This is a genomic window from Acinetobacter sp. (assembly GCF_041919735.1).
In the GTDB taxonomy this organism is placed as follows: Bacteria; Pseudomonadota; Gammaproteobacteria; order Pseudomonadales; family Moraxellaceae; genus Acinetobacter.
This window is the reverse complement of sequence record NZ_JAYRTF010000012.1, coordinates 1-104,896: the sequence shown is the minus strand read 5'-3', so window position 1 is coordinate 104,896 and position 104,896 is coordinate 1. Positions and strand designations below refer to the sequence as shown.

The window sequence follows — 104,896 nt, the reverse complement described above, 5'->3', positions numbered from 1 at the left end:
AGAGCTATACAAGTTTACTTTGCTGACTCGCGGTCAGAGTGCCTATTTGACCAACCGTTATTCGGAGCGAAAAGAATCGGCTGAAGAACTGTCTAAACGAGTCAATCAGCGTAATCTTTAAAGCTGATTCGTCATGGTGTGAGCAGGGTAACGGATGGCTCGATCGTTTGTTTAATCGTAAGCATCCGCTGAGCCCCACTTTTCTAACTCATTAATACCACGATAGTGTCCAATAAATTTTAAGAGGACACTATCGGAGTGCTATTTGGTCAGAAAACAGGAGTTCACAGGATACGTGAAACGTTATTTTGATTGTATCAGATGATGTTGAATTGGCGGGTAACGATCTTAAGTACAACAGGTCATCTAATGTCTAGATTGTCTTTTTTGATGCTTTAATCATAATGGCTGTCAATAAATAAAGAGTTTAAACCTGAGAATTAGAGCAATCCTGCTTATTTTTCCTTAAATTTTAAATCAATTTGATATTCGTCCTGAGTCACTTTGATTTTATAGTTTTTATATTTACGTTTACTTGGTGAAAGGGCAGAGTTAGTGACTTCTTTATGGAATTCGCTGTCAGACATAAAAAAATAATACGCCTTATAGCCTAATAAGATCTTGTCAATTTTTTTATCTTTTTTCTCAGCATTACGAATGAGTTCATTTAAATAGTCTAAGCTGATTTTGTCTGACATTTATAAACTCGCAAATAAAAGTTGCATTATCACACGAAATATAATCGATTTTTATTACAAATTGATGACAGTTGCATTTCGGGTACTTTGGGTAGATGCTGCGTTGAGTATTATTGAACTAAATGTTGTAGATCCAATCTTATTGGATAAATTTGGAGGAAAAACTATTAAAAAAGCTTTTAATGCTGAGTCTAAAGGTTTTTGATTTACAGCCTATAGTGTCGTACAACTCAGTATAGACAGAATCTGTTCGCTCATCAGATTGAAATTGATTGAGTAAATCACCACGGATTTATGAGTCACTAGCGATATTCTTTGTACCGCTCATATCTTCAGTGTTACAGCATCTAATGAGTTTATTTTACAAATGATTTTAGATGCAATTGTGGATGGTATCTAGTACTAGGGATCAATACACCGATCAAGCCGATTAAATGCCCAATACAACTTGATAAGGTTTAAATCCTTCAAGTACAGCTTCAGAAACCAACTGGATAAATGCTTCAGTTTTTCCATAAGCCATCCATTGATCTAGGGCCTCATAGTAGGCCAATCGGTTTTCAACTGTTATTACACAAGGGGGATAACCAGCTTTAAGCAATTCAAGATTCATCAATAGACGTGATGTACGGCCATTGCCATCAATGAATGGATGAATACCTACAAAATCAGCATGTACTTTGGCTGCACGTTCGATAGGATGAAATTTATGTGCGTCATTACTATACCAATCAACTAGCTGAGCCATCTTGTCATTTAATAATGTGTAATCAGGCGGGGTAGACGTGGCACCAGAGATTAGGACATTTTGTTGGCGATAGCGGCCAGCATTATCATCATCAATATTTTTTAAAATGAGTTGATGGATATTGCGAATTTGCCATTCAGAAAATGGTTCTTCTTTTCGAATAATATCTTCAACGTAATAAATAGCGTTTCTATGGTTAATTGCCTCGAAGTGTTCTCTTAATGCCTTCCCACCGACAGTTATGCCTTCTAACACGACTTTTGTTTCTAGCAATGTAAGTGTATTGCCTTCAATTGCATTCGAATGATAGGTCCATCGTACAATAAGATCTTCTTGTAAATTTTTTACTATAGCTGGTGATAGGGGGCGATGCTGATCTAATTTATTTTTTAAATCATCAATAATTTCAAACATTACCTTGTCCCTGAATGTGTCTAAAAGAATGATACATCAAAAAAGAATATTGAAGAAATGATATGTTATATCATTCCTATTTATGGTGCTTTTAATATTGATATAATCAGTACATCATTTCAAATCCTGAATTAGGATTTGAACAAGATTTCTAAGTGATTCAATACACTAAATCTGATTTGGATCAAAATTTGGTCAATAAATTTCAAATTAGCAATATGAAAAAAGTAAATAATATTTATACGGTATTTTTTACGGTAAAGCTCAATGGACTTTTGTTTTTATCAATATAAAACAATATGATAGCAGCAGATTCCGGTGCGCGCTGAGCGCACCATTTCGATATAAAAATTCGTATAAAGCTATTGTTACCACTAAATTTCCTTTGAAAACCTGCATGAATGTGCAGAAAATCATTCCAATCTGTCAGGCATTGATGCATTATAGATTGCGCTATAAATTAATTTTGTACCTAAAAAAATAACGCAAAATATGCCAAAGCAAGTAATTTTGCTTATAAATGGTTTTATTGCATCAAAATTCAAAAAAGTTAAAACTTTCCCATATAGCTTAAACTCAAGATGCAACTTGTGCATGCGGCACGCCAAACGTTATAAATTTATTTCATCCATGGGAAGTATTACCGTCCAAAGCGCATGCGCCTAATTCACGTGATATTGAATGTACCAGATGTGTCCTGTTAATTATTGGAATTAAAGCAGATTCAGAGATTTCCCTCGATTGATAAGAGGGAGATTGGAAGCAGGTCGATTGTGAGCGCAATACATTTTAGATTTAAGCCTATTCATCTGAGAATTATCGCGCTGAACAAGCCATTGCCAGCATTACGCAGCAAGCCTGAAAAAACTCATTCGCAAGATATTTATATATAATAAAACCAAATGATTTGGGCTTTTATGAAGATGGTTTATTTAAGCAAAAATAAGAGAAAACAACAGATTATTGAATCCGCAATAAAACTTGTTTTGTCTGAAGGGCTAAATGCTTTAACTGTCAGAAAATTAGCAGAAAAAGCCAAATTTTCAGTAAGTCAAATTCATTATCATTTTGATTCTATTCATGACCTAAAGTCTCAGGTTTTTTTAAAGCTGGTGCATTAAAATTTAAATCTAAAACAATTTCCTGAAAATAGCAGTTGCAGGGAAAAGCTGATTTATCTGCTCGGCTCAGAAGCGGCGATTTCTGAAACGCCGTATATTACATTTGACATTTGGCATTTGGCATTTGGCATGATGCAGAACGTAATGCCTACAGCTATCCAATTTTTAAACAAGTCTATGCGCAAGCCATTAAAATTTGGCAAAATTCAATCATTGAAATATTACATACAGGGCTGATCAATCATGAGTTTATTTTTCGCTTAGATTAGGTCAATGAAATTGCCTTAAGGCTGATCGCTTTTGCCATAGGACTGGAATGCTTGTCCAATCTGGACATTGAAGAGATTGGATCTGATTTCTTCCATCATCAAATTTTATCCATCATTCAGCAAGAATTAGACGCTTAGTTTTTTGAGACTAAATTTGAACGAGTGTTCAAATGTGGTTATTCTGATGATACAGATATTATTTTTAGACCCTGAGATCTTGAAATTTTGAATATCAAAAATGCACAGAACATATGTTTGAGTGAGGTTATGCTCAAATAGGCTGTGCAAAGCTTAACGGTTATATTTGGAGAAGATTATGAAAAAAATGGCTTATTTATTGTGTCTGCCGGTACTTTTAATGGGTTGCCAAACAACACCGATGAATCCTAAACAGCCGATTCAAGGCATTGATTTACAGCAGCCTGAAGCTCACACTTTATGCGATCAGTATATTTGCGCCAATTCTGCGGGCATTTCGAAAGAGCTGACTCAAAAATATCTTGGTCAAGATCAAGCCAATAAAGTTTTCTCGCAAGGCCAGTTCAATCACACGCAATTTACCTTTGCCAACGGTATTTTTTGTGACACCCAAGCTCAGAAATGTTATGTAGACCGTTATTTTAATGGCAATGGTCAACGCAGTGCGGTGGCAGAAAACTATACTCAGGCCTTATTTGGTCAGTAAAAAATCCATCATTGGGAGAATTAATATTCTCCCGATTTGTTATGCACTTTGGTGATGTTAACAGTCAAGGATCTTGTGACCTGATGTTCAATATGGAAAACTGTTTTTAGTGATAGGTTTATAACCTTAATCATCTTGTTAGTCCAGTCTCTCACTGTTTTTCTAATAACCAATCGAAATATGCTTTTGCCGTCTGCAAAGCGTAGGGTACGCTGAAGCTATTCAAACGAATCCGCAAAGTTTAATGAGACTTGGAACAACGCCTGTGACCATCCGCTAAGAAAATCGAAATAGAGATTTGATCATCAAACAGCATTGAATTGCTGTGTCGGAATAGGTTTGATTTCGTCCATGCTTAACTTGTGGCTGAGCATACCTGTGAGTCGTTGGATTAAACCAAATAGAGATGTTTCATCTATTTTTAATGCTCGGTTATACGAGGGCCAATTAGTTGTACGGTAGATTTTCGGTGCAGGCTTCTTCATTCAGAAATTAAATAGTTGAATAAGCAGTGAATGATAGGTTTCTGCAATAAAGCCCATCAGGTTTAGGAACGTTAAAGTTTATTTTGTAATGTCATGCTTTAATGTTCAACGGAGATTTTAAAGTTTTGAAATGGCCGAATACATGTTTGTTGCTCATTTAATCCTGCTGTTGTCGCAAGTTTTACACCTATTAATGACAGGCTGAACTAGATAAACATAATGTCCATCTAACGCAGCCCCTTATTTTTTAACAGATTAAAATAGCCCGCTTTAAATGCCTCAAGAAGTATAAGAATTCAGTCCGTTAAAAAGCCCAAACAAACTTTAAGTAGCTGGTATGTCCTTCAGGGCGATTTTCCACATTGGTTTCTTTTAAATATTTGGCTTCAATCGACCAATTTTTATCTTGATACTGTATCGCAGGACCTACAGCCAAGACTTGTCCTCGCATGCCAATATTTTCATCTCGTAATTTATCGGACTTGGTTTGTTTAAAAGCATAGCCTTCAACAGCAACTTTGACATGCTCTGTCAGCTTATAGCCCACGCTGTAATCACCGGCAAAATATTCTCCAGATTGATAATGAGTGTCGTCATTTTCATCATTAAAGCTATACGACAGTTTGGTGGAAATGTCTAAACCATTTGCGGGTGCATAGGTATAGGCAATAATTGGGCGAATGGTGTTGTAATTCTTACCAATATTGGCAACTACAGGCTGAGTTGCGGTAGGCGTATCATATTTTCCTGTCGCGACCACACCTTCAATTGCGCCAATCCAGTGGTGATTGCCACTGTGCCAGCCGAGCATTGAACCGACAATTAAATCACCGAGGGCACTGTTCTGATCGGACATACCTGCGGCGCTGAGTCTGAGATCAACAAAGGGCTGTGCAGCATAGAAGCCGAGCTGCCCACCTAGATAATTTTGTTCTGTCATCCAGACCAAACGCGGAATAACAGCATTCACATCTAAATGAAAATTTGGAGGGCCATTGTCCATCTGACTGGCATGATAGTTTTGATAGTAAGTCAGTAAATATACCCCCGTTGGCGGTAATGCACCGGCCATCATGCCTTCAGCACCTAGGGCAAAGGAATCGGCACCATTTTCTGTTGCAAATGCCAATGTACTGCTCAAGCCCATGAGCAGGGACAAAGAGAGTTTTAAAGTCAGTTTTTTCATAGAAAATCCTTTTCAATGATGTTGTGATGACACAGCTTGAGGTCGATACCACAGTAATAAAAACCTTTATGGCTTGTATTCACTCCGAATGCGCTGCAACGGACATGCAACAGAGCATTCGAAAGCGGGGGAATCCATAAAAATCGGTTCCATGCATCGAAGTATCGAAATTTTAAATACCTTTCAAGCAACGCTACGATGCATTAAATATGTTTGAATAATGCCGAACGAGCAGTTGCTGTAGCACCATCCGCTGCACTTAAGAAGCGTTCGGTATGAATATCTTTTTCAAATAAACGGCTTTGCATTAAAGTTGAAATTGCTGCATCAATCATTGGCGGTGGGCCGCAGAGATAAGCTTTGTGTCCACTGCATTTATTTTCAAAATAATCAGCCACCGCTTCATGCACATAACCTGTAAAACCCGTCCAGTTATCTTCAGCTTTAGGCGCATTGAGTGCTGGGATATAACGGAAGTTTGGATAGTCTTTGGTTAGTTGCTCAAAAATGTCACGGTTATAAAGTTCAGCCACATCACGCGCACCTTGGAAGAGGTAAATGGTCCGAGGATCATTTTGCTCCAATAAATCTAAAATCATCGATTGCGGACTGGACAGGCCTGAACCGCCAGCGATAAAAATGACATCTTTTTCATCAGACTTACGCACAAAGAATTGTCCATAAGGCCCTGAAATATCTAGTTCATCGCCAACTTGTAGTGATTCATGTACATAGGTGGTTGCAGCACCGCCTTGGACTTGGCGGATGTGTAATTCAATCACGCCCAATTCACTCGGTGAATTGGCAATTGAAAAAGCACGTGTTCCTTCAATATCGGGAAATTGAATATTGATGTATTGTCCCGCCTGAAAATCCATTGGACGGTCAATCTGTAAACGAACCCCTTTAATGGTCGGCGACAGGTCTTTAATGTCTAAGACTTTGGCTTGATAATCCTGAACCAAATAGCCCAAGAAATCTTCGTCTTCATCAATATCCGCTTCAATCACCATGTCAGATTCGGGCTTGCAGCAGCAGGCCAAAACCTTATTTTCTTCACGTTCAATGTCCATCAATGCGAAAGGTGATGCTTCGCCGACATCATAAAAACCATCAGTGACCTGAACTTTACAGGTCCCGCAAGTGCCGTGACCGCAGGCGAAGGGCAACCAAACCCCTTGGCGTAAAGCCGCATCTAAAATGGTTTGATCTTCTTCCACTTCAATGGTCATGCCCACAGGTTCGATCGTGACTTGATAACTCATGGTGCGTCTCCTTTATACATGCGTGCCGTTGTAGCCATCTAGGCCAGGTGTCACAAAACGCAGGAGTGATTTATGGTCAAAACCTAAATCAGCCAAAGACTTGGAAAAATCTACATCGGTTAATAATTGACGATTTAAGGTGAATTGCACTTTTGACCAATCGATATGTTCAAAGTCTGGATGTTGATTGAAACCGGCCTGAATTTGCTGATCAATCAAGTCCTGTAAACTTTGTTGCGGTGAAACCACAAAAGCATGTGCAGCGCAAAATAGCGTGTGATGATCCCATCCCACATAGAGCAACATGTTGTCGCCGTAATTTTTTTGTGCATCAAGTGCATCAAATTCATAATCTTGTTGAATGGCTTGTACTGGCATGAGAAAACTCCTAAATTCCTTGAGTGTGAAGCCATCTCAAATTTTTGATCGATGAGATGACTTTTGATCCTTTATTCTTTAAGCGACGTGGCCTTTCCATTTTCTCCAACGTTCTTGGTCTGGAGAACCTTCAATATCGAGGTTGTCTGCACCAACGTTAAAGTTGTAATAGTCACGTAAAATGCTTTCTAAATCAGGGCCGCCGCAGTTGCCTTGTAAGATTTGATTCACGGGTAGCCAAGCTTGAATATATTTTTCAGGCTCACGTTCGAAAATGTCATGACAGCCATCTGAACAGGTGTGGTAACGCTCACCTTTATAAATACTGTCGCGGTAGCTGAAGATGGTCGGGTCGCCATTCATTTCGGTAAAGGTCATTGGAATCTGACAGATTTGACACAGTTGCGGTAAGCCATTGCTATAGAAGCGTTTACCTTCAGCTTCCAACTTACGCGCCAGTTCCCATTTCGGACGGTAATACTTGTCGAAGGTGTCTGGATATTTTTCAGATAACCAATCCATTTCTTCATCGGTTGGGATCCACGTATGGAAACCGGCAGCATGACCAAAGTTATAGAAAATCCACCATGCTTGATGCGAAATATGCTCTTTTTCTTTCACAATCACGTCTGAATATTTCGGCATGCGAATACCGTAACGGCTGAGGTCTTTAAACAATGCACCGCCAGCTTCTTCGAAATAGGTTTCCCACGCTTCTTTCCATGACATGACTTTATTTGGCAGCATGTAATCCATCATCATGCCGACAATCGACAGCAGGCGAGTACCGCGCCAGAACCATTTATCAATCCATTCCTGCACGATTGGCACGTTGTCTTCGTGTTGCTCCAATAGGAATTTGACGATTTCCAGACCTAAGGTCATGTGACGTGCTTCGTCGGACTGCGCACTGAAACCAAAGGTTACGGTGGCCATATCGCCGTTATACGCTGCACCTGACATGAATGGCACGAACAATAAGTTGGTTAGTACATATTCAAAGGAGAAACTAATCGCCAATAAGAACTCAAATGGCCCAGCAGAACGCGCATCTTCAAAGAATGATTTTGGAACTGATAAATACCAAACACGGTCATGCATGTGCGCCCAATCTTGGAAGCCATCAAAGAACTTGTTGTAATGGCTCATGGCATGGATTTGGGTTTGTACATGACGCAGTTCATCAATCGATTGCATTTGCGATGCAATACGTGCGCCGATGCCGCTAAATTGACGGCCCACATGCGCATAGCCTTGATAAGCTTGATATTCCAAAGGTGTTACAGCTGTTAAAAACAGTTTAATGGCATTTAAATAGCGTTCATTACTGACATTCATTTGCCCATTGTTTTGTGCAAAGGCATCAAAAATGGCATACAGTTTTTTCTCTTTTTCCGCCTGATATTTCCAGTACGAATCCATGGTTAAACGGAACGGATCTTCCCATTTTGACCAGTCGGTGATTTTAATGCCTTCAAACTCTTCATATGGAAAAGCATCTTTACGATCTGCATAGGAAAATTCCCAGTCCAGATCACGGGTTAGCATACGGTAACGGTCTTTGGCATTCAGTTTTTTTGTTGCTGTTTTTGCAGCAGTTTTAGTGTTTTTAACATCGGTATTCATGTTGATCATCCTGTTCAATATCTAAATACGGTGGCGTAGAAGCGGCCTAAATTTTTAATTCCATTTCAGAGTGAAGCTGTCGTCATCTTCATCGACGTTGCCACCCAATGTGATCATGTTGAGTTGCAGTTCCTGAATATCCCAATCTTGTCCAAGTTTTTCAGAAACGGTTTCTGCGCGAATAGTCAGTGCTGAAGTACTTTCGACTCGAATCATGGCCGGCAAGTACTGAATCGTGGCATCAGGATTGTCCTGCTCAATCGCTTCAATGATGTAGCGAGAGGTATCATTATCTTGTAATGCTAAATAAACTTTAGATGTCATGTCGGCTCTTCCTTATGCTGCTGAATCAATTAAAACGAAACCTGCTTTTTTGCTGCGCTCAAAAACGGTGTTGAGTGCATCATCGATGGAAGCATCAGGGAGCGCTGCTTCTGCCCAAGTGCCAAAAGCCTGTTTGATCTGTGGCAGTAATTCTGCAATCCACGCTTGAATCAGGGTTTTATTGTCCTCAGACTCTGCTGCTGCGGTTTTTAAAACCGTGTCAGACCACTTTCTTAAATCGGTCAAACAGTCCTTCATAAATTCAGTCAGAATGGCAATATCTCGGCCGCCATGTTCAACCAACCATTGATCTAAACGGCCAAATACCAGTTCTTGTAACATGCTGTCGATCAGCAGATTTTGCAGGACATAGAGCTTGAACCAGTCTTGTTCAGTGAGGCTGTGTTCACAAAGCTTACGTAGGGGCTGCCAAGCAGCATCATTCATCCAAGCCTCTTTGGCTTGTTGTAAGGATTCGCCTGTGTTGCCATCCAGCATTAAGCCAATACGCGAAATGTACTGCGCCATGCCTAGACGGTCCATGGCTGCAAAAATACAGGCCTGAGTAATCACAGTGCCATAACCATAAGCACTGCCTGACATCATGTGCAGGTTCGCTGTTTGTTCGACATAACGAAAAGGCAATAAATAGCTGATGATTTTTTGTTTCACCTCATCGCTTAGGTTTTCAACCAGCTGGCGTTTCTCAAAAAATGAATAATTACTTTCGGCGGAATCTTGCATACGTGCGCGATGTTGCACATAGGCGCCATAATAAAACTGACGCGGGTCTTTAAAGGCATACCAGTCTTGCATCACTAAGGCAGTATGGGTGTGATCATTTAAAGTCTTGTCTGGTTTCCACAAGGGGCGGTAATGGAAGTTGGTTGCACCTTGTACATCAAAACTCACTTCTTGATAACGCGTCGCCGGCTTGCCACCAAAACGGCGTTCGATATAGGCATAGGTTTGACGAATCGGTTCTAAGCTGGATGTTTTAATTTCTAAAGTCATTACGATCTCCTTGTAGACTTAAGCCTGATCATCTTGATCAGAATTGCGGGCATGATTTAAAACGGTGGGTTCAACGCCATAACGCCATTTATCTTCCTGAGCATCGTTCCAAGCTTGCTGTTCAGGGGTCATTTCAACGACATGGTTAATTTCACAAAAATGCTGGAATGCTTGTTGAGGAAGAATCAACTCAACAAACAGCGTTGGGTCGTGAATCGCAAAATCAAATTCGACAAATTTGGCATTCCGGTCGCCGGTAATGCGGATATATTTGACCAGCTGATCTGGTTGCGGTGCTTGAGCCATGTAGATAATCCTTTTATCTCTGCGCTGAAATCATTTCAGCTGTGACACAATCTTTTGTTCCTTGTCTGTGATCTATCAAAAGTCATGCCAACTTTAATTAATGTTTACTAATCATGTGTTTATGGTTTTTTGGGTTTTTAAAAAATTATTTTGGCAATAAAACTTCATCGAATGATGAATATGGAAATGCTGGATTTCATCAAATCATGAAGGGCAGAAGCGGAAACTTGAAAAATAATGGACTGATTTCAACGAACATGATGAGCTGCCGTTGACGCCGCAGCATGCTTTAAAAATATTCATATCCTTATGATTTTAAAATATTAATATTTAAATACTTTAAAGGTATGAAGTTATAGCGATAAGATAGTGCAGCTTTTCAGTCGGAATTGAGTAAGATAAGAAATCGACCTGTAGCCAAGGATGGATATTCAGTCATGCCTCAAGCCAAAGACGCGAAGTTTTATACGCAAATTTTGGAAAAGAACAAAGATATTCAAGATTTATTGGATAAAATTCAGTTTGATAGCCAGCATGGCAAAATTTGGTTTGAAGAAAACCGGATGCTGCTGATACATACCAGCATCATGGGGTTTTTAAGAAAAGACTTGTACAACATGCTGGGCTGGGAGCGCACCAAACGCTTTTTCATTCGGCTGGGCTATCAAGCCGGTGTACGGGATGCTGAAGTGACTTCAAAGTTGCGCCCCAATCTCAATGAAGCCGAAGCTTTTATGGCTGGGCCGCAAATGCACGGCATCCGCGGCATGGTGCAAGTGGAAGTAAATGAACTTCAGCTCAGCCATGACAAACATCAATTTTATGCAGATTTTAATTGGCGCAATTCCTTTGAAGCCGAAGTGCATTTGAGTGAATTCGGAGCTTCTGAAGAGTCCGCCTGCTGGATGCTGCTGGGCTATGCCTGCGGCTATAGCAGTTTTGTCATGGGGCAAACCATTATTTATCAAGAAACCCATTGCGTGGCGAAAGGCGATGCTTGCTGCCGCATTATCGGCAAGCCACTAAAGGAATGGCAAAATGCCGATGAACTGATTCAGTTTATGTCGCCAGACCCGGTTTCGGATGAATTAATTGCCTTGCAAGCCGAATTGAATGAGTTAAAGAAAAATATCTATACAGATGTCGAAGCCGACTACACCATGTTTAATTCAATTGGAGAATCAGCAGCTTATCGAAAAGTATGCGATCTTTTGAAAAAGGCGGCCGGCAGTAAAGTGGCGGTCTTGCTGCAGGGTGAAACCGGCGTGGGGAAAGAAGCGTTTGCGCGGGGGATTCATGAAGGCAGCTCCCGTAAAGGGCAGCCTTTTGTTGCGGTCAACTGCGCGTGTATTCCGCCGGATCTCATTGAAGCCGAACTTTTCGGTGTTGAAAAAGGCGCTTTTACCGGCGCCACGCAAACCCGAAGCGGAAAGTTTGAGCGCGCGCATGGCGGAACCATTTTTCTGGATGAAGTGATTGAGCTTTCACCGCGCGCGCAGGCTGCTTTACTGCGGATGCTGCAAGAAGGGGAATATGAGCGGGTGGGCGATCATCAAACCCGAAAGGCGGATGTCCGTCTAGTCGCGGCCACCAATGAGGATTTGGAGCAAGCGGTAAAAGACGGAAAGTTTAGGGCGGACTTGTATTATCGGCTGAATATTTTTCCTGTCATTATTCCGCCGCTGCGGGAGCGTCGTGACGATATTCCATTGCTGATTGCGCACTTTTTATCACGGTTTGAAAATATGTACGGTAAGACCTTAAAAGGTTTAAGCGATAGAGCTAAAAACTTTGTGATGACCTATGAATGGCCTGGCAATATTCGGGAACTTGAAAACTTGCTGGAGCGGGCGACGCTGCTGACCGACCATCAGCAGGAAATTAAACTCCATCATTTATTTCCTCAAATTCAGCAAGAGATTGAATCAAAGCCTGAACGTGTAGATTTAAATGCAGTGATACAGGATGGCTTTTGTCTGGAAGATCATGAACGGCGGCTGATTCATATTGCAATGCAAAAGGTGAATCATAATGTCTCTGAAGCAGCCCGTGTTTTGGGCATCAGCCGGGCGGCTTTGGATTACCGTTTAAAAAAGCAGGCGATTCATGCGAGGAAAGAATAGCTTTCCATTTGGATAGATTGGCTTTAAATTCGTGAATCGCCACCATGGACGTTGATGACCATCAATCCATTGCTGATTTTAAAAACTGGCGCATAACTGCAAGCCTAGGATGTTCTAGGCTTGTTTTGTGCAAAGCGGATGAAGATGAAGACACGTTCTAAGCGGTTCAATAAAATATTAGATTGCAATGTCTTATAGCTTTAAAAAAATATTTAGGCTAAAAATGTTTCCTGCAAATAGCTCCACAGCATTTTTCCATCAATTTCTTCAATGAGTGCGCAAGAGCGTCGAATCAGAACACCAGAAGCTTTGGTATGTTTTTCAGTATAGGTCAGAACAATTGTATCTGGCTTTTGCATCAAAATATGTTCATCATAAATTTCAATCTGAATATCAGGCGTTTTTCCCTGATTATTGGCGAATAAGCCTTTAACTTCCTGCAATGGAATCCGTTTTCCAGCTGCGCCGACCATTTCAAAATGATCAGAAAAATAATCGATCAGCAGGGGAAGGTCTTCTGCCGCATGTTTGCCGCTAAAAATTTTTTCAATCAAAACATGCATCGTATGGATACTTTCGACTGCCTTTTCCGGAGAAAGTGCCATGAGTTATTTCCTTATATAAAAGATATCTGTAAATACAATAAATCAAAAATCCATGTAAAATTCAATAAAATTTGTAAAAAATAATGTGATCTAAAAGATATCTAATGACAAAAACCAATCAAAAAGGTATGGTTTTATACTTAAAAATATGTGGAAATATACATGTAAAAGTAAATATATTCTATATACAGAGTCACGGAGTTTGACGTTTTAGATTCAACAATAAATCTCGCTAGGAAGAGCGCATTGAAAGCGCTGGCGGTTAAAGGTTTATCGTGAACACATCATTTCTTGTTTAGATCAAGAAAATCAAGGAAATATGACTTATGAGGAAGATGAGTCATCATACAAGGATTGCGTTACATGAATAGTTCTATCAGTGATCGAGCGGTAGCTGTAAATAATAAATCGAGCGTATATGCATGGTATGTGGTTTTACTCTGCATGTTGGCTTATATCTTTTCATTTATTGATCGGCAAATTTTAGCGTTAATGATTGAGCCCATTAAAGCCGATTTAAACCTTTCTGATACTCAATTCAGTTTATTGCACGGTTTAGCATTTTCATTGTTCTATGCCTTTATGGGCTTGCCGCTGGCTTACTTAGCAGATCGTTTTTCACGTCCAAAAATTATTGCAGTCGGGATTATTTTTTGGAGCATTGCCACCTCACTCTGCGGACTAAGTAAAAACTTTATTCAGCTTTTCTTTAGCCGAATGGGTGTTGGTGTTGGAGAGGCCGCTTTATCGCCTGCTGCATATTCGATGTTCAGTGATATGTTCAGTAAAGACAAATTGGGCCGCGCAGTCGCAGTGTACTCGATTGGCTCTTTTGTGGGCGGCGGTGTCGCATTTTTAGTCGGCGGCTATGTGATTGGTTTGCTGAAAGATTTAAGCCTCATCGAGATTCCAGTTTTTGGCGCTGTAAAAGCATGGCAAATGGCCTTTATTTTGGTTGGCTTGCCAGGGATATTCATTGGCCTATTATTTATTTTGACGGTGCGTGATCCAAAGCGTAAAGGGCAAAGTGTAAATGCGGAAGGTGAAGTTGAAAAAGTCACCATCCGTGCCGCATTTACGTTTTTGAAGAAGCATCGTAAAACCTTTACTTGCCATTATTTAGGCTTTACTTTCTATGCAATGGCTTTGTATTGCTTAATCAGCTGGTCGCCTGCATTTTTTATGCGCAAGTTCAGTATGACGCCGACTGAAGCCGGCTATATGTTAGGTACAGTTTTGCTGGTTGCCAATACACTGGGTGTATTTTGTGCGGGCTGGCTGAATGACTGGCTGATTCAAAAAGGTCGTAAAGATGCGCCAATGATTACTGGCGTTATTGGTATTGTCGGTTTGGTATTGCCTTTAGTGGCCTTTACCCAAGTCTCTGAATATTGGTTAGCAGTGACGTTGCTTGCACCTGCAATGTTCTTTGCATCGTTCCCAATGCCAATCTCAACAACCGCAATGCAAATGTTGGCGCCAAACCAATTGCGTGCGCAAATCTCGGCAATTTTCCTGCTGATCAGCAATTTGGTAGCAGTCGGGATTGGAACCACTTTGGTTGCATTGGTGACAGATAAAATTTTTGAAAACCCGCTGATGGTTGGAACATCGTTATCCATCGTGGGCGGCATTGCCTGCGTATTGTCCTTTGTTTTATTAAAGAAAGGATGCAAGGCTTTTGCAGACAGTATGCAGCGAGAACATTCTGCTTAATGTTCTGTTAAAAGCATTGGGTTTAAGCGGTGGCATTCGCCCAAAACTTAAATTGAACGCTGAAAAAGCAGTTAAGCCATAAAATATGCAATTGCCCATTATCAAGACATGGGCTTTTGCATTGAGAAAAAGCCGACAATGGAGTGCGGAGATGAGTCAATTGCTTAATTTTAATCATTTGCATTATCTGGATGAATTTTTACTTTTCAATTCAGATGATTATCAAACCATTAAAGATCAGATCAGCCATTATTTATGTCCGCACCAGTTTGATGTTGAAGCGGTTGCCAGTTTAAATACGCGCTTAAATGGCTTTAGTTTTGGCAATTCGGCACTGTATGATTTGAAATACAGTGCGCCTGTGGCAATTACCATTGATAAGGCAGCACAAAATTATTTGTTTCGCATCACCTTGGAAGGCCAGTGCAAAGTTGAGCATGCACAGCATCAGGTATTGCAGTCAGTTGGCATTATGACCGTGACGCATCCGAACAGTAAAACCGGATTATCACCAATCAGCGCTGCCGCAATATTATTTTAAAATTAACGCAGCAAGATGTTGAAACCCAGCTCTTTAAAATGCTGGGGTATACCAGTACAGAAGCTGTAATTTTTGACAGCGGCATGCCGTGTAGTGATGAGGGTTTAAGCTCCATTCTTGAAACGCTGAATTATCTGTGCCATGCCTATTACAACATTCAAAATTGGAGCTTTATTTCTGCGAGCTTTACCCAATATTTAATTGAATTGATTTTGTTAAAAGTCCCGAATAATTATAGCCAACAGTTGAATGAACAGCGGCAGCGTGTACTGCCTGCGTATATGAAAAAAGCCCAGCAGTATATTCAGCATCACATTAAAGACAATATTGCTTTGCCTGCTTTAAGTGAGTTTTGCGGTGTGACTGGCCGAACGCTGCAAAAGGGCTTTAACCAATATTTTCAGCAAACACCGATTGAATATATACGCGACCTGCGTGTTGAACTGGTGCATCAAGCATTGCTGAATAGCCATGAAAATGAAACAGTGACGGATATTCTGCTCAAGAATGGAATTCAAAGTTTTGGACATTTTTCCACGATTTACAAAAAGCGTTACGGCTGCTTGCCTTCACAAACCTTAAAAATGCGTGCGGCCTAATGGGTATTCTAGACATTTCAGTTTCGTAAATTGAATAGTACATTCGCATATGGGGAAGTGATGAGTGAAGTAATTTTCTATGATGAATTCAGTTAATCAGGAGGATTCAGCATGAAAATTACAGTACTAGGCGGCGGTCACGGATGCTATGCAGCGGCTTTAGAAATGGCGGAAAAAGGGCATGAGGTGGTGCTCTGGCGCCGCGATGCAGAGGCATTGAATGCGTTGGCTGCAACAGGCCAGCTCTTTGTCAAAGATTTTCAGGGTGAACGGTCTGTCACTGTGGGCTTTGAAAACAGCCAAATTAATTTACAAAACAATTTAGAAAAAGCAATTGCCCATGCTCAGCTGATTATTATTCCATTACCTGCAACCACGCATGTGAATCTTGCTGAACAAGCAGCGCCATACTTTAAAGACGGCCAAGTAGTGTACTTGCCGCCGGGCACGTTCGGAAGTTTTGTCTTTGCAAAAGCCATGAAGGACTCCGGCAATAATGCGGAAGTGGCATTTGCGGAAACAGGCACATTGCCTTATTTGGTGCGTAAACATGACGTAAATCATATTGTGGTCAGCGGTTATGCGACCCGTTTGCCGACAGGCGTGTTCCCAAGCAGCTTATCCGAACATGCATTTAAAATTTTAAAACAAGCTTATCCGAGCGTAGAGCCGATCGAAGACGGATTAAGCGGGGCATTGATGAATGCCGGGCCAATTATCCATCCACCGCTGATTATGATGAATGCAGGGCCATTAGAGCATTTTGAAGCATGGGATATTCATAATGAAGGTACTCAGCCGGCAATTCGCCGCGTGACCAATCAGCTCGATGCAGAGCGTATGCGTGTCCGTGAAGCTTTGGGCTATCCAGCGCCGCATTTCCCGCTGGCTGACCATTACAATAAAGAAGGCGAAGGTGACGAGTGGATGTATGGCCGCGGTGCACACGGCAAATTAACGGACAGCGGTGATTGGCGTGAAGACATTAACCTGCAAGAACATCGCTATATGCTTGAAGATACACGCCTAGGCTTATCTTTAATTGTGTCTGTTGGCCGTTGGGCGGGTGTACCGACCCCTGTCGCAGAAGGTTTATTAAATATTGCGTCTGCGGTTACTGGCCGAGATTTATATGCTGAGGGCCGTACTTTAGAAAATTTAGGCTTAGCGCATAAATCTAAGCAGGAAATGCAAGCGGTGCTGCAACAAGGAGTGTGATGCAATGTCCAAGATTCAACACGTTGCAGTGATTGGAGCAGGACGCATGGGCAAGGCAATTGCGATTGCTTTTGCCTATGCCGGGCTGCAAGTCAAATTAATCGATGCCAAAGTACGGCCGGAACAAGAATTTATCCAATATCGGCAGCAAGTTCAGCAAGATCTTGCTCAAGAGTTAACTTTGCTCCGGACTATCCAATTTGTTCAAGCCGAGCAAATTGCCACGATTCAGGCGAATATCCAAATTTTGGCCAAATTAGAGTCAACTGCGTTTTTAACGCAGTGCGATTTAATTATGGAAGGCGTGCCTGAACAAACTCAGGCCAAACAGGAAATATTCAGCTGGTTAGATCAGTATATTTCCCCGCAGTGCATTGTGGCTTCGACTACGTCTACATTTTTAGTCACGGATATTGCGCAAATGCTGTCCCATCCGGAACGTGTGGTCAATGCGCACTGGCTGAACCCTGCCTATTTAATTCCGCTGGTTGAGCTAAGCCGTTCAGAACAAACTTCTGATGCTGCGGTTGAACAGCTCAAATCCTTCCTCACTGCGATTGGTAAAGTTGCCGTCGTGTGCAATGCCAAGGCAGGGTATATCGTGCCGAGGATTCAAGCCTTGGCGATGAATGAAGCCGCACGGATGGTGGAAGAGGGCGTTGCTTCGGCTGAAGATATTGATATTGCAATCCGTACTGGTTTTGGTCTGCGTTTCTCTGTGCTCGGTCTATTGGAATTTATTGATTGGGGCGGAGGAGATATTCTGTATTACGCTTCTCAATATTTACAGAAAGAACTGGGTGAGCGCTATCGTACACCGCAGATCATCGAAGACAATATGCAGAATAAGCGCAATGGCTTGCGTGAAGGTCAAGGTTTTTATGACTATGAAAGCATGGATATCGATGCCTACAAACTGAAAGTCTTAAATACCTTTAATCACCGTATAGAAACTGCCGAATTAAAGCCAAAATTTAATGTGCTGAAAAATTAATCTGCTGCTTGTAACGGTTCCATTATTTCAATAAAAAAAAGCTCATCTTAGGATGAGCTTTTTTAGTGCTTTAAATACTAGAGCTTGCATTTAGGTTTTATTCAAGTATTTGATTCAATGATTTTTAGCTCATAGGCATGAGATCAAACATTTTCTTTAATTGCGCATTTAAGTCGCTCAACTCTTGATCATCAAAAGCGTTCAAAATGCCAGAGAGCGTCACTTGGCTGATTTGATTAATTTGCTCAACCAGTGAATACCCTTTTTCAGTCAGCTTCACCATTGAAATCCGTTCGTCCTGATCAGATGAAAACACTTCAACAATATCATCTTCAACCAGACGGTAAACCGCTTTGGTTGCGGTAGTCAGTTTTAAGGTAGAAAGATTTGCAATTTCAGTAATGCTGGCTTGACCTAAGGCATTGGTGCTTAGAATAATTTTACGGCGAGTATTGTCGATGCCTAATTTTTTTATAGATTTTTCAATAAGCTGGCTGTATCTGCCATTCACTTGAGAGATCCAGAAAAAAGGATAATTTTTCAAGCTGTCAGGTTCATTATTCGGCAAAAACTGTTCTAAGTGAGTAAGCATAGTCAAATTGCGACTTTATAAACAAGATGTAGGTCCATTATACAAAGTATTGAAATATTTTCTTTCTTAATTTGATTAATAGTCCCTTGACAATTCCACGGAATTTTACGATATTTATTTTAAGGATAAAAATACATGGAAAAGTGAATGAATATTGTGGCAGAGAATATTCAATTAGGATCAGGGAAACTCACCGTGATGGTGAAAGATTCTATAGATATTCAAGGTGTTAAAACAATTTCAGGCAGCCGTGCTTTGGAAGATACTGCGCCGGCAGCTCGAAATGCTGAAGTGGTCGAGCATATTCTAAATGCGGACTGCAAGATTACAGCGAAAACCAATTTGCATGAGCTGGCCTTTGGCATTACCGGCATTAACCATGCCTATGGCACACCTGTAAATCCTAAATATCCTGAACTGATTCCGGGCGGTTCATCTAGCGGCTCGGCTGCTGCGGTCGCGGCCAATCTTGCAGACTTTACCTTGGGCACAGATACGGGCGGTTCGATTCGCATGCCTGCTGCTTGCTGCGGCGTATATGGTTTAAAGCCGACGTTTGGTCGAGTTAGCCGTCAAGGCGTACATCCGGCGCAAAGTTCGCTGGACTGTGTTGGGCCATTCGCCAATTCAGTTGAAATGATCGAAACCGCAATGCAGATCATTGATCCGACATTTACAGCGCAAGACAGCGTTGCTGCACCAAAATTGGCTTGGCTTAAGGTTCAGGCTGAAACAGAAGTCACAGAATGTATTGAAAACTATTTAAAGCAAGCCAATGTGCTGCTTGAGCCTGTGGACGCTGCCTCTTTTGAAAAGGCCTTTCATGCAGGCATGCAAATGATCAATTATGAAAACTGGCAGGCCTATGGCGAGTTGACCAAAACAGGGTTAATTGGTGCAGATGTTCAAGGGCGTTTATTGAAAACAGCAGAAACAACCTTGGAGCAGGTTCAGCAAGCTGAACAAGTGAAAGCTGAGTTTACGCAAGAAATTGATGCGCTGCTTGAACAATATGATGCCTTGCTTTTACCGACGCTGCCGCAAATTCCACCGAAAGTGGCCGATGCTGAAAATACCGTTGCATTCTTAAACTTAACGGGTTTGGTTCGTCCATTTAATTTGTCTGGGCATCCAGCCATTTCAATTCCATTAGAAACAGAACAAGGTTTACCAGTTGGACTGCAGATCGTAACCAAACGTAATGCGGATGAGCAGCTGTGTGCAATTGCAAAATTTGTCGTGAAGGCAGCGCAATAAATTACAAGGAGTTAGGTAATGAATGATTTATCTAAAGGATTTAGTTCTGACAATACAGCGGCAATTGATTTTGACGCATTGTGCAGTGAAATTCGTGAGCGAGCGGTGACTGGTGAATTTGACCAGCAAGCTTATGTGAGCCAAGACATCATCGATAAGCTTAAACAGCTCGGTGTGTATCGTGCGCTTGTGCCGAAACGTTTTGGCGGTTTGGAAGTTTCACCGCGCGAATTTTGTGAATTGATTGAAAAACTGTCGATGGCGGATGGTTCGGTCGGCTGGGTCGCAAGCTTCGGCATGAGCCCAGCATATTTAGGCAGTTTGCCAGAAGAAACACTGCAGCTTTTATATAAAGACACGCCTGATATTGTGTTTGCGGGCGGTATTTTCCCACCGCAGCCTGCTGAAATTACCGATGAAGGGGTGATGGTGAAAGGACGCTGGAAATTTTCCAGTGGCTGCATGGGCGCAGATATTGTAGGTGTGGGGATTTCTCCGCGCAAAGACAATGAATCACAAGGTTTGCCGCGTATGGCTGTGATGCCTGCGAAAAAAGCCAAAATTGATATGACTTGGGACACTGTAGGCTTAAAAGGTACAGGTAGCCATGACTTGGTGGTTGAAGATGTGCTGGTTGCGAAAGAATGGACATTCGTTCGCGGTGAACCATCGAAATTGCCTGAGCCATTTTTTAAATATCCGTCACTGTCTTTGGCAACGCAAGTCTTAACTGTTGTGGGGATTGGTGTTGCAGCCGCAGCTTTGGATGAGTTTAAAAAGCTTGCACCCGGTAAAGCATCGATTACAGGCGGCGCAGAAATTGCCAATCGTCCTGTCACTCAATATGAGTTTGCGCAAGTTGAAGCAGAGTTTAAGGCAGCGCGCACATGGTTCTATGAAACGATGGATGCGGTGTGGAACGAAGTTCTTGCTGGGCAAAAACCGACCGATGAACAAATCAGTGATATGCGCTTGTCCTGTACCCATGCTGCGCGTATCGCTGCCAAAGTTACCCGCAAAATGCAAATGCTGGCAGGTATGACCGCGATTTATACCAATAACGTATTTAGCCGTTTTGTCAACGACACCAATGTGGTGACGCAGCATGCCTTTATGGGTGATGTCACTTTGCAAAATGCAGGTTCGGTGAGCTTTGGTTTAAAACCAGCTCCTGGCTATTTATAAGCGCTGTGCAAACAAGTGAGTTTTGAAGATGAATGACATGGATTTGACGACAATCTTAACCCGCTTAGCCAAACTTGAAGCAGATGCAGCGATCCGCAATTGCATCAACCGCTATATGGAAATCTGTGATGCTTTGGATGCCAATACGGATCTTGATGAACTGATGGCGTTATTCGATCAAGACAGTATTTGGGAAGGGATTGGTGAAAAATATGCCAAGTCATTTGGACGCTACGATTCATGGCAAGCGATTTATGACATGTTCAAAAGCTATACCCAAAAAGAATCGCATTTTGTCATGAATGCCCACTTTGTGAGCTCAGAACAAATTTATGTAGAACAGCAGCAAGCTGATGCCTCTTGGCTGATGCTGCAAACTTCAACTTTTCGCGATGGTCGCAGCCATTTAAATGCAGCAAAACTCAGCGTGAAGTTTCGGCAGCAGGCAGATGGTTGTTGGAAAATCAAACATTTCCAGACTGAAAATATTTTTAGCCGTCCAGTGACACACTGGAACAGCACTGCTGAATTGCCTGTGCCAAGCCAAAATTAAACCAAGGATTAATGAAAAAGGATAATTAACATGAACAGTATCATTCCAATGCAAAACATTGATATTGATTACAGCGAACTTGTTCAAAGTGATCGAGCGCATACCTCTTTATATAAAGATGCTGCAATCTTTGAAGATGAAATGGACAAGATTTTTTATAAAACATGGGTTTGGGTGGCACACGCGAGTGAAATCCCAGATGCGGGCAGCTATAAGACCATGAATATTGGCAAGCAGCCTGTGGTTGCGGTGCGTGACCGCAAGAAAAAAGTTCATGTATTGCTGAACCGCTGCCGCCATCGCGCTGCGACTGTTTGTGAACATAAAAAAGGCAAAACCAACAGTTTTGTTTGTCCGTATCATGGCTGGAGCTATGCGCTGGATGGCAGTTTACGCGGTGTTCCATCGCCAGAAAGCTATGGTGAGTGCTTGGACAAATCAGAGTTTCCATTGATCAGCCTGCGTGTTGAAGAATACAACGGCATGATCTTCGCATCATTCAATCATGATGTAGAACCTTTGGAAGACTTCCTCGGCGCTGCGAAAAAATGGATCGACTTGTTTATGAAACAAGGTGCGGGCTATCCAGTGAAAGTCTTGGGCGAACACCGTTTTACTTTCCCGGGCAACTGGAAAATCCAGCTGGAAAATACCACTGATGCCTATCACTTCCCGTTGGTGCACAAATCCTTCCTCAGCTCGGTGGATGAAAAAACCGAAGAACTCTTCAACTTTGAAAACCAGCCGGGTTATGTCGAAGATTTGGGCAATGGCCATAGTGTGATGGTGATGATTCCTGAACTGGTTGATCTGGAAGAAGATTTATTAGAACGTCCAATTCAGGAGCGTTTTGAAGATCTTGCACAAGCTTTGCGTGATGAAGGTCATGAAGAACTGGAAGTTCGCCGTATTGTACGCGCTGTGGGCGGTTCAGGCTTTAACTTAAACATTTTCCCGAATATTGCCTGCTCAATGGCATTCTTCCGGGTTATGCAGCCGGTTTCAGTGGATAAAACCGAAATTCATCACTCAGTGATTACCATGGATGGCGGTCCGCAAGTCGCGAATCAATACCGCTTACGTTTGCATGAACATTTCCAAGGCCCATTTGGTTTTGGTACACCAGATGATGCTGAAGCTTGGGAGCGTGTGCAGCACGGTGCAAGCGCAGGAGAGGATTTATGGATCATGCTGAACCGCGGCTTGCCGGGTGAAGTTAAAACTGAAGATGGTCTAAAAAGTGATGTGAGTGCGGAAACAGGGATGCGAGCTGCTTATCAGCAGTGGAAAAAGTTGATGACGGCTTAAGGAGAAGAGCGCCATGAAAATTGATTTAAATTTATTGAATGAAGTTACGGCTTTTGTTTGGGCTGAAGCCGATATGTTAGACCATTCTGAACATAGCGCATGGTTAGACCTTTGGAATGAAAAAGGCGTGTATATCATTCCAATCGATCCAGCATTGACGGATTACGAAAATAATTTGAACTATGCCTATGACAATCACCATATGCGTAAATTGCGTGTAGACCGCCTAGAAAATGGCGAGGCGATTTCAACATCGCCAAAAGCCAAAACGGTACGCAGTGTTTCTCGAGTTCGCATTGTGAAAGATGAAGATGGTGAAATTGTTTTACGTTGCGCGCAAAACTTGCGTGAATTCCGTAAGGAAAACTTAAAGCATTACACCGCGGATGTGACTTTCCATTTGGTGCGTGATAGCGAACAAGGTTTTAAAATCAACCGTAAAATTATTAACTTAGTTAACTCTACCGATACTTTGGCAGGTATCAGTTACATTCTCTAGGAGAGAAATATGAAACACGTTGTTTTAGTGACTGGTGCTGCTTCAGGTTTGGGAAATGTCATTGCGGAGTATTTTGCCAGTCAAGGCCATCAAGTCATTTTATCGGCAAGCACTTTGGAAAAAGCTGAAAATGCTAAGGCGCGAAGCGCATATGCAGCGCAGATGTTTCCTTTGAAATTGGATATTTCCATTGAGGCTGATTTTCATGCCGCTGTGCAATGGATTGAGGAAAAATTTTCTAAGCTTGATGTGTTGATTAACAATGCAACAGTGACTAAGGCAACGCCTGTTTTAGACATTACAGCTGCAGATTTTGACTGGGTGACGCAAGTCAATCAGCGCGGTACGTTCCAAGCCTGCCAGATCATCGGTAAATACATGGCGGATAAAGGCTATGGACGTATCGTCAATATGGCGTCATTGGCTGGACAAAATGGCGGCACGGCAACAGGCGCGCACTATGCCGCAACCAAAGGCGCCATTGTGACTTTGACCAAAATTTTTGCCAAAGAATTTGCAGCAAAAGGCGTAACGGTGAATGCCGTAGCACCGGGGCCGATGGAATCACCAATTGTACATAGCGTGGTGTCGGACGAAAAAATGGCGCAGTTTATTCAGAATATTCCAGTCAAGGCTTTAGGCAGCATGGAATTTATTGCTGAAACGTGTGGATTGTTGGCAAGCCCGAATGCTGCGTTTGTAACAGGCGCAACGTGGGATATTAACGGTGGATTATTTATGCGTTAAGCCTTTGGGCGCGGCGCATAAGAGGGAGAAAAATCATGACTACACTTTATAATGTTGTTGTCAAAAACCGTCATGTAGAAGGTGAAAATGTTGCAGTCATGGAGTTTGAATCGGCAACCTCTACAGCTTTGCCAAAAATTGAAGCAGGCGCGCATATTGATGTGCATCTGCCAAATGGCATGGTGCGCCAATATTCATTGTGTCAAAACCCAAGTCAGCACGGGGTGTTCCGCTTAGGGATTTTACGTGATCCAGAGTCACGCGGCGGTTCAGTTTCTGCCTTTGATGACTTAAAAGACGGCATGCAAATTCAGGTCAGTGAACCTAAAAATCTATTTCCCTTAGTTCCAGCAAAACATAGTGTGTTGATTGGCGGCGGGATTGGAATTACCCCACTCATTACCATGGCCTATCAGCTGGCGCAAGAAGGCGCTTCTTTCGAACTGCATTACTGCGGTGCAAGCCCTGAACGCTGTGCATTTGTGGATGAAATTAAAAATGGCGCACTCGCTGCATTCACAAAGTTTCATTTTAAATCGGAAGGCGCAAGCCACCGCGAGTTCTTTGAAGCGGCAATTAAAGATATTGATTCAGCCAGCCATATTTATACCTGCGGTCCAAACGGCTTTATGGACTGGGTGATTAATTTAGCTGCGACACAAAACTTTCCTGAGCATCAGATTCATAAAGAATATTTTCAGGTTGAAGTTGAAACAGGCGGCGATGCATTTGAAGTCGTTGCACAGCAAAGCGGCAAAATCATCATGGTGAATGCCGAAGAAACGATTTTACAAGCCTTGGCGCGTGAAGGCATTGAGATTGAAATGTCGTGTGAGCAGGGCGTATGCGGTACCTGTATGTGCGATGTGATTGAAGGCGAGCCAGATCACCGAGATGTGTATTTCACGGATGAAGAAAAAGCCAGTAATGAGCAAATTTTAGTGTGCTGTTCGAGATCAAAATCAGCGCGATTAGTGCTCGATATTTAACAGGCTATCAAGTATTTCGGTTGATCGAGTCCTTATGGAATTAGGACAAAAAATTCAGGAGAGAATAAAATGAACGCATTAAAAACCATGGATAATGTGCAAATTGATCCAATGAAATTCCGCCGTGCTTTAGGCAATTTTGCGACAGGCGTGACCATCATGACTGCACAAAATGCTGAAGGTGAAAAAGTGGGTGTGACAGCAAACAGTTTTAACTCTGTATCACTCGATCCTGCTTTGATTTTGTGGAGTATTGATAAAAACTCTTCAAGCTTTCATGTATTTGAGCAAGCTACACATTTTGCTGTGAATATTTTATCGGGTTCGCAAATTGAACTTTCCAATAAATTTTCACGCCGCAATATCGATAAATACGAAGGGACCAGCTATCGTGAAGGTGCTGGAACAGCGCCAATTTTAGACAATTGTTCTGCAGTATTTGAATGTGAGCGCCACCAAATTTTAGAAGGCGGTGATCATTGGATTATTGTCGGTAAAGTGGTGAATTTCCATGATGAAGGCCGCAGCCCGCTGGTTTATCATCAAGGCGCTTACTCTGGTGTGACGCCGCATCCATTATTGCAAGTGAAAGACTCTGCCGATCTTGATGCAGAGGGTGTTGGTGAAATGCATCAAGGGCATTTGCACCGCAATGTGTGCTATTTAATGAGCCGCGCGTTTAAATTCTATCAAAATGACTATATTCCAAAGCAATTGGTCACGGGTTTCAGAACCAGTGAAGCGCGTTTGCTGCTGGTTTTAGGCAGTGGTACGGCTTCAAGCAAAGCTGATTTGCCGCGCGACATTGCAATGCCAATGCGTGAAGTGGAGCAAGCAGCTGCAATTCTGAAAAAAGATGAGCTTTTGGTTGAGAATGATGGCTTCTTTAAATTAACCGATAAGGGCAAGAAAACGGCGCATTATTTATTTGATATTGCTGACAGCCATCAAAATGAAGTCTTAGCAAAATACTCGAAAGATGAACAGGACTCATTTGTTAAAATTTTAAGAGATATTGCAGGCATCAAATAATTATTGATGATCGTGCCTCACGAACCGACTGAGTGGATCTTGCGTCGGTTCGTTAAAATCTCTTCAGTATTCTGCTCATACATAGTTTAGTGCTACTCAGGTTTAGCAATTTAGTTCAGCAGATTCAAAAATATTGCTATTTGGAGAATAAGAATGACCAATGATCAATGGAACTGCAAAAGTATTAATGCGTTATTAAACGCGATTGAAAATAATGAAATCAGCTTAGAAACGATCATTGATTCATTTTATTCAAGAATTGAACAACGCGACCCAGATATTCAAGCGTGGCAACATCTTATTTCAAAAAAAGAATATTTAAATCAATATTATAGCAATGAGGGTTTTTATAAAAATTCGGTTCTAAAAGGTTTGCCTTTTGCCGTAAAAGATGTGATCGATACCGCAGGCATCGAAACCCGTATGGGTTCAAAAATTCACGATAACCGTGTTCCAAGTATGGATGCAGCAGTCGTTATTGCAATTAAAAAGGCTGGCGGCATATTAATAGGTAAAACGGTAACCACTGAATTTGCATTTTTTAAATCTGGAAAAACGCAAAATCCGCATGATCCAAAGCGCACACCAGGTGGCTCCTCAAGTGGTTCAGCGGCAGCAGTTGCAGCATGTATGACACCGTTTGCATTAGGTACACAAACAGCTGCTTCTGTGATACGGCCTGCTGCATATTGTGGCTGTTTGGCCTATGTAGCAAGTCATGCAGAATTTTCGCTCAGAAATATTCAGCCACTCGCGCAATCTTTAGATAGTTTGGGCATGTTTGCAAATGATTTCTCTGACTTAATATTGATGAGAAGAATCATGCAACTGCGCAGTGACTTAAATGCTAAACCAAACGTTAAAGAGAATCTAAAAATTGGTGTTTATTCAGGTGATCAATTAGGTGAAATAGAACCTGAAATGCAAAGTGCAATGCAAGGTTTTATGAGCAGGGTACAGTGTGAATCCATCACTTTTGTAAATGTGCCTGAAGAAATCGACATTAAAGCCTTGGCCGATCATCATTATAAGATTATGGCATTTGAAGTGGCGCGAAATTTACAATACGAATATCAAACGGGTTTAATGGATGAATATATCACTGAACTTATTCATACCGGTTTGGAAATGTCACATTTTGATTATTTACAACATCTTAAATCCGTTGAAAAAATTAAAACAGACTATGTGAATTGGATGAACAATGCATCTATTGATCTTACGATTGCACCTGCTGCACCGGGTATTGCACCACTCGGTTTAGAGAAAACTGGACAACCTTTTATGAGCCGTCCATGGCAAGTCATGGGCTTGCCTGTAATGACTTTTCCTATGGTGTATCAGCAAAACATGCCACTAGGCATTCAGCTAGTGGGTAAATTTCATCAAGATGATGAATTGTTGGCGCAGAGTGATTATTTATATGAATTGTCGCAATCAAATGATTGAAAGTTCATTAAATAGCGAATCTTGAAAAGCCCAATAGATGAAATATGAGCAATTAAGATATTACAAATATTGAACATGTATTATAAGGTCATGATGACAAGGGTGAATGATTTAATCCTTTGAAAAAAATGGCTATTACCCAAACAAGCAAGGATGGGCATGTGAGTAATAGCTTTTGATTATTTCATCTATTTCAGTCGAGGTACATGGAGTGAGCTATTCTAAAAATAACATCAGTACATGGACGCAGCATATTCAAGGGGTATGCGGTGAGTTTGAAACCCACTTTGATGGACAAAGTTCATTATTTATTGGCGAGGTGAAATCTTTTTTACTTGGGCAAACTGAAATTGCCTTTATTAAAAGCAATGCCAGTTTTATTGAACGAAAGTCTGAAATATTGGATCGGGCCAAAGACCGCTTTTGTTTTCTGATTTTGCAATATACTGGCAAAATGCTGCTGAAATACCGCAATGAAACGCTGTTTTTAAGTGAAGGTGATATTGTTTTACTGGATTCGAATGAACATATTGCGATGTATCCGCAAGGCCTATTCAGTCATATCTCGGTGCATCTTTCGCGTGATAAATTATTTAAGCAGGGCATTACGACTGAACATTTTGGCAAATTAATCAGCCGCAATATGAGTGCGCATTTGCTGAAAAATATGCTGCAGACCATGTCGAGTGACAATATTGAATTTTGGTATGCCGAAGAAGACGGCAACGCTTTTGAAGATGCTCTGATTGCCTTAATGAAACCGACTATTCATTATAAAAATGTTCAGGTCAGTGATTCGTTAAAATTAAAAGCAGAGCGCTATATTCTTGAAAATTTGATGCAGAGCAGTCTTTCACCTAAAGTGGTGGCCGATCATATTGGCGTGTCATTAAGGCATTTATACCGTTTATTTATGGTGGATCAGCAATCCATCAATAAATATATTCAGATGAAACGCTTGGAAAAAGTGCAATTCGAGTTAAAAGATTTAAAAAATAAGAAATTATCCATTACTGAAATTGCTTTGAGATGGGGCTTTGGAGACAGTGCACATTTTTCCAAAATATTTAAAAAAGTTTATGGCATATCACCAAGTCAGTATCGAGCTGTAAATCAGAGCTAAGAATAGCTCATATAATTCAGGCATATCAATGATCAATAAAAAGGCTATTTCTGCGTGGAAGTAGCCTTTTTATTTGTATGGTTCTTTAGCACCTAATGCTTGAGATAGCGGAGATACCTTTTTGTAGCAGGTCTTTTCCACCTTGGGTTTAAGTGCATTTTTTATATGACTCAATTATTTATTTCTGTTTATAAATGTCATGCTTTGACAAGCTTAAGGTCATTTTTAGACAAGAACTGCCCGTGTGTAAAGTGATCAAATCAAGTGATAAGGAAGCTGTATCAAGCTATACAGCTGCAGTGAAGGGGCTTTGCATTTAAGTATAGTATAAAACCAAAATAAATTGATTTTTCACTATATTTCAAGGCAATAGAACAATGCGAACAGAGGATGTAAGCAATGAATCAGAATAAATTATTACAGGCAGTCCGAAAGGCAATTGGAATAAACTTGGGCATTATGGGAGCTGTTTTAGGCTTGAGTCAGCAAGTGCATGCGCATGGCCAAACAGCAGAAATGGTTCCGCTCTATCAAAACATGAGCGATTTTGGGGCACATGTTAAAAAAGATGATTTTACCGGCAGCTATACCATTTCTAAAGGTTCATTAACCGTTCGGGCCAAACCCAATTCAGATACTGTATTGGTGAACGGCAAGCCGCTCAAAGTCAGTGTGCCACTGCTTGAGAAAAATGGTCAGGCCGTTGTCAGTACTGGGTTTATCAATGAAGTATTTCAGTCCGGTTTAGATAAAACGTTTACTGTCGAAAATGCGCCGCATCCATTGAATAGCTTAAGTACGGCAGAGCTTAAAGCGGTGTATGACATCATTCAAAAGTCTAAATATGCTTATCCTAATATGCGCTTTGCTGAGTTAAAACTGAAAGAACCGGATAAAGCCAAAGTTTGGGATGCATTCATTGATCATAAGCCTTTTGCTGACCATCGTATTGCGACTTTTAATTTGTTAAAGGGCAATACCGCTATTGAAGGTGAAGTGGATTTAAACCTGAAAGCAGTGACCAAGTGGAATATCTTGGAAAATACGCATGGCATGGTGTTGATTGATAACTTCGAAGCGGTGCAAAAGGCCATTGAAAACAGTGCTGAATATCGAAAAGCTTTGAAGAAACGCGGCATTAACGATGTGAAGAAAGTGATTGCCAACCCGCTGACTGTTGGTTACTTCGGCGGCAAAGATGGCCTGAATAAAGAGCTGAATGTGCTGAAAGTCGTTTCTTATTTAGATACTGGGGATGGCAACTACTGGGCGCATCCAATTGAAAATTTGGTTGCTGTTGTTGATTTAAATCAAGAGAAAGTCATTCGTATTGAGGAAGCTTCCTTGATTCCAGTGCCGATGGCGCCTAGACCTTATGTCAGTAAAAATACCAAAACACCGCCTAAACCGCTGCACATGGTTGAACCGGAAGGCAAAAACTTCTCGATTTCAGGTCAAACGGTGCATTGGGGCAATTGGTGTCTGCATGTTTCCTTGGATTCGCGTGTCGGGCTGAAACTTTCAACCGTTACCTATAAAGATAAAGGGGTAAAAAGAAAGGTCATGTATGAGGGCAATCTGGGCGGCATGGTTGTTCCGTACGGTGACCCAGAGTTGGGCTGGTATTTCAAATCGTATTTAGACTCTGGCGAATATGGTATGGGCACACTGACTTCACCGATTAATGCAGGTAAAGATGCGCCAGATAATGCCGTGCTTTTAGATGCGGTCATTGCTGACTATACTGGGAAGCCTCAAGTGATTCCGAATGCGATTGCCATTTTCGAGCGTTATGCAGGGCCGGAATATAAGCATAAGGAAATTTTTGGCGATCAGGACGCCAGTGAAGAACGCCGTGAATTGGTGGTGCGCTGGATCAGCACTGTGGGTAATTATGATTACATGTTTGACTGGGTTTTTGGTCAAAATGGCACGATCGGCATTAATGCAGGCGCAACAGGAATTGAAGCGGTTAAAGGCGTAAAAACGCGCACCATGCATGATAAAACCGCCAAAGAAGACACCAAATACGGCACGCTGATTGACCATAATATTGTGGGAACGACGCATCAGCATATTTATAACTATCGTTTAGATATGGATGTTGATGGTGATCAGAACAGTTTTGTTCATATGGACCCTGTGATTAAACGGACGACAGGCGGTGAGGTGCGTACCAGCAGTATGCAAATCGATAGCAAAGTGATCGATAGTGAAAAGAATGCAGCTGAGAAGTTTGATCCATCGACCATCCGCTTAATCAGCAACTTGAATAAAGAAAATAGAATGGGCAATCCAGTTTCTTATCAGTTGATTCCATTTGCCGGCGGGACACACCCGATTGCGAAAGGCGCGCAGTTTAGCCCAGACGAATGGATATTTAAGCGTTTAAGCTTTATGGATAAACAGATTTTGGTCACTCAGTACAATCCTGATGAGCGCTATCCAGAAGGTAAATATTCAAACCGTTCAACGCATGACACAGGCTTAGGTCAGTTTGTGGAGAATAACCAGAACATCGAAAATAAAGATCTGGTGGCTTGGTTAACCACAGGAACCACGCATGTCGCGCGTGCTGAAGAATGGCCAATCATGCCAACAGAGTGGGTCAATACTTTATTGAAGCCGTGGAACTTCTTTGACAGTACGCCGAGTTTAAATATTGCTTCGGATAAAGAAAAACAAAGCAAAGATCATCATTAAGTTTCCCATTTTCAAGGGTTAACTGGAGCGTTAACCCTTTGTTTAAAGGATTGATCCAATGAAAATATTCAAACAGACTGCTGTGGCGCTGGCATGCACCTTTTTTTTACCCATCACCAATGCTGCAAGCCAAATAGATTATGAAATTCAGCCTTATGCCGATGTCATATTAGGGGTATTTCATAGTGAAAAAAGTTATGCCAATCCAGAAGATACTGATCCTAAAAAAACATGGCAGGAAATTGGCGCTAAATATGGCTTAAAGGGTTCAGCGACTTTTGGTCAAAATGCCCTTTATGCGAGCGCAATTGCAATCAGTACTGGAACATTTGGCGATGGTGATGCTGGCAATGTGACCAATGGCCATGAACGCAGAACGAATTTAGGTGAATGGTCGCTTGGCTTTAAAGATACACCGGCTCAAAAAGAATATGCACGTTACGATGTTTCGGTCGGGCGTCAAAACATTATTGTCGGCGATGGTTTTATGGTGTCGGGCGATGCCGTCAACTTAGGTAAAGCTGTCGCAGATGGTGAGCTGGATCGAGGCGGGGCGTATTATCTGGCGACCAGAAAAGCTTTTGATTTTACCACTGCGTTGAAATATCGGCCTTGGGAAAACTTAAGCACAGGCCTGTACTATTTAAAATCAGACAATAAGGCGCAGTACTCAACAGAATTATGGGTTGCTGATGCGATGTATCAGGAAGAAAAGTTTGGCATTGGCGGAACATATCTGAATGTATCGGATGTGGATGACGCTTTTCAGGAAACTGATCGCCATGATTTAAAGAACTATGCGCTGAGAGCAAATTATGCCCTGAATCCGAACTTGCAGCTTAAAGCCGAAGCGGTATATCAGGACAATGCCCGATCGAATGAAAATGCAGGCTATGTGGCCTTAAACTACAGCATTCCAGATTCTGCATATCATACTGCCGTAGGCTACCGTTTCAGCCGCTATTCTGAAGACTATGATCCAATGTTTTATGGCAACACCGTTGCCATTGGTGAGTGGGTGCAGGGCGAGGTGGCCGGAAATTATGCAGGGCCAAATAACCGCAATGCCAATATCCATCAAGTTTCTTTTTCGATGAGTCCCAAAGAAAACTTAATGCTGGGCGCGTTTGCTTATAAGTTCGATAGCATTGATAAAGCACGAGAAAATTTAAGCGCTTATGAGCTGGACTTTTACTCCGTGTGGTCTGCAAATCAGCATATTAATGTGATCCCTCTGATCGGTTTCTATAAGCCTAAAAAAGATATTCAGACTGGCGGTTCGCAGTTCCCAGATGATGATTGGAATACCTATGCGCAATTGTTATTGCAGTACACCTATTAAAAATCATCTGCTCTTTTTAATGCATTTTATTTGGGAAAAAACTTGAATGCATGAGTGATTTTAGCGCCGTTTTATAGAAGATATGGATGAGGTAAGCGTAATGAGTGAAGTACAAGTTTTAGAAAGCGTCCAGCAATTTATGGCGCGTCAGCATGGGCATTTTATCCATGCTGAACATGTCGCAGCAGAAAACGCTGAACGTATTGAATTAATCAATCCGGCAACTGAACAAGCCGTATCAAGCATTGCTGTGGGCAGTTTAAATGATGTAGAAAAAGCGGTGAAGAGTGCGCATGCTGCGTTCAGCAATGCGTGGGCAAATACTTCGCCTTATGAGCGCGGTTTAAAGCTCAATAAACTTGCAGATTTAGTCGAAGCGCATGCTGAAGAACTGGCGCAATTAGAAACATTGACGACAGGCAAGCTGATTAATCTTTCCCGCCATTTAGAAGTGGCTCAAACGGTTGTGTTTTTAAGATATTTTGCAGGCTGGGCAACCAAGATTCATGGTCAAACCATGCAACCCTCAATTCCTTCTGTGAATGGTGAAAAATATACAGCCTATACAATGCGCCAACCGATTGGTGTCGTGGCAGGGATTGTGCCGTGGAATTTTGCCTTGATGATTGGGGTTTGGAAAATTGGTTCAGCCTTGACCACGGGCTGCACGATTGTGCTGAAACCAAGTGAATTTGCCGCATTATCCTTATTGCGTTTGGCTGAGTTGGCAATTGAAGCGGGTATTCCGGCCGGTACAATTAATGTGGTCACAGGCAAAGGGGAAACGGGACAGCATTTAATTGATTCACCACTGGTGAAAAAAATCTCCTTTACCGGTTCAGTGCCAACAGGGATTGCCATTGGCAAACAGGCGATGGCCAGTGATTTGACGCGGGTCAGCTTGGAGCTGGGCGGTAAAAATGCGGCGGCCATTCTGGCTGATGCCAATCTCGATGAAATTTTACCGACTTTGCTGCAAGCGACATTTGTCCATCAAGGGCAAGTCTGTGCAGCGCCTGAACGTTTCTTTGTTCATCAATCTAAATATGATGAATTGGTCAGCAAAGTGTCTGGTGCAATTCAGCAGCTGAAAATTGGTTCACCCTTAGATGAATCCAGCATGTTTGGCCCGCTCTCCAATAAACCGCATTTTGATAAAGTGAAGCATTATCTGAATTTGGCGCAGCAAAATAATCAAGTCATTACCGGCGGTAAAGCATTGGATGGCACAGGTTATTTTGTTGAACCAACGCTATTAAAAGTCAGTGGCGTCGATGATCCCTTATTTATTGAGGAAACATTTGGACCAGTCGTGGATGTGATTGCATTTGAAAGTGATGAAGAGTTGATTGAAATGATGAATCATTCACGTTTTGGCTTAACAGCCAGCGTATGGACCAATGATTTATCCAAAGCGCTGCGTTTGATTCCGAAAATTGAAGCAGGCTCCGTCTGGGTTAATATGCATACTTTCCTTGATCCAGCTGTGCCATTTGGCGGCGTCAAAGCGTCAGGGATTGGCCGTGAGTTTTCAGATGCCTTTATCGAAGACTATACCGAGTTAAAATCGGTGATGATTCGCTATTAAGATCCGCTGATGTTGTGGGATCACGGTTCAATGAGGCTTGTTATGATGAATGACAGGCCTTGTTGCTTTTAATACATTGATAAGGTTAGAGCTTTTTTAGTGAATAAAGCCAGGTCCACTTGATGCATAAATTGAATGCATGCTTTAGACAAGGATGCTGCTGCTCGAAAGCGCGGACGGCCTGTTTGCTGAGGAGCATTCCATATGTCTTTACGGATGTTTGCATATTTTAAAGTTGCGCTTGATTGATGCAATTTTTCTGCATTGATGGTTTCTCAGGTGTGTTTTTATATTTTTAGCTGAACTGCCTGGAAATAGACAATAAAAAAATGGCCATGCGCTGGCCATTTTTAATCTATCTGTATCAGTCGAAATACTGCAGATTTAGTGATTTAAAAACGTTTTCAGAATACCGCTGAATGCTTCAGGCTGCTCAATATTTGAAATATGAGAAGCATTAATTTCAAATAATTGACTGTTTGGAATGCGATCAACCATAAATTGACCATCTACAACTGTGGTTACAGGGTCCTGCTGACCAGCGATCACCAAAACAGGCACCTGAATATTTTTTAATTCTTCACGTAAATCAGCTTTAGCCAAAGCTTCGCAACAGCTTGCATAACCTTCTGCGCTGCCAGCTGCTAAGTCGTTACTTAAAGATTCTACAACTGCTGCTTGGCTTTGGATAAAGCGTTCGGTGAACCAGCGTGATGCAGCCGTTGCTGCAATAGGCTGTAAACCTTGTTCACGTACCAATGCGGCACGCTCATTCCATGCTTGTTCTTGACCGATTTTTGCTGCGGTATTGCATACAATCACATGGTTAAAATATTCGGGTTTATGCAGGGCAAGCCATTGGCCTGTGAGTCCGCCCATTGAAATTCCGCAGAAACTGGCTTTTTTTACATTTAAATGATCCAGCAGATTGCTCACATCTTGACCCAATTGCTCTATGCTATATGGACCTTGAGGTGCAGAAGATGCGCCGTGGCCGCGGGTATCGTAGCAAATCACAAAAAAATCATTTTGCAGCGCATCAATTTGCGGCTGCCACATGCTGTATTTTGTGCCGAGTGAATTTGAAAAGACAATTGCAGGCTTGTTGGCATCACCAAAGGTTTGGTAGTTAATTTCGGCATCGTTGGATGTAAATGTTGGCATATTCTTTTCCTTTTAATTCTCCCTCAATCCCTCCTTTTAAAAAGGAAGGAGGAGAAATCAATTTTTTAAATGCGTTCAATAATCAAAGCAATGCCTTGACCGACACCAATACACATTGAACACAGTGCATATTTACCATTTGTTGCTTCAAGCTGATTCAATGCGGTTGTAACCAAACGCGCACCTGATGCACCGAGTGGATGGCCAATTGCAATTGCGCCGCCATTTGGGTTCACTTTTTCTGAACCATCGGCTAAACCGAGATCACGAGTGACGGCTAAAGCTTGCGCTGCAAAAGCTTCATTCAGTTCAATCACATCCATTTGCTCAAGTGTTAAGCCGGTTTGAGCCAATAATTTTTTAATCGCAGGCGCTGGGCCAAAACCCATAATGCGTGGTTCAACACCAACAGTGGTTGCACCAATAATTTTGGCACGTGCCTTTAAACTGTACTTTTCAACTGCATCATCAGAGGCAATAAGTAGAGCAGCAGCACCATCGTTAATACCTGAAGCATTGCCTGCCGTTACTGTACCGTCTGCCTTTACCACAGGTTTTAATTTGTTCAAACCTTCTAGTGTGGTTGAAGCGCGTGGATGTTCATCGGTATCAACCACAATCGCATCGCCTTTACGCTGTGGAATCGTCACAGCAATGATTTCTTTTTTGAAAAAATCTTTGGCTTGTGCCGCTGCTGTACGCTGTTGGCTGGTCAACGCAAACTGATCTTGATCGGTGCGGTTAATGTTGAATTGTTCCGCGACATTTTCAGCCGTTTGCGGCATGGTGTCTACGCCATACATTTCTTTCAGTTTAGGATTGATAAAACGCCAGCCCATGGTGGTGTCTTCAAGTTTCTGAGCACGACCAAAAGCAGAATCAGATTTACCCATCACCAAAGGTGCACGGCTCATGCTTTCTACACCGCCAGCGATAATTAAATCCGCTTCACCTGCTTTGATTGCACGTGCTGCCATAGCTACTGCATCTAAAGATGAACCACATAAACGGTTTACTGTGGTTGCAGGGACTTGATAGGGCACACCTGCCAAAAGTGCAGACATACGACCGACATTTCGGTTGTCTTCACCGGCTTGGTTGGCACAGCCATAAATTACGTCATCTACCAATTCCCAATTCACCGATGGGTTGCGTTCCATTAACGCTTTGATGGGGAATGCGCCAAGATCGTCTGCACGGACAGGTGCAAGACCGCCAGCATAACGGCCAAATGGGGTACGGATCGCATCAATGATGTATGCATTTTTCATGTTTCATTTTTCCTAGGAATCTCCCTAAATCCCCCTTTACTAAAGGGGGAAACTCCTCTCTTTAAAAAGAGAGGTCGGGAGGGATTAATTATCCTTGTGTTGCATCAATCAATTTTGCACCCGTCATTGACTGCAATTCGTCAAATGAAAGGCCTTCAACTTTTTCAATCACTTTCATACCTTCAGCAGTCACATCAATCACGCAAAGGTCAGTATAAACACGGTCTACGCATTTCAGGCCTGTTGCAGGGTAGCTCAATTCAGCAACAATTTTCGGTTCGCCTTGTTTGGTCACATGATCCATGGTAATAAAGACTTTTTTCGCACCGACCGCTAAATCCATTGCACCGCCCACCGCAGGAATTGCATCTGGTGCGCCTGTATGCCAGTTGGCAAGGTCGCCATTTTCAGCAATTTGGAATGCACCCAATACGGCAATATCTAAGTGACCGCCGCGCATCATGGCAAATGAATCACCGTGGTGGAAAAAAGCACCACCAGTCAGCATGGTGACAAATTCTTTACCTGCATTGATCAGTTCAGGATCTTCTTCGCCTTTTGCCGGTGGTGGACCGAATGCCAATAAGCCATTTTCAGAATGTAGAAATACGTCTTTGTCTGAAGGTAAGTAATTTGAAATCTTCGTCGGTAAACCGATACCTAAGTTGACATAAGCACCATCAGGAATGTCTTGCGCCACACGTTCAGCAATTTGATCACGGCTTAATTTGGTATAACTCATTTTTAAATCTCCGTATCCAATTATTGAGCAGGTTTAACTTGAACAACGTGTTGAACAAAAATCCCCGGGGTGATGATATGTTCTGGGTCAAGTGCGCCAAGTTCCACCACTTCTGATACTTGGGCAATGGTCACATCTGCCGCCATCGCCATGATTGGGCCAAAGTTACGCGCGGATTTGCGGTACACCAAGTTGCCCCAGCGGTCGCCTTGCTGTGCTTTGATTAAAGCGAAGTCAGCGCGAATCGGGTTTTCCAAAACGTAATCTTTACCTTCATAGTTCATGGTTGGTTTGCCTTCTGCCAGCAACGTACCAAAACCTGTAGGTGTATAAATTGGGCCAAGTCCCATGCCGGCAGCTTGAATACGGCACGCTAAGTTGCCTTGCGGTACCAGTTCAAGTTCAATTTTTCCTGCACGGTACAGCTCGTCAAATACCCATGAATCGGACTGACGCGGGAATGAACAAATGATTTTACGCACTGCGCCAGATTTCAGAAGTTTGGCTAAACCATAGTCGCCGTTGCCTGCGTTGTTATTAACAATAACGAGGTCTTTGATACCGAGTTCAATCAGGCCATCAATCAGTTCCGCAGGCTGTCCTGCTGTACCGAAACCGCCAATCATTACGGTTGAACCGTCTTTAATCTGGGAAAGGACTTCCACAAGGGAAGTTGAACTTTTATCAATCATATGGCTAACCCTATCTGCATTTTCATGAATTGCTATGCGTAAATATCGCTTCAAAATACTTATGCATAAAAATTATGGCGTTGTCATCACTTTAAAAATTAAGCATTCATTTGAAGCTTGGCGGTTGAATCATTCAGCTATAAATAGCAGTTTCTAAAATGGATTCAAACCACTCTAAGGTAGTAGAGTGGTTTGATTTTTTATCAGCTGTCATCTTCACGAATTGAAGAAGGATGACGGTTCAAGGCAGTCACTTGAATATCCATGTAAGGGTAGAGCGGTAAGCCTTGCAGGATATTGTGCAATTCTTCATTGCTCTCAACATCAAAAATACTGATGTTGGAATATTGGCCAGTAATACGCCAAATATGACGCCATTTGCCTTGTCGCTGCAAATCTTGAGAATAAGCCTTTTCAACCGCTTTAATTTCATTGGCTTTATCGCTTGGCATATCTAACGGGATATTAACGTCCATTTTGACTTGGAAAAGCATGATGTCTCCTTCAATTATTGACGACGTAAGTTGTCGATTTTGTCTTGATCCAATTCAATACCTAAGCCTAAACCTGTTGGGATTTTCAGCTCAAAATTTTCGTATTGAAGTGGAGTTTTTAAAATTTGTTCAGTCAGCAGCAATGGACCAAATAATTCAGTACCGTATGCTAAATTGCTGAAGGTTGAAAATACGTGTGCAGAAGCAATCGTGCCGACAGGACCTTCCAGCATGGTGCCGCCGTAGAGGTCAATACCTGCAAGATTGGCAATTTTTCCAACTTCACAGCCTTCAATTAAACCGCCTGATTGTGCAATTTTGACTGCAAAAACAGAGGCTGCATTACGTTTTGCCAACTCATAGGCGCTTTGCGGACCCATTAGGGATTCATCCGCCATGATGGCAATATCGAATTTACGGGTTAAGCGTTCCATCGCATCAATATTGTTGATCGCGCAAGGCTGCTCAATCAGGTCAACACCGCCGTCTTGCAGCATTTGAATGCCTTTAATCGCAGTCAATTCAGACCAAGCACGATTGACATCGACACGAATGGAAACGTCATCGCCCAAGGCTTTTTTGATTGCCAAAACATGTTCAACATCTTGTTCCACAGGGCGTGAACCGATTTTGAGTTTGAACACATTGTGACGTTTGCTGGCAATCATTTTTTGCGCTTCGGCAATGTCTTTTTCAGTATTGCCTGAAGCCAGTACCCATAAGACTGAAATACTGTCACGCAAACGGCCGCCTAACACTTCACTTAAAGGCAAGCCTAGGCGCTGCGCTTGGATATCTAATAATGCCGTTTGAATGGCACATTTAGCAAAACGGTTGCCATTAATATTACGGTTAATGATTTGCATCGTTTGTGCGACGTTTAAACCATTTAACGTTTTTAATAAGGGCGCGAAATAGGTTTCAATATTGGTTTTAACACTTTCAGGACTTTCTTCGCCATAGCCTAAGCCACCAATTGTGGTCGCTTCGCCCCAGCCGATAAAGCCGTCTTCCGTGCTTACTTTCACCAGTACTAAGGTTTGTGTTTGCATTGTTGCAACCGCCATCTTATGCGGACGGATGGTTGGAATCTCAACAAGCAATGTTTCTATGGACTTATACATTGCAAATCTTTCTTCAGTGTTAATCTGTTTATATACCCTAAGTTAATGTAATATCTTAAACTAGAGCCAAATCGGTATTTTTGAATACTTAAAAGGTATATAAATGGAATTAAGACATCTACGCTATTTTGTGACGGTGGTGGAAGAGCAAAGCATCACCAAAGCCGCTGAAAAGTTATGCATTGCCCAACCGCCTTTGAGCCGACAAATTCAAAAGTTAGAAGAAGAATTAGGCATTACTTTATTTGAGCGCGGGTCTCGTCCAGTCAAAGCGACCGAGGCGGGTATGTTCTTTTATGAGCATGCTGTACAGATCTTGACTCATACCGCACAAGCAACCTCCATGGCTCAGCGTATCAATGCCGTGGATAAAACAGTGCGGATTGGTTATGTCAGTTCATTGCTGTATGCCTTATTGCCGCAAATCATCTATTTATTTCGACAGCGCCATCCAGACATTCATGTGGAATTAATTGAGTGCGGAACACGAGACCAGATTGAAGCCTTAAAAGCCGGTAAAATTGATATCGGTTTTGGACGTTTAAGATTAACCGACCCATCCATTAAGCGCCTCTTATTGCGCAAAGAACGCCTTAAACTGGCGGTGCATAAAAATCATCATTTGGCAGAGTTTATCGATAGCGGCGTGTATTTATCACAAATTCTCGATGAGTCGATTTTCTCCTATCCGCTTACACCTAAACCGAATTTTTCAACTTTGATTCAGTCTATTTTTACTGAACTGGGTTTGGTGCCGAAAAAGCTGATCGAAGTGCGTGAAATCCATTTAGCGCTCGGATTGGTGTCTTCTGGTGAGGGGATTTGTTTAATTCCTGAAAGCGCCAGTGATATTGGGATGAAAAATTTAATCTATATTCCAATTTTAGATTTGGAAGCTTATAGCCCAATTTCGTTGTCGGTTCGCAATATGGATCAGAGTGCCTATATTCCGAATATTTTAGACTGCATTAAACACGTGTTTGAGGAAGAAGGGAGACCGATTCAACTGAATGAAGATTAATGCGGTGCAATGAGTTTGGCATCCTAATTATCCATATTGTTATCCATGCTGTTGCTTCAAAATCTCCCGATAATTTTTCTATCCTAATTACACTGGCGCTAAATCTTTCATCCTTAAATGCTGTGCAATGTGCTGTAGCTCTTGTTCGTCATTGATCAAGCCTTGCTGAATGGTTTCAATTTGCTCTTGAATATTGGTCAGTACCTTTTGGCGTTGCGCAATGACCTCATCGGTATAGCGGTCGAGTTGCTGCCATAAGCCTTGTGAAATTTCGCTATATAAACGGTCATGGCCAATGGCTAAAATTTCTTTACCATCGTCTGCATAAATGATTTCATAAGTCAGATGTTCAGCGAACTGCAAGGGTTCGAGCGGCGCATGGTGTAGTTGATAATCGACCAAATGACTCGATATCTGCTGTGAGAGAAGCTGCTCCGCCTGTTGTGTCAGTGCGCTATATAGTTCATCCACGGCTTGCTGTTCAGCATATTGTTCTAATAAGCTCGGTAAACTTGCAATCATGCTGCGCCATGTTTGCGTCATGATTTGCTCTTTGTGCTGTACTAATGCGCTGCTGGCATTATCTAGATGCTGCTGCAATTGCTGCAGTTGCGGTACAACTTCCAGCTGTAAAGGCGTGAGGATCTGTTCCTGCAAATGATGCAGCAAGGCTTCCGCGGGTTTGCGCTGTTTATAGGCCAAAGCAGGTTGAATCAAATGCAGCAGTGCGTCAAATAAACGGTTAAAACCGGCACTTTGCATCGCCTGATCATTGAAGTCGGCATTTTTCAGCATTTGTGAAGAAGTTGAAATCGGAGATTGCAGCAAGACAGGATCAACTTGCATTTCGATGAGCTGATCAATCGCACGGGTATGCACATCAGTTTCTTGTAGATAACGTTGATCAGCATTTTTATTGCATAAGACTTGACAAATATCACCATCCACTTCATCTTCTTCAAAATAATCACTGCGGGTAATGACGGGCAATAATGGTTTGTGTCGGCGTAATTCCTGCCCCAGAGCCGCTAATTCTTTGACCTGACCGGGAGAGGATGAACTGCTTAACCACAGCACACCATCGGCACTGTCCAAAAAGCGCTGGGTCAATGTGGCATTTTCTGGTGTGACCGAATGCAGGCCCGGGGTATCCAGTAAAATCAAATTTTTGCCTAGACAAACCCCTTGTAAGCGAGTGGTGGTTTCAGTCGCACCTTCTTTAAAATGCTCCTGACTTTCAATAACTTCACCAGCATCGAGATAAAAATACTCAACGCTTTGCTGCCGTCTGCGAAAACATTCAGCCAATACATTGCATAATGAACTTTTACCTGCGTTGAATTTTCCGAAAATCAGTAAAATGATTTTATCGTCAAAATGCGCTGCGACCGATTGCGCAACTTGCAGTGTCTCTAATTGCGTTTCCCAATTGGCAAGATAGTGTTCGAGCTGCGCATTGAGGGCGGCGATGTCTTGAGCCATTGGGCTATGAAAAACCAGTCCGCTGCTATTCAGACGCTGTTGATTGAGATTGATCGCCAATTGCTGATGCCAAGCCTGCATTTTATTTAGATGTTGCAGGATGTCTTGCTCAGGCTGATCAAAAGCTTCGGTGGCATGAATCAAGGTTTGAATCGGGTCATGGATCATGATGCAAGCTCCAAAGTGGCTGAGGCCTGTTGGGCTTGTTGGATCTGTTGAAGTTGCTGCTGCAAGTCTTGTAATTGCTCTTTCAAGTGCATGCGATCAGCAGAGACTTCAAAATAATGGGCAAATTCACGGCGTAAACGCTGACGTCCTGATTCATCCTCAAAAATAAGCTTTAAATCTTTGCGCAGTTTGACTGAAATCCCCATCACCGCAACCATGACCGTGTCCAGACTGCGGACATTGCTTTTTTGTGTGTCCGGCAAACCGACCACACCATAGCGCACCAGATGGCTATTGATTTCGATACAGGCGCGGGAATAAGCCACTTGAATGCGGTTACGATCACGTTTGCCAGCAGTCACTTTATACATATTGGCAAAGGAATCCGGTTCTAGGGAATCGTCCTGTCCAGAAACGTGCAGAATCGGCTGTAAGTCTTCACGGACTTTATCCAGGACTTGATTCAGATCACTTTCAAAAGCTTGACGTTGATGCTCGAGTGTTGCGCTGAGTTGCTGAATATTGGCCTGAGTGGTTTGTTGCAGCTGCAACAATTGTGCTGTGAGATCGGCAAAGATTTTATTTTTTTCAAATTCACGGACTGCGGGTACTTTTTCAATCACACGGCTGAGGGTTTGCTGTAATTCAGGGATGCCGCTGCGTTGTACTAGCAGTGCTTTAGAATTTTCTATACCTTGACGATGACGTGTTGCTGACACAGGTAGAACGGTGGCAGCCGGCGCTTGTTTTTGAATACTGTCGATAATATGGGTTAAAACAGCTTGATCTGGAATCTGGTCAATTTGAGTCAGGACTAAAACGCTTTGGCGCTGGGTTTGCGTGGCATCTTGCTCGAATTGCTGAAATAACTGCAGTTCATAAGGATCAAATTCGCCCTCACGTACTGAATGGATCATTAAACGGATATCGGCTTTATTCCACATCGCATCTTGGGCATGTTGATCATCGAGTGTTGCCACATCGGCATCTAAACCGGGCGCATCTAACCAACGGATATTGTGCTGTAGATGTTCGGACAAGGTCACAGTCTCTCGTTTATCTGCAACCGAGAAAATATCGTCGCCAATCAGTTCATTTAACAGTCTGCTTTTGCCATGGTTATATTTACCAATTACAGTCACTGTTGGGAGTTGACCTGCCTGTGCGATAGCACGCAGTCGAGCCAAAGGTTGGTTGTATGTAGGGAGAACAGCTAAAATTTCATGAGTGGCTGCATCAAAAGTATGAATATCCATATTTATATCTTTTCCATAAAATAAATCAGGCTAAGCTGTGACAGCTAGCCTGATTTCAAGATTCAAAATATTACTTTTAACTGCATCAAGCTTGCAGGCGAGGGCGGTCTACCACTTGGTTATCGACACCATCAACGAGACGGCTGAGTTTCAGGTCAAATACCATTTCAGCAAATGGACCTTCAACGCCATTGGCTTGGCTTGCTGCTGCATCTGTATGTTCAACCGCTTCAACTACAAGGCCTTCACGGGTTGCATAAGCGAAGTCATCATAAGTGTACGGGTCGCCCGCTACGTTGATTTGCGTTGTCAGTTTACGATGACCGTCCGCAGACACGAAGAAGTGGATGTGTGCAGGGCGGTTACCGTGGCGGCCTAATTGATTCAGCAATTGCTGTGTTGGACCATCTGGTGGGCAGCCATAACCTGCTGGCAGAATCGTTTGTACACGATAATGGCCTTGTGCATCCGTCATAATAGTGCGGCGCATGTTGAATGGTGTTTGTTCGCCAGTTGGGTCAAAGTGTGAATAGAAACCTTTGGTATTGGCATGCCAAATTTCAACTTGTGCATTTGGAATCGGTTGACCGTCTGCATTGTAAATTGTGCCATGCAAAATGAGCGTATGACCATTTGGATCGCTGCCATCATCCATACGGGCAAAGCCTTGTGACACAGGCGCGCCAGCGACATAAAGAGGGCCTTCAATGGTACGTGGCGTTGGGTTGTCAATGCCTAATGCTGCATCAGCTGCATCCATACGCATATCTAAGAAATGGTCAAAACCTAAACCTGGAGAAAGTAAGCCCGCTTCATGGCTGGTACCTAATTGGTTGATATAGGCAACCGCAGCCCAATATTCGTCAGATGTAATGTCTAAATCTTCAATGGTTTTAAATAAGTCAGAAACCACACGGTGAATGATTTGCTTAGTACGCGGGTTGCCACCTTCTTGCTCAAGTCCGCTGAGCAAGTTGATGAAGTTTTGTACTTCTTCCGTGTCGAAAATTCTAACATTTGCGTCTGTCATGGCGATCTCCTTAATCTTGCCATCATGCTGGCTTTCACCTCATATTTTTTAAATCATTTTATGAGTGAAGCTTGCATCGATCCTGATACTGTTTATTGAATGATTGTTGATATATACCTTAATTTAAATGTAATACCCTTATCTAGTCTTGTTTCGGTATCTTTAAATACTAAAAAGGTATATTTGTAAGCTGAATTTTTATGCTGTTTTGTACAGAACTCCTTCTGGCCAATTAAGGCCTCAAAGCGCAGAACATTATTCTGAGGCTTCTTCCCTAAAAAATAACAGGCCTAAATAAGCTGCTCTCTGAGAATATCCGACAAGATCTGCCGGATGTAAATATCTAAATTTACCGATTGCCAGATCATATTGCTTTTAACCAAGGCAGGAACTGACAGAGCAGCGCATTGCCTGCCCGGATATGCATACTTGATAACATGGCTGAATATCTTAAAACGGCTCATGGCTGGTTTTCTTCGGCAGATTTATAGCCAATGATGTATGCAGCAAGATGCTGCAGCTCACCTCCAAGAAACATATTGCAAATAGGAGGATGCTGCCAATAGGAAGATGGTCGATAATGGGCAGCGCGTATCGGTTTTTAAAACTTGGCCAGCGTTTAGTTTGAAAACAAGTTGTAATATATTGATTTTATTGTTTAATAATTAAAAATATTAATTATTTTTGAAAAAAGCTCTTGAAGATAAACGGTTTTCTGCCGTCCTGAATTATGATGGTCTGCTTATTTTAGCTGTCAGCACCTATTGTTTAAGGTATATAAATATACTTAAAATAATATTGAATTTTCCATGTAATTAGATAAGTATTGATGGCGTATAGTCAAAAACAACAGTAAGAGATGGCATGAAAAATACGGGCTAGATTTGTCGGGATGACTTACCTCATTTCAAAAGATTAAAAATGAGCAAAAATTTAATTGTTATGTAAAAGGACGTTACATGAAGAAAATACCAGCATTGGCATTATTGGCTGTTTGTTGTAATGGGGCGGTTTATGCTGATTTTGTGAAAGACAGCCAAACCACATTAAATTTTAGAAATTTTTTTATTGACCGTGATAATTCAACCGTTCCAGATGTGGGAAGCTGGTCACAGGCTTTAGGGCTTAAATTCAGTTCAGGCTATACAGATACGCCAGTACAAGTCGGCTTGGATGTGACTTCCAGCTATGCATTGCGCTTATCAGATCATCATGCTGAAAGACCAGATACAGTTTTACCTTTTGATACCGTAAACAATAAGCAGGAGCGCAGTTACAACAAATTTGGCGCGACCCTCAAGCTGAAATATAAAGACTCTGAATTATTGATCGGTGAGCTGTCGCCGCGTACGCCAGTGGCTTTTATTGATGATTCACGTCAATTGGTCACCACATACGCAGGCGTTGCATTTGAAAATAAATCCGTAGACAACTTAAAGCTGTCCTTGGGCCGCATCACGCATATTAATGCGCGTAACGATGACGAGTTTGAAAAACTCAGCCTGTTTGCGCCGGGCAAGCCGAGAATGGAAAGCGATGGCCTGAACTATGCAGGTTTTGATTATAATTTCAGCCCTGCCATTACCGGCGCCTACTGGTTTGGACAGCTTGAAGATATTTATCAACAGCATTATTTAAATGCATCTTACAATACAAAAGTGGGTTCAAGTAAGCTGAAATTGGATGCACGTTATTTCCATAACAGTGAAGACGGCGATGCATACTACGGCAAGATTGACAGCCAAACTTTCGGCGTTCAGGCCAATCTTGCCAATGGCCCGCATTCATTTGCTGCAGGCGTGCAAAAAAATAAAGGCGAAAGCAACTTTCCAACCCTTGATGGCTATGCGCCACAGCCATTTTTGCATACATGGTCAACGCTCGGTTTTATCAAACCTGAAGAACTGACTTATCATGCATTGTATTCTTATGATTTTAAAGAAGTAGGCGCGCCTGGATTGCGTGCGACATTGCGCTATTTATATGGCACCAATATTGAACGTCCAGGCCTGTCAGATAACAAAGAAACGGAAGCAAACTTTATTTTGGGATATACCGTTCCAGAAGGAAAACTGAAAGGGCTTGGTGTTGAGTGGCGTTATATTGACACCACGTCCAAATACGGAGCTGGTTACAGCGAAGGAAATGATTTTGTAGAAAATCGAATTATTACCACCTATAGCTTTAAATTTTAATCAGATTTAAAACAGCAGTTAAAGGAATAACGAGGAAAAAATAATGAACTTAAAAAAAATTGTATGTGCAACCAGTGTATTGGCAGCTTCTATTTATGCGCAAGCCGATATTAAAGTCGGCGTGATTACTTCATCATCAGGTCCAATCGCCATGGTTGGGATTCCGCAAAAGAATACGATTGATTTGCTGCCAAAAAAAATCGGCAATGAAAATGTCCACTACATTTCATTGGATGATGCCAGTGATCCAACTGCATCTGTTAAAGCAGTAGAGAAATTAATCAAAGAAAACAATGTGGATGCCATTATTGGACCGTCAGGGTCGCCAAATGCATCTGCAGTGATTGCAACTGTGGCAAAAGCGCAGGTGCCGCTATTGGCGCCGGTCGGTACTGCGTCTATTGTGATACCGATGAATGCTCAAAAAAAATGGGTGTTCAAGACTACGCAGAATGATGACATTATTGCTGAAGCGCTGATTCAGGACATGGTCAAGCGCAAATTCAAAACGCTTGGATTTATTGGCACAGCCGATCCGTATGGTGAAAACTGGGGCAAAGTGGTAAGCGCTCTAGCTAAAAAACATGGCATTCAAGTGGTGGCGCAAGAAACTTTCCAGCGTCAAGATACCTCATTAACAGGCCAAGCGCTGAAGCTGATCAGTAAAAAGCCGCAAGCTATTTTAGTTGCTGCACCGGGAAGCGCAGCGGTTCCGCCGCAAGCGGCCTTATTTGACCGAGGCTACCGCGGTCAGATGTATCAAACTCATGGCGCTGCACTCAATCAGTTCCTGACTTTAGGAGGGAAGAAAGTTGACAATACCATCTTAGCGGCCAGCTTGATGCTGGTGATTAATGAAATTCCAAATAGCCATCCATCTAAAGCTGTGGCTTCAAAATACATCAATGCCTATAAAGCGAAATATAAGCAAACTCCTGCAACGTTTGGGGCAAATGTCTACGATGCGGGTATCTTGCTGGAAAAAGCAGTGCCGGTTGCATTGAAAACAGCTAAGCCAGGTACGGTGCAATTCCGTGAAGCGCTGCGCAATGCTTTAGAAAACACCAAAGAAGTCGCAGGTACGCAAGGCGTCTACAACATGAGCCCGACAGACCATAGCGGGTTTGATAAACGTGGCCGTGAAATGATTATTGTGAAAAATGGGCAGTGGAAGCTATTGAAATAAACCTGAGAAATTCAAGCAGTTCAGCGATTAGGGCGGTCCTTATGGTATCGCTCTAAGGCGGACTCACCCTCAGGAAAGGCGGGAAGAAGTTATGGATTTAGATATTGCGTTGGTTCTTACACAGGATGGAGTGACCAGTGGCGCAATTTATGCCTTATTAGCATTGTGCATTATTTTGGTATTTACGGTCACACGAATATTATTAATTCCTTTAGGTGAATTTGCAATTTTTGGTGCACTCACGTTGGCATCGATTCAGGCAGGTACCCCTAGTTTAATTGTTTGGTTGGTTGCTACATTTTTTGTCATCAATACCTTATTGGATGTGTACGCCAAGCTCAGATACAAGAGCAGTTTTAATAGCAAACTATTTATTGGAAGCGCGATTTATATTGGGCTGCTCTTACTGGCCATGTATCGGTTGCCGCTTGCAGAGCTGCCGATGTGGGGACAAATTTTATTAACCTTAGCCGCGATTATTCCATTAGGACCGCAGATTTATCGTACTTTTTTCCAGCCGCTCGTGACAGCAAAACCGCTGGTTTTATTGATTGTTTCCATTGCTGTACATGTGGTTTTGGTTGGCTTGGGCCTTGTGATTTTTGGTCCAAATGGTGCACAAACCCAATCATTCAGTGATGCAACATTTAATCTTGGCCGTCTAGTGGTCAATAGCCAAACCTTAGTGATTATCGCTGCCTTCTTTATCATGATCTTTGTATTGTGGTACTTCTTTGAAAAAACCTTATATGGCAAGGCATTGCATGCGACTGCCGTCAATCGGATCGGTGCGCAGCTGATGGGGATTTCTCCAATATTTGCCGGCAAATTAACTTTTTTTATGGCGGCATTTATTGGCGCGCTTTCGGGCATCCTGATTGCCCCAGTGACCACGCTATATTATGACTCTGGTTTTATTTTAAGCCTAAAAGGATTTGTGGGAGCCATTATTGGCGGTCTGATCAGTTTTCCCGTTGCCGCAATTGGTGCAGTGACAGTGGGTGTTATTGAGTCATTCTCTATGTTCTGGGCCAGTGATTACAAGGAAATTATTGTATTCACGCTCATTATTCCATTTTTACTTTGGAAATCCCTAACAACACGCCATGTAGAGGAGGACGAGGAATGAAATCTAAATACTTGTTTTTAATTTTTGCCTGTATTGTCTTAATCAGTCCTGTTTTCCTGCCGACCTATCAAGTGACTTTGCTGAATTATATCGGTCTAAATGCTTTGGTTGTGCTGGGTTTGGTTTTAGTAACCGGTGTGGGGGGAATGACCAGTTTTGGACAGGCGGCGCTTGTTGGTATTGGCGCTTATGCAACGGTCTATTTGACAGTGACGGAACAGTTGCCAAGCTTTCTGGCGTGGACGGGAGGAAATCCGTGGTTCGGCCTATTGCTGGGCATTATCATTACCTTGTGTTCTGCGGTACTGGTTGGCGGTCTGACCCTTAAATTGTCAGGGCATTATTTGCCTTTAGGAACCATTGCTTGGGGCATTTCACTGTATTATTTTTTCTCGACCATTGAGTCTTTAGGCGGCCATTCTGGCATATCCAATATTCCGAATATCTCAATTGCAGGTTATGCCTTTGATACCGGCGGCAAAATGTATTATCTGATTTGGCTGATCTTATTTGCGGCCATTGTGATTACAAAAAACTTGCTCAATTCACGTGAAGGACGCGCCATGCGTGCCCTGAAAGGCGGTCAAGTCATGGCGGAATCTATGGGGGTGAATACCTTCCGTTCCAAAATGATTGTGTTTGTCATTGCTTCGGTATTCGCTTCAGTTTCCGGCTGGCTCTATGCTCACACGCAAAGCTTTATTAATCCGACGCCGTTTGGCCTACAAATGGGCATCGATTACCTGTTTATGGCGCTATTAGGCGGTGTGGGCAGTATTTGGGGTGCAATTTTAGGTGCGGGTATTTTCACCATGGTGCGCCAATGGCTGCAGGATTTCCTGCCGATGATCTTTGGCGCAGAAGGGCATTATGAAACCATTGTATTTGGCCTCATTATTATCCTTTTGATGCAAAAGGCGCCAGCAGGCCTCTGGCCATTTATTACCAAACTGGTTCCAGCCAAATTTAAACCAGTGGATATTCATCCCAAAATACAGCCTGTTGCAGAACCTTTAGCAATGCAGCCATTAACTGAACCAGGCAGCGTGATCCTTGAAGCGGAAAATGTCACCAAAAAATTTGGCGGGTTGGTGGCGAATAACAACATGAGTTTGACCATTCATGCCGGTGAAATCTTGGCGCTGATTGGCCCCAATGGTGCAGGGAAAAGCACCATGTTCAACCAGATTTCAGGGGTTGATGAACCGACCAGCGGTGAAGTCATTTTTAAGGGGCAAAAGATTAATGGAATCCCGTCGCGTGAAATTGCCAAATTAGGGCTGAGCCGGACCTTCCAGCACGTCAAAATTTTGCCTGAAATGACGGTACTGGAAAATACTGCAATTGGAACGCATTTGCGCGGTGAAAAGGGTATTTTTTCTTCCATGTTCTATTTGGACCGTGAAGAAGAAAATATCTTGTTAAATGAAGCCAAAACTCAGCTCGAGCGTGTTGGTTTAGGTGATTATCTTTATACCGAAGCAGGCAGTTTAGCTTTGGGGCAGCAGCGTATTTTGGAAATTGCTCGTGCTTTATGCGCCAGTCCAAGTTTACTTTTGCTGGATGAACCGGCAGCAGGTTTGCGCTTTAAGGAAAAGCAGGCGCTAGCCGATTTATTAGCGAAATTAAGAGCGCAAGGTATGGCAATTTTACTGGTCGAACATGACATGGATTTTGTGATGAATTTAGCAGACCGTATTGTGGTGATGGAATTCGGCCAAAAAATTGCAGAAGGCTTGCCAGAGGACATACAAAAAAATGCAGCGGTGCTGGAAGCATACCTTGGAGGTGCAGCATGAGTGATGTCAGCAAAAATGATCAAGGAAAAGCTTTACTGGAAATCTCTAATCTCAGTGTCGCTTACGGTAAAGTTGAAGCTTTGACCAATTTTAATATGCGTGTCAATGAGGGGCAGATTGTTTCTGTAGTCGGCCCTAATGGTGCAGGCAAAACCACGTTATTGTCTGCCATTATGGGGTTGCTCGGTTCCAAGGGCAATGTGGAGTTTGATGGCCAGATTGACCAGTGTCCGCAAGTGGAGCGCATGGTGGTAAGAGGGCTGGGGCTGGTTCCAGAAAAGCGTGAACTGTTCAGCTCGATGAGTATTGAAGACAACCTGATGCTCGGCGCTTTTCAGCGTTACCGTCAGGGGGATCGTCAGTTGCAGCAGACTTTGGATGAAGTCTATGACATTTTTCCGCGCTTAAAAGAACGACATAGCCAGCAGGCGGGAACACTATCTGGCGGTGAGCGTCAAATGCTGGCGGTAGGCCGTGCACTTATGGCGAAACCAAAGCTTTTGATGCTGGATGAACCCAGCTTAGGTTTAGCGCCGTTAATTACACGCGAAATTTTTAAAGTGATTGACCAATTGCGTGCGCATGGCGTCTCCATTTTATTGGTTGAGCAAAATGCACGTGCAGCGCTGAAGCTCGCAGACTATGCCTATGTCCTCGAAATGGGGGAACTGTCGATGCAAGGCAAAGGCTGTGATCTGGTGGAAGATCCGCGAATTATTGAAAGCTATTTGGGCATCAACAGCAAACATCAGGATGTGTTAGCGGTGTAATTCAATCATCCACTGAAGAACATGAATTTGCATGGAGGCAGAAGTGAACCCAGATTCAAAAATTCTCGTCTATGGTGCAGGTGCGATCGGTTGCGTTGTGGCTGCAAGGCTTATCCTTGCTGGCCATAACGTGAGTTTGCTGGCGCGCGGTGAAAATTATCAGCACATTAAAAACCATGGTATTCAATTAGATGATTTAACTGGTCAGCATCACATTCATCCTGTGCAAGTTGTAAGTGATCAGGATGATCTTGAAGCGCAGGACTATATTTTTATCACCACAAAATTTCAGGCTTTAACTGAAATCCTGCCGAATTTACAGCGCATACTGCATCAGGACAGCAAGATCATTCCTTTAATGAATGGCATTCCATTTTGGTATTTTTATGGCATTACAGAGCATCAGCCCGTACCTGCAATCCGAGCCTTAGATCCTCAAAATAAATTAATTCAGCAATTTCCTTTGCCGCATCTGATTGGCGCGGTGGTCTTTATCACCGCACAATTGCAGGGCTTGGGTCAGGTGAAATCAACTAATCCATATTTGCTTATTTTCGGCGAGCCGAATCATCAAAGCTCCGTCCGTTTGCAGGACGTAGCGCAGCTGTTTGCAAATAGCGGCATTGAAGCGCGGCAGGTGGAAAATATTCGAGATCAAATTTGGACAAAAGTCATGGCCAATCTCAGTTCAAACCCACTATCTGTTGTTGCCAATACCACTTTGGAACATATCTATGCGCATGCGAATTTAAGCCCAATTTCCAAAGCAATCACGCAGGAAGTTCGCAGTGTCGCCGCTTGTTATGGGGCACGTATTTCGATTGATCCCCATACTTTTATGCAGCTCGGTGCAGAAATGGGGCCGATTTATACCTCGATGTGGCATGACTACCAAGATAAAAAAACGCTGGAGCTGGCCAATATTGCTGATGCCGTTTTTGAATTGGCAGAACAGTATGGTTGTGAGCTGCCAGTGACACGGATTATTTATAATTTAAGCCAATTTTTAAGTACTCAATCCAGGACGAATGAGGAGTTGTCGACATGAATAGCAGTTGTTTAAATCCGCTGAATGTCAGCCAAGCTGAATGGGAGTTAAGAGTTAAACTGGCGCAATGCTATCACTTGATTGATTTTTTTGGCTGGACGGAAACCATTTTTAATCATATTTCAGCGCGCCTGCTGGGAGATGAACACTATTATTTAGTGAATCCCTTTGGTTTGAATTACACTGAAATTACGCCAGAAAATTTGCTGAAAGTGGATTTGGCAGGCAACAAGGTGACTCCATCTGAATATGACGCCAACCCCGCCGGTTTTGCTTTGCATAGCGCTGTGCATGGTGCGCGCGATGATATCCGCTGCTTGATCCATACTCATACCACTCCAATCAGCGCCATTGCTCAGAAACAGCATGGTTTTAAAAATGATAACTTTTATGGTGCTCAATTATATGGGCGCGTGGCTTATCACGCCTTTGAAGGCATTACGCTGTTTGAAGATGAAAAGCAGCGGATGATTCAAAGCTTAGGGAATCAGCATATTCTGGTACTGCGAAATCATGGGGTCGCAGTGGGTGAGAGCAGTATTGAAAAAGCTTTTTTCCTGCTTTGGACTGTACAGCGGGCTGCAGAAATTCAATGTTTGGTTGATTCTATGCAAGGCGCTGATGTCTTGTTGGAAGATCCCATTAAACAAAAGTGTGCGGATTTGACGCAGATGCTGATTAAAGACAGCGGATTTGCTGATAAATTTTTTAAGGCGATGGTCAGAAAAATGCATGAGAAAGCTAAGGCAGCAGGTGCCGCCTGAATCTCAAACATTTGTGAGCCAGCACATTCTTCAAATTCTTCTATTTAAATCAATACCGCGGGTCATGGTAGAAGAAGCAACTGTTAATAAGCTCAATGGAAGAGGTGAGATTGTTAGATATGTTTTTTGAGAAATGGACACATTTTAAAATTGCATTAACGGATACAGAAAAAATAGATTTCGAATTTGCATATATTCCTGAAGATGATAGTTAGGTTAGCCTTCATATGAGCGGAATTAGCGATCTATCTGAAGAAGAGTGGGCAAAGATTACGCTCAAATCCCTAAAGAATTATGGGAAGAGAGGAGTAAGTGGAAGCATGAAAAAAAATAAACTTTAAGATAGATTTTAAAAGCCCTCAATTTCATTGAGGGCTTTTTTGTGAAATGAATAAAGGTGACTAGGCGGCATCCTATGGATGGCATTATTGTGACCCTAAAATATTAAGCCACTTGCAGATCTGAGGTAATTAATTCAACACCCGTCGCAGCTTTAATTTGTTCCAAAGTCACATCCTTGGCCAACTCAATTAATTTAACGCCTTTCGGAGTAATATCTAACACACCTAAGTCAGAAATAATTCTGCTGACCACACCTTGACCGGTCAGTGGAAGCGCACATTTCTTTAAAATTTTAGGTGAGCCGTCTTTGGCTGTATGTTCCATCAGAACAACAATTTTTTGTACGCCGGCAACCAAATCCATGGCACCGCCCATGCCTTTGACTTTTTTACCCGGAATCATCCAGTTGGCAAGGTCGCCTGTTTCAGACACTTCCATTGCTCCTAAAATCGCAATATTGACATGACCGCCGCGGATCATTGCAAAAGATTCTGAACTGGAAAAAAACGAAGCGCCAGAACGAGCAGTGACGGTTTGTTTACCTGCATTGATTAGGTCAGCATCCACTGTTTCTTCGGTTGGAAACTCACCAATGCCTAATAAGCCATTTTCAGACTGCAGCCAGACATTGACATTTTCAGGGATGTAATTCGCCACAAGGGTCGGTAAGCCAATACCGAGATTGACATAAAAACCATCTTCAAGTTCGAGTGCAGCGCGCTGCGCCATTTCATTGCGTGTCCAAGCCATGATTTAAGCCTCCGCTGCTTTTAAAGTCATTTGTTCTATACGTTTTTCTGGCACAGGATTTAATACAATTCGATTGACATAAATCCCTGGAAGATGAATTTCATCTGGATCCAGCTCACCAATTTCAACAATCTGCTCAACTTCAACAATGGTAACTTTGCCGGCCATCGCACACTCAGGGTTAAAGTTGCGTGCTGTTTTACGGAATACTAAGTTTCCGGCTTTATCGGCCTTATAGGCTTTAACCAGCGCAATATCTGTGGTGATGGTCGGTTCTAAAATATAATCTTTACCGTCAAAGCTGCGGACTTCTTTGCCTTCAGCAATCAGTGTTCCGACACCGGTTTGCGTATAAAAGGCAGGAATACCTGCACCGCCAGAACGCAGTTTTTCGGCCAAAGTGCCTTGCGGGGTAAGTTCAACTTCAAGCTCGCCAGTAAGGAATTGACGCTCAAACTCTTTGTTTTCACCGACATAAGATGAAACCATTTTCTTAATTTGTTTGCTGAGCAGCAGTTTTCCTAAACCGATGCCATCCGTACCCGCATTATTTGAAATGCAAGTCAGTCCAGTCACACCGGTGTCTTGTAAGGCATCAATCAGCATTTCAGGAATGCCGCATAAGCCAAAACCGCCTACAGCAATACTTTGATTGTTTTTAACAATATCCGCTAATGCATCTTGTGCATTGGCAACAACTTTGTTCATCCGATGAATCCTTATTGTCCTTGATTGACTTATTACTAGCATTCCACAGCGCATTTGAGAAATTGATTGTTTTTAATGTGCAATGAAAAAAACTCAATAATGCAGCGCAGTAACATGAACTGCGCATACAGCATTGAGCTTTATTTGGAAAAAGTGATGGAGTTAAAAAAGGATAGATTTAAAGGAGATTTTTTGTGTACTGCATTGATTTTAAAGCTCAGTCTAAAATTGATGCTGCATCATAATTTCAATAAATTGCGCTGAAATATTAGACAGATGCAGATCTTTTTTATAGAGAATCCCGAGTTCCAAATGCACATTGACGTCAGAAATTTCAATTAAAATACTGTCTTTGGTATCAATAGACTTTCCAAACTGGCGTGGAATCGCGCTGACGCCTAAACCATAAGCGACAAAATGAGCCAATGAACTCACCTGATGGCATTCGAGTTTGAGATCTAAAGGCACATGGTTTTCAGCAGATTTTTTTTCAATAATATGCCGAACAATCGACGGATTTTGCAAGCTGATAAATGGAAAAGCCAGAAGCTGTTTCCATGTCACACTGGGCTGATGCGCTAAAGGATGATCCTTTGGAATGACCGCGACAAAGTCTTCATTTAAAAGGGGATGAAAGTGCATGTGTTCGCAGGTTTCAGGCTTAAAACAAATTCCTATTTCAAATATACCATCTTGAATTTTTTCAATAATTTTTTCATTGGGCACATCATGGATCGAAAAATTAATATTCGGATGGGCCTTGGAAAAAAGATGCAGCAGTTCAGGCAATACTGCATGTGTTGCATAGGGCATAGAGGCAATATTTAAGGTGCCGCGCTGCAGTTGAAAACGCTGTTTGAGATCTTTTTCCATATCTTCCCAATTGGCTAACAGCTTTTTGGCATAGGGAATTAAGGATTGACCTTCGGGGGTGATATCAACTCGGCGCGTGTTGCGTTTAAACAGTTTGCCGCCTAATTCTTCTTCCAGTGTTTTGATGCTGATACTGATGGCGGATTGGCTTAAACACAGTTCATCGGCTGCACTGGCGTAATTGAGTGTACGCGCCAAGACTAAAAATGCCTTTAATTGCTTTAGTGTCATGATTGAGCTTGGTTGCCTATATGAAAAAGATTGAGGTGTTACGACGGATAACATGCCTGATTAGGTTTGAAGAATACACCATTTAATCAATACATGAACGTCCTGTGATGCAACTGTCATCTGATGCAGAAAGCATTTTTGCAGCTGGGCATTAAAAACAATAAATCCTTGCACCGGGTTTGGTCAGAGCTCAATTTTTGAAAATTCCTCATCCGCAATGCCGTTCTGGTGGTGTCGCAAAAAGTCAAGTCATTGTCGCAGAATGAAAAGCCAGACGCATTTTAGTGCTGTAATCATCAGTTTCGCCCATTTTTGAGATTGAAAATCAAAAAAAGGACAGGGAGAAAGAAAGTGGATTTAAACAATAAAATTGTATTGATCACGGGTATCGGGCCTGGCCTCGGGCGCACTTGTGCTGAGGCTTTTGCTCAACATGGCGCCAAAACTGATGATTTTCGGTGTGCTGATGATTTGCGATGTGAAGGAAGAACTTGATGTCTCAAAGTTTAAATGAACTGGCTCAGGAGTGGCTTGAGCATTATCAAAAGTTTGCTGACACTGTGGGTAAAACCAACCTTTTAGATCCTAAACTTGTGGTATTGATTCGCTTGATCATCGATGTCACCGCAACGCATTTATATGCCCCGGGTGTACAGCAGCACTTGCAGGAAGCGCTCAAACTTGGCTTAAGCCGGGCGGAAATTATGGAAGTATTTAAGCTGGCAAGTGTGGTCGGCATACATTCTTGCGCATTGGGCGTGCCGCTTTTGGAAGCTGAATTAAGGCAATTGAACAGAGCAGATCAAGAAAATGATCCTGCTCAGGCTGTAGAGACCCCTATCTGCAATGAATTGCGGGCACAGGGGAATTTTAATCCTTTGTGGGACACGCTGTATCGCTGGGATCCTGCCTATTTAGAAGATTTTCTGAAAATGGCGATGCATAGCTGGCGCAACAAAATCTTACCGCCGTTATGGGTTGAACTCCTCTGCATTGCAGGAGATGCAACGATTACCCATATCTGGTCACCGGGTATGCAGCGGCATATGCGGGCAGCGCTTGCGCTCGGAGCAAGCCAAGAACAAATCATGGAAGTGCTTAAGATTTTGAGCTTACAAGGTATGGAAGCCTTTGAAACAGGCTTTCCGATTTTGGCCCAAGTATTGGAAACATCAGTAAACCACCCATAACTGGGACATATTGTATAGAAACAATATGCCATCTCGGGATTCGTGTGCGTTTTATTTAGGAAAATAGTGCAATGGAACAGCAGCATATTAGCGCCGAAGAACAGGCTAAAACGTTTAAAAAGGTGATGTTTAGAATTATCCCCTTTATCTTTTTCGCCTATTTATTAAATATGATTGATCGGATCAATATTTCATTTGCCAAGCTGCGGATGTCAGAAGATCTTTTGTTGAGTGATGCCGCATATGGCATTGGAACTTCATTATTTTTTATTGGTTATTTGATTTTCGAAATACCGAGCAATATTTATCTCAAAAAAGTAGGTGCAAAAGCCACACTGACTCGGATTATGCTGCTGTGGGGTGTCTTGACCATTTTAATGAGCACCGTGGAAAGCACCACGAGCTTTTATGTCTTCCGTTTTTTACTGGGTGTGGCGGAAGCAGGTTTTGTACCGGGAGTTATTTTATATCTGACCTATTGGTTTCCGGGTTTTTTGCGTGGCCGTGTGACGTCTATTTTTTTAATGGCGGGCTTAATTGCTGGAATTATCAATGGTCCATTAGCCACTTGGATTATGTCTGCCTTTGATGGATGGATGGGGCTGAAAGACTGGCAGGTGCTGTTCATTATTGAAGGGATCCCGGCTGTGATTCTTGGGGTTGTGACTTGGTTTTGGCTGATTGATCATCCAGATCAGGCGAAATGGCTCACCGAACGTGAAAAATATATTGTTAAAACCAGTTTAAGCATTGAGCAAACTCCTGCCGTCAATGAAAAAAATACGTTTAAACAGCTTTTTATGGACCCGCGTGTACACATTATGGGGATTATTTTCCTGTGCATTTATTCAGGGACCAACACCATTACCTATTGGGTGCCGACACTGATTAAAGAGTTTGGCGTGGCAGATATTAAACAAATCGGCCTATTGTCCAGTCTGCCTTATATCTTTGCGCTGATTGCCATGTATTTACTATGCCGCAGTTCAGACAAACGTCTTGAGCGCCGTTGGCATTTGGCCCTGACCATGATTGTCGGTTCAATCAGCTTTATGCTGCTCGGTCAGGTTCAGCATGACCTCACGCTGTCCATTTTATTATTAACGGTCGGCTGCGGCGCCTGTTTTTCTGCCGCGACGTTATTTTGGACCATTCCGCCGGCTTATTTATCTCTGACCACTGCGGCGCTGGGCATCGCTTGGATTAATGTCATGGGCAGCCTGGCCGCGGCGATCAGCCCTGCATTGGTTGGATTTGTCAAAACCCAAACAGGCAGTATTTATCTGGCTTTTGGGGCGATCGGTTTCTTATTGATTATCGGCGCAATCCTGCTGCTGATCGTGATCCCTGCACGGTTATTAAAAGAACAAAAAAATATACAGGAAGCAGCGGACGCTCAGGCTGAGCAGGTTTTGACCTCTGAAATGAGTCAGAAATAAGAATACATGGAGTGTTGGGTGTGAAGAATAGCAGTAAGAGCGGTTTTGTATTTGGAATGAATGATAAGCGGCGCGCGGTGCAGGGGATTTGGCTGGTCTTTGGGGTGATGTTCAGTTTATCCAAAGCCACAGCGGCAAGTTTCGAGCTGAATCCAGATTGGAAGCTTGAGGTGAATACTACAATTGCGCTTGGAACGAGCTGGAGCATGCAGGATCCAGCAGCGTCCATGCTTTATAAACCTGATGCCAATCATATCGGCAAAGATGGCTATAGTATTGATGTCAATGCGGATGATGGGCGGATGAATTTCTCTAAATATGATGCGATTTCCCAGATCGCAAAAGGTTTTACGGATTTTCGCTTAAATGGAGATCAGCAGGGCGCCGTACTCAGCACAGCCTATTGGTATGATCATGCGCTTGAAACCGGTCATGGCGATTTGAAAGCATTTGATGATTCTGAGTGGCCGAGACTGGCAAAGTTCAAGGGAATTGATTTATGGGAAGCCTATATCTGGAAAAATTTTAATTTTAATGATGGGAAAAATCTGAATGTCAAACTTGGGAAACAGACGCTGGACTGGGGGAAATCATATAATTTCCTCAATGGCCTAAATTCAGTTAATGCCTTTAATTATATTTCATTGACCCGCCCAGGGATGGAAGCTAAAGAAAGAACAATTCCGACAGAAATGCTGACTTTTTCAGCTGGGCTGAATGATGGCCTAAAAGTCGAAGGATTTTATCAATTTAAATTCAGACCTGCAGTTGTGGATGGCTGCGGCACATTCTTTGAGGTTTCTGATGTTTTGCCGGCCAATTGCAGTCCGATGCTGATGGCAGGCCTAAAAGATAAACTCTCTGAAACCGCATTAGAGGCACACAGCTATATTCCGCGGACAGCCGATCATCGGCCAAAGGATAGCGGCCAGTACGGCATCGCAATCAAGCAAAATATTGAGCGTCTCAATAATGCTGAACTGGGGATTTACTATGCCAATTATCACAACCGCATCGCCAACTTTGATGCAATCACGGTGAAGGAAAAAGGCGCAGATAAATTCAATACCGCAGAGTTTTTTGCAGTGTATCCTGAAGACATTGAAATGTATGGTCTAAGCCTTGCGGGTAAAGTCGGCAAGACTTCAGTTTTTGGTGAAATGAATTTTAAACCGAAGCAGCCTTTACAGTTGAATGGGCCAGACGTGGTTTATTTTCAGGTGCTCGATCCTGCGACACCATTTACAGACCCAGGTGTGGCGCCTGAGATGAATGAATATATCCAAGGCTATGTCCGCTTGCCTGTGACGCAATTGTCGGTGGGCGCGCTGCATCAATTTCCAAATGTAATGGGGGCGAATGCGCTGACATTGACTTCAGAGCTTGGCGCTAACCATATTGCCAATATTGGCAATTCAAGAATTGGCCGCAGCAGCGCTTATGGCCGCAGTGAGCTTTCAACCGGTGCATATAATGAGGAAACGGGTGAGTTTAAATGCACCGCCTATGGCACAGCCAACCTGTCTAATGAGGTGATTGATGATATGAACCGCCGCTATTGCAACAGAGATGGCTTTTTCAGTGAATGGTCATGGGGTTATAGGGTTCGCGGAACATTGAATTATACTGATCTATTGCCATCGACGGTGATTTCACCCAGCCTGATTTTTAGACATGATGTACACGGCTACAGCCAAAACTTTCAGGAAGGGCAAATGAGCATCAGCGCATCCGTATCGATGTCTTATCTGAAAAAATATTCGGCAGAATTGGCCTATACCAACTTTTTTGGCAATAACAAATTTACCGTCATGGATGACCGTGACTTTGCGTCATTGGCTTTTAAATATAATTTTTAATGATCAAGCAAATTCATTAACCGTCAATATGCCCAATCAGAGTATTGGGCATTTTCTTTATAGAGAGGAAGTCAAAAGAATAAAGCCTATGAGATCAGCACTCTATTCGATTTTGCCGTTAGATGATTTTTCACGTTTGCTTCATGACAGCATGGCTTCAACTATTTTACGGATATCCTTCATGAATAATACTGAAATTGCATTGTCGCAAAATGATAAGTCGGTGTCGTGAAATGTGAAGTGGGTGCTTGGATGAATGTTGTAGTTTTGATTCAGGAATTATTAATACTGAATAAAAATCAGCAGGGAAAAGGACATGAGTTCAAATCAAGCAGTACGGTTCGATGAAGTTGGTACACCAGATGTGATGTATCTGGAAGAGATCAGTGTAGGAGAGCCTGCAGCAGGTCAAGTGCGCGTTCGCCATGTTGCTGTCGGCTTAAATTATGCAGACACTTATTTCCGTGATGGCACTTATAAAATCCCGCTGCCAAACGGCATGGGCGTTGAAGCTTCAGGTATCGTAGATGCCGTAGGTGAAGGCGTGACCAATGTTCAAGTGGGCGATAAAGTCACTTATACCGGTTTCATCAATACGCTTGGTGCCTATAGTACCGCAAGATTGGTCGATGCCAACGTATTGATTAAGTTGCCTGAAGGCATTGAATGTGAAACAGCAGCGGCAATGACCATGCGTGGACTGACTTCTGCTTATTTGATGCGCCGTATTTATGACTTCAAAAAAGGCGATACCATTTTATTGCATGCAGCAGCGGGCGGTGTAGGCCTGATTGTTTCTCAATGGGCAAAACTGCTTGGTTTAACCGTGATTGGAACGACCTCTTCTGAAGCAAAAGCAGAGATTGCACGCGCACATGGCTGTGACCATGTTATTAACTACAGCACTGAAAATGTGGCTGAGCGCGTACGTGAATTGACCGGCGGTGTCGGTGTCAATGTGGTATTTGACAGTGTGGGTAAAGATACCTTTATGTCATCACTTGACTCGCTTAAACGCCGTGGTCTATTGGTTTGCGTAGGTACGGCTTCTGGCCCAATCCCAGACTTCAATCCAGTGCTATTGGCAATGAAAGGTTCATTGTTTATTACTCGTCCTGCGTTGGCAGATTACATTGCTGACCCTGCGGAAAAGCAAGCGCTTGCTGATGAATTATTTGATCATGTCAGCAGTGGCCGCATCAAAATTGAAATTAATCAGCGTTATGAGCTTAAAGATGCAGTTCAGGCTCACCGTGATTTAGAAGCGCGTAAAACCACAGGATCATCCATTTTTGTAATTTAAAAAAATTTTGCGGGAAAGGATTTCTTATGCAAATTGAAAAATTAAGCTGCCATATTGGGGCAGAAATAAGCGGTGTAAATTTAGCCGATGCGATTCATGACAATGACTTGTTTTCAGAAATTCGCAGCAACCTCTTAAAGCACCGTGTTTTATTCTTGAGAGATCAAGATATTACACGTGCAGAACATGTGGCGTTTGCAGAGCGTTTCGGTCAGCTGGAAGACCATCCGGCAGTGGGCAGTCACCCGGAGCATCCGGGTCTGGTGCAGATTTATAAAAACCCAGAAAGCCCGATCGATCGTTATGAAAATGCTTGGCATAGCGATGCAAGCTGGCGCAAAGTTCCGCCGATGGGCTGCGTGCTGCGCTGCCTTGAATGTCCGCCTGTTGGTGGTGACACCATGTGGACCAATATGGTGATGGCGTATGAAAATCTGCCGGCGCATATTAAAGAGCAAATTGCTGACCTGCGTGCTTATCACAGTATTGAAGCGAGTTTCGGCGCAGCCATGCCAATCGAGAAACGCCTTGCTTTGAAAGCACAATTTCCAGATGCAGAGCACCCAGTGGTGCGTACACATCCGGAAACAGGTGAAAAAATCCTGTATGTGAATGCTTTTACCACACATTTAAGCAATTTCCACACTAAAGATAATGTGCGCTTTGGGCAAGATGCCAATCCAGGCGCATCCGAGCTGTTACGTTACCTCATTACGCAAGCCTATATTCCAGAGTATCAAGTCCGTTGGCGCTGGAAACCGAACAGCATTGCAATTTGGGATAACCGCAGCACGCAGCATTATGCTGTCATGGATTACCCAGCTTGCCATCGCAAAATGGAACGCGCAGGCATTATCGGCGATGCAACCTATTAAAGGTTAAATCGCTCTATACACAACGAATTCAATTCACAATTAAAAATACATAAGGAGATGCACATGCAATTCTTTGACGATTCTTTGCACCCAGAAAACATGGAAAAAGTGGTGATTACGGTTGCGCCATATGGCCCAGAATGGATGCCGGAAGATTTCCCAGAAGATATTCCTGTGACAATGGAAGAGCAAATCCAAAAAGCAGTGGAATGCTATGAAGCAGGCGCTTCAGTACTGCATTTGCATGTGCGTGAACTTGATGGCAAAGGCTCAAAACGCCTTTCAAAGTTTAATGAACTGATTGCCGGTGTTCGTGCAGCAGTGCCAGACATGATCATTCAGGTGGGCGGTTCAATTTCATTTGCGCCAGAAAGCGAAGGTGAAGCTGCAGTTTGGCTGAGCGATGATACGCGTCATAAATTGGCAGAGTTAGAACCAAAACCTGACCAAGTGACCGTTGCGGTAAACACCACGCAAATGAATATTATGGAGCTTTTGTATCCTGAATATTTAAAAGGAACGTCGTTGGAGCATCCAGCAGTTCAAGCGGCTTATGCAGAAATGACCGTACCTGCAGGTCCAGAATGGTTGATTGAACACCTTAAGCGCCTAGCAGCAAATGGTATTCAGCCGCATTTCCAATTGACCGGTATGCATGGTCTGGAAACTTTGGAGCGTTTGGTTCGTAAAGGTCTGTATAAAGGCCCAATGAACTTAACTTGGATTGGGATTGGCGGCGGTTTCGATGGTCCAAATCCATTTAACTTCTTCAATTTCGTTCACCGCGTTCCAGATGGCTGTACGTTGACTTCTGAGTCGCTGCTGAAAAATGTCTTGCCGTTAAATACCATTTCAATGGCAATGGGCTTGCATGCACGTGTGGGTATTGAAGATACGATTATTGATCACAAAGGCGAACGCTGTTCTTCTGTTGAGCAAATTAAACAGACAGTTCGTATTGCTCATGAGCTAGGCCGTGAAGTTGCCAATGGTAAAGAAGCACGTGAAATTTACCGTATTGGCGTACAGTACGACAGCATTGAAGAAACATTGCTGGCGAATGGTATGGCGCCGAACCGTAAACCGGGTCAAAAGGGCGTACCTCAACGTTAATGACAAAACAGACTTGAGCGAGATGGATTTTTGAACTCAAGTCTAAACTGAAGAACTGCGCAAATTGAATTGATGCAGTTCTTCAGCCTATATGGCTAAAACACAATAAAAATACACACGGAGGTTGTTATGGGAGCGCATCAATATACAGCGTCAGCAACTGGCATCGATACATCGATTGGTATCCCTCGCCGATATGCCTGGATTGTTTTTGCACTTACATTTGGCTTGCTGATTTCGGACTATATGTCTCGTCAGGTGCTGAATGCCGTTTTTCCGCTGATTAAAAATGAATGGACATTAACCGACAGTCAACTTGGTTTGCTGAGCGGTATTGTTGCTTTGATGGTCGGATTATTGACCTTGCCGTTATCCATTATGGCGGATAAATTCGGTAAGGTAAAAAGCTTGACCATTATGGCAGTGTTGTGGAGTTTAGCGACACTTGGCTGCGCAGTGGCAGAAAACTATCAGCATATGCTGTTTGCCCGCTTTTTAGTCGGTGTTGGTGAAGCGGCTTACGGTAGTGTCGGCATTGCAGTGGTTGTTGCAGTTTTCCCAAGAGATATGCGTGCAACATTGGCCAGCTCATTTATGGCAGGCGGTATTTTCGGTTCTTTTCTAGGCATGGCTTTAGGCGGTGTGTTGGCTGAACATTTTGGCTGGCGCTGGGCTTTTGCGGGCATGGCAATCTTTGGCTTAGTTCTAGCAACGCTCTATCCGCTGCTGGTCAAAGAGAAAAAAATCGGTTCAACTCAAAAACAACTGGCTGCAACGCAAAAAGATGGCCCAAACAAAAACGTACTCAGATCAATTTATTCAAGCCGTTCTGTGGTTGCGACCTATATTGGCAGCGGCCTGCAGTTGTTTGTTGGCGGTTCGGTCATTGTTTGGCTGCCAAGCTATCTTAACCGTTACTATGGCCTGAGCACCGATAAAGCTGCTGTCATCTCTGCGGTTATTCTCTTATGCAGTGCCGTGGGTACGATTTTGTGCGGCATGCTCTGTGACCGTCTAGGCAAGGACCGTCCAGATCGTAAAGTGACGCTGGCGATTGCTTATTGCTTACTTGGCTGCATCTTGCTTTCTATTGCCTTTGCGATGCCTGTCGGTGTTCCTCAATTAATCGTGATTGCACTGGGTATGTTTTTGGCGATAGGCACCAATGGCCCTTCGAGCGCCATGGTTGCCAATCTGACACATAACTCAGTACACAGCACAGCATTTGCAACTTTAACTTTAGCCAACAACTTTTTGGGCTTGGCTTTAGGGCCTTTAGTGATAGGCAAGTTATCCGACGCGATTGGCTTGCATAGCGCATTTCAGATTATGCCGGTAATGAGTATTGCAGCTGCAGCTGTCTTCTTCTATGCAAAGCGCCACTATTTACGTGATATGGCGGGCTTTAATTTAAAATCTGCTGAACAGCACGATATGCCATCACAAGAAGGTGACCAGAAATGAAAACAAAATTAGGGATTGAAGTCTTTTTTGATTTTATTTGCCCTTGGTGTCTGATTGGAAAACGGCAATTAGATCTCGCCATTCAGCAATTGAAACGCAGCCATCCACATGTGGATGTTGAGCTGAAGTGGCGCGGCATTCAATTATTGCCGGCGATTCCTTTGGACGGCATACCGTACAAAGCATTTTATTTGCAGCGCTTAGGCACCAGCATGGCGGTGAAAAGACGCCAGGAGCAGGTGCGTCAAGCGGCAAAAGGCGTTGGTGTCGATATTGATTTTGAACGCATTCCACGGATGCCCAATACCGCAAAAGCGCATAGCTTATTTCTCAATGTGATGAAATTCAGCAAGCCGGAAGATGTGAATTTACTGATTGAAGGCCTGTTTTCTGCGTATTTTCATCATTCTGAAAATATTTCAGATCCTGCCGTTCTGCAAAAAATTGCAGTCTACTGTGGATTTGATGAAGGGAAAATCAAGCAGATTCTGGCAGATCCTCAAACTCCTTTTATTTCTGCAAATACAGGTGGAAAGGGAGTGCCATATTTTGTCATAGATGGCAGTTTTGCATTGGCCGGCGCGCATGCGGCAAGCACCTTATATGATGCAATGCTGGATGCGCTCGAACTGCAGAGGCAGGTTGCAGTATGACAAGCCGTTTTGAAGTGCCAGAGCACAAAATTCCAGCATTAGGGGAACGCGTGTTTCTGGACGTGGGTGGTAAATTTATCATCCTTTTTAATATCGATGGCGAGTTCTATGCCATTGAGGACAGCTGCCCTCATCAAGGGGCATCGCTGTTCAGCGGTAAATTGGAAGGCTGCACCATTCAGTGCAGTGCACATGGTTTGCGCTTTAATTTAAAGGATGGCTGCATGCTCAAGTCGGACATGCTGAAAGTAAAAACCTATCCAATTGAAATAAATGAAAAAAATATTGTAATTCTGCTGGAAGATGGAGTAGGAACATGAGTAACTCTCAGATGACAGCCACAGATTATTCTGCGATCGGTCAAAAAGCGCGGGCGCTTGCACCCGGCTTTGCAGTCAGCGTGGTCGCTGCAGCTGCGGCCAGTTTTTTAGCGGAGCATTATGGTGCTCCGGTCATGCTCTTTGCATTATTGCTTGGCATGGGATTGAGTTTTTTAGCGACTGAAGGCGCCTGCAAGCCAGGTATTGAATTTACCGCCCGTACGGTGATGCGTATCGGCATCGCGCTATTAGGCATGCGGATTACCTTGGCGCAGATCACTGCTTTAGGCTGGCAGCCGATTGTATTGGTGCTGACGCTGATCGTGGTCACCATTTCGGTATCGGTCGTGGTGGCGAAACTCATCGGGTTCCAGCGTTTATTTGGAATGCTGACAGGCGGTGCAACGGCCATTTGCGGCGCTTCAGCGGCTTTGGCATTATCGGTGGCATTACCTAACCATCCGCAGAAAGAAAAAGCCACCTTATTTACTGTGATCGGCGTTTCTGCGCTGTCAACCATTGCAATGATTGTCTATCCGATGATTGCGCAGTGGCTGGAGCTGTCACCGCAGCACGCGGGGATCTTTTTAGGCGCAACCATTCATGATGTTGCGCAGGTCGTCGGTGCCGGCTACAGCATGTCCACAGAAACTGGAGATACGGCAACCGTTGTGAAATTGATGCGCGTTGCCATGCTTTTACCGGTGATTGTCTGTGCGGCGATGATTACCCGTATGCAAGGCGCTGCATCAACAGGGAAACGCCCGCCTTTATTGCCATGGTTTGCTGTAGGCTTCTTAATCCTTGCATGCATTAACAGCACAGGTTGGATTCCATCAATGGTGCAGGGCGGTGTGAATGATTTATCTCGCTGGTGTCTGATTATTTCCATCAGCGCGCTTGGCATGAAAACCCAGTTTAAAGAATTGGCGACGGTTGGAATCAAGCCGGTCCTCTTTATGATCGGAGAAAGCGTCTTCCTGGTGTTGCTGGTGCTAGCGGTTATGCATTGGCTGTTTTAATTTAAAAATTTAAAAACATACGCATGAAAAAAATCACCAGCTCCATGGAGCTGGTGATTTTTTATGGTTCAAGAAAAGATTTAATTTTGCATGCAGAGCCGCGAAGCCTTTGCAGGCTTAATGCAGAATGGCATTGTTATTCCGCCAGACTGTTGGAGAAACGCCAAACTGGCTGATAAACCAGCGCGTAAAAGAACTCGGCATTGAATAGCCTAAAATATCCGAAACCTGAGCAAGGGAATAATTGGGATTCTTTAAATAGCGGAAAACCAGCACTTGCCGGACATCATTAATCAAACTGCTGAAGCTGGTGTTTGAGGTTTCTAAACGGCGCTGCAGGGTGCGGACATTGACACCGTGCGTTTGAGCAACCTGAACAATCGTGGCGCGGCCCATCGGCAGCAGCAGATAAATGCTTTTACGGATATCAAAAATAATCGAAGACTCATTTTCATTGCGCAGCAGGTCAATATCCAAATAGCGCTGTGCGTGATCGGCCATAGCCGTATTGGCCTGCGGATTGATTTTATCCAGTTCGGCAATGGTGCATACAATGCCATTAAACTCACTGCCAAATTCTAAAGGACAGCCAAAGATACGCTGGTGGACAGTCAGGTCATGCGGCGCTCTATGGGAAAAATGAATGCTCAGCGGATTCCATTTTTGAGAAAGCAGGGCGGTGCAAAAGCGATGCGTGATGCCGAGCGCTAATTCAATGGCTTGGCGGCTGTAAGCATTAAACTCAGAAACAACCTCAATACGGATAATGACAGTATTGCCGACTTCTTCGAGGTACATTTCCAGCGAATTATTAATAATATTGCGATATCGCACAATCGTTTGCAGTGCATCACGAAGGGTGTGCTGGTAGCTCAGCAATAGGCTGAGTTCGCCAAAATCAGCGAGCTGGCGCTGTTCAGCCATGTAAAGGCCGAATGTTTCACAGCCGCTGAGCTGAGCTGACTGCTCAAGCAAATCAATGGCTTTATCGACAGGAATCCGCTGTTTGACGTCATTAAGCAACGCAGGATAAATTCCAGCACTGGAAAGTAAGTGATATGGATTTAAGTCTAGCCGCTGACTGACATCAAAATAGTTTTTGAGCACAGCGGTATGTGCGAGTGGGACCATCTTTGTCTCCCTGTTTTTCCATCAATCCATCCTGATTGATGTTTTATCTATAACCGATATTTAATACTAAAAATATAATTATTTTGTAGGCATATTATTACACTTTTCTCTTTTGTTTGCTCCGATTTTTTCGTCTGGAGCAAAGCAAAGAGCCAGTTTTTACCGCAATAAAAACTGGCTTGGAAAAACTGCACGCTTTATTTTTCAAGAAAGCGGTGCGCTATGCAATGTATGCGCTTGATCAAATCTTCCTGCAGTTTTGTCCCTGGCAAAGCTGCAAGAAGCATTATCTGATCATTAGAAGCGATAGCCAACCCCTACATAAGTCACTAATGGATCTAAGTCAATTTTGGTGGTGGAGCGGATCAGCTCGCGGCCTGTGGAGGTATCCGTCACAGTGACCGTTGCCGTGTTGTTAAAATACGGCATGTAGCTGACTGAACCTGTGGTGAACCAGCTGTCCGTTAGATCATAAGTAAAACCTGCAGTGAGCACGGGCGCAAAAGCATCGCTGGTTTTGACTTTGACTTCCGGTGTAGCGGTAGAGCTGCCTTGGCCGCCATGCAGCGCTTCACCTGCGCGGCCATTTAAAATGTTGTCAATCATGTAGCCGGCTTGCACTAAATCGTCTTCAACGCCGCCATTGAGCTTGAGCTTATTAAAATGGCCATACACCACGCCTGCGCCAACAAATGGGCGGAACCGGTTTTTATCCGATGAGCCAAAATGATATTTCGCAGTCATGGCTGGCGTCCATGCTGTGACTTCCGCAACGGTGCCGTGGGCTTCTAAATCGGTAATTAACATATCTTTAAGCAGCTTTAAGCCATTAAAGTACGTCGGTGCGCCAGCCCCAGGGGTATTGGCTGTAGACAATGCGGTCGCACGAATTTGGCCAACACCGCTGATATCGACTTTTGGCGGAATGCCGCCGACCAATTCAAGCGATACATTATCGTTGACAAAGTAGCTGAGGGTGAGGCCTAGGGTATCAGCATCTTCAACCTCCATGCCGCCTTCGGCAGTGTAGTCCGAAATGCCGGTAATGTTGGATTTTGCACCATTCATTAAGCTGTTAGGCACTTTGTATTCAGGGTCTTTTTGACCATTTTTGACAAATGAGCTAAACATGAGTTTGCCCATGGAGCTATCCAGTTGATCGCCATTCAGCCCATATTTGCCTAAGTCAGCCCCCCATAATGATCCGACACCATAGCTGCCGCCTTCTTCGACTGCAGTTGTGACATGAGTGGAATTGGCTTTACCCTGCGGCATCACGTGCATCCAGCCTGCACTGACCGCCCAGCGTTTGTGATTGACAGAATCCGCATAAGCTAAATTTACTGAGAATAGACATGCTAGAGGCACGGCTATTTTAACAAGTTGACTCATCATTCGTTCCTTAAAAACTCATCATTATTTTTATGGCTTCAGCGGATCCTTACCGAAGCTCAGGCGTATTATTAAAGCTGCATTTGTTTTAAGCAATTGGTGGAATTGAAGAAAAAGTGTGAATGATTTGTGAAAACAAAATAGGAGCAGATTGGGTTTTTATATTTAAAACAATTATTTATTGATTTTTTGATGAATTATCAACAATAAAAAGGACTTTTTGAATGTCGCCAAATGATAAGCAGTTGTCATGCAATGTATATCGGTTATTGCCTGATCAATTTATGTTGGATAACCATAAGCCTTGCCCAAGGATCGGCAAAGCATAAATGCTTTATTAGGTGCACAAATGGAAAAGTTATTTACAAATGCGACGGTTTTAATCATTCCTGGCCTGCGTGATCATGTTGAGGAACATTGGCAAACCTTTTTGGCTTCGCGCCTGCAAAAAGTCCGTACGGTAGAACCTGCTGAAACCAATAAGCTGAGCTGCGCGAACCGCGTAGCGCGTATTCAGGCCGAGCTAGATCAAATTGAAGGGCCGGTAATTTTGGTCGCGCACAGTGCGGGTGTGTTAATGACCGTGCATTGGGCAGCATTGCATCATGCGCAAATTCAAGGCGCTTTATTGGTTGCACCGCCGGACTTATCTCAAAGCTGGCCAGCCAATTACCCAAGTCCAGACGAACTCCGTCAAGAAGGCTGGGAGCCGCTTCCAAATAAAAAACTGCCGTTTCCAAGCATTGTTGTCGCAAGCACCAATGACCATCTAGCCAGCTTTGAATCTGTGGCATATTTGGCCGCGCTATGGGGCGGTGAATTGGTCAATGCCGGTGAGGTTGGGCATTTGAACCCTGCGTCAGGTTTTGGCGAATGGCCGGAAGCGGAACAATATGTGCTGCAGCTTGATGCTTTAAACAGCGCAGAAGCATTAACGGCTTAAAGCCTAAATGACTGTATGAAATGAATGTCGTGAGATATTAAATAAAGTCTGAAAAAGTGAATGAATGACTAAAAAATAAGCCTCAAAGACAAATTTAAGGTTTTTAAATTCAGTCGTTTGGGAATCACCAAGGATGGTGAAACGCTTATTTTTAGCATTTTTCAATGAAATAAATTTATTTAATTCACCAACGCATCACAAATTTTTGAAATTTAATTTTAAAAAAAACCGCACAACACAGTGTGAACATATCGATATGGAGATGATATGGTAAGTCCCGTTGTAAACAATAAGAAAGTTCAATACCCGACAGCTCAGCTTACTAAATTGAGCCTGCTTATGGGATTTATTTTTACGGTTCCGCATTTGCAAGCTGCAAGCTATGCACTGAATGATCAATGGAAATTGGAAACCAATACCAGTATCAGCCTTGGGCAAAGCTGGAGTACGGAAAATCCAGATTCATTGATGCTTTATAAGCCTGATGCGCAGAGCATTGGCAAAGTTGGTACAGGCATTGACATTAATGGTGACAATGGCCGTTTAAACTTTGAAAAAGGCGATGCGATTTCACAAATTGTGAAAGGTTTGACCGAAGTCCGTTTGAATGGTCAGCAGCAGGGCGCTGTGATCAGTGCAAAATACTGGTATGACCATGCTTATGAAACGGGCCATGGCGACTTTATGGCTTTTGATGATTCTGACTGGCCGCGCCTTGTGAAATATAAAGGCATCGACCTGTGGGATGCTTATGTCTGGAAAAATTTTAGCTTTGATCAAGGACGGGGCCTAAATCTTAAACTCGGGAAACATGCCTTGAATTGGGGTAAATCTCAATTCTTCCAAAATGGCCTGAACTCTGTCAGCGCTTTTGACTATGCAGCGATGAACCGTCCGGGTGGCGATGTCAAAGAACGAATTATTCCGGTAGAGATGTTTTCTTTTGAGGCAAGTCTGAATGACAAACTCAAAGTGGAAGGTTTCTATCAATTTAAGTTCAGACCATCAGTTGTGGATGGCTGTGGAACCTTCTTTGAAATATCTGATGTCTTTGCGGAAAATTGTGGTCCATTGTTAATTGGCGGTCCCGGTTTTACCACAGATGAAGCGATTAATGGACCTTTAGATTTTACCGTCGGACGTTTGCCAAGCGAATATGCGAAGGATAGCGGCCAATTTGGTTTTGCCATTAAGCAGACTATACCAAGTTTAAACAATGCTGAAATTGGTGCCTATTATGCCAATTATCACAGCCGTATCATGCACTTTGATGGAATCGCAGTGTCGGCACCGGGAGCAGCTAATTACCATACAGCACGTATTCTTTCGGTTTATCCAGAAGATATTGAAATGTATGGTTTAAGCTTTGCAGGAAAATTTGGTAAAACCTCAGTTTTCAGTGAGTTAAACTATAAGCCAAAAATGCCACTGCACTTTAACAGTACCGATATGGTGTATGCACAGGCCTTATATCCTGATACGCCAATCACAGCGCCTGGGGAAACCTTAGAACTTGGTCAACGGATCAATGGTTTTGCAGAAGTGCCAGTGACGCAATTTACCCTTGGCGCAGCTACGGTCATTCCAAATGTACTCGGTGCAAGTGCAATGTCTTTAGTCGGTGAAATGGGTGTCAACCATATTGCGGATCTAGGCAATTATCATTTTGGTCGTAGTGGTGCATTTGGTCGTAGCGGTTTGTCGACTGGTGCTTATGATCCAGCCGATACAAAAACCTACTGTATCGCACCGGGCACAGGAAAGCTGTCGGAGAAAGAAGTTCAGGATTTAAACGAGAAGTACTGTAATGACGAAGGTTTCTTTGAAGAATGGTCAGTCGGTTATCGTTTACGTGGTGCATTGAGTTATAACGATTGGCTGCCGCAAACGGTCGTGACGCCAAGCCTGATGTTCCGTCATGATGTGCATGGCTATGGACCAAACTTCCAAGAAGGTCAAATGGCAATTTCGGCAGGTATTTCTGCAACTTATCAAAAGAAATATACCGCGGAATTGGGCTACACCAACTTCTTTGGTAGTAATGATTACAGTATCTTAGATGATCGTGATTTTGCTTCACTGACCTTTAAAACCAGTTTTTAAGTGTTGTATGCAAAACGTTTTAACATGATCTAAATGAAATCAGCCATGAACAACATGGCTGATTTTGTTGAATAAAATAGATAGCAATGGATCAAGGCAATCTGACCTCAGTATTGTTTTGAACAAAAGATTAGAGATAAAGATGGAAATAAATCATTCAAATTTAAAAGAAATTTCTAATCCGATTGGTATTTTAAACTTGATCGCCAATTATTTGGATGAAAAAGGCTTTGATGCGCAAACGCTGTTCAGTCAATATTCCATCGAATTAGAAGATTTACAGAATAATTTGCTGCCGGTGTCTTTGCATACGCAGGGCAGTATTTTAAAAGCGGTAGAAGTATTAACCGGCTGTGATCATGCCGGATTGATCATTGGCCGAAAAGCTCAGCTGGCCAATATCGGCCCTTTACGCTTTCTGGTGCTGAATGCTGAAACCATACGTGATGCGCTTGAAAGTTTGTTTAGTTATGGCGTGATGTGGTACAGAGGCCAAAAACTCGACATCAAAGAAGAAGAGGGTTATGCGCGAATCTGCATGCGCATCGATGGCGATTTACCTGGCGCCGATCAATATCACACCGCTTATTTAGCCGCGATGGTGTCTATTATTGAACTGATCTTGGGCAAAGCGTGGGCGCCGGCGATGGTTCGAATTGCTTATCCCAAACCCAAATCTGCCCATGTGTATGAGAAAATTTTTGGTTGTCCTGTGTGGTTTGGTCAATCTCAGCATGAAATTTTGTTTCCACAAAATTTATTAGATCAAAAACGTATAGGGCATGACCGGCAGTTAGATCAATTTTTGCGACAGCATTTGTCTGAAATGCAACGCCATGAACATGTCGATCTTGTGAGTCAAATTTCTAAAATTATTGAAGAATTATTGCCTTACCGGAACTGCACCATGGATCGTGTGGCTGAATATTTTTCGGTAAATCGTTTTACGCTGTACCGCTATTTAAATCGTCAGCATACAACATTTGAAGATCTGTTGGACAATACGCGCAAAACCCTATCTGCCAATTTATTGAAAAATAAAACCTTGATGATCATCGATGTGGCCAATCAGGTTGGATATGACGATCAGGCCAATTTTACCCGTGCTTTTAAACGCTGGTATGGGATGACGCCGGGTCGCTGGAGACGCGCTCAACTTGCCGCTTAATGCTCGAAAAATTCTGTTCAGATTCATCTAAATTCAGATCTATTTGCATCATCAGGAAAAGACCTCGTGTTCTGGGTAAATCCATAAATGAGGTGTTGTTCTGTGCACCGCTTTTTTCTCAAAAATAAGGCTTTAAATTTAGTCTTTTACTGGATTTAAGCGATATTTTTATTCAGTTTTAAATTAAATATTAATATAAAACAATCAGTTATTATTTTTTTTGTCTCCATGCAACCAAATGACAAAAAAATACACCAAGTGACAAAAACACATTTAAAAAAATCGGTAGTTTAACCATGAAGTCAGAAAAAATTGACGATGGATATTAAAAAAAACGATCGCGACAGATTGTAGATAAGGATGTTTTAAATGATTGGAAATATGATGTTTCAACCATTGCTAATCAGCAGCTTAATCGAGCATGCAGCAACATATCATGCAGATACTGAAATTATTTCAAAAAATACTGACGGTTCAATGACCCATACCAATTGGGGGCAAGTTGCACAAAATGCCAAGCGTTTTGCCAATGTATTAGCGTCTTTTGATTTAGCGATCAGTGACCGTGTTGCGACTATTGCTTGGAACAATCATCGTCATTTAGAAACATGGTATGGCATTTCGGGCAGCGGATTGGTTTGCCACACGATTAACCCTCGATTATTCCCAGAACAATTAAGTTATATCGTCAATGATGCAGATGACAAAGTTCTGATTTTCGATAAAACCTTTATTAATTTAGTGTTATCAATCAAAGATTCTATTCCATCTGTTGAGCATTTTATTTGCCTAGATGCCTTTGATCGCGATATTCAAAAAGCATTGCCAAATGTTTGTTTTTATGATGATTTAATCAAAGAGCGTTCAGATCAATTTGAATGGCCTGAGCTGGATGAAGCTAAAGCTAGTTCGCTATGTTATACCTCGGGTACAACGGGCAATCCAAAAGGCGTTTTATATAGCCATCGTTCAACGGTGTTGCATAGCTATGCGTCGAGTTTACCGGATTCATTTAACTTCTCAGCACTGGATCGTATTTTACCAGTCGTGCCAATGTTCCATGTGAATGCATGGGGAACGCCATATTCAGCGGCGATGATTGGATGCAGCATGGTGCTGCCGGGACCAATGCTAGATGGTGCAAGCTTAGTCCAACTGATTGACCAATATAAAGTAACTAATGCTTTGGGTGTGCCGACGATTTGGCAAGGCCTATTAAATGCAGCTTACCAATCGGGCAGTAAGCTTGAAAGTTTGGTGCGTAATATTGTGGGCGGTGCTGCTTGTCCTCCATCGATGCTAAAAGCCTTTAAAGATGATTTCCAATGTGAAACCATCCATGCTTGGGGCATGACCGAAACCAGTCCTTTGGGTGCGGTAAATCAGCTCAAAGCGAAGCATTTAGAGACTGACGAAACAGAGCAATTCAAACAGCGTTTTGCGCAAGGCCGCCCGCCGTATGGGGTGAGCTTACGTGTTTGTCATGATGAGAAAGGCGTTGAAGAGTCTGCACGTGATGGACACACACCGGGGCATTTGCAAATTAAAGGTCACTGGATTGTTGAGTCCTATTTTAATCAATTTGATCATGCGCTTACCAAAGACAATTGGTTTGACACGGGTGATATCGCCACTCTAGACCAAGATGGTTATATGCAGATTAGCGACCGTTCCAAAGATTTAATCAAATCTGGCGGTGAGTGGATTTCATCGGTTGAGCTGGAAAATATCGCAATTGCACATCCAGAACTGGAAATGGTGGCGGTAATTGCTGCATCACATGCAAAATGGGATGAAAGACCAATTTTGATTGCCAAGAGAGCAGCGGTGAGCAGCTTATCTGAAGCTGAGGTCTTGGCTTTTTACCACAACAAAATTGCCAAATGGCAAATCCCTGATCGAGTGATTTTTGTTGATGCGATTCCAGTTGGCGGTACAGGGAAAATACTGAAAAAAGATTTACGCGAAATATACGGTTCGGTTTTGTTGGAAGAAACTCCTGCATAACTTTGATTTTACTCAGCTTAAATATTCATGGAAGGGAATATGACACAACAAACATCTGCAGGCTTAAGATTTAGACAAGCACTGGAAGTAGAGAAACCATTACAAATCATTGGTACGGTGAATGCTTATGCCGCGATGATGGCTAAAGAAGTCGGTTATAAAGCAATTTATTTATCGGGTGCCGGTGTTGCAAACTATTCATACGGTTTGCCTGACTTGGGTATGACGAGCTTAGACGACGTATTGGAAGATGTGCGTCGTATTACTGAGCGTGTTGATACACCATTATTAGTTGATATCGATACCGGCTGGGGCGGTGCATTTAACATCGCGCGTACCGTGAAACAAATGATTGCTGCAGGCGCAGCGGCGGTGCATATCGAAGATCAAGTGGCACAAAAACGTTGTGGCCACCGTCCAAATAAAGAAATCGTATCGCAACAAGAAATGGTTGACCGTATTAAAGCTGCGGTCGATGCAAAAACCGATTCAAACTTTGTGGTGATGGCACGTACCGATGCGCTGCAAAAAGAAGGTTTGCAAGCGGTGATCGATCGTGCCTGCGCTTGTGTTGAAGCGGGTGCAGATGCGATCTTTGCTGAAGCGATGACGGACATCACTATGTACAAAACCGTATGTGATGCAGTTGGTGTGCCTGTATTGGCGAACATTACTGAATTTGGTGATACACCGTACTACACCAAAGAAGAATTAGCTGAACAAGGCATTTCAATGGTGCTATATCCATTGTCAGCAACCCGTGCGATGCAAAAAGCCGCACTGGAAGTGATGCATTCGATCCGTAAAGAAGGCACCCAAGTCAACGTGCTGGACAAAATGCAGCAGCGCAAAGAACTCTATCAATTCCTTGATTACCACACTTTTGAAAACACATTAGACAAACTCTTCACGGAAGGAAAATAAAATGGCTGAAGGAAAAGTACTTACAGGCGCAGGATTGCGTGGACAAGTGGCTGGTAAAACCGCACTTTCAACAGTAGGCAAAAGCGGTGCAGGCTTAACTTACCGCGGTTATGACGTACAAGATTTGGCAGAAAATTGCCAATTCGAAGAAGTCGCTTACCTGATTTTCTTTGGCGAATTACCAACTGCAGAACAACTGGCGACTTACAAAGCCAAACTCAAATCACTGCGTCAATTGCCGCAAGCGTTGAAAGAAGTGCTTGAGCGTATTCCTGCAGATTCGCATCCGATGGATGTGATGCGTACAGGCGTATCAATGCTGGGTAACATCGAAACTGAAAAATCATTTGATGAACAGCAAGATGTGGCTGACCGTATTTTGGCGACTTTACCTGCGATCATTTGCTACTGGTACCGTTACAGCCATGACGGCGTACGCATTGAAGAAAATACTGACGATGATTCAATCGGTGCGCAATTCCTTCACCTATTACGTGGTGAAAAGCCAAACGAACTGCATGAGCAAGTGATGAATGTATCGCTAATTTTGTATGCAGAGCATGAATTTAACGCTTCTACATTCACTGCACGTGTTTGCGCATCAACATTGTCTGATATGCATTCATGCATTACCGGCGCGATTGGTTCACTGCGTGGTCCACTACACGGCGGTGCGAACGAAGCAGCGATGGAAATGATTGAAAACTGGACTTCGCCAGAAGAAGCTGAACGCGAAATGTTGGGCAAGTTAGAGCGTAAAGAGAAGATCATGGGCTTTGGTCATGCGATCTACAAAGACAGCGATCCGCGTAATGGCATCATCAAAGTTTGGTCTGAACGCTTAGCTAAAGATGTCGGTGATACAGTGCTTTACCCAGTTTCAGTACGTTGTGAAGAAGTGATGTGGCGTGAGAAGAAACTGTTCTGTAATGCTGATTTCTTCCATGCGTCTGCATACCACTTCATGGACATCGCAACCAAACTATTCACGCCAATCTTTGTGATGAGCCGTGTTACAGGTTGGGCAGCGCATGTGATGGAACAGCGTGCAGACAACCGTATTATTCGCCCAAGTGCGGACTATACGGGTTATGAACTGCGTAAGGTGCTGCCAATTGAGCAGCGTTCAGCAGCTTAATTGCTCATAACTAAAAACGCAGGTTTTTAATTTATAGCGCTTAAATCAGGTCTCTTGTTTAAGCGCTTGAATGAAAATCATAAAAAGCTGGCAGAAACTCTGCCAGCTTTTTTTATTGAAAATTAATCGAAAATAATTTCTAAAAGTGATTAAAGCGGGTTTGATATATTCATTTTTCAGAGTGGATTTACGCTTAAGTTGTCAGGAGACGATTGGGTTTTTAAGGGGGGTAATAAATATTTATTTTATATATATGATTGTAATTTATTGATTCGATGAATTTTATTTTTAGTATTTAGGTTTAAGTATTTAAAAACTATATTAGACCTCTTGCGTTAGTCAAAATTTAATCAGTGATAAGCGTTGATTTTTAAATAAATATCAACATCTAAAATAGTCATTAAAGATACTTTCGCAAGAGGTCTATTAGAAGAAAAATAAATATGCACTGATTTGTTTTAGCTGGATATTATAATCAGAATATTCCCTTCCCCCCCCTTTAAAATTAAATAATGAATAGCAATAGGTGTAATGAATATTTATTTATGTGATTATTAAAGGGAATAATAAATAATTATTGGTTCATAACAGCTTCTTATTATCCCTATTTACAGTGATAGCAATCATTTTTTTTGAGTGCTTTAATTACTTGGTTAATTAAATCAATAAATTTAGCGCTTACTTAATTGTTAGATATTTTAAAAATTTCAATTTAAAGCTGGCAGTATGTATTTGATGGATTCTTATAATGAGTGATATCAGGAAAAAGAAATCATTTCATCAACATATTGATGGTTGAGCATTGAAGAAATTATTGGGGAAAAATAATGAATCATGTATATCGAATCGTATGGAATGAAACACTAGGAGCATGGGTTGCGGTTGCAGAAAATGTAAAACGAAAGGGGAAGCGCTCTACAAGCAAATCCATACTGCAAGCAGGTTTATTCTTTACAGCATCAGTGATGACTATAAACGGATATGCTTATGATCCTGTTGAAACCTGTAAACCCCCAGTGAATTCAGCGAAAAACTCATGTGTGAAAGGCAGTCAGTTTAATCAGGTAATAAAACTTAGCTCCTCAAATAACTCAAGTAATGGATTAGGGGCTGTTGCAAAAGGTGAAAATGGTAAAGATGGGCGAGATGGGGCCTTATTTGTGAAGCCGAAAGCCGGTGGAAACGGTGGAGATGCAGGCGGGATTGTATACAAACCAGCTTCTGAATCATTTGATCAGGCAACTGGTACCATTACTGTTTTATACAACACTTATATCCTTGATAAGGATAATAAGGAAGTATTGAGTGGGCAGAGGAAAATTGTTTATAGACCGAATAGCTTGGCATCTATCCTCGATTCATCTGTAGTAAATGTATCTTACATCCGTGAAATTTATGACATGCCTTTGTCGGAGTGGAAGCTCATCTCAACACAGACGATCACAGCAAGTAAAGTAACAGTAGCAGCAGGAGAGTTCACGGTTGGCATCGCTGATGGTTATCCGATGGACGTGAATTATTCTGCAACAGAACCGACAGCAGCTGAGCCAGCAATAGTGAACCCTCGATTAAGTGTTGAGATATCTTCCAATAATAGTACGCGTCGACAAGTTGTTGTTACGGGGACAACGGGACTTTATGCAGTCAGCGAAGGTGGCAAGGGCGGTAAAGGCGGTGACTATATATTAGGTGGAAGTGGTAAACCAGGTGGTACAGGTGGTGATGCTTCAGATGCGTATTTGGCTATTAGACAGATAGATTTGACCATGCAAGCTGATAAGGCAGTTGGTGTTTATGTTAAGTCCAAAGGTGGCAAAGGAGGTGATGGTGGTGGAGCATACGGTGCAATAGTCGGAGGCGGCGGCGGCGGAAATGCAGGTGGTGAAGGCAAAGCTGCAATTGTAGATGTCGCAAATACGTCTATTGTAATGAATGGCGACAACTCAGTTGGCATTTTAGCGGTCAGTGAAGGTGGTGAAGGCGGTAATGCTGGTGGGACTGTTGGACTGGTCACACATCAGGGAAAAAATCAGACGGCAGGAAAAGCTGGTGATGTAACAATTACAGTAGATGATGCTTCTTCAATTCTAATGAAAGGCAATGAATCCGTTGGTATTTTAGGTCAATCAGTTGGTGGCGCGGGCGGTAATACTGGGTTTGCCGTCAGTATTGCGAACCTCGGTGGGAAAGGCGGTTCAGGAGGGGATGCTGGAGCAGTAAATATTGATAATTCTGCTCTTGTTGTAACAAAAGGGGGTACGGATTCTTCTGCAATTATTGCTCAGTCACTGGGCGGTGGCGGTGGTAGCGGTCGCTTTTCAGCGGCAGCTTATAGTTTAGGTGCCCAGGGTGGTGCTGGTGGAAACAGCGGGGCTGTTAGCGTCACGAATAATAATATACTTAGCACAGCAGGTGAGGACTCGCACGGCATACTCGCTCAGGCGATAGGCGGTGGTGGTGGTAATTCCAGTAAATCAATAGGTTTTGCCGGTATTGGTGGAAATGCAACCAGTGGTGGCGCAGGTGGAGTTGTCACAGTTAAAACAGAAAGTAACAGTCAAATCAGTGTGAAAGGTAAGCATTCGAGTGGGATTGTCGCCCAGTCGATTGGCGGAGGTGGTGGTAATGCTGGTTTAACGGCTGGAGTAGTTTCCATCGGTGGGGATGGTGGTACAGGTAATGATGCCAAATCAGTTACTGTGGATAATAAGGGTGCAATCACGACTGAAGGCTCTGAAGATGCGGCTGGTATTCTTGCTCAGTCCATTGGTGGTGGTGGTGGTAACGGCAGCATGAGTGTTGCAGCCGGTGGACTGGTCAGTATTGCTATTGGTGGTCAAGGTGCAGCTGGTGGTGTTGGCGGACAAGTCACGGTCACGTCATCGAAAGATCGTGAAATCAAAACAAAGGGTGAAGATTCTTCTGCAATTGTCGCCCAGTCAATAGGTGGTGGTGGTGGTAATGGTGGCATGGCAATTGCTGCCAACGCCAGTATCTCTTCTCCGATTACTGCCAGTGTGGCACTTGGTGGAAAGGGGGGGGCTGGTGCAGGAAGCAATAATGTCACTGTTACAAATGATTCAAAGTTAACAACAAACGGGAATCGTTCTACTGGTATTACTGCTCAGTCCATTGGTGGTGGTGGTGGTAATGGGGGGATTGCAGTCGCTGCAAGTGCTGGAGTATCTGCTATAACTGTTAATGTTGCTCTAGGCGGTACTGGTGGCGACGGTAGTCAAGCTAAAAATGCGATTGTAAATAATAGCGGTGTAATTTCAACCGAGGGTATAGCTTCTACAGGTATTCTTGCACAGTCCATTGGTGGTGGTGGCGGTAATGGAGGGCAGTCAGTCAGTGGTTCGTTGGGCGTTAATGCACTGACTGTAAATACGTCATTTGGTGGTAATGGCAGTAATGGCGGAACTGCGGGAATCTCAAAGGTCATAAACAGTGGCGTAATTAAGACTGCTGGCGCAAGCTCATCTGGTATTGTCAGCCAGTCCATTGGTGGACATGGTGGTCAGGCTGGTGGGGCGGTAAGTGCCTCTGCAGGGGCTTTGGCAGCAGTTAACCTGGCTTTTGGTGCTAATGGCGGTACAGGTGGTACAGCAAAAGAAGCAAGTGTTAAGAACACAGCAAGTCTAATCAGTACAGCTGGTGATAATGCAAATGCTGTTCTGGTTCAGTCCATTGGCGGTAATGGTGGTAATGGTGGCTTCTCAGGCGCAGCAAATGCGCTGTCATCCAGTATTAACTTAGCCATGAGTGGAAATGGAGCAACAGCAGGTTCCGCAGGAAAAGCAATTCTGGAATCGGTTGGTACAATTGCAACTGGTGGAAAAAATGCTGCTGCGCTGGTTGCACAGTCCATTGCAGGTAATGGCGGTAATGGTGGACTGGCTGTCAGCGGTTCAGTAGGTGGTCAGGTATCTGCAAACGTTGCTGTTGGTGGTGATGGTGGTACAGGTGGAAAGGCCAGCACTGTAATAGTTAATGCGAAAAAAGGTGATCAGAAAGAAGAAACCGCCACCCTGTCTACAGGTGGTGAAAATTCTGTCGCTATTCTGGCGCAGTCCATTGGCGGTGCAGGAGGGAGCGGTGGGCTTGCAGTCACTGGTACAGTTTCTGGCATAGGAAGTTATGGAAATGTCGGGATTAGTCTGGGAGGGAGTGGTGGAAGTGGCTCAACTGCTGGTGAAGTTGTTGTGGATACTGACCATATCATTCTGACTAAAAAGGATAATTCTGCTGCAATTCTGGCTCAGTCCATAGGTGGACATGGCGGTAATGGTGGCTCTACTGTTTCTGCAAACGCAGGTTTGCCAATGGCCAGTGCCCAGATTGCCATTGGGGGGAATGGTGGGGTTGGCGGAACATCAGGCAGAACGGCTGTAACATCCAGTGGAAAAATTCATACTAAAGGTGAAAACTCAGGGGGAGTAATCGCTCAGTCGCTGGGTGGTGGCGGAGGTAATGGCGGTTTTTCTGTGGCAGCCAGTATGTCTACGGCTGCAAATGCTTCAGTGGCGCTCGGAGGGGCTGGAAATAATGGCGGAAAAGCAGGTGCTGTTGAAATTGCTCTGAAGAATGATGCTGACAAAACTGGTTTTATTCGTACAGAGGGTAATCAGTCCATTGGTGCACTTGCACAGTCCATAGGTGGTCAGGGGGGGAACGGTGGCTTCTCCGTTGCTGGAAGCCTGAACCTGAATGCTGTTGGAGGTGGCGGAGTTTCCGTTGCATTGGGAGGTAATGGCGGTGATGGTGGAAAATCAGGCGAAGTTACGCTGAAGTCCGAACAACAGATTATAACAGGTGGCGATTTTTCTTCAGGCCTTCAGGCACAGTCCATTGGCGGTAATGGCGGTAATGGTGGTTTTTCGGTTGCAGCCTCGGGTACAGGCTCTCTTGCAGGAGTGGTGGCTCCTGGTGGGCCTTCAGCAGCTATAGCAGTATCGCTGGGAGGAAAAGGTGGAAATGGCGGGCAGTCAGGAAAAGTAACTTTAACCAGTGCAGGCAAAGTCAAAACTACAGGTAACTTTTCAAATGGTGTAATTGCCCAGTCATTGGCGGGTAATGGTGGAACAGGTGGTTTTTCAGACGCCTTCAGTCTTACTGCTTCCAAAGTCGGTGCTGTCACTGGCAGTGTAACTGTTGGTGGTGATGGTGGTAAGGGAGGGAGCGCAGGTCAGGTCAGGGTTGATGTAACAGATGATATTGAGACCGGCTATGTTCCTTCTGCTGAAGAATTGGCTAATGGTGCATTTACACGTGGTGACAATGCTTCGGGTATTGTGGCTCAGTCCATAGGTGGTTCTGGTGGAGCAGGAGGAATGTCACTCGCTGGTGCGCTTTCTGCAAGTCAGGGGACTTCAGTTGCACTTTCAGCAAGTGTTGGTGGCGCGGGTGGTGCTGGTGGTGAAGCCGCAGATGTAGAGGTTAAAAATACGGGTAATATTACCACCAGGGGCGAGTTTGCGAATGGTATTCTGGCCCAGGCGATTAATGGGAATGGTGGTTCAGGCGGCATTTCTGCCAGTCTGAGTGGTGCTGTTACTCAAGGGCTGGGTATTGGTGCATCAGTTTCGCTTGGTGGTAATGGTGGTGGTGTTGCAACTAATAATAAGACCAGTAAAGTTACTGTGGAAAATGGTCAGAAAGGAAATATCAGGCAGATTGTCACTCAGGGTAATTTTGCCAATGGTATTGTTGCCCAGTCCATTGGTGGCAGTGGTGGTACGGGTGGTTTAAGTGTTAGTGGCGCACTTGCTGTTGGGGAAGGTGCTGGTGCCGTAAGCGTATCTGTAGGCGGTAAAGGGGGAGAAGGCAGTACCTCTGATATCGTTTCTGTCAAAAATATCAGCACACTTATTTCAACAGTAGGCAAAAAAGCCAGCGCTATTGTGGCGCAGTCTCTTGGTGGTAATGGTGGAAGCGGGGGCATGTCGGTATCTGGTGCTGCTTCCGTGAGCCAGGCCGGTGCTGCAGCATTGTCTGCAAGTGTTGGTGGAAATGGAGGAAAAGGTAATAAAAGTGCCGATGTTACCGTTCATTCAGACAACAGCGAAATTATTGCTCAGGATCAGACACAGGCGACTATTTCAACTCAGGGTGAGTCATCGCATGGTATTGCAGCACAATCCATTGGAGGCGGTGGTGGTGATGGGGGCATTTCAGGCAACCTCACGCTGAGCAGTGCCAATAGCACTTCCCTTACAGCTGCTGTTTCAGTAGGTGGAAATGCTGGAGATGGGAATACCTCGGCTAACGTCAGTGTGATCAGTACAGACAACATACTGACAGAGGGCGTGAACTCAAATGCCATTCTTGCCCAGTCCATTGCAGGTGGTGGTGGAGACGGTGGTTTTGGTCTGAATGCAATGTTAAATGCCACACCAACCACAGGTATCAATATTGGCGCATCTGTTGGAGGTCAGGGGGGCGATGCCAATTCAGCAGGGAATGTAAAAGTTGAATCGACGGGCAGTCTGGTTACAACAAACGATTACAGTCATGCCGTGCTTGCACAGTCCATTGGTGGTGGTGGCGGTAATGGCGGTTTCACAGCAGGCTTGAGTGCAACAAGTGCTCAGACTACGGTTGGGGTTAATGCAAATGTAGGTGGTTTTGGTGGAAATGGTGGTCTGGGAGGAAATGTTGATGTACAGCGAAATGGAGATATCTTTACACAAGGCTCAGATTCTGCAGGTATTTTAGCTCAGTCCATTGGCGGTGGCGGCGGAAATGGTGGGTTGGCTGTCAGTGTTAACCTTATCACTCAGGATGCCTATGCTGCTGCGTTCAGTCTTGGTGGTTTTGGCGGAAAGGGTAATGCGGCGGGAGCGGTAACTGTCAAAAATAATGGCAATATCGTGACAGGTAAAACCGGGACCGCAAATGGAAAAAAATCGCAGGCAATTCTTGCACAGTCCATCGGCGGCGGCGGTGGTAATGGTGGATTGGCGGCATCATTGACGCTCAAAGCATCAAGCCAGAAATCAGGAGTTGTACTGACTGCTGCAGTTGGCGGTATGGGGGCAGATGGCGGAACTTCTGATACAGTCGATGTTGTCAATATAGGTGCGTTATATACTTCAGGAGATGCTTCACAAGGTATCCTTGCCCAGTCTATTGGCGGCGGCGGCGGTGATGGCGGCAGCTCTGTTTCAGGTAGTCTGACAGGTCCAGCCTTTGGACCTGAAGCGAAAACAACTGCACTGAATGTTGCCGTCGGAGGATTTGGCGGTTCAGGAAATAAATCAGATCAGGTCACCGTGACACAGACTGGACAGATTTTTACTGAAGGATTTAATGCCAGCGGTATACAGGCACAGTCCATTGCTGGCGGTGGTGGTATTGGCGGAAATTCTACTGCTGTAACGCTGAGCATAGCCTGTGATGAAGTCTGTGACGCAGTTTCCGGTGGAGTAACTCAGACACCAGGAGATACCATGATTACGACCAGTATTGGTGGCTGGGGAGGCAGTGCCAATGATGCTGGCGCTGTGACAGTGAATAATGCAGGTTTAATTCAGACACTTGGCAATGGCTCAAATGGTATTTACGCACAATCCATTGGTGGCGGCGGCGGTGATGGTGGCCACTCTGTTGTTGAGGCCAAAACATTTAAGCCATTATCTCCACTGGGTAAACAGACTTTTGCACTGGGAGTGGGCGGATACCTTGGTTCTGCGGGTAATGCAGATACAGTTCAGGTCAATCACAGTGATTCCATACTGACCAAAGGTAAAAATGCTAAAGGTATACTGGCTCAGTCCATTGGTGGTGGTGGTGGTAATGGCGGCAACAGCTCAGGTGCAAAAGTTGGTGTGGGAGGTGGAGCATTCCAGTCAGAACTGGCAGAGGGTATGCAGAAACTAAGCAAAATTACGGGGCTTGATTTAACAATTGCTGATGGTTCATCCGGTAATGGTGGTGCCGTGATCGTGAATACAACGCTTGCTGCCAATGCTGTCGATATTAATGGCTATTCGAATTTTATTCTGACTGAAGGTGAATATTCAGATGCTATCTTTGCCCAGTCCATTGGTGGTGGTGGTGGTATAGGTGGTTCCGTTACAGGTGGTTTGCTTGCGGTTGGCGGCAGTGGCGGAAAAGGGGGTAATGGTGGTGCTGTTCAGGTGAACAATGAGCTCAACCTTTTGACACTGTCTACAGTTTCCCGTGGTATTTTTGCCCAGTCCATTGGTGGCGGTGGTGGAGCCGGTGGTGATATTGATGGTCAATCCACAGTGGGAATTGGTGGAGCCGGAACTATGGCGGGCCATGGCGGCACTGTAAAAATTGAAAATAATGGCTCCATTTCAACCATGAAGAACTTATCACAAGGGATGCTGGCGCAGTCCATTGGCGGTGGTGGTGGTACAGGTGGCAGTGCTGAACAGGCAACGGTTGCAGTAGGTGGTGGCGCTTTAAGTACACTGCTGAATGAAATCGGAGTGAACATGCAAATGCCTGTTGGTGGCAATGGTGACATCGTTACGGTTAACAGTGGATTGCAGAAAGATGATTCACGGATTGATACTGAAGGTGATCAGGCCAGTGCGATTGTTGCACAATCCATTGGTGGCGGCGGTGGTATAGGTGGCTCAGCGAGCGGGACTCTATCGATTGGTGGTTTTGCCGCAGCAGCAGGACATGGTGGACAGGTCATTATTCAGAATAAATCTGTCCTAACTACCAAAGGACAGGATTCATCTGCGATTGTTGCCCAGTCCATTGGTGGTGGTGGCGGTATCGGTGGCTCCAGCGCAGGTAAGGACAATGCAGAAGCTGTAGTTGCGATTGGTGGTAATGGTGCTAATGCAGGAAATGCAGGCAAAGTGAATGTCAGCAATAAAGCAACTGCAATTGTGACGACGGGTGAGAATGCACGAGGTATTATTGCTCAGTCCATTGGCGGTGGTGGTGGTGCTGGTGGTGCAAGTAAAGGGATGGATATTAATGGAACCATCAACAATGCAGCACTGAAAGTGGGTTCACTGGGATTGGGAAGTGGTGTAACCAATGCTTTACTGACCCCGATTCAGAGTTCACAAAGTCTCGTGAATGGATTGATTGGCAGCATATCCAAACCATTACAGGATTACTTCAATAATGTGAAGACCATTGCCGGCGGAAACGCAGACAGTGTTCAGGTCAAAAATGCCCTCAAGAGCAATATTGTGACCAAAGGACAGGGTGCAGATGCCATTGTTGCGCAGTCCATTGGTGGTGGTGGTGGTACATCCGGCAGTGCTTCAGGAATACTGATTGCAGGTGCAGCACAGGGTGCTCAGGGTAATGCTGGAACAGTCAATGTTGACAATGACGGTGGTCTGTATACAGAAGGTGATCATGCAGCTGCGATTGTTGCGCAGTCCATTGGCGGCGGTGGTGGTCTGAGCAGTGGTCTGGACCAGACAGCTGCATATGCACAGCTCGGTGCAAATCAGGCATCAGGAGTGGCAGATACGGTATCAGTCAACCACTCCGGTATTATTGCAACATCAGGTCGCTTGTCTCAGGGTATTCTCGCACAGTCCATTTCTGGCGGTGGTGGTTCAATTGGTCTGAGCGAACATCTACAGCTTGGAGGAACAAATACTGCACAAAGCCATGCCAAAGATGTATCTGTAAATAACGTCGGTTATGTGGAAACGGAAACAGATGGTTCATCTGCCATCGTTGCGCAGTCCATTGGTGGTGGTGGTGGTTTTGCTGCTGGAACACAGGAAGTACTGACATCAAAAAATGGTTCAGGTAACAGTGGAAAAGTCAGCATTATCAATACTGCTGCATCAGGCACACAGCCCGCTGGAATTTTCACGACCGGACGCTTTGCTCACGGCATCATCGCTCAATCCATTGCTGGAGGTGGTGGTTACAGTAACCTGATGGATGCAACAGGCAATCTGACAGGATTCTTTGCAGGTACAGCAGGTGGTACAGGTACGGCAGGAAACGTCAGCGTTGATCAGCTGGGCAATATCTCTACCAAAGGTGAGGGTTCATACAGCCTCTTTACACAGAGTGCAGGTTCCACGAATGGCAATATCAGCATCAATATTGGCAAGGAAAGTGTGTTGATTGGTGGTCTGGGAAGTGGCGCGGCTGTGGGCATGTTTGATGGCTTGAACAATCAGTTGACCAATGCAGGTTATCTGACTGCATTCGGGCAAACTGAAGGCTTGTATCTGAATGAAAATATGCAACTGACAGCCGCTGGCTGGCTTGATGGGAACACCGTGAATGCAGGAACAGGCAATGACACAGTGCAGAACAATTCATTTATGACCGGGTCATTATGGCTGGATGATGGCAGCAACACACTGACCAATGCTCAGAATGCCTGGTTGCTTGCAGGTCAGATGATCCAGATGAATCTGGCAGGGGCTGCAAATAAAGGCGAAGCAGTCAATGCAGGAAACTGGGCTGTAGGCGGTGTGAACCGGGTGGATGCAACCTATCTTGACGGTAACTTTACCCAGAGCAGTACAGGGAATATGTACTGGGATTACGATCTTGACCGTTCATCTGTACAGCCTTCAGCTGTACCAGTATTCCGCAACTTGATGAGCGCGGTTCCATCTTCCAGTCTTGGCGCTTCGGATATGATGACTGTTACAGGTACGGCAGTTTTAGGCGGAACAGTCTCTGTTAATTTAATGAATCCGAATAAAGTGACTCCAGGGACTTTTGATCAGACATTGGTCAGTGCACAAAATGTAGTAGATACTGGGTTTACAGTGAGTGCTGTACCATCGGCAGTCGCATTATTCAGTAAAGTTGTGACCAATAATACTTCTGCGATCCGTGCAAATATTGATTTTGCGCGCACAGCGCTGAGTGAAAATGGCCAGCGCTTGGGACAGGCTATTAATGCAATTCAACTGGATCAAACCAGTCCAGCATTTGAACCTGTTGCTGCAGCACTCTTGTATCGTCCAAATATTGCGGCTTTGCAAACAGCCTATGATTCAATCAGCGGGGAAGGAAATGCTGCAATTTTACAAACAGCGTTTAATCATACTCAAGGTGTGATGAATGACATTTCTGTTCAATCAGACTATTGGCGTTCTCGTTCAAATTATGCGAAGAATAATAATGTCTATACTGTAATTTGCGATCAATCGACTGCAGATGGCGAGCAATGCATAGATGACAGCCAGTGGCGTGTTTGGATTAGCGGGCAAAACGGCAAGTATATAATTAATAATGACACGCGTTATGGGACGGCAGATTATTCAGCTGATAGCTACAGAACGGTTGCAGGTTTAGATTATGCGATCGATAAAAGTTCATTGTTTGGTTTAGCCTTTGGCTCTTCGAAAACGCAGTTCAATGTTGCAGACCGTGATGCTAGTGGATTGGTAGAAAGCAATAGCCTTGCGCTGTACGGCAGTAAGGATTTTGAAAAACTGTATTTAAAAGGTGCGTTAAGCTATGACTGGCTTGAGGCGAGTACAAGACGATTTGCTTTTGTTGAAGGGTCAGCTGCTCCTATTGTTCCAGTAGCTAGTGTCGCCAATAATTTGCAGGCAGAGTTTGAAGGGAAAACGTTGAATGGCCGCGTGGAAGCAGGCTATAAAACCAATTGGAAAAAACTCAACATTACGCCATTTGCAGGCCTTCAGGTGTCATTGGCGAAAATGGGCGCGGCAACTGAAAAAGCAGCTGAAACTGATGACTTACTGGCATTGGCTTATAGCAAAAATGATGCTTATTCAGTGCCTGTATTTGTTGGCGCGCAATTTGATTCGATGTTTATGTTTAGCGAGGGCAGCATTCAGCCTTATGCCAAACTCAGTTTTGCCCATGATTTTTCAACCAAGCGGCCAATGGAAGCGGGCTTTGTTTCGGCACCGGGCTATAAATTTGAGGTGCAAGGCGCCGTGCCTGATGCAAATACGATGGATGTTAATATAGGTTTCAAAATGACCTCTATTACAAATTTAGCATTCTACGGGCAGTTTAACGGTCAATATTCTGATAACGGGGCAAAAAATGAAGGCGGTACTTTAGGCCTCGAAATTCATTGGTAATTCTTACAGAAAGATAATTAAAAACAGGCGCTAAGGCGCCTGTTTTTATGAATGCTGATGCTTCATAACTCTCTATAAAAAATGAATTTTGTTTATCAGTTTATTCTTTAAGCTGAGAGGAAAGCTGTATCAAAAAAGGATTGAGAATGAATAGAAAGTGATCGCATTGCAATTGATGCCGCGGAAGTTTAAATACCGTAATGATTCAATACGTTGAGCTGATTCACTGGATTGGCAAACGCAGTGAGGCTTCAAAAGAGGCTTTTGCAGAACAGAGTGATTTGCCGTGCGCTTTTTACTTCTTGCGCGAAGCCCAGTATCCGCCGGTAGGCTGGCGCGCTGATACCAGGCGCAATCGACATGGCAAAAATATCCAGATCAACCGTGACATACAGCCAATCCACCGCCTGTATAAATTATCATTTTTGGAAAAGACCTGTTCCAGCTGAGCAAGCCCAAGCTCATGATCAAAAATATACTGGCTGCCTAAGCTCGTTGCGGTATCAAACAGTTTTTTGGTATTGAAATGCTGCGCTGCACCAATGCAAAGGTAGTGAAAAGATTTGCTGTGCCGCCCAGCCAATAGGTGATTTCTGAAGGATGCTGAATATCCCATGGCACAAAATTGCCCATTTTTCATCTTCCAAACTGCCTTGCATGTTGTGCAGGCCCAGCGCTTGTACCGCATGAATCGTCACAGCCGCTAGTGTTTGTTATGGCGTTGGTGGAACAGCGTACTGCCCATATTCATCATCAGGCGCAGTGACTGTGTCGGTGAAGTGCCCAGATTTAAATCGGGCGATAAGGCAATTTTCACCCCCATGCACCAGCAAGCAGCAGTGCGGGGCATTGATTTAAAGATATTTGAACGGGTGATGCAGCATATTCAGCGCCGCGGCAAAATCAAACTGCTGGATATTGCGCAATGCAATCCAAAATATGATCAGGATCAATGACTGCAAGGCTTGCAGCTTTCATCGCCTGCAGCTATATATTTAATCAACAATAATTTATAAATAAAGGAACAGCAATGTCTAATCTTTCTTATGCAAATGGCGGCAACGGTGCTTGGCAAACTTTTCTGGCGCAGGTAGACCGCGTTGCGCCCTATTTGAGCGCAGAACTGGCTGATTATGTCGACACTTTAAAACGCCCGAAACGCGCTTTAATTGTCGATGTGCCGATTATTATGGATGACGGTACGATTCAGCACTTTGAAGGCTACCGTGTGCAGCACAATTTATCGCGCGGGCCGGGCAAAGGCGGCATCCGCTATCATCCTGAAGTGGAATTGAACGAAGTGATGGCGCTGGCGGCGTGGATGACCATTAAAACCGCTGTGCTGAATTTGCCTTTCGGCGGCGCCAAGGGTGGCGTGCGGGTCGATCCGCGCCAGCTTTCAGCGCGTGAGCTGGAGCGTTTAACCCGCCGATTTACCAGTGAGATAGCGCATATTATTGGCCCGCAAAAAGACATTCCTGCACCGGATGTAGGCACCAATCCAGATGTCATGGGCTGGATGATGGATACCTATTCATCGGGCCAGGGCTATACCGTCACAGGGGTTGTGACCGGCAAGCCTGTGCACTTGGGCGGCTCTTTAGGCCGTGTCAAAGCAACAGGGCGAGGCGTGTACATTAGCGGCTGCCACGTTGCGCAGAAGATAGGCTTGAACATTGCCAATGCCAAAGTCAGCGTTCAAGGCTACGGAAACGTCGGCAGTGAAGCGGCCAATTTATTCTTTTTATCTGATGCGAAAATTGTCTGCATTCAAGATCATACCGGAACAATTTACAATGCCGGCGGGATCGATCTGAACAAATTGCATGTGCATATGCAGCAGCATCAAGGCGTTGCAGGTTTTGAAGGCGCAGAAGCCATTGAAAATGAAGATTTTTGGGATATCGAGACAGACATTATTATCCCTGCCGCTTTAGAAGGGCAAATTGACGCCAAGCGCGCACAGCGGTTAAAAACCAAGCTGATTTTAGAAGGGGCGAATGGCCCGACCTACCCTGACGCAGATGATATCTTGCGTGAACGCCAAATTATGATTGTGCCGGATGTGATCTGCAATGCTGGCGGTGTGACGGTCAGCTATTTTGAATGGGTGCAGGATATGGCCAGTTATTTCTGGAGCGAAGCCGAAATTAACGACCGTTTGGATAAGCTGATGATTCAAGCAGTGGAAGATGTTTGGACCTGTGCAAATAACAATGCCTGCACTTTGCGGACTGCGGCGTATATTTTGGCCTGTGAACGTATTTTAAAAGCGCGTAAAGAGCGCGGTATTTTCCCAGGTTAAGACGAATGTATGAGAATTTGATCGGATCAGCAGCTTTTTTAAATTATAAAATCAATGATTTAAAAAAAATCACCCGCAAGTGATTTGAATCGACTATATTCTCTGCTTTGCAGTATAAAAATGCAATTGTATTTATTTTGATCAAATGTGTTGAAGTGTTAAAGGTGCTTGCCAGAAAAATAAGCAGTGCTATATTAATACTACAGTAGGTCGAAAAACAAAGACGCTACTAAGAGTTGGACGGATCAATGACAGCTAATTGAGTCTCTAACCTCGGTTAAGACAAAAAATCAGCACTAGCCTTCCAACATAGAGCCCGCAGCAATGCGGGCTTTTTTAATGTTTTAAATGTGCGCCTAAAATCATTATTCAGTTCTTTTGATGAATTGCCGAGTCAAAAAAGGTTAATTCTTGTCATACAATTTACACAGCTGCTTTGTATCTCATTGATCTACAATTATATAAATTGAAACAAGTTACAATGCCAAAAAATCTAACATTTTTGGGCAAGGCGTTGCGTAGGGTGTGTGATATAAAAATGCTAATTCAAATAAGTAAGAGAGTGACCATAATGACTAATATGATTGATATTAAGGTGAAGAATCAGTTTAGCGAAATTTTGGATGCCAAAGCTGTATTGCGTTCTGCGTCCGACTCAAATAATGTTTTCAGCCGCATTGAACATATTGTGGTAGAGGGTGAAGTCATTTTGCCGAGCATTGAACTTTTATTCGAAAGCCAAAATTCATCCAGTATTTACAAAGTGATCGAAGCTTAATTGATTTAAGTTTCCATTCCTTTCGATTGAAAAAACTCACCGCAATAGGGTGAGTTTTTTAATTTTTCAATTATTTTTTATGATCAGCGTTATCCGTCTAAGCATCTGCGTCCTGCTTGAACTTTACGCAGACATCATAGCGGTCAAATTCTTTTAAAATCGTTTGAATGACTTGCTGCGCTTGCGGATCTTCCGGCGGAAAAGTGATTTCTTGATTGGAGCTGCTGTCAAAACATTCAATGCATTCAATTTCCCAGTGATTCTCTGCTGCCGCGCTATGCATAATCAGACGCCGCGGCTGCAAATGCGCACAGATCTGACGCGGCAATACATGGCTAATCGCCAGCTGAATATGTTCCAGCTCATCTTTAGGGCTTAAAAAAGTAATAATCCAATTGCCCACTTTACTGAGCTGCATAGGGTTATCAAAAGCATCAAATTCTAAATAATACGGCATGATTCCAGCGCTTCCCCAAAATGAAGACCTTATATATGCGCTGTAAGAGATGAACATGCTATTCAAATAAAGTCGCAGGAAATTGAATTTTTTTTGAGAGCATTCTTCATTTATATAAAATATTTAAATAATTCATATGGATATATTCTAGGTGTGAAATTATGATCCCGCAGCTTAGTCTTATTTTGAATAAGGCATAATGAAAAAACTCTTAATATGCGCAGACAGGTTTGACGAAGAGGCTTGCATTTGCAAGGCAGCACAGCACACTGTGCATGCAGCGGCTTAGGCCGCCTGCAGGGTGCGCATGCTGAGATTCACCTGCTGCAAGGCATCATTCAGAATTTTGGGCAAAATCCGGGATTCTTGCAGCAACGTAATCCACTGCATTTGACACAGTTTCAGTTCCGCAATTTTTTCTGCGGCCTGAATTTTGAAGATCAGCTGTTTAGCCATTAAGCCGCAATATTGCTGCAGATGCTGCACCATAAAGGTTTTTAAAGCTTCAAAATCCAAAGCGGTCATTTCTGCCTTTGGGGACGTGCTTTTGAGCTGCGCATCATCTGGTACGGACGGTGCGCTTGGAACAGGCTGTAGGGCGGGCGCTATAGGCACGATCTTTTGCTGTGGCTGAATGCATTCAGGTGATGCAGCCGGTGAAATTTGCAGTGAGGTTTGAATTTCAGAATGCTGCGCAAGATTGGCGGTGGCTAAGCTGTCTGCTGTTTCCGCAGAATCTGGTCCTGCGGCAGTATCTGCAGATGACGCTGCGAGTATGCTTTGACGGATGATCAAACCTAAATCTATCAGCTGCTGCAATAAATCAGGGGAAGCGATCCGTTGCTGCATGGTTTGGCTGAGCGCATGGAAATCATCCGTGCCGATCAAGACCAAAAGCCGGCGCTGCCTGGCGTTTAGCTCTAAATCACGAAGTTTCAGTGTGCGGAAGCCCAGTTCCGTTTTATAAAAAGTATTCATGCCTTAATTTATCCCCAAATAAATTAAGGCTGATGATATTGAGTGAAAATTACACTGGTATGAAGCTTTTATGACAAAGCTTCATTAAATAATTGTATTTTATAGTGTTGTGATGGATGCATTTTCCAGCGCTTTACGCAAATAAGGATCAAGATCGTCCTGGCGCATCAGCCATTGCATATAGTCGGCAGGCAGCTCAGCAATTGCGGTGCCGCGGTGTTTGCCAAAATTAATGCTGCGCGGAATGCGGGCATCTTCAGAAGCTTCATACAGTTCTTCAATGCTGTTGATTTTAAGATGATGCACAATATGCATCAAAATATTGGCCGTTAAAATAATGTCCATGTCAGCGCGGTGCGCTTTGCGGATCATTTCGCGGGCTTTTTCACTGCCTTTGCTGATCATATAAATCAGCGCGGAAATATTGTGCGCTTCGGCATCAGGCCAAACCAGGCGCGACAATGCCAGCGTGCAGATGGCTTTAATGTTTTTTGAATCCACGCCGCATTTTTCGAGGGCGCGGATATCGTAATCGATATTATGGCCAATGATATAAACCGTTTCTTTTGGCAGCTCAAAGGTTGTGTAATGCGGCTGATCTTTGATGTCAGACTCTAAAATGTGGTGCACAGCCATGGCGGCAAAAGAAATGGGCTCATCAGCGCTGTAGAGCTGATCAAACAGTTTGGATTTGTCTAAAGTAATTTTATGGTCTGAAATTTGAATAGGCGCGTATGCAATTTCAATCGGCTGGCCATTTAAAGTATGCGTTTCAGTGTCGAGAATGATGGCTTGCATAACCGATTCCATATAAGGAGAAAGTGTAAAGATGATCAATCTAACATTTGCCTCAGTTCTTGACAAACCATCATGAGAGCATTGACTGTACTTTATGCAATTCGGGCGGAATAGGCCGCGCTGCGGAACGCTTATCTACGCGGCGGCGACATAAAAGCCTGTAAATAGATCGGTTTCGACTTTTCTTTGAAGATCTGCGGCTGAGATGCTGGAAATAAATTAAGGGAGTTAAACAGCTAAAAGATTTTTTGAATCATCAAAAAGATGGTACGTACGCAATATTTTTACAGTTCTTTGAAGTGCAGCAATCAGCGGATTTTTTCAAATCATGGACGGGAGATCGGCATAAAAAGCGCTTAAGTAAAAAATGTTTATTTTTGTAATTTTAATCCTATTAAATTAATAAAAATCAATAAATTAAATTTTTAATAAAAATAGATGAATTTGCTTATGGTCATCTATCTTAAAAACTCTTGTGCATGTTGGTTATTAACGGTAATACATTGATTAAAACATAATCAAAAACAACAAGCAGGGACGTCGTTATGAAAAAACATGTCTTATCAGTGCTGATCAGCAGTGCATTTCTGCTTACTGCTTGCGGAAGCGGCGATGGAGGTGATTATACCTATGTTGTCGATGACGGAATTCCAAAAAATAATATTGCAGATCCTGTGGTAAGGGTTGAGACTTACATCGATATTGATGACACAGTAAATGCTGACCTGATCGCCGCCAGTGAAAATCAAACTTTATTAACCTATAAAATGCTCGGTGTAGGTAGATGGAACGGAAGTCGATGCGACTACATTGGTTTTTACACCTAAAACAGCTGCTCCAGCAAATGGCTGGCCAATTGTGGTTTGGGCGCATGGAACAACAGGTGTTGCAGATAAATGTGCGCCAAGTGCATTGGGTCTGGGACAAACAGCAACATTAATCGAAGAATTGCTGCAAAAAGGCTACATGGTAGTTGCGCCAAATTATGAAGGTTTGGGATCAGCAGGTAACCATCCTTTCCTTAATTTAAAAAGTGAAGCCTATTCCATTACCGATGCTGTTGTTGCGGCTAGAAAATATGTAAAAGGACAGCTTGGAAAAAATGTCAGCGATCAATGGGTCAGCATTGGGCATTCTCAAGGTGGTCAAGCAGTTTTAGGCGCAGCAGAATATGCTTCCCGTGCACAGTTGAATTATAAAGGCACTGTGGCTATTGCGCCGGCTTCAAATCTTGCTTTCATACTCGATACGGGTGAGGATCAGGCTGAAAATTTACCTTTAGCTCAGCAGATTCCAGCACTTGCACAGCTGGATACTTATACCGCTTTAATTGTCGCTGGAATGCAAGGGCATAAGAGTTCTGTAACTTATAACGAAGTATTCAAAAATGATACTGTGATACTTGCATCTATTGCAGAATATGAATGCAGTTCGACCGTTGGGCAGAAACTGGCCGAAGGCATGGGGGCTTATGCAGCGGGTAGTGGACGAGGCACCCTTAACGGTTATGGTCGTACACAAACTGGATTTATGGAGCTTCCTATTATTAGTACATTTTTGCAAACAGGCTCGCAGCCAGGTTTAATTCCGATTAAGCAAAAAGTCTTTATTTACCAAGGAAAAGCAGATACCACAGTACCGTATCAAGCAACCGATAAGCTGGTTGCATCTATGAAAATTAATGACACCAATCCAAGCAATATTCAATATATAACCAATGACACATGGGATCACGGAACTGTGTATACGCTAAATTATGCCAGTTTTGTCGGCAATATTGATTCGCTCTTTCAATAGTTAGACGGATGAGCATATTTCCAAATATATGGTTAAATACTCAAATGTAAAAACTTTTATGCCAATTCAATAATTTGATTTAAATACAATGCTCATTTTTCTAACAAAGGTGAGCATTTTTTATTAAAAACTGCACAAACATGCTTCTCAATATTTATAAACTTCATGCTACAATACGCGCCAATCTTAGCACGGCTTAAAAGCCCTAAATTAATAGGACCTCGCTAATGTTTGCCAATATCTCTATTGCTGAATTTGATCCAGAAATCGCGAAAGCAATTTCTCAAGAAGATGCCCGCCAAGAAGCGCACATCGAACTCATTGCTTCTGAAAACTACTGCTCACCTGCAGTGATGGAAGCGCAAGGATCAAAACTGACTAACAAATATGCGGAAGGCTACCCAGGCAAACGCTATTATGGCGGCTGCGAATATGTAGACGTTATTGAACAATTAGCGATTGACCGTGCTAAAGAGCTTTTCGGCGCTGATTACGCAAACGTACAGCCGCACGCAGGTTCACAAGCAAACTCTGCAGTTTACTTAGCGCTTCTTAACCCAGGCGACACAGTGTTAGGCATGAGCTTGGCGCACGGCGGCCACTTGACTCACGGTGCTAAAGTCAGCTTCTCTGGCAAAACCTACAACGCAATTCAATACGGTTTGAACCCAGAAACTGGCGAAATCGATTATGAAGAAGTTGAACGTTTAGCAGTAGAACACAAACCGCGCATGATCGTTGCTGGTTTCTCTGCGTACAGCCAAATTGTTGACTGGCAGCGTTTCCGTGACATCGCGGACAAAGTTGGCGCTTACCTATTTGTAGATATGGCTCACGTTGCAGGCCTAGTTGCTGCTGGCGTATACCCAAGCCCAGTGCAAATTGCTGACGTAACAACAACAACGACTCATAAAACACTTCGTGGCCCACGTTCAGGTTTAATCCTTGCGAAAGCAAACGAAGAAATTGAGAAAAAATTGCAGTCAGCTGTATTCCCTGGCAACCAAGGCGGTCCATTGGTTCACGCTGTAGCAGCGAAAGCAATCTGCTTTAAAGAAGCGATGGCGCCTGAATACAAAACTTACCAGCAGCAAGTTGTTAAAAACGCAAAAGCGATGGCTGAAGTGCTGATCGCTCGCGGTTATGACGTTGTATCTGGCGGTACTGAAAACCACTTGTTCCTATTGTCTTTAATCAAGCAAGGTGATATTACAGGTAAAGAAGCTGATGCTTGGTTAGGCGCAGCTCACATCACTGTGAACAAAAACTCTGTACCAAACGATCCACGCTCTCCATTTGTAACTTCTGGTATCCGTATCGGTACACCTGCAGTAACAACCCGCGGTTTCGGCGAAGCTGAAGTGCGTGATTTGGCTGGCTGGATTGCAGACATTTTAGATGCGAAAGGCGACGAAGCAGTAATCAATACTGTGAAAGCTAAAGTTGAAGCTGTTTGCGCGAAATTCCCAGTTTACGCAAAATAAGTTCTACTTGAGAAAGCCCCCTCAAGGGGGCTTTTTTTATGGTGAAAGAAAAACGATTTTCTAGCTGTTTTTCATAAAATTCTGCTATAACGGAATGAAAGTAATTATAAATTTTTAAGATCAAGCCGCAGCTGTTTTGACGGAAATACAAGATTTAAAGGAAAAGCATATGACAAAGCCTAACATTATTATTTCTGAACAAGACTTGCACCGTTTGGAAACGATGCTGGAGCATCAATCTAAATTGACGCCGACTATGGAGCATTTAGAAGAGGAAATGGCGCGCGCTGAAGTGGTAGCGCCACAGGATGTTCCTGCCAATGTGGTCAGCATGAATGCTAAAGTGCTTATTACTATTGCGCCTGCAACTGAGCCGACAGAAATTGTTTTGGTTTATCCGCATGATTTTATCGGCGAAAAAGGGCAGGTGAATGTGCTGGCGCCTGTTGGTGCGGCAATTTTAGGCTTGACGGAAGGTCAGGAAATTGAATGGCCGCAGCCGGATGGGCACATTATGAAAGTCAAAATTGAAAAAGTGCTGTATCAGCCAGAGCGTGAAGGCAATTATTTGTAATTGCGGCCTGATAATGCTGAATATGAAAACTCCAGTTCTATGATCTGGAGTTTTTTTAGCTCTGAGCAAAGTATTGCGGATCAAGAGCAGTCTCAATCCGATAATATTTTGCTCAGATTTTTCGCCCAGCAGGCAGCGCTGTTTCAGCATTTTTAATACCAGCAAAGAAAGCCAGTATTGTTTCTAAAATCACAGCATTTGCTGATCCATCACGCTATCGTAGGCACTTAAATAAAATGGAAGGATATGGAACCGTGATAGCCAGAGACTGGGGCTGGAACAGCGGTATGTAATTTTGCATGTGTTCCATGCAGGCATCTATAAATAGAAATAGCATTTGTTCTGAGATGCGATACAAGCATGCATCGCATAGTGAAATGTCAGAGCATCAGCAGTATGTATTGCAGCGCAATTTCAGAGCTAGTCACTGGGCTGATTCATTTTTCAACAATTGGTTATCATAATGATTCTTTTAGTGTTATCGTAAATTGCATGTAAAATAAGCGGCTTGCCGGCTGCTTAAAGTAAGCGCTTAAATTTTTTAATGCTAAAACCATCGGGCGGTGTTTTTATCTCAAAATGACTGGTATTCGCCGGCATGAGGCGGAAGATTGAGGGCAGCTGCAAGCCTATGCGAAAATAGAAAAGCGCCTCGCCAAGAAGATATCTGATGCGGATGCATAAAAGGAAGCAATGTTTCTGAACGGCATCTTAATTTGTTGTGAACAGGATCGGCGGAGCGCTTCTATTTTTATTGCAAAAAAATACATGAAAAGCTGGCTAAAAGCCGTAGTATAAAAATGATTTTATTGGATTTAATTGTTTATGCATTCAACTGACGTTTTGGTGCCCATTGCTGACATTCCAGTGCATCCTGAAGATGTGCTGCCGATCAAGCGTGATGAGCTGCTGCCATTGCTGACAGATCCATACCGTTTAAATCATTATGCCGATCAGCTGATTCAGGCGCAGTCGGTACTGCTGAGCGGAGTTGATCCGCAGCTGACGCAAAGGCTGAGCCAAAGCATTGAGCATTTGATTCAAACGCTTTCAGATTCAAAAAAAATCCTCAAAAAACGTAAATTCAATGGCCTGCAAAAATGGCTGGGGCTGGATTTGGAGTTTGGTTCCAGTCAGGTAGAATATTATAAAAATTTAGACCGCCATTTGGATGAAGCCAATCAGCTCAGCCGGCGTTTGCAGATTGAAATCCAAAAATCACAGTCGCGCTTTGCTCAGCTGCAGGGGCTGCGTGAGCAAATGGCCAAATATATTGTGGCGGCTGAAGAATTTCTGCAGGAATATCCAACTTTTTCGCAGCAGCCGCTGCCGCTGGACAGTTTTGCGGAGCGGCTGTCCAAAAAAATTCAGACGTTAAGAACTTTGCAATCCAGCAATGATCTTGCCATTATGCAAATGCATTTGTCGCAGCAGCTGTCCTTTACCTTATTGGACCGCTACAAAGAAGCGCAGCAGGTGCTTATTCCAGCATGGCAGCATCATGTGAAGCAAAGCCAGCAGAGCGGTTCGGCAAGTGCATTGGAAAAACTTGATAATAGCCGTGAAAACCTCATTAAAACGTTAAGAAAATCATTAGAGAAACCCTCTAAATCATAATCAGTACAAGGTGCGCCATGACACATCCAGAACAGACACATTTGCCGGCAGATACGGAACAAGGTTCAGAGATTGCAGTTGCTGAACAGAAATTCCAGCAGCTGGATTTACAGGGAATCGGCTTGCAGCCCTCTGATTTTCAAGAGGTGATGACGGCGCATAAAGAGCTGTCGGATATGAATCATAATGCCGTGGCGGAATACGGCAAAAATATTGCCAGTAAAACATCCAGTTATACAGATGAATTGCTGAATTTGGTGCAGAATAAAGATTTGGATGCGACAGGGCAGAAGCTGAATCAAGTGGTGCAGGTCGCGCAGCAGCTGAATACCAGCAGTATTTTGAATCAATCGAAAAGTTCAGGTTTTTTTGGCAGTATTATCAGCAAGTTTAAAGGTGCCAAGCAAAGTTTTGACCAGCATTTCAACACCACCAAAGAGCAGATTGATGCCTTGGTGAAAGAAATTGAAAGCTCGCAAAATGGCCTGAAAGCGCGGGTGGGGACGCTGGATAAAATGTTTGACGGCGTGCAGGATGAATATAAGCAGCTTGGCATTTATGTGGCGGCCGGCAAGCTGAAAGAACAGGAAATTCAGCAGCAGATCGCCGTATTGACGGGTCAAGAGCAGGATCAGTCCACCACCCAGAAAATTTATGATTTAAATCATCTCTCCAACAATTTGGAAAAACGGGTCAGCGATCTGCAAGTGCTGCAGCAATCCGCCATGCAAACGCTGCCGATGATCCGCATTATTCAATCCAATAATCTGATGCTGGTGGACAAGTTCTACGCGATTAAAAACATTACGCTGCCGGCATGGAAGAACCAGATCAGTTTGGCGATTTCCCTGCAGGAGCAGAAAAACAGCGTACAGCTGGCCAATACCATTGATGATGCCACCAATGACCTGCTGAAACGCAATGCAGACTTGCTGCATCAGAACTCAGTCGATACTGCCCGTGCCAATCAGCGTTCAGTGATTGATATTGAAACGCTTGAACATGTGCAAAACACCCTCATTAAAACAGTAAATGATGTGATTCAAATTCAAAAAGAAGGCATGCAGAAGCGTGATGAGGCTGCAGGCCGCTTGCGGGTTTTGCAGGACAATTTGAATCATTTGGTGCTGGAGTCCAGCTCAAACAGTTCTAAGCCAAACTAAGCATTGCCAGCTTAGGGAGGCGACTTTAAAACCGCTTAGGAGAACAGCTTTGCCTCCCTTGGATGAATATGCCGTGCAGCCGCAGCAGCTGGAAACAGGTTTAAAAACGCTGAAAAAACGTCAGCGCAATTTGATGCTGCTTGGCATCACATCCAGCATAGTGCTGACGGCATCAGTGATTGGCTTATTTGTGCAGCAGGATTTCGTCTACAGTTTCTTTGGCTTGACAGCTCAAGTGGAACAGCTGCATATGCCCAGCAGTGTTGATGGCGGCTTGGCGTCTTTGAGTCAGCAGTCAGATTATTTTATTAATTTGCTGTCATGGTTTGGCTGGCTGTTCCTGAAGCTGTTTGCCTCCTTTTTCGGGGCATTTATTGCTGTGCATCTGCTGAAGAAAATACGTTTTTTCTACGTGCGCTTTCAGTCTTTTGTCCTCAAATTTGTCGGCTGGCTGATTTCATTCATGCTGATCTGGGGAAGTTTGACTTATGTGCAGTATGACTGGAATCATGACCGCAATGCTGAATTCCAGCAGCTGGTGCAGTATGATAAAAACATTCAAGAGAGTGAAATTTCACACTATTTAGCGGATTCAGACTTGGCGCAGCCGATTCAAAACTATCTTTTAGCGCAAACTGCGCTGCTGCATCATCCTGCAGATCGGGCGGCGGCCATTCCATATGTTCAGGCTTTAATTAAAGCAGAAAAGAACGATCCGCAGTTTTTAGACTATGGCTTTAAGCCTGAACAGCTCTGGACTATGCAAAATCAACTGTTTCAAAAAACCATCACGCCTATGGCGCAAAGTGTCAGCAAGCAGGCGGCGCAAGCTGAATTATTAAACAGTGCATTAAGATGGGTGCTGTGGGCGGTGATTGCTTTCAGCGCTGTCCTGAGCTTGTGTTTATTTGCTTTGGCGAGCCAAATCAAGAAGCGGACTCTTCGGATTGAGCAACGCATACATTCATAATCAATTGAATGCGGTTTTAGTTTGCAGCAGTTTAGGTTTGTATAAATCAACATTTTAGCGTGCTGAGCTGTTCCGGCTGATTTTATTTGGAATTCGGCCGGCTTAGTCTTTGTGGTTTTGAGTTCGGCCTCTATGATTTGCGTGAATGAAGATATTATTATTCATGTTTTAGTTGAAATATCTTGAAATATTATCCCGAGACCTCATATATAAATCATTGTTATTCATTTTGTTTTTTAGCTTTGATTTGATAATTCGATTATTGTTATAAAAACAAACTGTTTTACCTATTTATCTGAATCACTTATTATTAACCCATCGAATAAATATTGACTCCTTTGGAGGCGTTAGCAATGTTGGATCAAAATACTTCTGCTCAATTAAAAACCCTGCTTGAACGTTTAGAGGGCCCGATTGAAATCGTCGCGACTTTAGATGCTTCTGACAAATCAGACAAAATCAAAGAATTGGTGACTGAAATCGCCGCGCTGTCTGATTTGGTGACTGCACGTTTTGACGGCACCAACAGCCGTGCGCCAAGCTTCGGCATCGCAAAAACCGGTGAGCAGCCGCGTGTCAACTTTGCTGGCCTGCCGATGGGCCACGAGTTCACCTCCTTGATTCTGGCCTTGCTGCAAGTGTCCGGCTATGCGCCGAAAGTGCCTGATGAAGTTTTGGCGCAAATCAAAGGCCTGAATCTCACTGCAGACTTTGATGTATTTGTGTCTTTAAGCTGCCATAACTGTCCGGATGTGGTTCAAGCGCTGAACTTGATCGCGATTTACAACCCGGGCACCACTGCAACCATGATTGACGGCGCATTCTTCCAAGATGAAGTAGAAGAACGCAAAATCATGGCGGTGCCGATGGTATTCCAAAACGGAGAACATATCGGCCAGGGCCGCATGACTTTGGAAGAAATCATTGCCAAACTGGATAGCGGCGCAGCAGCCAAAGATGCAGAAA

At 43.5% G+C, this 104,896-nt stretch carries 82 protein-coding genes and 5 pseudogenes; 57 read left to right on the top strand and 30 right to left on the bottom strand.

Annotation, left to right across the window (positions count from 1 at the left end; translation table 11 throughout):
* Positions 1-121: pseudogene (locus ACE3T3_RS09035) on the top strand (arsenical resistance protein ArsH); the annotation flags it as partial.
* 334 nt (positions 122-455) lie between these two features.
* On the opposite strand, the gene ACE3T3_RS09030 reads toward ACE3T3_RS09035, so the two are convergent.
* Positions 456-698, bottom strand: coding sequence for a hypothetical protein (locus tag ACE3T3_RS09030; RefSeq protein ID WP_125625057.1), 243 nt, complete (start codon positions 696-698; stop codon positions 456-458).
* Between the two features lie 430 nt (positions 699-1,128).
* Positions 1,129-1,860 (bottom strand): Fic family protein, encoded by a 732-nt coding sequence (locus ACE3T3_RS09025; protein ID WP_120366217.1) that lies wholly within the window; start codon positions 1,858-1,860, stop codon positions 1,129-1,131.
* Positions 1,861-2,777: 917 nt separating this feature from the next.
* Between ACE3T3_RS09025 and ACE3T3_RS09020 the strand changes: the two genes are divergently transcribed.
* The gene (locus tag ACE3T3_RS09020; protein ID WP_374666118.1) at positions 2,778-2,981 is read left to right on the top strand and encodes a TetR family transcriptional regulator; all 204 of its coding nucleotides are present in this window, start codon (positions 2,778-2,780) and stop codon (positions 2,979-2,981) included.
* 585 nt (positions 2,982-3,566) lie between these two features.
* Positions 3,567-3,935, top strand: coding sequence for a YcgJ family protein (locus ACE3T3_RS09015; RefSeq protein ID WP_374666116.1), 369 nt, complete (start codon positions 3,567-3,569; stop codon positions 3,933-3,935).
* Between the two features lie 225 nt (positions 3,936-4,160).
* Here ACE3T3_RS09015 and ACE3T3_RS09010 read toward each other — a convergent pair.
* The 8 genes and pseudogenes from ACE3T3_RS09010 to ACE3T3_RS08975 form a co-directional block, all read right to left on the bottom strand.
* Positions 4,161-4,420 (bottom strand): annotated as a pseudogene (locus ACE3T3_RS09010) (transposase); the annotation flags it as partial.
* A gap of 304 nt (positions 4,421-4,724) precedes the next feature.
* Positions 4,725-5,606 (bottom strand): transporter, encoded by an 882-nt coding sequence (locus ACE3T3_RS09005; protein WP_374666114.1) that lies wholly within the window; start codon positions 5,604-5,606, stop codon positions 4,725-4,727.
* A 203-nt stretch (positions 5,607-5,809) separates the two neighbouring features.
* Positions 5,810-6,871 carry an NADH:ubiquinone reductase (Na(+)-transporting) subunit F gene (locus ACE3T3_RS09000; RefSeq protein ID WP_374666112.1) on the bottom strand — a complete coding sequence of 354 codons (1,062 nt, stop codon included), beginning with the start codon at positions 6,869-6,871 and terminating at the stop codon, positions 5,810-5,812.
* Between the two features lie 12 nt (positions 6,872-6,883).
* Positions 6,884-7,249: a phenol hydroxylase subunit P4 gene (locus ACE3T3_RS08995; protein ID WP_374666110.1), complete on the bottom strand. Its 366-nt coding sequence runs from the start codon at positions 7,247-7,249 to the stop codon at positions 6,884-6,886.
* A gap of 78 nt (positions 7,250-7,327) precedes the next feature.
* The gene (locus ACE3T3_RS08990) at positions 7,328-8,875 is read right to left on the bottom strand and encodes an aromatic/alkene/methane monooxygenase hydroxylase/oxygenase subunit alpha (RefSeq protein WP_374666108.1); all 1,548 of its coding nucleotides are present in this window, start codon (positions 8,873-8,875) and stop codon (positions 7,328-7,330) included.
* A gap of 54 nt (positions 8,876-8,929) precedes the next feature.
* Complete coding sequence (locus ACE3T3_RS08985; protein ID WP_374666106.1) at positions 8,930-9,199, bottom strand: MmoB/DmpM family protein; 270 nt, start codon at positions 9,197-9,199, stop codon at positions 8,930-8,932.
* Between the two features lie 12 nt (positions 9,200-9,211).
* On the bottom strand, positions 9,212-10,213 hold the full coding sequence (locus tag ACE3T3_RS08980) for an aromatic/alkene monooxygenase hydroxylase subunit beta (RefSeq protein WP_374666104.1): 1,002 nt from the start codon (positions 10,211-10,213) through the stop codon (positions 9,212-9,214).
* A gap of 18 nt (positions 10,214-10,231) precedes the next feature.
* Positions 10,232-10,519, bottom strand: coding sequence for a phenol hydroxylase subunit (locus ACE3T3_RS08975; protein WP_374666102.1), 288 nt, complete (start codon positions 10,517-10,519; stop codon positions 10,232-10,234).
* Between the two features lie 437 nt (positions 10,520-10,956).
* Between ACE3T3_RS08975 and mobR the strand changes: the two genes are divergently transcribed.
* Positions 10,957-12,642 (top strand): phenol degradation transcriptional regulator MobR, encoded by a 1,686-nt coding sequence (gene mobR, locus ACE3T3_RS08970; protein ID WP_374666100.1) that lies wholly within the window; start codon positions 10,957-10,959, stop codon positions 12,640-12,642.
* Positions 12,643-12,854: 212 nt separating this feature from the next.
* Here mobR and ACE3T3_RS08965 read toward each other — a convergent pair whose 3' ends face one another.
* Positions 12,855-13,247, bottom strand: a complete 393-nt coding sequence (locus ACE3T3_RS08965) for a DUF4440 domain-containing protein (RefSeq protein WP_374666098.1) — start codon at positions 13,245-13,247, stop codon at positions 12,855-12,857.
* Between the two features lie 363 nt (positions 13,248-13,610).
* Here ACE3T3_RS08965 and ACE3T3_RS08960 point away from each other — a divergent pair, with 363 nt between their 5' ends.
* The 4 genes and pseudogenes from ACE3T3_RS08960 (at position 13,611) to ACE3T3_RS08945 (ending at position 18,315) form a co-directional block, all read left to right on the top strand.
* Positions 13,611-14,963 (top strand): spinster family MFS transporter, encoded by a 1,353-nt coding sequence (locus ACE3T3_RS08960; RefSeq protein WP_374666096.1) that lies wholly within the window; start codon positions 13,611-13,613, stop codon positions 14,961-14,963.
* A gap of 151 nt (positions 14,964-15,114) precedes the next feature.
* Positions 15,115-16,103 (top strand): annotated as a pseudogene (locus tag ACE3T3_RS08955) (AraC family transcriptional regulator).
* 111 nt (positions 16,104-16,214) lie between these two features.
* Entirely contained in the window at positions 16,215-17,321 is a 1,107-nt protein-coding gene (locus ACE3T3_RS08950) for an NAD/NADP octopine/nopaline dehydrogenase family protein (protein WP_374666094.1), read from the top strand.
* Positions 17,322-17,325: 4 nt separating this feature from the next.
* A complete protein-coding gene (locus ACE3T3_RS08945) occupies positions 17,326-18,315 on the top strand; it encodes a 3-hydroxybutyryl-CoA dehydrogenase (protein WP_374666092.1) in 990 nt (329 codons plus the stop codon).
* Positions 18,316-18,439: 124 nt separating this feature from the next.
* Here the strand turns inward: ACE3T3_RS08945 and ACE3T3_RS08940 are convergent, their stop codons facing one another.
* Positions 18,440-18,907: a MarR family transcriptional regulator gene (locus ACE3T3_RS08940; RefSeq protein WP_019836956.1), complete on the bottom strand. Its 468-nt coding sequence runs from the start codon at positions 18,905-18,907 to the stop codon at positions 18,440-18,442.
* Between the two features lie 147 nt (positions 18,908-19,054).
* Here ACE3T3_RS08940 and ACE3T3_RS08935 point away from each other — a divergent pair, with 147 nt between their 5' ends.
* The 13 genes from ACE3T3_RS08935 to ACE3T3_RS08875 all read left to right on the top strand — a co-directional run bounded on the left by ACE3T3_RS08935 (position 19,055) and on the right by ACE3T3_RS08875 (position 34,682).
* On the top strand, positions 19,055-20,164 hold the full coding sequence (locus ACE3T3_RS08935; RefSeq protein ID WP_374666090.1) for an amidase: 1,110 nt from the start codon (positions 19,055-19,057) through the stop codon (positions 20,162-20,164).
* A gap of 18 nt (positions 20,165-20,182) precedes the next feature.
* The gene (locus ACE3T3_RS08930; protein WP_374666088.1) at positions 20,183-21,349 is read left to right on the top strand and encodes an acyl-CoA dehydrogenase family protein; all 1,167 of its coding nucleotides are present in this window, start codon (positions 20,183-20,185) and stop codon (positions 21,347-21,349) included.
* Between the two features lie 28 nt (positions 21,350-21,377).
* The gene (locus tag ACE3T3_RS08925) at positions 21,378-21,902 is read left to right on the top strand and encodes a nuclear transport factor 2 family protein (protein WP_026438088.1); all 525 of its coding nucleotides are present in this window, start codon (positions 21,378-21,380) and stop codon (positions 21,900-21,902) included.
* Positions 21,903-21,932: 30 nt separating this feature from the next.
* The gene (locus ACE3T3_RS08920) at positions 21,933-23,210 is read left to right on the top strand and encodes a Rieske 2Fe-2S domain-containing protein (RefSeq protein ID WP_374666085.1); all 1,278 of its coding nucleotides are present in this window, start codon (positions 21,933-21,935) and stop codon (positions 23,208-23,210) included.
* A gap of 13 nt (positions 23,211-23,223) precedes the next feature.
* Positions 23,224-23,709: an aromatic-ring-hydroxylating dioxygenase subunit beta gene (locus ACE3T3_RS08915; protein ID WP_374666083.1), complete on the top strand. Its 486-nt coding sequence runs from the start codon at positions 23,224-23,226 to the stop codon at positions 23,707-23,709.
* Between the two features lie 9 nt (positions 23,710-23,718).
* Positions 23,719-24,456 (top strand): SDR family NAD(P)-dependent oxidoreductase, encoded by a 738-nt coding sequence (locus ACE3T3_RS08910; RefSeq protein WP_374666081.1) that lies wholly within the window; start codon positions 23,719-23,721, stop codon positions 24,454-24,456.
* A gap of 35 nt (positions 24,457-24,491) precedes the next feature.
* Positions 24,492-25,445 (top strand): PDR/VanB family oxidoreductase, encoded by a 954-nt coding sequence (locus ACE3T3_RS08905; RefSeq protein WP_019836949.1) that lies wholly within the window; start codon positions 24,492-24,494, stop codon positions 25,443-25,445.
* Between the two features lie 69 nt (positions 25,446-25,514).
* Complete coding sequence (locus ACE3T3_RS08900; protein WP_374666079.1) at positions 25,515-26,477, top strand: p-hydroxyphenylacetate 3-hydroxylase reductase component; 963 nt, start codon at positions 25,515-25,517, stop codon at positions 26,475-26,477.
* A 153-nt stretch (positions 26,478-26,630) separates the two neighbouring features.
* Complete coding sequence (locus ACE3T3_RS08895; RefSeq protein WP_374666077.1) at positions 26,631-27,926, top strand: amidase; 1,296 nt, start codon at positions 26,631-26,633, stop codon at positions 27,924-27,926.
* Between the two features lie 211 nt (positions 27,927-28,137).
* Positions 28,138-29,049 (top strand): transcriptional regulator FeaR, encoded by a 912-nt coding sequence (feaR, locus tag ACE3T3_RS08890; RefSeq protein ID WP_374666075.1) that lies wholly within the window; start codon positions 28,138-28,140, stop codon positions 29,047-29,049.
* Positions 29,050-29,448: 399 nt separating this feature from the next.
* Positions 29,449-31,752, top strand: a complete 2,304-nt coding sequence (gene tynA / locus ACE3T3_RS08885) for a primary-amine oxidase (protein WP_374666073.1) — start codon at positions 29,449-29,451, stop codon at positions 31,750-31,752.
* 58 nt (positions 31,753-31,810) lie between these two features.
* On the top strand, positions 31,811-33,094 hold the full coding sequence (locus ACE3T3_RS08880; protein WP_374666071.1) for a hypothetical protein: 1,284 nt from the start codon (positions 31,811-31,813) through the stop codon (positions 33,092-33,094).
* 100 nt (positions 33,095-33,194) lie between these two features.
* Entirely contained in the window at positions 33,195-34,682 is a 1,488-nt protein-coding gene (locus ACE3T3_RS08875) for an aldehyde dehydrogenase family protein (RefSeq protein WP_374666069.1), read from the top strand.
* A gap of 384 nt (positions 34,683-35,066) precedes the next feature.
* Here the strand turns inward: ACE3T3_RS08875 and pcaD are convergent, their stop codons facing one another.
* The 6 genes from pcaD to ACE3T3_RS08845 all read right to left on the bottom strand — a co-directional run bounded on the left by pcaD (position 35,067) and on the right by ACE3T3_RS08845 (position 40,169).
* Positions 35,067-35,846 carry a 3-oxoadipate enol-lactonase gene (gene pcaD / locus ACE3T3_RS08870; protein ID WP_374666067.1) on the bottom strand — a complete coding sequence of 260 codons (780 nt, stop codon included), beginning with the start codon at positions 35,844-35,846 and terminating at the stop codon, positions 35,067-35,069.
* A 65-nt stretch (positions 35,847-35,911) separates the two neighbouring features.
* On the bottom strand, positions 35,912-37,117 hold the full coding sequence (gene pcaF / locus ACE3T3_RS08865; RefSeq protein ID WP_374666065.1) for a 3-oxoadipyl-CoA thiolase: 1,206 nt from the start codon (positions 37,115-37,117) through the stop codon (positions 35,912-35,914).
* An 88-nt stretch (positions 37,118-37,205) separates the two neighbouring features.
* On the bottom strand, positions 37,206-37,859 hold the full coding sequence (locus tag ACE3T3_RS08860) for a 3-oxoacid CoA-transferase subunit B (protein ID WP_374666063.1): 654 nt from the start codon (positions 37,857-37,859) through the stop codon (positions 37,206-37,208).
* A gap of 20 nt (positions 37,860-37,879) precedes the next feature.
* Positions 37,880-38,551 carry a 3-oxoacid CoA-transferase subunit A gene (locus ACE3T3_RS08855; protein ID WP_374666061.1) on the bottom strand — a complete coding sequence of 224 codons (672 nt, stop codon included), beginning with the start codon at positions 38,549-38,551 and terminating at the stop codon, positions 37,880-37,882.
* Positions 38,552-38,754: 203 nt separating this feature from the next.
* Positions 38,755-39,045, bottom strand: a complete 291-nt coding sequence (catC, locus tag ACE3T3_RS08850; RefSeq protein ID WP_374666059.1) for a muconolactone Delta-isomerase — start codon at positions 39,043-39,045, stop codon at positions 38,755-38,757.
* 14 nt (positions 39,046-39,059) lie between these two features.
* Entirely contained in the window at positions 39,060-40,169 is a 1,110-nt protein-coding gene (locus ACE3T3_RS08845) for a muconate/chloromuconate family cycloisomerase (protein ID WP_374666057.1), read from the bottom strand.
* 103 nt (positions 40,170-40,272) lie between these two features.
* Between ACE3T3_RS08845 and catM the strand changes: the two genes are divergently transcribed.
* Complete coding sequence (catM, locus tag ACE3T3_RS08840; RefSeq protein WP_374666055.1) at positions 40,273-41,190, top strand: cis,cis-muconate-binding transcription regulator CatM; 918 nt, start codon at positions 40,273-40,275, stop codon at positions 41,188-41,190.
* Positions 41,191-41,277: 87 nt separating this feature from the next.
* Here catM and ACE3T3_RS08835 read toward each other — a convergent pair whose 3' ends face one another.
* From ACE3T3_RS08835 to catA, 3 genes are all read right to left on the bottom strand, one after another.
* Positions 41,278-42,840 carry a dynamin family protein gene (locus tag ACE3T3_RS08835; protein WP_374666053.1) on the bottom strand — a complete coding sequence of 521 codons (1,563 nt, stop codon included), beginning with the start codon at positions 42,838-42,840 and terminating at the stop codon, positions 41,278-41,280.
* The gene (locus ACE3T3_RS08830) at positions 42,837-44,096 is read right to left on the bottom strand and encodes a GTPase (protein WP_374666051.1); all 1,260 of its coding nucleotides are present in this window, start codon (positions 44,094-44,096) and stop codon (positions 42,837-42,839) included. The genes ACE3T3_RS08835 and ACE3T3_RS08830 overlap by 4 nt, the downstream gene beginning before the upstream one ends.
* Before the next feature lie 85 nt (positions 44,097-44,181).
* Positions 44,182-45,126, bottom strand: coding sequence for a catechol 1,2-dioxygenase (catA, locus tag ACE3T3_RS08825; protein ID WP_374666048.1), 945 nt, complete (start codon positions 45,124-45,126; stop codon positions 44,182-44,184).
* Between the two features lie 959 nt (positions 45,127-46,085).
* On the opposite strand from catA, the gene ACE3T3_RS08820 reads away from it, so the two are divergent.
* From ACE3T3_RS08820 to ACE3T3_RS08790, 7 genes are all read left to right on the top strand, one after another.
* Entirely contained in the window at positions 46,086-47,321 is a 1,236-nt protein-coding gene (locus tag ACE3T3_RS08820) for an OprD family outer membrane porin (protein WP_374666047.1), read from the top strand.
* Positions 47,322-47,364: 43 nt separating this feature from the next.
* A complete protein-coding gene (locus ACE3T3_RS08815) occupies positions 47,365-48,507 on the top strand; it encodes an ABC transporter substrate-binding protein (RefSeq protein WP_374666045.1) in 1,143 nt (380 codons plus the stop codon).
* Between the two features lie 91 nt (positions 48,508-48,598).
* Positions 48,599-49,636, top strand: coding sequence for a branched-chain amino acid ABC transporter permease (locus ACE3T3_RS08810; RefSeq protein ID WP_374666043.1), 1,038 nt, complete (start codon positions 48,599-48,601; stop codon positions 49,634-49,636).
* Positions 49,633-51,435 (top strand): ATP-binding cassette domain-containing protein, encoded by a 1,803-nt coding sequence (locus tag ACE3T3_RS08805; protein WP_374666041.1) that lies wholly within the window; start codon positions 49,633-49,635, stop codon positions 51,433-51,435. The genes ACE3T3_RS08810 and ACE3T3_RS08805 overlap by 4 nt, the downstream gene beginning before the upstream one ends.
* Entirely contained in the window at positions 51,432-52,205 is a 774-nt protein-coding gene (locus ACE3T3_RS08800) for an ABC transporter ATP-binding protein (RefSeq protein WP_374666039.1), read from the top strand. Before ACE3T3_RS08805 ends, ACE3T3_RS08800 begins: the two co-directional genes overlap by 4 nt.
* A 43-nt stretch (positions 52,206-52,248) precedes the next feature.
* Positions 52,249-53,253, top strand: a complete 1,005-nt coding sequence (locus tag ACE3T3_RS08795; protein WP_374666037.1) for a ketopantoate reductase family protein — start codon at positions 52,249-52,251, stop codon at positions 53,251-53,253.
* On the top strand, positions 53,250-54,017 hold the full coding sequence (locus ACE3T3_RS08790; protein ID WP_374666035.1) for a class II aldolase/adducin family protein: 768 nt from the start codon (positions 53,250-53,252) through the stop codon (positions 54,015-54,017). The genes ACE3T3_RS08795 and ACE3T3_RS08790 overlap by 4 nt, the downstream gene beginning before the upstream one ends.
* A 444-nt stretch (positions 54,018-54,461) precedes the next feature.
* On the opposite strand, the gene ACE3T3_RS08785 is transcribed toward ACE3T3_RS08790, so the two are convergent.
* The 3 genes from ACE3T3_RS08785 to ACE3T3_RS08775 form a co-directional block, all read right to left on the bottom strand.
* The gene (locus ACE3T3_RS08785) at positions 54,462-55,109 is read right to left on the bottom strand and encodes a 3-oxoacid CoA-transferase subunit B (RefSeq protein ID WP_374666033.1); all 648 of its coding nucleotides are present in this window, start codon (positions 55,107-55,109) and stop codon (positions 54,462-54,464) included.
* 3 nt (positions 55,110-55,112) lie between these two features.
* The gene (locus tag ACE3T3_RS08780; RefSeq protein WP_374666031.1) at positions 55,113-55,817 is read right to left on the bottom strand and encodes a CoA transferase subunit A; all 705 of its coding nucleotides are present in this window, start codon (positions 55,815-55,817) and stop codon (positions 55,113-55,115) included.
* 222 nt (positions 55,818-56,039) lie between these two features.
* A complete protein-coding gene (locus tag ACE3T3_RS08775) occupies positions 56,040-56,921 on the bottom strand; it encodes a LysR family transcriptional regulator (protein ID WP_374666029.1) in 882 nt (293 codons plus the stop codon).
* A 494-nt stretch (positions 56,922-57,415) separates the two neighbouring features.
* On the opposite strand from ACE3T3_RS08775, the gene ACE3T3_RS08770 reads away from it, so the two are divergent.
* The 10 genes from ACE3T3_RS08770 (at position 57,416) to ACE3T3_RS08725 (ending at position 68,159) form a co-directional block, all read left to right on the top strand.
* Positions 57,416-58,111, top strand: coding sequence for a carboxymuconolactone decarboxylase family protein (locus ACE3T3_RS08770; RefSeq protein WP_374666027.1), 696 nt, complete (start codon positions 57,416-57,418; stop codon positions 58,109-58,111).
* 71 nt (positions 58,112-58,182) lie between these two features.
* Complete coding sequence (locus ACE3T3_RS08765; protein WP_374666025.1) at positions 58,183-59,550, top strand: MFS transporter; 1,368 nt, start codon at positions 58,183-58,185, stop codon at positions 59,548-59,550.
* Positions 59,551-59,606: 56 nt separating this feature from the next.
* Positions 59,607-61,409 carry a DUF1302 domain-containing protein gene (locus ACE3T3_RS08760; RefSeq protein ID WP_374666023.1) on the top strand — a complete coding sequence of 601 codons (1,803 nt, stop codon included), beginning with the start codon at positions 59,607-59,609 and terminating at the stop codon, positions 61,407-61,409.
* Positions 61,410-61,725: 316 nt separating this feature from the next.
* Entirely contained in the window at positions 61,726-62,712 is a 987-nt protein-coding gene (locus ACE3T3_RS08755; protein ID WP_374666021.1) for a quinone oxidoreductase, read from the top strand.
* Between the two features lie 26 nt (positions 62,713-62,738).
* Entirely contained in the window at positions 62,739-63,587 is an 849-nt protein-coding gene (locus tag ACE3T3_RS08750; RefSeq protein ID WP_374666019.1) for a TauD/TfdA dioxygenase family protein, read from the top strand.
* A 63-nt stretch (positions 63,588-63,650) separates the two neighbouring features.
* On the top strand, positions 63,651-64,700 hold the full coding sequence (locus ACE3T3_RS08745; RefSeq protein ID WP_374666017.1) for a 3-keto-5-aminohexanoate cleavage protein: 1,050 nt from the start codon (positions 63,651-63,653) through the stop codon (positions 64,698-64,700).
* Positions 64,701-64,829: 129 nt separating this feature from the next.
* Positions 64,830-66,164, top strand: a complete 1,335-nt coding sequence (locus ACE3T3_RS08740; protein WP_374666015.1) for an MFS transporter — start codon at positions 64,830-64,832, stop codon at positions 66,162-66,164.
* Positions 66,161-66,817 carry a DsbA family oxidoreductase gene (locus ACE3T3_RS08735; RefSeq protein ID WP_374666013.1) on the top strand — a complete coding sequence of 219 codons (657 nt, stop codon included), beginning with the start codon at positions 66,161-66,163 and terminating at the stop codon, positions 66,815-66,817. The genes ACE3T3_RS08740 and ACE3T3_RS08735 overlap by 4 nt, the downstream gene beginning before the upstream one ends.
* Entirely contained in the window at positions 66,814-67,137 is a 324-nt protein-coding gene (locus ACE3T3_RS08730) for a Rieske (2Fe-2S) protein (RefSeq protein WP_374666011.1), read from the top strand. Before ACE3T3_RS08735 ends, ACE3T3_RS08730 begins: the two co-directional genes overlap by 4 nt.
* Positions 67,138-67,148: 11 nt before the next feature.
* The gene (locus tag ACE3T3_RS08725; RefSeq protein WP_374666120.1) at positions 67,149-68,159 is read left to right on the top strand and encodes a YeiH family protein; all 1,011 of its coding nucleotides are present in this window, start codon (positions 67,149-67,151) and stop codon (positions 68,157-68,159) included.
* A 117-nt stretch (positions 68,160-68,276) separates the two neighbouring features.
* Here the strand turns inward: ACE3T3_RS08725 and ACE3T3_RS08720 are convergent, their stop codons facing one another.
* Both ACE3T3_RS08720 and ACE3T3_RS08715 read right to left on the bottom strand, forming a co-directional pair.
* A complete protein-coding gene (locus ACE3T3_RS08720; RefSeq protein ID WP_374666010.1) occupies positions 68,277-69,290 on the bottom strand; it encodes an AraC family transcriptional regulator in 1,014 nt (337 codons plus the stop codon).
* A 297-nt stretch (positions 69,291-69,587) separates the two neighbouring features.
* Complete coding sequence (locus ACE3T3_RS08715) at positions 69,588-70,682, bottom strand: OmpW family protein (RefSeq protein ID WP_374666008.1); 1,095 nt, start codon at positions 70,680-70,682, stop codon at positions 69,588-69,590.
* A 349-nt stretch (positions 70,683-71,031) separates the two neighbouring features.
* Here ACE3T3_RS08715 and ACE3T3_RS08710 point away from each other — a divergent pair, with 349 nt between their 5' ends.
* The 8 genes from ACE3T3_RS08710 (at position 71,032) to ACE3T3_RS08675 (ending at position 91,458) form a co-directional block, all read left to right on the top strand.
* Entirely contained in the window at positions 71,032-71,625 is a 594-nt protein-coding gene (locus tag ACE3T3_RS08710) for an RBBP9/YdeN family alpha/beta hydrolase (protein ID WP_374666006.1), read from the top strand.
* 267 nt (positions 71,626-71,892) lie between these two features.
* Positions 71,893-73,728: a DUF1302 domain-containing protein gene (locus ACE3T3_RS08705; RefSeq protein WP_374666004.1), complete on the top strand. Its 1,836-nt coding sequence runs from the start codon at positions 71,893-71,895 to the stop codon at positions 73,726-73,728.
* Positions 73,729-73,870: 142 nt separating this feature from the next.
* Entirely contained in the window at positions 73,871-74,896 is a 1,026-nt protein-coding gene (locus ACE3T3_RS08700) for an AraC family transcriptional regulator (RefSeq protein WP_374666002.1), read from the top strand.
* 369 nt (positions 74,897-75,265) lie between these two features.
* A complete protein-coding gene (locus tag ACE3T3_RS08695) occupies positions 75,266-76,903 on the top strand; it encodes a long-chain-fatty-acid--CoA ligase (RefSeq protein WP_374666000.1) in 1,638 nt (545 codons plus the stop codon).
* Between the two features lie 39 nt (positions 76,904-76,942).
* Positions 76,943-77,827 carry a methylisocitrate lyase gene (prpB, locus tag ACE3T3_RS08690; protein ID WP_374665998.1) on the top strand — a complete coding sequence of 295 codons (885 nt, stop codon included), beginning with the start codon at positions 76,943-76,945 and terminating at the stop codon, positions 77,825-77,827.
* A 1-nt stretch (position 77,828) separates the two neighbouring features.
* Positions 77,829-78,965: a 2-methylcitrate synthase gene (gene prpC, locus ACE3T3_RS08685; protein ID WP_374665996.1), complete on the top strand. Its 1,137-nt coding sequence runs from the start codon at positions 77,829-77,831 to the stop codon at positions 78,963-78,965.
* An 827-nt stretch (positions 78,966-79,792) separates the two neighbouring features.
* On the top strand, positions 79,793-91,009 hold the full coding sequence (locus ACE3T3_RS08680) for an ESPR-type extended signal peptide-containing protein (protein WP_374665994.1): 11,217 nt from the start codon (positions 79,793-79,795) through the stop codon (positions 91,007-91,009).
* 200 nt (positions 91,010-91,209) lie between these two features.
* A complete protein-coding gene (locus ACE3T3_RS08675; RefSeq protein ID WP_374665992.1) occupies positions 91,210-91,458 on the top strand; it encodes a hypothetical protein in 249 nt (82 codons plus the stop codon).
* Between the two features lie 37 nt (positions 91,459-91,495).
* On the opposite strand, the pseudogene ACE3T3_RS08670 reads toward ACE3T3_RS08675, so the two are convergent.
* Positions 91,496-91,829, bottom strand: a pseudogene (locus ACE3T3_RS08670) (hypothetical protein); the annotation flags it as partial.
* Between the two features lies 1 nt (position 91,830).
* On the opposite strand from ACE3T3_RS08670, the gene ACE3T3_RS08665 reads away from it, so the two are divergent.
* From ACE3T3_RS08665 to ACE3T3_RS08655, 3 genes are all read left to right on the top strand, one after another.
* Entirely contained in the window at positions 91,831-91,965 is a 135-nt protein-coding gene (locus ACE3T3_RS08665) for a hypothetical protein (RefSeq protein WP_374665990.1), read from the top strand.
* Positions 91,966-92,039: 74 nt separating this feature from the next.
* Positions 92,040-93,314 carry a Glu/Leu/Phe/Val dehydrogenase gene (locus tag ACE3T3_RS08660; protein WP_374665988.1) on the top strand — a complete coding sequence of 425 codons (1,275 nt, stop codon included), beginning with the start codon at positions 92,040-92,042 and terminating at the stop codon, positions 93,312-93,314.
* Between the two features lie 571 nt (positions 93,315-93,885).
* Complete coding sequence (locus ACE3T3_RS08655) at positions 93,886-94,092, top strand: hypothetical protein (RefSeq protein ID WP_374665986.1); 207 nt, start codon at positions 93,886-93,888, stop codon at positions 94,090-94,092.
* A gap of 97 nt (positions 94,093-94,189) precedes the next feature.
* Here the strand turns inward: ACE3T3_RS08655 and ACE3T3_RS08650 are convergent, their stop codons facing one another.
* The 3 genes from ACE3T3_RS08650 to ACE3T3_RS08640 form a co-directional block, all read right to left on the bottom strand.
* Positions 94,190-94,549 carry a hypothetical protein gene (locus ACE3T3_RS08650; RefSeq protein WP_374665984.1) on the bottom strand — a complete coding sequence of 120 codons (360 nt, stop codon included), beginning with the start codon at positions 94,547-94,549 and terminating at the stop codon, positions 94,190-94,192.
* Positions 94,550-94,834: 285 nt separating this feature from the next.
* The gene (locus tag ACE3T3_RS08645; protein WP_374665982.1) at positions 94,835-95,527 is read right to left on the bottom strand and encodes a hypothetical protein; all 693 of its coding nucleotides are present in this window, start codon (positions 95,525-95,527) and stop codon (positions 94,835-94,837) included.
* A gap of 99 nt (positions 95,528-95,626) precedes the next feature.
* Positions 95,627-96,325 (bottom strand): 3'-5' exonuclease, encoded by a 699-nt coding sequence (locus ACE3T3_RS08640; RefSeq protein WP_374665980.1) that lies wholly within the window; start codon positions 96,323-96,325, stop codon positions 95,627-95,629.
* Between the two features lie 545 nt (positions 96,326-96,870).
* Between ACE3T3_RS08640 and ACE3T3_RS08635 the strand changes: the two are divergent.
* The 7 genes and pseudogenes from ACE3T3_RS08635 to ACE3T3_RS08605 all read left to right on the top strand — a co-directional run.
* A pseudogene (locus tag ACE3T3_RS08635) lies at positions 96,871-98,122 on the top strand (alpha/beta hydrolase family protein).
* A 227-nt stretch (positions 98,123-98,349) separates the two neighbouring features.
* The gene (gene glyA / locus ACE3T3_RS08630; RefSeq protein WP_374665978.1) at positions 98,350-99,606 is read left to right on the top strand and encodes a serine hydroxymethyltransferase; all 1,257 of its coding nucleotides are present in this window, start codon (positions 98,350-98,352) and stop codon (positions 99,604-99,606) included.
* Between the two features lie 169 nt (positions 99,607-99,775).
* Entirely contained in the window at positions 99,776-100,180 is a 405-nt protein-coding gene (gene rnk / locus ACE3T3_RS08625) for a nucleoside diphosphate kinase regulator (RefSeq protein ID WP_374665976.1), read from the top strand.
* 825 nt (positions 100,181-101,005) lie between these two features.
* A complete protein-coding gene (locus tag ACE3T3_RS08620) occupies positions 101,006-101,797 on the top strand; it encodes a tellurium resistance protein (protein ID WP_374665974.1) in 792 nt (263 codons plus the stop codon).
* A gap of 17 nt (positions 101,798-101,814) precedes the next feature.
* On the top strand, positions 101,815-102,960 hold the full coding sequence (locus tag ACE3T3_RS08615; protein WP_374665972.1) for a toxic anion resistance protein: 1,146 nt from the start codon (positions 101,815-101,817) through the stop codon (positions 102,958-102,960).
* Positions 102,961-103,009: 49 nt separating this feature from the next.
* Positions 103,010-103,930, top strand: coding sequence for a hypothetical protein (locus tag ACE3T3_RS08610; RefSeq protein ID WP_374665970.1), 921 nt, complete (start codon positions 103,010-103,012; stop codon positions 103,928-103,930).
* 353 nt (positions 103,931-104,283) lie between these two features.
* Positions 104,284-104,896: thioredoxin family protein (locus tag ACE3T3_RS08605; protein WP_374665968.1), on the top strand; the 613-nt coding region annotated here is incomplete at its 3' end.

Coding starts and splice junctions, on each gene's coding strand:
- ACE3T3_RS08675 (WP_374665992.1), top strand. CDS start 91,210: ATGATTCAATACGTTGAGCTGATTCACTGGATTGGCAAACGCAGTGAG.
- ACE3T3_RS08790 (WP_374666035.1), top strand. CDS start 53,250: ATGAATAGCAGTTGTTTAAATCCGCTGAATGTCAGCCAAGCTGAATGG.
- ACE3T3_RS08710 (WP_374666006.1), top strand. CDS start 71,032: ATGGAAAAGTTATTTACAAATGCGACGGTTTTAATCATTCCTGGCCTG.
- ACE3T3_RS08650 (WP_374665984.1), bottom strand. CDS start 94,549: ATGCCGTATTATTTAGAATTTGATGCTTTTGATAACCCTATGCAGCTC.
- prpB (WP_374665998.1), top strand. CDS start 76,943: ATGACACAACAAACATCTGCAGGCTTAAGATTTAGACAAGCACTGGAA.
- ACE3T3_RS08700 (WP_374666002.1), top strand. CDS start 73,871: ATGGAAATAAATCATTCAAATTTAAAAGAAATTTCTAATCCGATTGGT.
- ACE3T3_RS08980 (WP_374666104.1), bottom strand. CDS start 10,213: ATGACTTTAGAAATTAAAACATCCAGCTTAGAACCGATTCGTCAAACC.
- ACE3T3_RS08755 (WP_374666021.1), top strand. CDS start 61,726: ATGAGTTCAAATCAAGCAGTACGGTTCGATGAAGTTGGTACACCAGAT.
- ACE3T3_RS08910 (WP_374666081.1), top strand. CDS start 23,719: ATGAAACACGTTGTTTTAGTGACTGGTGCTGCTTCAGGTTTGGGAAAT.
- ACE3T3_RS08645 (WP_374665982.1), bottom strand. CDS start 95,527: ATGAATACTTTTTATAAAACGGAACTGGGCTTCCGCACACTGAAACTT.
- ACE3T3_RS08960 (WP_374666096.1), top strand. CDS start 13,611: ATGAATAGTTCTATCAGTGATCGAGCGGTAGCTGTAAATAATAAATCG.
- ACE3T3_RS08665 (WP_374665990.1), top strand. CDS start 91,831: ATGCACCAGCAAGCAGCAGTGCGGGGCATTGATTTAAAGATATTTGAA.
- ACE3T3_RS08880 (WP_374666071.1), top strand. CDS start 31,811: ATGAAAATATTCAAACAGACTGCTGTGGCGCTGGCATGCACCTTTTTT.
- ACE3T3_RS08985 (WP_374666106.1), bottom strand. CDS start 9,199: ATGACATCTAAAGTTTATTTAGCATTACAAGATAATGATACCTCTCGC.
- ACE3T3_RS08965 (WP_374666098.1), bottom strand. CDS start 13,247: ATGGCACTTTCTCCGGAAAAGGCAGTCGAAAGTATCCATACGATGCAT.
- ACE3T3_RS08735 (WP_374666013.1), top strand. CDS start 66,161: ATGAAAACAAAATTAGGGATTGAAGTCTTTTTTGATTTTATTTGCCCT.
- ACE3T3_RS08785 (WP_374666033.1), bottom strand. CDS start 55,109: ATGGCTTGGACACGCAATGAAATGGCGCAGCGCGCTGCACTCGAACTT.
- ACE3T3_RS08640 (WP_374665980.1), bottom strand. CDS start 96,325: ATGCAAGCCATCATTCTCGACACTGAAACGCATACTTTAAATGGCCAG.
- ACE3T3_RS08915 (WP_374666083.1), top strand. CDS start 23,224: ATGAAAATTGATTTAAATTTATTGAATGAAGTTACGGCTTTTGTTTGG.
- catM (WP_374666055.1), top strand. CDS start 40,273: ATGGAATTAAGACATCTACGCTATTTTGTGACGGTGGTGGAAGAGCAA.
- ACE3T3_RS08945 (WP_374666092.1), top strand. CDS start 17,326: ATGTCCAAGATTCAACACGTTGCAGTGATTGGAGCAGGACGCATGGGC.
- ACE3T3_RS08705 (WP_374666004.1), top strand. CDS start 71,893: ATGGTAAGTCCCGTTGTAAACAATAAGAAAGTTCAATACCCGACAGCT.
- ACE3T3_RS08660 (WP_374665988.1), top strand. CDS start 92,040: ATGTCTAATCTTTCTTATGCAAATGGCGGCAACGGTGCTTGGCAAACT.
- ACE3T3_RS08615 (WP_374665972.1), top strand. CDS start 101,815: ATGACACATCCAGAACAGACACATTTGCCGGCAGATACGGAACAAGGT.
- ACE3T3_RS09015 (WP_374666116.1), top strand. CDS start 3,567: ATGAAAAAAATGGCTTATTTATTGTGTCTGCCGGTACTTTTAATGGGT.
- ACE3T3_RS08940 (WP_019836956.1), bottom strand. CDS start 18,907: ATGCTTACTCACTTAGAACAGTTTTTGCCGAATAATGAACCTGACAGC.
- ACE3T3_RS08810 (WP_374666043.1), top strand. CDS start 48,599: ATGGATTTAGATATTGCGTTGGTTCTTACACAGGATGGAGTGACCAGT.
- ACE3T3_RS08815 (WP_374666045.1), top strand. CDS start 47,365: ATGAACTTAAAAAAAATTGTATGTGCAACCAGTGTATTGGCAGCTTCT.
- ACE3T3_RS08725 (WP_374666120.1), top strand. CDS start 67,149: ATGACAGCCACAGATTATTCTGCGATCGGTCAAAAAGCGCGGGCGCTT.
- ACE3T3_RS08900 (WP_374666079.1), top strand. CDS start 25,515: ATGAACGCATTAAAAACCATGGATAATGTGCAAATTGATCCAATGAAA.
- catC (WP_374666059.1), bottom strand. CDS start 39,045: ATGCTTTTCCAAGTCAAAATGGACGTTAATATCCCGTTAGATATGCCA.
- ACE3T3_RS09005 (WP_374666114.1), bottom strand. CDS start 5,606: ATGAAAAAACTGACTTTAAAACTCTCTTTGTCCCTGCTCATGGGCTTG.
- ACE3T3_RS08765 (WP_374666025.1), top strand. CDS start 58,183: ATGGAACAGCAGCATATTAGCGCCGAAGAACAGGCTAAAACGTTTAAA.
- ACE3T3_RS08655 (WP_374665986.1), top strand. CDS start 93,886: ATGACTAATATGATTGATATTAAGGTGAAGAATCAGTTTAGCGAAATT.
- ACE3T3_RS08905 (WP_019836949.1), top strand. CDS start 24,492: ATGACTACACTTTATAATGTTGTTGTCAAAAACCGTCATGTAGAAGGT.
- ACE3T3_RS08695 (WP_374666000.1), top strand. CDS start 75,266: ATGATTGGAAATATGATGTTTCAACCATTGCTAATCAGCAGCTTAATC.
- ACE3T3_RS08990 (WP_374666108.1), bottom strand. CDS start 8,875: ATGAATACCGATGTTAAAAACACTAAAACTGCTGCAAAAACAGCAACA.
- ACE3T3_RS08830 (WP_374666051.1), bottom strand. CDS start 44,096: ATGGATATTCATACTTTTGATGCAGCCACTCATGAAATTTTAGCTGTT.
- ACE3T3_RS08715 (WP_374666008.1), bottom strand. CDS start 70,682: ATGAGTCAACTTGTTAAAATAGCCGTGCCTCTAGCATGTCTATTCTCA.
- ACE3T3_RS08760 (WP_374666023.1), top strand. CDS start 59,607: ATGAATGATAAGCGGCGCGCGGTGCAGGGGATTTGGCTGGTCTTTGGG.
- ACE3T3_RS08820 (WP_374666047.1), top strand. CDS start 46,086: ATGAAGAAAATACCAGCATTGGCATTATTGGCTGTTTGTTGTAATGGG.
- ACE3T3_RS08770 (WP_374666027.1), top strand. CDS start 57,416: ATGTCTCAAAGTTTAAATGAACTGGCTCAGGAGTGGCTTGAGCATTAT.
- glyA (WP_374665978.1), top strand. CDS start 98,350: ATGTTTGCCAATATCTCTATTGCTGAATTTGATCCAGAAATCGCGAAA.
- catA (WP_374666048.1), bottom strand. CDS start 45,126: ATGACAGACGCAAATGTTAGAATTTTCGACACGGAAGAAGTACAAAAC.
- ACE3T3_RS08805 (WP_374666041.1), top strand. CDS start 49,633: ATGAAATCTAAATACTTGTTTTTAATTTTTGCCTGTATTGTCTTAATC.
- ACE3T3_RS08855 (WP_374666061.1), bottom strand. CDS start 38,551: ATGATTGATAAAAGTTCAACTTCCCTTGTGGAAGTCCTTTCCCAGATT.
- ACE3T3_RS09025 (WP_120366217.1), bottom strand. CDS start 1,860: ATGTTTGAAATTATTGATGATTTAAAAAATAAATTAGATCAGCATCGC.
- ACE3T3_RS08745 (WP_374666017.1), top strand. CDS start 63,651: ATGCAATTCTTTGACGATTCTTTGCACCCAGAAAACATGGAAAAAGTG.
- ACE3T3_RS08680 (WP_374665994.1), top strand. CDS start 79,793: ATGAATCATGTATATCGAATCGTATGGAATGAAACACTAGGAGCATGG.
- ACE3T3_RS08925 (WP_026438088.1), top strand. CDS start 21,378: ATGAATGACATGGATTTGACGACAATCTTAACCCGCTTAGCCAAACTT.
- ACE3T3_RS08875 (WP_374666069.1), top strand. CDS start 33,195: ATGAGTGAAGTACAAGTTTTAGAAAGCGTCCAGCAATTTATGGCGCGT.
- rnk (WP_374665976.1), top strand. CDS start 99,776: ATGACAAAGCCTAACATTATTATTTCTGAACAAGACTTGCACCGTTTG.
- ACE3T3_RS08930 (WP_374666088.1), top strand. CDS start 20,183: ATGAATGATTTATCTAAAGGATTTAGTTCTGACAATACAGCGGCAATT.
- ACE3T3_RS08860 (WP_374666063.1), bottom strand. CDS start 37,859: ATGAGTTATACCAAATTAAGCCGTGATCAAATTGCTGAACGTGTGGCG.
- ACE3T3_RS08730 (WP_374666011.1), top strand. CDS start 66,814: ATGACAAGCCGTTTTGAAGTGCCAGAGCACAAAATTCCAGCATTAGGG.
- ACE3T3_RS08620 (WP_374665974.1), top strand. CDS start 101,006: ATGCATTCAACTGACGTTTTGGTGCCCATTGCTGACATTCCAGTGCAT.
- ACE3T3_RS08950 (WP_374666094.1), top strand. CDS start 16,215: ATGAAAATTACAGTACTAGGCGGCGGTCACGGATGCTATGCAGCGGCT.
- tynA (WP_374666073.1), top strand. CDS start 29,449: ATGAATCAGAATAAATTATTACAGGCAGTCCGAAAGGCAATTGGAATA.
- ACE3T3_RS09020 (WP_374666118.1), top strand. CDS start 2,778: ATGAAGATGGTTTATTTAAGCAAAAATAAGAGAAAACAACAGATTATT.
- ACE3T3_RS08995 (WP_374666110.1), bottom strand. CDS start 7,249: ATGCCAGTACAAGCCATTCAACAAGATTATGAATTTGATGCACTTGAT.
- pcaD (WP_374666067.1), bottom strand. CDS start 35,846: ATGCCAACATTTACATCCAACGATGCCGAAATTAACTACCAAACCTTT.
- ACE3T3_RS08800 (WP_374666039.1), top strand. CDS start 51,432: ATGAGTGATGTCAGCAAAAATGATCAAGGAAAAGCTTTACTGGAAATC.
- prpC (WP_374665996.1), top strand. CDS start 77,829: ATGGCTGAAGGAAAAGTACTTACAGGCGCAGGATTGCGTGGACAAGTG.
- ACE3T3_RS08920 (WP_374666085.1), top strand. CDS start 21,933: ATGAACAGTATCATTCCAATGCAAAACATTGATATTGATTACAGCGAA.
- ACE3T3_RS08895 (WP_374666077.1), top strand. CDS start 26,631: ATGACCAATGATCAATGGAACTGCAAAAGTATTAATGCGTTATTAAAC.
- mobR (WP_374666100.1), top strand. CDS start 10,957: ATGCCTCAAGCCAAAGACGCGAAGTTTTATACGCAAATTTTGGAAAAG.
- ACE3T3_RS08935 (WP_374666090.1), top strand. CDS start 19,055: ATGAATATTGTGGCAGAGAATATTCAATTAGGATCAGGGAAACTCACC.
- ACE3T3_RS08975 (WP_374666102.1), bottom strand. CDS start 10,519: ATGGCTCAAGCACCGCAACCAGATCAGCTGGTCAAATATATCCGCATT.
- ACE3T3_RS08835 (WP_374666053.1), bottom strand. CDS start 42,840: ATGATCCATGACCCGATTCAAACCTTGATTCATGCCACCGAAGCTTTT.
- ACE3T3_RS08780 (WP_374666031.1), bottom strand. CDS start 55,817: ATGAACAAAGTTGTTGCCAATGCACAAGATGCATTAGCGGATATTGTT.
- ACE3T3_RS08750 (WP_374666019.1), top strand. CDS start 62,739: ATGCAAATTGAAAAATTAAGCTGCCATATTGGGGCAGAAATAAGCGGT.
- ACE3T3_RS08740 (WP_374666015.1), top strand. CDS start 64,830: ATGGGAGCGCATCAATATACAGCGTCAGCAACTGGCATCGATACATCG.
- ACE3T3_RS09000 (WP_374666112.1), bottom strand. CDS start 6,871: ATGAGTTATCAAGTCACGATCGAACCTGTGGGCATGACCATTGAAGTG.
- ACE3T3_RS09030 (WP_125625057.1), bottom strand. CDS start 698: ATGTCAGACAAAATCAGCTTAGACTATTTAAATGAACTCATTCGTAAT.
- ACE3T3_RS08775 (WP_374666029.1), bottom strand. CDS start 56,921: ATGACACTAAAGCAATTAAAGGCATTTTTAGTCTTGGCGCGTACACTC.
- pcaF (WP_374666065.1), bottom strand. CDS start 37,117: ATGAAAAATGCATACATCATTGATGCGATCCGTACCCCATTTGGCCGT.
- ACE3T3_RS08845 (WP_374666057.1), bottom strand. CDS start 40,169: ATGTATAAGTCCATAGAAACATTGCTTGTTGAGATTCCAACCATCCGT.
- ACE3T3_RS08720 (WP_374666010.1), bottom strand. CDS start 69,290: ATGGTCCCACTCGCACATACCGCTGTGCTCAAAAACTATTTTGATGTC.